This window comes from Bradyrhizobium sp. C9 (assembly GCF_002532045.1).
Classification (GTDB): domain Bacteria; phylum Pseudomonadota; class Alphaproteobacteria; order Rhizobiales; family Xanthobacteraceae; genus Bradyrhizobium.
Map to the genome: position 1 here is coordinate 513843 of NZ_NWTG01000002.1, position 89867 is coordinate 603709.

The window sequence follows — 89867 nt, forward strand, 5'->3', positions numbered from 1 at the left end:
GTGCGCGACTGGGGCCCTCCCTTCCATGAGGAAGACGCGGCCTATTTCGTCGGCATCAACCGCAACAAGCGCTCGATCGGCCTCGACCTCGCCTCCGAGGGCGGCCGCACGGTGCTGATGAAGATGCTCGAGACCGCCGACGTGCTGATCGAGAATTTCAAGCCGGGCACGCTCGACAAATGGGGCATCGGCAACGACGTACTGCGCGCGAAATTTCCGCGCCTCGTGCATTGCCGGATCTCCGGCTTCGGCGCTGACGGCCCGCGCGGCGGCAATCCCGGCTATGACGCGATCATCCAGGCAATGACCGGCATGATCGCGGCGACCGGCTCGCCGGAGAGCGGCCCGATGCGCATCGGCGTGCCGCTGGTCGACATCACCACCGGGCTCTATGCGGCGATCGGCATCCTGATGGCGCTGTCGGAGCGGCAGCGCTCCGGGCTCGGCCAATTCATCGAGACCACGCTGTACGAGACCGGGCTTGCGATCATGCATCCGCACACCGCGAACTATTTCATGCATGGCAAGCCGCCACAGCTGACCGGCAACGAGCATCCGAACCTCGTGCCCTACGCGATCTTCCCGACCAAGACCGACAACATCTTCATCGGCGTCGGCAATGACGGCACCTTCCGCAAGCTCGCCAAGGAGATCGGCAAGCCGGAGCTCGGCACCGATCCGCGCTTTGCCCGCAACAAGGACCGCATCGCCAACCGCGATGCGCTGCGGGCCGAGCTTGCCGCTGTGTTCAGCCAGCACGAGGCCGAGCCGCTGTGCAACCGGCTGCTCGCCGCCGGCCTGCCGGCCGGCCCGGTGCAGAAAATCGACCAGGCGCTGACCAACCCGCACACCATCCATCGCGGCGACGTCATCGAGAAGGATTGGTACAAGGGCGTCGCCTCGCCGATCCGGCTCGACCGCACCAAGCCGAGCCTGCGCCGCACGCCGCCGAAGTTCAGCCAGCACGCAGCCGAAGTGCTCGGCGAGTTCGGCTACTCCAAGGATGAGATCAACGGCCTGGTCGACAAGGGCGTGGTCTGCGGTCCCCAGCGCAAGCGCTAACGGCGGTTTCGAGCAAAGCCTGTCCCGCACGTGATGCGGGATGGGCACCGGTTGCATCAAGCCAACACGTCAGCTCCTGCGGTGCAACGTCGCGTCCGGCGTTGCACCGCACGCACGTGGGCTACGATGTCAGCCTTTTTTACCGCTTCCCTTTGCTTCGGCTTCCCCCGTACCATGGCTTTCGTTTATACGGTCATTTGAACGTCATCCGGCGCTGATAACGCGCGCAACGAAAGATGGCGTTCCAACCGGGAGGGGCTTTTGATGATCTTCAGACGACTCGGCGCTGCTGCGGCAGCCGCTGCCGCACTTGTATTCGCGTCGCCTGCGTTTGCGGTGACCGAGATTCAGTGGTGGCACGCGATGACCGGCGCCAACAATGACGTCATCGTCAAGCTGGCCAACGACTTCAACGCCTCGCAGTCCGACTACAAGGTGATCCCGACCTACAAGGGCGGCTACGCCGACACCATGAATGCCGGCATCGCCGCATTCCGCGCCGGCAACGCGCCGCACATCATGCAAGTGTTCGAGGTCGGCACCGCGACGATGATGGCCGCCACCGGCGCCGTCAAACCGGTCTACAAGCTGATGGCCGACGCCGGCGAGAAGTTCGATCCGAGCGTCTATCTGCCCGCGATCACCGGCTACTACTCGACCTCGAAGGGCGAGATGCTGTCGTTCCCCTTCAACTCGTCGTCGACCGTGATGTGGGTCAATCTCGACGCGCTGAAGAAGGCCAACATCGCGGAGATCCCGAAGACCTGGCCGCAAGTGTTCGAGGACGCCAAGAAGCTGAAGGCGGCCGGCTACACCACCTGCGGCTTCTCCGGCTCGTGGGTCACCTGGGTCAATCTCGAGCAGCTCTCGGCCTGGCACAACGTGCCGCTCGCGAGCAAGGCCAACGGCCTCGACGGCTTCGACACCGTGCTCGAATTCAACGGCCCGCTGCAGGTCAAGCATCTCGAGAACCTGGTCGAGCTGCAGAAGGACAAGACCTACGACTATGCCGGCCGCACCAACACCGGTGAAGGCCGCTTCACCGCGGGTGAGTGCCCGATCTACCTGACCTCGTCGGCCTTCTTCGGCAACGTCAAGGCGCAGGCCAAGTTCAACTTCACCGCCGCGCCGATGCCGTATTATCCCGACGTCAAGGGTGCACCGCAGAACTCGATCATCGGCGGCGCCTCGCTCTGGGTGATGGGCGGCAAGTCGGCCGAGGAATACAAGGGCGTGGCCAAGTTCCTGACCTTCCTCTCGGACACCGATCGCCAGGTCTGGATCCACAAGGCCTCGGGCTATCTGCCGATCACCAAGGCGGCCTACGCCAAGGCCAAGGCAGAGGGCTTCTACAAGGACCAGCCCTATCTGGAGACCCCGCTGCTCGAGCTCACCAACAAGGAGCCGACCGAGAATTCCCGCGGTCTGCGTCTCGGCAACATGGTGCAGCTGCGCGACATGTGGTCGGAAGAGATCGAGCAGGCGCTGGCCGGCAAGAAGACCGCCAAGCAGGCGCTGGACTCGGCCGTCGAGCGCGGCAACCAGATGCTGCGGCAGTTTGAAAAGACCGCCGTCCACTGACATGATGATGCCTTGAGGCACCCGGCAGGCCGCAAGCGCGCGGCCTGCCAATTCTTCCGAGATCATGCAAAAGCAATCGATTTTCCAATCAAAGCTGTTGCCGTACGCGCTGGTTGCCCCGCAACTTGCGATCGTCCTGATCTTTTTCTACTGGCCGGCCGCGCAGGCGGTGATCCAGTCCTTCCTGCTGCAGGACGCCTTCGGCCTTTCGACCACCTTCGTGTGGTTCGAGAACTATCTCGAATTGTTCAAGGACCCGGCCTATTTCGCCGCGATCGTCCGAACCTTCGCGTTCTCGTTCGCGATCGCGATCTCCTCGCTGTCGTTCGCGCTGCTGCTCGCTGTCATGGCCGACAAGCCGCTGCGCGGCTCGACACTCTACCGCACGCTGCTGATCTGGCCCTACGCGGTCGCCCCGCCGGTGGTCGGCGTGCTCTGGGTGTTCATGCTGCATCCATCGCTCGGCGTGCTGTCGCGCTATCTGCGCGCCATGGGCGTTGACTGGAATCCGCTGCTCAACGGCGACCAGGCGGCGGCCTTGATCATCCTCGCCGCGGCCTGGAAGCAGATCTCCTATAATTTCCTGTTCTTTCTCGCCGGGCTGCAGAGCATCCCGAAGAGCGTGATCGAGGCTGCCGCGATCGACGGCGCCCGCCCGATGCGGCGGTTCTGGACCGTGATCTTCCCGCTGCTGTCGCCGACCATCTTCTTCCTGCTGGTCATCAACATCGTCTACGCCTTCTTCGACACCTTCGGCATCATCGACACGATGACCCGCGGCGGCCCCGGCAAGGCGACCGAGACGCTGGTCTACAAGGTCTATACCGATGGCCTGCTCGGCGGCAATCTCGGCTCCTCCGCGGCACAGTCGGTCATCCTGATGGTCATCGTGATCGTGTTGACGGGCATCCAGTTCCGTTTCGTCGAACGCAAGGTGACCTACTGATGGTCGAGGAGGAGGGCTTCCAGCGCTATCTGGCTCACGTCATCCTGTGGATCGGGATCGCGATCGTCGCCTTCCCGGTCTATCTGGCGATCGTCGCCTCGACCCAGGACAACGCCGTGATCGCCAACGGCCAGATGTCGCTGCTGCCCGGCGGCCATTTCTTCGAGACCTACTACCAGACGCTGTTTGTCGGCACGAGCGGCTCGACCCGCGAGCCGGTGCTCAACATGATGCTGAACTCGCTGATCATGGCGCTGCTGATCGCGGTCGGCAAAATCGCGATCTCGATCATCTCGGCCTATGCGATCGTCTATTTCCGGTTTCCGTTCCGGATGGCGATCTTCTGGATCATCTTCATCACCTTGATGCTGCCGGTCGAGGTGCGCATCTATCCGACCTACAAGATCGTCGCCGATCTGCATCTGCTCGACAGCTATGCCGGCCTGTCGCTGCCGCTGATCGCCTCGGCCACCGCGACGCTGCTGTTCCGGCAGTTCTTCATGACCGTGCCGGATGAGTTGCTGGAGGCCTCGCGGATCGACGGCGCGGGCCCGTTCCGCTTCTTCTGGGATACGCTGCTGCCGCTGTCGCGCACCAACATGGCCGCGCTGTTCGTGATCCTGTTCATCCTCGGCTGGAATCAGTATCTGTGGCCGCTCTTGATCACCACGCGCGACGACATGCAGACCATCCAGGTCGGTATCCGCAAGATGATCACCACGACCGACGCGCTGACCGAGTGGCCCGTGGTGATGGCGACCGCGCTGCTCGCGATGCTGCCGCCGGTGTTCGTCGTCGTCGTGATGCAAAAACTGTTCGTGCGCGGATTGGTGGAGACGGAAAAGTAATGGCTAACGTCACGCTGCGCAGCGTCCGCAAGACTTATCCCGGCGGCTTCGAGGCCATCAAGGGCGTCGATGTCGACGTCGGCGACGGCCAGTTCTGCGTGCTGGTCGGGCCAAGCGGCTGCGGCAAGTCCACGCTGCTGCGCATGGTCGCTGGCCTCGAGACGATCACCGGCGGCGAGATCGACATCGGCGGCCGCGTCGTCAACCAGATCGAGCCCGCCGACCGCGACATCGCGATGGTGTTCCAGAACTACGCGCTCTATCCGCATATGAGCGTCTACAACAACATGGCCTATGGCCTGCGCAACCGCGGCATGGCCGAAGCCGAGATCAAGACCCGCGTCGAGGAAGCCGCGCGTGTCCTTGAGCTCTCGCCGATGCTGGAGCGCAAGCCGCGGCAGCTTTCCGGCGGCCAGCGCCAGCGCGTCGCGATGGGCCGTGCCATCGTGCGGCAGCCGAAAGTCTTCCTGTTCGACGAGCCGCTGTCAAACCTCGATGCCAAGCTGCGCATCGCGATGCGGGTCGAGATCCGCAAGCTGCAGCGCCGGCTCAACACCACGTCGATCTATGTCACGCACGACCAGCTCGAGGCGATGACGCTTGCCGACATCCTCGTGGTGATGAATGGCGGCCAGGTCGAGCAGATCGGCAATCCGCTGGATATTTATCAGAAGCCGGCGACCACCTTCGTCGCCTCCTTCATCGGCGCGCCACCGATGAACCTGATGCCGCTGCGTTCGGACGAGCTGACCTCCCAGATCGCAGGCGCCGATGGCGCCGGCATCGTCGGCATCCGGCCCGAGGATTTCGTGATCACCGGCGAGACCGCCTCCGGCGGCGTCGCGCTCGGCCTGACGGTCGAGGCGATCGAGCATGTCGGCGCCGAGACCTTCGTCTATGGCAGCCGTCAGCGCGAGGAAAGGGCCATCGCCGCCAATCCGGGCGAGCTGCCGCCCGGCGAAGTGATCGTCCGGGTTCCCGGCGCCACCGGGCCTGCGATCGGCGAACAGATCCGGGCGGTCGCGCCGCGCGACAAACTGCATCTTTTTACCGCTGACGGCCGCAAGCGCGTCGGCCCGTAACCGATCAGGAACGATTGGGGGCCATGCTGGCGCGCTTTCGAGCGAAATGGACACCGGTTCGCGCGAAGAAAACGCGCCGAAAACAGATAGTGGAGCATATCGGTCCTGATTTGATCAGAGCCGACATGCTCAAGGCGGCATTTACGCTGGTTTCAGAGGCGCTTGAACGCTATCCAGATCGCTCCCATATTGGCTTATGACCGACGGGCAAGCGGCCCGCCGGTTGCATGGGGTGCCGCAAGGGCCCCTCAAAGTCGCTTCGAGAGGACTTTGTAATGTCTCGTGTTCCATCGTTGTCCAGTCCGTTCCTTCTGGGATTCGACGAGATCGAGCGTGCGCTCGACCGCGTCGTGAAGGGCGCTGACGGCTATCCTCCGTACAATATCGAGCGGTGCGACCGTACCAACGGCCAGCCTGAGCGGCTTCGCATCACGTTGGCGGTGGCGGGCTTCACCCGCGACCAACTCGATGTAACTATTGAGGAAAATCAGCTCGTCATCCGCGGCCGCCAGCAGGACGACAAGGCTCGGCAATACATCCATCGCGGCATCGCCGCGCGCCACTTCCAGCGCACCTTCGTGCTGGCGGAGGGGATGCAGGTGCTGGGCGCGGATCTGAAGAACGGGTTGTTGTCGATCGACCTCGCCAGGCCGGAACCTGAACGGGTCGTTAAAACAATCGCTATCAATGAACACGAATAATAGAAACAACGAGCGGACTCGACCGCTTATCTGACTGAGGAGTCGAGACCATGAGTGAAGCCAATATCATCTACCAGTCCGACAGCGTCACGCCGGAAGCGCTGGCCCATCTGGGCGAGGGCCATATCGCCTATGTGAAGCAGGTCCGCTCCGAGGACGTACCGGATCTCTTTCCGCAGGCGCCGAAGATCGCGCCGGGCCTCAAGCTGTTCGCACTGCATGCCGCCGACGGCACGCCGATCATGCTGACCGACAGCCGCGAAGCCGCGATCGCGAACGCCTGGAGCAACGAACTGCAAGCCGTCAGCGTTCACTAGCGCACGGCTCATTCAGCATCCGCGAGTTCAATGCGCGGGCTCGCCTCGATACCGATCGAGGCGGCCCGCGCATTTTTTATGAGGACGCCGCCGGGATCAATCGATCAGGGCCTGTCGTGCTCCTCCGAAATGTCCTTGTTGGTGTAGTCGGGCATCATCGCGGTCGCGGCAATGCTGACCACTGCGCAGAACAGAATGTAGAGCGCGATCACGTAGCCGGAGCCGGTGGCGGCCAGCAGCGCGGTGGCGATCAACGGCGCCGGTCCGCCTGAGATGACCGAGGAGAGCTGGTAGCCGATCGAGCAGCCGCTGTAGCGCAGTCGCGGCGTGAAGCACTCGGCGATCAGCGCCGCTTGCGGGCCATACATCAGGTCGTGCGGCACGAATGACAGCACGATGGCGATGAAGATCAGCGCCGGCGCTGCGGTGTTCAGCAGGCCGAAATAGGCGAAGCCGAACAGCCCTGTCAGAGCCGAGCCGATCAGATACATCCGCTTGCGCCCGATGCGATCCGACAGGTGCCCGGCCAGCGGGATGGTGACGAGCGAGACGAGACCGGCACAGATCAGGCAGATCAGCAGGAAGTCCCGGTCCTGATGGATGACCTGGGTGCCGTAGGCGAACACGAAGGCGAGATAGATGTAGGCCGGCGCCTGTTCGGCCATCCGCGCCAGCGCCGCGAGGATGATCGATCGCGGCTGCCGCTTGATCACCTCGATCACCGGAACGCGCGCGACACGGTTCTCGGCCACGATCCGCCGGAACGTCGGCGTCTCCATGATGCCGAGCCGGATGTAGAGCCCGATCGCGATCATCACGAGGCTGAGCAGGAACGGGATACGCCAGCCCCAGACCAAGAACTGGTCGCCGGAGATTCGGCTGAACACCAGCACCGCGACATTTGCCAGCAGCAACCCGGCGGGACCGCCGAGCTGCGGCCACGAGGTGATGAAGCCGCGGTGCTGGTTGGTTCGCGCCCACTCCATCGAGAGCAGCACCGAACCACCCCACTCGCCACCGACGCCGATACCCTGGATGAAACGGATGGCGGTCAGGATGACGGCACCCCAGATACCGATCTGGTCATAGGTGGGGACGAGACCGACCGCCGCGGTGGCGAGCCCGGTCAACAGCAGCGTGGCGATCAGCGTGGCCTTGCGGCCGATGCGATCGCCAAAGTGGCCGAAGATCGCGGCACCGATCGGCCGCGCGATGAAGCCCACGGTGTAGATGGCGAATGCCTCCAGCACGCCAACCAGGGGATCGGACTTGGGAAAGAACAGCTTGCCGAAGACCAGGCCGGTCACCGTGCTGTAGAGCAGAAAGTCGTACCATTCGATGGTGGTGCCTACCGTGCTGGCAATCAATGCGCGACGCAATTGCGCCTGATGCTCGGCTTCCGGGAGCGGGGCGACTGCAATGTCCAATGTCGTCATCGTACATCTCCCTGGCCCGACATGTTCGAGCCATCTGGAATGCGTTTCATCCACCGTCCACGGCAGTGGAAGGCGGTATCGATGCCCGGTTATTTGTTTGGTTGGGGCAGGGCCGCAAATGCGCGGGGCGTGCCCATGCAGGCCTTAAGGAAGCCGGTCCTGGATTGCGCGCGGCCTAACCGATCGCCATCGCGGGAGTACGACATCCCTTCATGACACGGTCTTGCAATCCGAAATCTAGTCCTTCGGTCCGAAGGGTAAATTCGACCTTGGTCTGTGGGAATGCTCGTCGAGCACTGCTGCAGCGCGGTGACGGCCCGCGCCTTTATGGCGATGCGGTCGATGTGGCGAGCATCGGGCCCATGCAGTGCTGCACCTCGCCGGGCACATTGTAGGTGCGCATGATCGCGCCGCTGTCGCGCATGCCGCAGGCTTCCCGCTGCACCCCGAACATCCAGAGCGCATGGCCGGCTTCCCGCACCAGGATGCGCCGCGCCTGTTGTGCGGATGCCGGTGCTTCAGCGCGCGGATGAGCGGCATCGAACTCGCGCAATCTAGCAAGAGCCTGCTCCAGCGCGCGGCCCATGCGTCCGAGCGCGGAGGCCTTCTCCTCGGCGAGCTCGTAGGCGAGAACGTCGACGGGAACGCGATGGAAACGAAAGTCGAGGGACATCGGTATCCCCAAGGGTCGGATGCAGAACGATGACCCCCGGATTTTTCTGGCGCCACGGCCGGTTGTCAATACACGTTCAGACCCGTCGCGCGCCGCATCCGGTTTCAGTCCCTTGCTGAAACGGAGTTCTCGGCGCTGATGGCGCGGTCGAGGGCTTCGACCAACGCCTGAACCTCGACGAACTTGCTGCGGGCCCGCTCGGCCTTGTCACGATCGAACGGAGCGGCCAGCACTTTCGCATGCGCGTCCCTCTCCTCCATCATGCGATCACGGGCTTTCTTCAGCGTTTCAAGTCGCTCGCTCATCCGGGTCCTCCCGTACGTACCTGCTGATTCGCAACCAGGGACTCAGCCGAAGCTGGCCGGAAGCTCACCCTTTCGAAAGAAGACCATCGGCTCATCGTCATAGTCACCAATTTCGGGATCGCCGGTGGACGAGAATGCAACGACGGCGAGCTTGCTCAACGCCAGGCGCTCTGCCGTTCGCAGCGCGCCATTTGCCGTCTTGCAGACGATCGGAGGGTCCGGCTTGAGATGCCCGCCCTTGCCGGCGTTGAACGCCTGCACGACGTAGGTTGTTTCGCTTGCCATCAAGGCTCCTTCTGCCGGCCACCGGACGCGGTGACGCCAAGGACGACACGCTGCGCGCGTCGCCGGCCACGCGCGTATCCCGTCGCAAATCTCAACAACCGCGACAGATGTTTTTCAGCTTCGCCGCAACGCGGGCCTCTTCTGCGATCAACGGGTCCTTGTATTCGGATCGCGGTGCGTTGCTGTCGATGGCCGGAGGCTTCTTGACCGTCGGAGGGAACGCGGCATCGTAGCAGGCGAGACGACCGACCGTGCCTTCGATCTTGTTGCAGGCCGGTTCGGCGGCGAACGCGCCTTGTGCAAGCAGGCTGGCCGCAACCGCGGCGAACAGAAGCGTTTTCATACAGGAGCCTTTCCGGGCGATCGTTACACCAAACATTTCATGATTTGGGTTGTGTGCCGGCTGCGCGCTTGCGCGTTGCCGGCCACATCAAACGCCGGTCTGTCGTCGTCAAACGCCGGCGCAACAGAATTCATGGTTGCGGCGCCTTATCCATGCAGGACGGCGGCAGCGGCCACCAGGAGCAGCAGAAACAGGGGAACGATCACCGGCGGCACGATCCAATCGGCCAGACGAAATCCAGACACGTATGCTCCTCATCTGTTGGCGGGAGCCCTACGTTACCCTCAGTCACCGGTGGATGCCGTGGATGGGCGGTGATGACGCGACTCTACGCTCAAGGCCGGCGAATAGCGAGCGTTTAAAACCCGGTGCGGCAACAGCGTCAGGTCGACGGCGTCGACATCAAGCGCCGCCTAGCGCTCCGCCAGACGCGCGCGGATGTCCGGCTTCAGCACCTTGCCGACCTTGGACCGCGGAAGATCGTCCCAGACCTCGATCTGCTTCGGCGTCTTGATGCTGCCGATCTGCTGCTTGACGAACGCGGCCAGCGCCGTCGTGTCGATGGATTGGCCGGCGCGCGGCTGCACCACCGCGACGATGCGCTCGCCCCATTTGTCGTCGGGCAGCCCGATGACGGCACAATCCTGCACCGCCTCATGGGCACGCAAAGCGTTCTCGACTTCGATCGAATAGACGTTGAAGCCGCCGGTGATGATCATGTCCTTGGCGCGGTCGACGATGTAGAGGTAGCCGTCGCCGTCGATGTAGCCGATATCGCCGGTGTGGTGCCAGCCATGCGCCGAGGCCTCGCGCGTGGCCTCCGCGTTCTTGTAGTAGCCTTCCATGACTAGCGAACCGCGCACCACGATCTCGCCGCGCGATCCCGCCGGCAACAGCTTGCCGTCGCCGTCCATGATGCCGGCCTGCACCAGCGGGCCGATCCGCCCGGCGGAGGCAAGGCGGTCCATCGCAATGCTGCCGTCCGCATTGTAGTGATCGGCGGGCGCCATCATCGAAATCATCATCGGCGCCTCGGTCTGGCCGAACAGCTGCGCCATCGGTCCGATCCGCGTCAGGGCCTCGGCGAGCCGCGTCGCCGAGATCGGTGCCGCGCCATACCAGAAGCATTGCAGCGAGCTTCGATCGGCCGCATCGAGCCCGGGATGATCGAGCAGCATGTAGATCACGGTCGGCGGCAGGAACGTGTGCGTGACGCGATAGCGTTCGATCAACGAAAGGAACTCACCGATGTCAGGGTGGTGCATGATCACGACGCGGCCGCCCAGCGTCATGATCGGGAAGCAAAGCACCCCGGCGGCATGCGTCAGCGGCGCCAGCGCCAAATAGATCGGACGACCCTTGAACGGGTAGCCCATCAGGGTCAACGCGGTCATCGCCTCGATGTTGCGGCCCGAGAGCATCACGCCCTTGGGCTTGCCGGTGGTGCCGCCGGTACCCGGGATCATCGCGAGATCGTCGATCGCCTCGCGCTGAAAGACATCATCAGCGAGCCCGTCGAGCCAGCGGTCGAACGACGGTGCGAACGGCAATTCGGTATCGAGACAGACCAGCGCGCGCAGCTTGGGCAGATCCTGCCTCACCGCTTCGACCATCGGCGCGAAGCTCGAATGAAACAGCAGCAGGCTGCAATCGAACTGGTCGAGGATGAACTTGTTCTCGGTCGCCTCGTTGCGCGGGTTGATCGGGCACCACACCGCGGCGGCGCGCGAGATGCCGAACACGCAGGCGAACGCGAGTGGATCGTTGCCGGACAGGATCGCGACTTTCTCACCGGGCGCGATGCCCGATCGCTCGAGCCCGCGCGCGATCCGGTAGCTCAGCCGCTGCACCTCGCCATAGCTGAGGTCGCGGCCGTCCATGGTGAGGCACGGCGCGTCGGCGCCGAGCGAGGCACCCTTGTCGAGATAATCGATGAAGCGCATGGCAGGTCTCGCGCAAGAGGCGGGTGACGCGCGACTGCGTCACCCGCGGAGGCGGCGTTTTCGAGCGAATCGGACACCGGTCCGCTTGACGAAAACGCTTCAGGGAGCGGCGTGTTGAGTCCCGATCCAATCGGCGCCCAAGCTCAGTCGTGCACGGTCAGCACCGGCTTGCCGACCAGGCCGAAGCTGCGCAATTGCCCGAGCAACTCGTGATGGCCGAACGCCTGGCAGCCGGAGGCGAAGCCGACGCGCTTGGGCGGCTGCTGCAGCAAATACGCCGCGGCGAAGGCCTGCAACATGCCGGTCTGCTTGTAGTTGCTGTTGCCGTAGATGACGCAGTGCGCGCGCCCCAGCGGGCCGGAGGCATACACCGAATCCAACGACTTGTTGACGCGCGGGTTCTCGCGCGGCGGCATGGTGTTCATCACGCCGGCCGCGGTCTGCGCCAGCGCCGCGTAGCGCTCGTCGGGCTTCATGTCCTTGGTCGCCTCGAGCGCTGCGGCGACGATCTGCGGCACGCCCAGCATCAGCGCGCGGTTGAACACACCGCCCAGCACCTTCACGTTGGCGACGCGCGGATCGCGCTTGAACCACACCGGGTGCGAAGTGCCGCCCCACGGCAGCGCCAGCGCCAACTCGTGCTGGCCGGGGATGGCGAGGTTGTAGAGGCCGGCATCGGGCTGATGCTCGACGTATTTGTTCTGCTCCAGATAGTAGGCCTTGGCCATCGCGGCGTTGACCAGGATGGTCTGCGTGGAGGCGATGGTCGGACTGCCGCCCCAGAACACGGCGATATCAAGCGTGTCGAGGCCGGGCGTCTCCAGGCACAGCTGCGCGGCGATCTCGCCGGTGGTGTACATCTGCGCGATGCCCGGCGCGAGCAGCAGGCCGGCATTGCCGAACTTCGCGCCGAACTCCTGTTCGAGCGTGATCAGCCAGTCCTGCTCGCCTGTCGTGTCGGTGTAGTGGCACCTGGCAGCCAGGCAAGCCTGCACCACCTCGGTGCCGAACTTGGCGAACGGACCCACGGTGTTGAGCACCACCGAGGCGCCCTTGAACAGTTCGGTCAGCGCGGCCGCGGTGTGCGGCACCGTCACCACCTCATAGTCGGCGGTCTCGATGCCGGCGACGTTCGACTTCATCGCGGCGTTGAGCTTCTCGCCGCTGCGGCCGGCGGCGATGAAGGGAATGTTGTACTCGCGCAGATATTCGCAGACCAGCCGGCCAGTGTAGCCGGATGCGCCATAGACGATGACGGGCTTCTTCTCGCTCATTGCGATCCTCCGAAATGTGTGTTGTCGGATTTGTTGCTACATGCCCATGCCGCCATCGACCGGCAGACCGATGCCGGTGATGAAGCGGGCCTCGTTCGAGCACAGAAACACCGCGGCGTCGGCGATGTCGGAGACCTCGGCGAGCTTGCCGAGCGGCGTCTGCTCCACCACCGAGCCGACGGCGGCATTGACGTCGGGCGCGAGACCGATCTTGACGATGTCATTGGCGAGCTGCAGGCCCATGTCGGTCGGGATCAGGCCGGGGTAGATGCAGTTCACCCGCACCCCATAGCCGAGCTTGCCGGCTTCCATCGCGCCGACCCGCGTCATGCGATCGACCGCGGATTTGGTGCCGGAATAGACCGCGATGCTCGGAAAGGCGATCGTCGCCGCGACCGAGGCGATGTTGACGACCGCGCCGCCCTTGCCCGCGGCTCCGCCCGGCCGCATCGCGCGGAAGGCGTGCTTCATGCCGAGCACGGTGCCGACGATGTTGACCTCGCACATGCGGCGCGCATCCTCGGCCTTGATGTCGGCGACCAGCGAAGTGATCTCGATGCCAGCATTGTTGATCAGGATGTCGAAGCCGCCCAGTGTTTCGACCGTCGCGGCGGCAGCCCGCTCCCATTGCGCATCGTCGGTGACGTCGAGCTTGACGAAGCCGGTTTTGACGCCGGCCTTGGCGACCTCGGCGGCGCTGGCCTTGCCGGCATCGTCGAGGATATCTCCGATCATGACCGCGGCGCCGGACCGCGCCAGCGCCTGCGCGATGGCTGCGCCAATTCCCCGGGCGCCGCCGGTGACCAGGGCTTTCCTGCCTTCAAGGCTCTTCGCACTCATGACGTAGTCCTCCCTTTGCTTGGTGATTTGATCGGTGCCGCGGCCGGCGGCAGCACGGGCCGGCGGTCTGCAGATTCTCAGCGCATTGGTGGCGGCGGCAGGCGTCAGCGGGGCGCAGCGTTGGCGCGCCCGGCGGTGCATTTCCTCCTGATGTCGTTAGGTCAGCCGTCTTGACGGTTGTCCAAATTATTGGACCAACCCTCGTCCAGGAACTTGACACTTGTCAAGCCCGAATTTGACAAGTGTCAAAGAGGATGATTGTGAAGAGATAGAGCGCGCCGCGGTTCGCGCGGTATAAGTTTGCTCGAGGGAAGAGACAGGAAAGGCACGAGATGGCGCGGCAAGCGACGGGAGCGGCCCAACGTGTGACGGTGGCAGCCGAGACGCTGCGCGACGAGAAGTTCAACGCACGGCGCATCGAACTTGCGGAGGCCGCGCTGGAAACGCTCGGCGAGCTCGGCTTCGCGCGCACCAGCCTGCGCGAGATCGCGCAGAACTCCGCCTTCACGCACGGCGTGTTTCACTACTACTTCAGCGACAAGCTCGATCTGATCTGCTGCTGCGTCCGTCACTACAAGGCAAAATGCGTGACACGTTACGACGAGGTGGTGACGACGGCACGAAGCCGCGACGAATTGACCGAAGGCTTCCTCGCCAAGCTGGCGGCGACGTTGCAGGACGAAGCCCGCATGCACCGGCTCTGGTACGATCTGCGCTCGCAGGCGATGTTCGAGCCGGCGTTTCGCAAGGACGTGCTCGAGATCGACAAGAGTCTCGAAGCGATGATCTGGCGCATCGCCACGCGCTACGCAGAGCTCGGCAACAGGAAGCCGGCATCGTCTCCGGCGGCGCTCTACGCGCTGTTCGACGGCCTGTTCCAGAGCGCCCTGCTCAGGCACCTCGCCAGCGACGAGAAGGCCGTCCCCGATCTGCTCGACGAAGTCCGCCGCCTGCTGCCGACGATCTGCTGAGAGAATTGCGAACGCTTCATAGCCCGACGATTGCGCATCGGCATGCGTCAATGCGTGACGTGTTGACTACGCACTGATGTCAATTGCGCGAACGAATTCGCGAATACGGATGATTACGCCGCGCTCGCCGGCGGCAGCGCGAGCACCGAGTAGATCGCCTGCGCGTCGCGCGAGGCACGCAGCTTCTTGGCGACGTCCTGGTCGCGCAGCAGGCGGGCGATGCGCGCCAGCGCCTTGAGATGATCGGCGCCGGCGCCTTCCGGCGCGAGCAGCAGGAAGATCAGGTCGACCGGCTGGCCGTCCATCGCCTCGAAATCGATCGGACGCTCGAGGCGGGCGAAGAAGCCGAACAGCTTCTCAAGCTTCGGCAGCTTGCCGTGCGGAATCGCGACGCCATAGCCGACCGCCGTAGTGCCGAGCTTCTCGCGTTGCAGCAGCACCTCGAACACCGCGCGTTCGTTCTGCCCGGTCAGCGCAGACGCGCGCGCCGCGAGTTCCTGCAGCGCCTGCTTCTTGCTGATGACTTTCAAAGCCGGAAGTATCGCCTCGGGTGCGACCAAATCGGTAATCGGCATTGGGACGTTCCGAGGTGAATGAACCGTCAGGTTGCGAATAGGCTTTACAGCGGCGGCGTCAAGAAGTTGAGGTGGGATGCGGGCTTAGCCCGGGTCCAGCTGGCAGGGCTTCTACTCCAACGTATCGGCGGTGCCAACACCTGCGAACCCTGTTCCGCCCCCTTATTCCTGGAGGCGGCGGACCATAAGCAGGGCTGGCTTCGGACGTCAATGCCATGGGCCAACTATCCTCAGGGGCTCACCGCCGGCGGATCGACCCAGCCGACATTGCCGTCCGTACGGCGGTATATGATGTTCAACCGGCCACTGCCGCCATGCTGGAATACCAGGCAGGAGGCGCCGGTCAGATCGAGCTCCATGACCGCCTCACTGACCGACAGCCGCTTCAGCGCAGTGGTTGCCTCGGCAATGATCACCGGGCTGTATTCGGTGACCTCGTCCTCGTTCTCCGGCGCCTCGATGATGTAACTCGGCGCGTCGAGGCCTGCACTGTTAAGGCCTGCGCCGTTCAATTCGGCGAGCGCAGCGTTCGCGGCATAGGTTTTGCGGGCCGAGCGGTCCTTGAGCCGGCTCTTGTAGCGGCGCAGGCGCTTCTCGATCATCAGGAGCGCGGCGTCCGCGCTGGCATAAGCATCGGCGGCGTTGGATTCGGCTTCCAGCGTGATGCCGGAATCCAGATGCAGCGAGCAGTCGGTGCGGAAGCCGAAGCCATCCTTGCTCAGCGTGATGTGACCGGAATAGTTGCCATCAAAATACTTTCGCAGGACCTCGTCGGTGCGCTCGCTGACGCGCGCACGAAGCGCCTCGCCGATGCTGATGCTCTTTCCCGAGATTCGAAGGGTCATTTGATGCCTCAATTGCTGGATGCCTCGATCACTCTTGCAGGAGCATGATGTTTGCTGGGCTTCCGGTCACCTCCCTTGCTGGACGACGCTTCGCCAGGAAAGATTGAGACTATCGCGATTTGACGCGAACGCAACGAGCGCATCATCCTGTCCGTACTCGGACGGGGTCATGCTCTGGAAGTAACCTAAACGGGGGCTGTATCGCGCGAGCGGTCGGGCGAGGAGGCAGGAGCCGAAAGGGCATTACCGAGCATGCTCTGTTTGTCACGGCGGCGCTGCACCGAGGATGGGATCCGCATCGCCTCGCGGTACTTCGCGACGGTGCGGCGGGCAATATCAATGCCCGAAGCGCGCAAACGTTCCACGATCGTGTCGTCGGACAGGATCGCCGACGGCGCCTCGCCGTCGATCAATTGCTTGATGTGGTGGCGCACCGCTTCGGCCGAGTGCGCCTCGCCGCCGTCGGCGGAGGCGATCGACGCGGTGAAAAAATACTTCAATTCAAAACTGCCGCGATTGGTCGCCATGTATTTGTTGGCGGTGACGCGCGACACCGTCGATTCATGCATCTGGATCGCATCCGCCACCGCCTTCAGATTGAGCGGCCGGAGGTGCGCGACGCCATAGGTGAAGAATCCGTCCTGCTGGCGGACGATTTCGGTCGCGACCTTCAGGATGGTGCGGGCGCGCTGATCGAGCGCGCGCACCAGCCAGGTCGCGTTCTGCAGGCAGTCGGTGAAGTACGACTTGTCACCGTCCTTGCGGATCGTCTTCGACAGCTCAGAGTAATAGGTCTGGTTGACCAGGACGCGTGGCAGAGTGTCGCTGTTGAGCTCGACATGCCAGCCGCCGTCGGGACCCGGACGCACATAGACGTCGGGCACCATGGTCTGCGTCCGCGCGGTGCCGAACTTCAGCCCGGGCTTCGGATCGAGCCGGCGGATCTCGGCGATCATGTCGGTGATGTCTTCGTCGTCGACGCCGCACAGCTTGCGCAAGGCCGCGATGTCGCGCTTGGCGAGCAGATCGAGATGCTCGACCAGCGCCTGCATCGCCGGATCGTAGCGATCGAGCTCGCGCAGCTGAATCGCCAGGCACTCGCTCAGGTTTCGCGCGCAGACGCCCGGCGGATCGAACTTCTGCAGCACCGCGACGACCTCGTCGACCGCCTGCTGCGACGCGCCGAGCCGCTCGGCGGCCTGGCCGAGATCGGCCGGCAGGTAGCCGGCGTCGTCGACCAGGTCGATCAGATACTGCCCGATCATGCGCTGCGCCGGCGCAGCGAATGCCACAGCGAGCTGTTCGGCGAGGTGGTCGGCGAGCGTCAGCTCGGCGGCCACGAAGGCTTCGAGATTGTATTCGTCGTCGCTGGAGGCACCACCGCCCCATTCGGTATAGACCGACGGAGCCGCGTCCTGCGCGGCGCGCGCGGCGGCTTCGGCCGGCTCCTCGGAGAACACGTTGTCGAGCCCGGTATCGAGCGTCTGCTCGATCTCCGCGCGGGTGCCGAGGTCGCGGTTCAGCCATTCCTCCTGGCCCGGCTCAAAGGCAGCCTCGCCGCCCGAGCCTGCGGCCATGTCTGACGCGTCGCCGTCATCCCCGTAACTCGAGGAACCGTCGGAATCGCCGTAGTCCGGCCGCTCCATCGTCGGCTCGCCCGCCACCGGCGGTTCCGGCCCGTCGGCGGCCCGCTCGAGCAGCGGATTGCGCTCCAGCTCTTCCTCGACAAAGGCCGACAGATCCAGGTTCGACAGTTGCAGCAGCTTGATCGCCTGCATCAGCTGCGGCGTCATTACCAGCGACTGCGACTGGCGGAACTCTAGTCTTTGCGTCAGCGCCATGGAGGCAAGATCGATTCCAAAAAGTTGGCTCGATTCTTGCTTATCTTAGTCCGGAGCCGTTGTACACGGCTTGACGGATGGGATTTTTCGGCTACAGGCGGAATTCCTCGCCAAGGTAAAGCCGGCGTACATCGGGATCGTTAACGATCTCCTCGGGGCTGCCCTCAGTCAAGATCTCACCGGCATAGACGATGTAGGCGCGGTCGGTCAGGCCGAGCGTCTCGCGGACGTTGTGGTCGGTGATGAGAACACCGATGCCGCGATTGGTCAGATGACGGACGAGGTCCTGAATGTCGCCGACCGCGATCGGGTCGATGCCGGCGAACGGCTCGTCGAGCAGCATGTAATTCGGACGCGTCGCCAGCGCGCGCGCGATCTCGACGCGGCGGCGCTCGCCGCCGGACAGCGCGATCGACGGGCTCTTGCGCAGCCGCGTGATGTTGAACTCGTCGAGCAGCGAATCCAGTTCGTGCTCGCGCTTCTTCTTCGAGGGCTCGACGACCTCGAGCACCGCGCGGATGTTCTGCTCGACCGTCAGGCCGCGGAAGATCGAGGCTTCCTGCGGCAGATAGCCGATGCCCAGCCGCGCGCGCTGATACATCGGCAGCTTGGTGACGTCGTGGCCGTCGAGCTCGATCGCGCCGCGATCGGCCTTGATCAGGCCAGTGATCATGTAGAACACCGTGGTCTTGCCGGCCCCGTTGGGTCCGAGCAGGCCCACCGCCTCGCCGCGGCGCACATAGATGCTGACGCCGCGCACCACCTGGCGGCTGCCAAAACTCTTTTCCACGCTATGCACAGCCAGGTAGCCCGGCCGCTTGATGAGCTGCGGCGCCGAAGCGGTGTTGTTCCTGGCCGGCCTTGCCCGCGCCGGGGCGGGCGCTGCTGTGGGCTGGGATCGTGGTAGCTCGACGGCGGGAACCGGCGCGGCGCGCGCCATCGGCGGCGCGTCGCGCACCGGTGACGTCAGCATCTCGCCGAACTGATCGTCGAGCGCCGTGATGTCGTCATGCGCGCGCGCAAATCCGGAACTGCGTTTCGCAGGGCGCCGCCGGAACATGCCGAGAAAATCCACCATCCCCGCTTCGCTTCAGCCTTTCACGGTGATCCGGCGACCTTGCCTGCGGACCGATCGATTCGCACGGCAAAGCGCGATCACCCGCGCCTTGAATGAATGGATGCCCCTATCCCGGCCGACATAACTCCCCCTCAAAGGCACATCGTCCGGCCGGGCCGCTGGAGTAGATACAGTCTCGCCCCGCGCGCTTCAACCTCGCGGTCGCAAAATATTATCTAATGCATTGATTTATCTTGATTTTGGTGGCTTGGAGGAGGTTGACGGGGGCTTACAGGATTCGCCGCGGCTGGCGTGCCGCCGCAACTCTGGTCCTGAACCATCAACACCTGCACCTTGCCGCTATCGGATTCGACGCGCGAGACGCCGGTCGTCATGTCGACGCGCAGGCGATCGCCGCGCACCACGTTCTGGCACTGGGTCAGCACCACGCCGCCGAGCATGGTGATCAGATTGGCCCTGGTGTCGAAGATCGCAGTCTCGCCGGTCACGACCTGGTCCTTCTGGGTCACAACCACATTGCCCTTCGCCTCCAGCCGCTTGATCGAGGAACTGCCACCCGGCCCAGGGGTCGCTGACGGCATTGGCGCGCCTTTCGTTCCCTTGGCACCCCCTGAGGGCACTGTCGGCTGGGCGGGCTTGCCCTCGTAGAACGCGACAAGTGTCCTCGATGTCATTGTGGTGTCGCCCTGCACCACTTTCACACTGCCCGAGAAGGTCGCCTCCTTCTTCCTGTCACGCATTTCGAGCACCGCGGACTCGATCCGGACCGGCTGGTCGCGGTTCTGCGCAAAGCCCTGCACGGCATTAGGCATAGACGCGCTGCCCTGTCCGCGCGCCCCGTCGAATGCGGTGACGGCGAAGATGGCGACAGCTGCAACTCGTAAAGGAAGCATCTCCATCGCCGTCCCCCAATCGCCGGCGCCTATTTCGACTTGCTACCTGGAAGCAGTTGAAGCGGCGACGGGGCTGCAGGGGCCGCGCCGGGAGCGGCCGGCGTGCCGCAGCCGCCCTTGCCGTTCTGCCCACCCTGCGACTGGATGAACAGGCCCTGCACCTTGCCGCTGTCGGATTCCACCCGCGAGACGCCGGTGGTCATGTCGACCAGCAGACGGTCGCCGCGCAGCACGTTCTGGCACTGGGTCAGCACCACTTGGCCGCCACCGCCGCCGAGCATGGTGATCAGATTGGTCTTGGTGTCGAAGATCGCGGTCTCGCCGGTGACGACCTGATCCTTCTGGGTGACGACGACATTGCCCTTCGCCTCCAGCCGCTTGATCGAGGACGCGCCGCCGGGGCCCGGAGTCGCCGATTGCATCGGCGCGCCCTTCTGAGCGGCGGCAGCCTTGGTGGCGCCCGTGGTCGGCGCCGGCGCCGCCGTCGACTTATCCTCGTAGAACACGACCAGGACCTTCGAGGTCATGGTGGTGTCACCCTGCACGACCTTCACATTGCCGGCGAAGGTCGCCTCCTTCTTCTTGTCGCGCATCTCGAGCGAGGCGGCCTCGATCTGGATCGGCTGGTCGCGGTTCTGCGAAAAGCCCTGCATGGCGTTGGGAACGCCGCTCATCGAGCCCTGCGCGGACGCGGCGTCGGCTGCGAACAGCGTGAGCAGAAAGGCCGCAATTGCGATGCCGTGCGGAAAACGTCTCATCATCAAATTCATTTCGGGTTGGCGGATTTGCGCGGCTTCGGTGACGGCGGAGGTGACGCGGGCTCGGCGGGCGGGCTCGGATTGTTGTCGCCGAGCTTATCCAGATTCATCACGACATTGCCTTCGAACCGCACGAGTTCGCCGCTGTTGTAGATCCTGAGGCGATCGGCGGTCAGCGTGCCTTCGAGCAGCTTGACGTCGACATGCTCGTCCGACGACACGTTGCCCTTGTTGATGTCGACGAAGGCCTGCGTCAGCTTGGCTTCATAGCCGGTGGACGACTGCAGGAAGATATCCTGGCGCAGGTCGAGCAGCTGCTTCTTGTTGTCGAAGAAGCCGGTGCGCGCATCCATGGTCACCGTCGACTGATCCTGCTGCGCCACCTTGGCGCGGATCGTCTTCAGCTCGACATGGTCAGGGTCGGTGACGTCCTGGATCGCCGCCTTGGCCCACATCTCATAGGGCCGGCCGTCGGCCGAGAAGCCGGCGATATGCGGCGATTCCATCGTGATCTTGGTGCCTGACACCACGAGGTTGTCCATCTCGACCGGCAGCTTGGGGATCATCTCGCGGAATGGATTGTAGACCGAGACGAAGATGATCGAGGCCATCGACAGCCCCACCACCGCAGGCACCGCGATGCGCAGGATCCGCACCATGCGGCTGTGCCGCGCGGCGGCGGCAAAGCGCGCCTCGAGGCCCGTGACATAGCCGGGATGCTGGGCTGGATTCTGAACCGAATTCACCTGAGCTCCAGAGGCGCGAAATTGCCCCTATTCTAGCCGGAGCCGCCCCAATATGCAGCCCGGACCTCGCGTCGCGCCCCCCAAGCCGACTTCAAGGCGGACCACGCGTGAACAGTTTGGCCGAAACGGGGCGGAACCGGCCCGCTGCGACGAATTCGGCGCCCATCATGAACGGGCGAAATCAGGAATGGGCGAAGATGTCCTCGGCCTCCCAGCCGTCAAGATCGAGCCTGGCGCGGGTCGGCAGAAAATCGAAGCAGGCTTTGGCGAGGTCAGTCCGTCCCTCGCGCGCCAGCATCACATTCAACTTGTCGCGGAGCGCATGCAGATGCAGCACGTCGGAGGCGGCATAGGCGAGCTGGGCTTCGGTGAGGCTCTGCGCACCCCAGTCGCTCGACTGCTGCTGCTTCGACAAGTCGACGTTCAGCACCTCGCGCACCAGATCCTTCAGGCCGTGACGGTCGGTATAGGTGCGCGACAGGCGCGAGGCGATCTTGGTGCAATAGACCGGCGACGGCATCACGCCGAACGTGTTGTAGAGCACCGCGACGTCGAACCGCGCGAAATGAAAGATCTTGGTGATCGCAGGGTTGGCGAGCAGCGCCTTCAGGTTCGGCGAGTCGGTGTGTCCCTTCGGAATCTGGATCACATCGGCGGTGCCGTCGCCGTTCGACATCTGCACCACGCAGAGCCGGTCGCGATGCGGATGCAGTCCCATGGTCTCGGTGTCGATCGCAACGGAATCGGTATAGCGGGACAGATCAGGCAGGTCGCCGCGATGCAGGCGGATGGTCATGCTGTCAAAAACCTCGTCGAATCGCTCTCGGGACAAGCTATCGTTCAATTCCCCGACAGGCGAGCGTGCATCAAGCCTTGTTGCGTCTCGGCGCTAAAGCCCATCAAGGGCGGAGCGCCGGCAACGTGAACCTCCTTGTGCACGCACAGATGGCTCCGGGTTTAGCGCCATTGTGCAGCGGAGACAATGGCTTGGGCGGCCCCCAGCGCCCGCGCAAGCGCGCCATTATTGCCAGCTGACGCGCAGGCCGAACCGGCCGGTGATGTCGTCACGGCGGGTGCTGTCCACCGACGTCGTGTAGCCCGCGCTGGCATAGGCGCTGATCGTGCGATTGAGCTGCGCGCTAACGCCGGCGCCGATCTCGACCGCGGTGCCGCGGCTTTGCACGCCGATCAGGTCGGTCGTCGCGAAGGCGATGCTGCGGTCGTTCGCGGCGGTGTGCCAGAGATTGGCCTCGAGATACGGACGCAGTTCGGCGGTGCCGACGATGAAGGTCGCGGGCACGCGCACGCCGAGCCGGCCGGTCAGCGTGTCGGCGCTGCCGGGCGCGACGCTGGAGAACATGTCGTTGAAGCTGTCGAACGACTGGCGCTGCCAGATCAGTTGCGCCTGCGGCTCGATCGCGACAAAGCGATTCAGCGGGATCGGAACGCCGGTTTCCAGCGACGCCGCGACGCCGGTGCCCGACACAAGCGCGCCGACCTGACGATCCGACTGCGGGCTTGCACCGTAGAAGCTGCCCATCAGCACGGCGTCGACGTACCAGCCTGAGGGGCCGATATGGGTCCAGTAGCCGCCGACATTCTGGCTGTCGATCGAGAGCGTGCCGGTGCGGACGTTGTTCATGCCGACCGCGAAGCCGTTGATGGCGCCGCTGGCCCAGCCATACGCATAGAAGAACCCCGCGCGATCATGATGCCCGGGTGCGGACTCAAAGCGCAGGATGTCGGCGCCGACCTGTACACCGGCCATGGTGCCGTCGAAGGAGGGGCTGACCGTGCCGGCCCAGCTCTGCGCGCTGTGCGAACCGTATGCACGCGCCCACGCCGCCGGCTGTTCGCCGCCACCGGTCAGCAAGGCTTGATCGCCCTGGCGCTGATGGAAGGTGCCGAGCGTCGCGAGCCCAAGCTTCTGCGCGACCTGCGGCAACGCCGAATAGACTGCAACCTCCTCGCGGTAGAGCTCGACCGGCGCGGCGCCTGCCGGCGGCGGCGTCAGCGACGACAGATCCTCTGCGGGCAGCCCTGATGGCGTCACGCCCCCGCCGAGCGCAGCCGGCGGCGCAGGCGGCGACGTGCCGGGCACCAGCTGCGAGCGTAGATACCAATTGTCGGCGCTGCCCGCGGAGACGCCGCCGCGAAACAGCAGATATTCGTGCGCGCCGGCAACGACGGCGCTCGAGAGGCCGAATGCGCCCGGGGCCGTGGTGCCGCCGTTGACGGCTTGCACCACCATGATGCCATCGGCTGTGGTCAGCGCGCCGGCACCACCGGCATTGGTGACGGTCACTGCGGTTGAGCCCGACGCAGTGCCGCCGGAGATGACGAGCCGATCCGACGGCGAACCGTCGCCACCGAGCACGCTGCGCAGAAAAAGGGAGCCGCCAGTGCCGACATAGTTGCCGGCGATCGTCAGGCTGTTCGCTGCGGTGGCGCCGCCATTGGTGAGGTTGATGACGCCGGCGTTGGTGACGGTGACCGGCGGCCCGCCCGGAAACGACGTGATCGACGGATTGGCACCGTTGCCGGCCAAGAGGCTGGTGCCCGCCGCGATCGACACATTGCCGGTGAGCGAGGTCTGCAAAGTCAGCGAACCGCTGTTGATGAAGGTGTTGGCGAAGGTGCCGGTGCCGGCCCAGGTCCAGTCATTGCCTTCCATCGTCAGCGTCTGGAATCGCGCGAATGCATTGTCGACCGTGCCGCTGCCTTGCAGCCGCACCTGGTTGTTGCCGCCGCCGCCATCGGCAAGGCCGACAATCTGCGAGCCGGTTTGCAGGATCATCGTCACGGCACCGCCGCCGCCTGCGAGCGCCGTGCCGCTGTTGCCGGCGATCAGGCCGGCATTGACGATGGTGGTGGCGCCGTTGAGCGTGCGGATCGCGGGTCCGTTCTGGCTGATGATCTTGCCGCCAGCGAGATTCTGGATCGTCGCCGTGAAGGATGATCCCGCGGTATTGGAGAACACCGCATCGGAACCGGCGCCGCGCGCTTCGATGGTGCCGCTGTTGGTCAGCACATTGGCGTTGCCCTGCATAAAGACCGTGTTGTTCGCCACCCCGGCCAGCGTGCTGCCGGTCGTCAGCAAGGTGCCGGTATTGGTGATGGAGGCGAACTGTCCGGCGGAGAAGATCGCGCGAGCCTGCGCGCCGGAGGTCGTGATCGTTCCGCTGTTCATGAATGTGTTGTTGTCGCCGGTCTGGACGTAAAGACCATACGATTGCGGTCCCTGGGTCGTGATCGTCCCGGTATTGATCAGCGTGTTGCTGCCGTTCGGCGTCAAGCCAATGATGGCAAGCCCGCGCGAAGTGCCGTTCTGCGTCGTGATCGTGCCGTTGTTGATCAGCGTGTTGCCGCTGCTGCTGGCGGCGATCGCATTGCTGCCGGCGCCTGTGGTCGTGATCAGGCCGGACGTGCCGTTGGTGACGACGTTGCCGTTGGCGCTGCCGAAGATTCCGGTGCCGCCGCCGCTGATGGTCAGCGTGCCGTTGTTGGTGGCGGCGCTGCCCGAGACAAGGCCGATCGCAGTCGCACCGGCGCCCGGCGTGATGCCGGCGCCCTGCAGCACGTTGACGGTGACGTTCGAGCTGCCGGCTACGGCCTGCACGCCTGCCGGCGAGGGATTCGGCGCTGCGGTCGAGCAGGTCACGGTCTGACCGCTCACCGGCGCGAGACTATCGCAGGCGGCAAACGCCTGCGAGGCCGACAGAAGACAACCGCCACCCAGAGTGCACGACAGGATCGCCGCGAGCCGCGATGAAACCATGCCCATCTCCACCATCGGTGCGAACCCGAGCCCTCGGCTCCGCGCCACCTGCTCCCCCTGCCCCGCTCTCAGCGTCGGCTGATCCGCTCCGTTCAATTTTGAGGCGATTTGCGGCGATCTGTTGCGCCATTGCCACAGATGGAACCATGAGCTGTATCATCACGATTCACATCCTTGACGTGCGTACGCTTTCGAGGTTGTGAAGTACACCACTCATCAGTTGCAGCCATCGATCGGAACAACCTGAAACAATCGCGCTGATGCGCCGGCCGGCCGCATTCTCGCGCCGGTTTTGCCGCGGGACGCACGGCCAAGCCGTTCATCAATCTCTCGATTTCGATGGAACTGTTGCCCGCGCGCCTCATGGAATCCGGCGGCGGCCTCCCTATCTGTTGCCAGCCCGCCCCCATCAGTGAAATGAGCCTTATGTCGGACCAGACCATCGCCGCGCCGATCGACGCCGAGCCGCAGGAACGCGGCTTTTCGCGTTATCAAGCATTCCTGATCGCGCTGCTTGCGTTCACGCAGTTCACCCTGATCCTCGACTTCATCATCATGTCGCCGCTCGGCGCCATCCTGATGCCGTCGCTCAACATCACGGCCGGGCAGTTCGGCGTCGCGGTCTCGGCCTACGCCTTCGCAGCCGGCATCTCCGGCATCCTCGCCGCCGGCTTTGCCGATCGCTTCGACCGCAAGCGGATGTTGCTGTTCTTCTATGTCGGCTTCACCTTCGGCACCGTGCTGTGCGCGGTGGCGCAGAATTTCCACGTGCTGCTGCTCGGCCGCATCGTCACCGGCCTGTTCGGCGGCGTGATCGGCTCCGTCGTGCTCGCCATCGTCACCGACCTGTTCCCGCTGCATCTGCGCGGGCGGGTGATGGGCTTCATCCAGACCGCATTCGCCGCGAGCCAGGTGCTCGGCGTGCCTGCAGGCTTGTTCCTCGCCAATCACTGGAATTGGCACATCTGCTTCGTCGCCATCGTCGGCCTGTCGATCGCAGCAATCGCCACCATTGCGCTCTTCATGGAGCCGGTCGACGGACATCTCAAGCTGCAGCACGACCGCAACCCGTTCCAGCATTTGATCGCAACCGTCGCGCAGCCGCGCTACACGCTCGCCTTCCTGGTGACGACGCTGCTGGCGACCGGCGGCTTCATGCTGATGCCGTTCGGCAGTGCCTTCACCGTGCACAATCTCGGCATCGACATCGTCCACCTGCCGACGATCTATCTGGTCTCCGGCCTGTTCAGCATCCTGATGGGGCCGCTGGTCGGCCGCGCCAGCGATGCGTTCGGCAAATATCCGACCTTCATCTTCGGCTGCGTGGTGTCGGCGATCATGGTGCTGATCTACACCCATCTCGGCCACGTCTCGCTGCTGACCGCGATCATCGTCAACGTGCTGATGTTCGTCGGCATCTTCTCGCGCATGATCCCCTCGCAGGCGCTGATGTCGGCGATCCCCGACGCCAGCCAGCGCGGCTCGTTCAGCGCGATCTCAGCGTCAGTACAGCAATTGTCCGGCGGATTGGGCTCGGTGGTTGCAGCCGCCATCGTCGCCGAGAATGCGGACGGCTTGCTGCTGCATTTCGACCGGATCGGCTATGTCGTCGTGGCGAGCTCGATGATCTCGATGATCGCGATGTATTTTGTGCAGAAGCCGATCGCAAAGCGCGCGGGGCGACGGGTGGTGTGAGGGCAGATTAGCTCACTGGGCGCACACGTTTCAGGCACTGTTCCTGGAGGCGACCCCTACTCTCAATCCCGCGAAACGGGCGGGTTACGGCCTCGCCGCACCCACCCTCCGGATGCTGAGCGATTTCAATCGCTTAAAAAGGGGGTGGTGCCCAGGAAAGGACTCGAACCTTCACGGCCGTTAAGCCACTGGCACCTGAAGCCAGCGCGTCTACCAATTCCGCCACCTGGGCATGTGGAGCGGCTTAGTAAGGATCGGTTACGCGCTTGTCAAATTCGCGATTGGAAATTCGAATAGCCTGTACAGGATTGGGCTGATGGCGTATCGCGAGAGGCTGTAAATGCGCTCAATCGCTCTCGAATCCGGCAGGAATGGACCTCATGGCATCGAACCTGGAAACGCTCGTCACGGTATTCGGCGGATCCGGATTTCTGGGACGGAACGTGGTCCGGGCGCTCTGCAAGCGCGATTACCGCGTGCGAGTCGCGGTGCGGCGGCCTGAACTGGCCGGCCATCTGCAGCCGCTCGGCCGCGTCGGGCAGATTCATGCCGTCCAGGCCAATGTGCGCTACCCGGCCTCGGTCGAGGCGGCGATGCGTGATTCGCATATCGCCATCAACCTGGTCGGCATCCTGGCCGAGGGCGGCGGGCAGACTTTCGATGCCGTGCAGGTGAAGGGCGCCGAGACCATCGCCAAGGCGGCAGCCGCATGTGGCGCCCGGATGGTCCATGTCTCGGCGATCGGGGCCGATAAGGATTCGCCCTCGGGTTATTACCGCGCCAAGGCGGACGGCGAGCAGGCGGTGCAGGCGGCCCTGCCGCAGGCCACCATCATGCGGCCGTCGCTGATGTTCGGGCCCGAGGATCAATTCACCAACCGCTTTGCGGCGCTGGCGCGGATGTCGCCGGTGCTGCCGCTGGTCGGCGGCGGGGTCAACAGGCTGCAGCCGGCCTATGTGGCCGATGTCGCGGACGCCGTGGCCGATGCCGTGGACGGCAAGGCGACGCCGGGTGCGACCTACGAGCTCGGCGGCCCCGAAGTGCTCACCATGCGCGAGGTGATGCAGATCATCCTCCAGATCACCCAACGTGACCGCATGCTGGCGCCGTTGCCGTTCGGCCTCGCCAAACTGCAGTCGTATGTCCTGCAATTCGCGCCGGGGCCGTTCACGCTGACCCCGGACCAGGTCGCGATGCTGCGTTCGGACAATGTGGTGTCCGACGCCGCCAAGGCCGCCGGCCTCACCTTCGCGGGCCTCGGCATCACGCCGGATTCGATGGAAGCGATCGCCCCGCAATATCTCTGGCGCTTCCGCGCGACGGGACAGTTCCAGAAGAAGAGCGCGTAGGCGCTCTCTCCAATTGTCGTCCCGGCGAAGGCCGGGACTGATAGCCACAAATGCCCGCTTTGTGCAGGGCTGTGGCGCCATCTCGCGCAACCAGCAAAGACTTGTGGTTATGGGTCCCGGCCTTCGCCGGGACGACGAGATAGGTCTTACCTTCCCATCGCCAGCGCGATCAGGCCGAGCGTGCCGACGATCACGCGCCACCAGGCGAAGAAGGTGAAGCCGTGGCGGGTGACGTAGTTGAGGAACGTCTTCACCACGACCATTGCAACGATGAAGGAGACCACGAAGCCGACCGCGATGACGCTGAGATTGTCCGACGAGAAGTCGGCGCGGTTCTTGTAGAAATCATAGGCGAACGCGCCGACCATGGTCGGGATCGCAAGGAAGAACGAGAACTCTGCCGCCGAGCGCTTGTCGGCGCCGAGCAGCATCGCGGCGACGATGCTGGCGCCGGAGCGCGACACGCCGGGAATCATGGCGAGACACTGCGCGACGCCGATCCAGAAATACATCAACAGCGGGAACCGGGTCGCATCGTCCTCGTACACTTTGAGATCGAGCTGATCGACCCAGAGCAGGACGGCGCCGCCGACGATCAGCGTGAAGCAGACCACCCACGGATTGAACAGGAATTCCTTGATGTATTTGCCGGCGATCAGGCCGATCACCACGGCGGGCAGGAACGCCACCAGCACACCGATCACGAAGCGGCGGTCGTCGGGATTGGAGAACATGCCGAGCGCGACGCGCCACAATCTGGTGAAGTAGAGCGCGAGGATCGCGAGGATCGCACCGAGCTGGATCAGGATCGCGAAGCTCTTCCAGAAATTGCCTTCGCCGAGATTGAAGAAGCGCTCCGCAAGCAGTAGGTGGCCCGTCGAGGAAACCGGCAGGAACTCCGTGACGCCCTCGACGATGCCGAGAATCACCGCCCGCAGCATATCCGTCATCATGATCTGATCTGCCCTGTGTGGAAAACCGAATTCTTCTCGCTTATTCGCAGATAGGCCGCAATCGCAAAGAATCGTCAAACAATGGGTTACCCGGCCGATTTGCTGGGCTATAGCGTTTTCGTGACCCGCACCATCCGCGGGGGCGGCTACCCGCGCCGACGCGACATAGAGACGAGCGGAACTGGTCCGGCCAATTCACAGGTCAGGTCACACAGGTTGATGGTTTCTTAAGCGCCACGACACTACCAAGGGCTTCATGTATACGCTGTATCACCATCCGTTCTGTCCGCATTCGCGCTTCATTCGCCTCGTGCTCGGCGAGTATGGCCTCGATCTGCGCCTGGTGGAGGAACGGGTCTGGGAGCGGCGCGAGGCGTTCCTGGCGCTCAATCCGGCGGCAAACACGCCGGTCCTGATCGCCGAGGGCTTTCCGCCGATTCCGGGTGCACCCATCATCGCCGAATATGTCGACGAGACGCACGGCCTCGATGCCGGCGAGCGGCGGCTGCTGCCGACCTCGACGGCCGAGCGCGTCGAGGTGCGCCGGCTGATGGCGTGGTTCAACGAGAAGTTCTTCGAGGAAGCCTCCAACCCGCTGGTGACCGAGCGGATCTACAAGCGCTTCATGAGCGAGGACAATGGCGGCGGCCCGCCGGCGCCCGACATCATGCGCGCCGCCAAGGTCAATGTGCGCTATCATCTGAGCTACATCGGCTGGCTGGCGAAGACGCGGAACTATCTCGCCGGCGACCGCCTCACCTACGCGGACCTCGCCGCCGCGGCGCATCTCTCGGCGATCGACTATCTGGGCGATGTGCCATGGAGCGAGGACGACGCGGCAAAGGCGTGGTACGCGCGGGTGAAATCCCGGCCGTCGTTCCGCCCGCTGCTCAGCGAATGGCTGGCGGGGGTGCCGGCGTCGCGCACCTATGTGGACCTCGACTTCTGAACCAGGCGGCCCGGCTCTCTCCGTCCGATCTCAAGGCGGCGCTTGGGCGCGAGGCGCGCGCACTCGGCTTCGATGCCGTCGGCTTCACCACGCCTGATGCGACGCGCGAAGCAGGACAATATTTTCTGGAATTCCTCGGCTCCGGCGGCCATGGCGAGATGGACTGGCTCGCGGCCAATCCGGAGCGGCGCACCGACCCGCGCGTGCTGTGGGGTGGCGTGCGCTCGATCGTCATGCTCGGCGTCAATTATGGGCCCGACGACGATCCGCTCAAAATTCTCGCGCGCCGGTCGCACGGCGCGATCTCGGTCTATGCGCAGGGCGACGATTATCACGACGTGATCAAGAAGCGGCTGAAGACGCTCGCACGCTGGCTCGCTGCGGCGACCGGCGAAGAGGTGAAGGTGTTCGTCGACACCGCCGCGGTGATGGAGAAGCCGCTCGCACAAGCCGCAGGCATCGGCTGGCAGGGCAAGCACACCAATCTGGTGTCGCGCGAATTCGGCTCGTGGCTGTTTCTCGGCGCGATCTATTCCGCAACCGAGCTGCCGCGCGATGAAGGCGAAGCGGATCATTGCGGCAGCTGCCGCGCCTGCCAGGACATCTGTCCGACCGCGGCGTTTCCCGCCCCCTACAAGCTCGATGCACGGCGTTGCATCTCGTATCTGACGATCGAGAACAAAGGTCCGATCCCGCACGAATTCCGCAAGTCCATCGGCAACCGCATCTATGGCTGCGACGATTGCCTCGCGGTGTGTCCGTGGAACAAGTTCGCGATGGCGGGACGCGAGCAGAAACTTGCAGCGCGCGACGCGTTGCGCGCGCCCGCGCTCGCCGATCTCGCGCGGCTCGACGATGCAGCTTTTCGCGCGCTGTTCACGAAATCGCCGGTCAAGCGCATCGGCCGCGACCGCTTCATCCGCAATGTGCTGATCGCAATCGGCAATTCCGGCGATGCCAACCTCGCCGCCGAAGCGCTGCGTTTGCTCGACGACGCAAGCCCGCTGGTGCGCGGCGCGGCGGTGTGGGCGCTGTCGCAGCTGATCGCCCGCGATGCGTTCGCGGCGCTGGCGTCACGCGCCGGCGGCGAGCCCGATATCAGCGTGCAGCAGGAGTGGCGCGCGGCAGCCGCCTCTTGATTTCATCGCGCCGTTCCCGTCATGGTCGCGGACCATGACAAACCAGCCTTTCTTCACCAGACATGGCGACGGCTTCATGCCGACGTCAGTTGCGAACGGTCCGTGGAGCCCGGAATCGATGCACGGCCGCGTTGTGATCGGCCTGCTCGGATTCGTCATCGAGGAGCGCCACGGCTCCGATGATTTCGTCCCCGCGCGGCTCACGGTCGACATGTTCCGGCTGCCCAACATCACAACGCCGGTCGAGGTGACGACCAGGCTCGTGCGCGATGGGCTCCGTATCAAGGTGATCGAGGCCGAGTTCGTCTCCGGCGGCACCAGCATGGCGCGTGCCTCCTGCCAGTTGTTGCGCAAGACGGAAAATGCGCCCGGCAATGTGTGGTCGCCGCCGAACTGGCAGGTGCCGGCGCCCGCGGACATTCCGAAGCCCGCTGATCCCAGGCTCGGCATGAACGGCAAATGGGAGACACGGCCGATCATTGGTCACATGGGTTCGCTCGGTGAGCGCAGGCTCTGGATGAGCGAAGTCCGAGAGCTCGTCGCGGGCGTCAAGATGACGCCGTTCGTCCATGTCGCGACCGGCGCGGATTTCGCGAGCCCCTTCGCCAACGCCGGCGACCAGGGCCTCGGCTACATCAACAGCGACGTCACGATCTATCTGCACCGGTTGCCGGTGAGCAACTGGATCGGCTTCGAGGTGGTCAACCATCACGCGACAGACGGCATCGCGATCGGCGAGTGCTGGCTCTATGACGAGCAGGGCCCGATCGGCACGTCGACCGTGGCCGCGCTGGCCCAGCGCAAGCCGATGAGCAATCCGCCGCCGCCGTAGGCCTCTTCACCGTCGTCATTCCCGGTGCGCAATTGCGGAGCTGAAGGCGCGCCTCTCGGCGCGCGCCCGGAATGACGATTCTACGTGAGATGCCGCTTCATCTCCGGCCGCGCCCTCAGCGCGGCACCCTGCTTGCCGACGATCTTGGCGATCCGCTCCGGCGCGAAGTTCAAATCGACGAAGGCCGGCGCGGTGTTGGCGACCTCGTGATACTCCGTGATCTTGCCGTCGCGCAGCCGCATGATCGCGACGCCCTCGAACATCGCACGCGCGCCCTTGGCCTCCGGCAGGGTCGAGCGGTAGCTGAACGTGTAGCGCGCGTAGAGCGTTGTGCCGTCGCTGACGGGATCGTGCATCACCCAGCGGAAATCGGTCGCGGTCCGGTAGAACCAGTCGTCGATCATCGCGGCGATTCTGGCGTGGCCCTCGAACGCGCCATAGAACACGTCGTGATAGACGCCGTCCTCGGTGAAGAGGCTCGCGAAGGCCTTGCCGTCGCGCTGTTCGACCGCGTCGCAGAATGCGCGCAGCATCGTTGTTGTGTCCATTGGCTTCTCCCTGTGAAGGGAGCTTAGCCGATCTCCGCCACCGCGGCGATGATCCGCGCGATGTCCTGCGGACGCGACAGGCGGTGATCGCCGTCCTGGATCATGGTCAGCACCACGTCCTCGGCCGGCAGCCGATGCACCAGCGCGAAGGCGTGCTTCCACGGCACGTCGGGATCCTGCGCGCCCTGCAGGATGCGCACGGGGCAGCCGACGTCGATCTTGCTGCCGAGCAGAAGGTGGTTGCGGCCCTCCTCGATCAGGTTGCGGGTGATCGGATAGGGCGAGCCGTCGCCATAGTCGGATGGCCTGAGCCAGACGCCCTTGGTCTCGATCTCGGCGCGGATCTCCGGCGAGAAGCCCTTCCACATCAATTCCTCGGTGAAGTCGGGCGCCGGCGCGATCAGCACGAGGCCGGCAAGTGAAGCGCTACCGCCTCCGCGACGCATGATCTCGCGCGCCAACAGCAACGCCATCCAACCGCCCATCGAGGACCCGATCACGACCTGCGGCCCGCGGCAGAACTGCGAGAACACAGCAAAGCTCTCCTCGAGCCAACGGCCGATGGTGCCGTCGGCGAACTCGCCGCTGGACTCGCCGTGACCGGAATAGTCGAACCTGACGCAGCTACGGCCATGCTCGGCGGCCCATGCATCGAGCGCGATCGCCTTGGTGCCGGTCATGTCGGACTTGAAGCCGCCGAGCCAGACCAGGCCCGGCGCGCCACTTGCGCTGCCGGGGCCACTCCCAACCCGGGCGCGCACCGCGATCCGGCGTGCCCCGCGGCCCTCGCCGACCTCGATGAAGGCGGGTTCCTGCTCGGATGCGGTGGTTTGGCTCATGGTTCGGTCACTCGCGTGTCAGAGATCTGGTTTTCAATCGCGGCGCGGCAGCGGTCAACGGCAGCAAGCCCGCCTTGCAGAGCAGGCGTGCCCGCTATATGTGCCGGGCGTGGCCAAAATGCCTCGCAATTGACGGTTTTGCCGCGTAAAAGAGCGAGTTCGCTTGCCCGTGGCAGCGTCTTGCTTCAAAATATCCGCCTTCCCTTTCACAACTTTGGAGAGTTACCCATTCGCCGTCCCAATAGAGCCCCGCCCACAGTCGCAAAAGACGGGCCGCGCACCAATGATGAGATTCGCAACGCGCAGATCCAGCTGATCGATGCCGATGGTGTCAACCAGGGCACCGTCGAAACCATGGTGGCCATCAAGTTGGCCATGGAAGCCGGCATGGACCTCGTCGAGATTTCGCCGAATGTCAGTCCTCCGGTCTGCAAGATCATGGACTACGGCAAGTACAAATATTCCGCGCAGAAGAAGGCCGCCGAAGCTCGCAAGAAGCAGAAGGTCGTCGAGATCAAGGAGATCAAGCTCCGCCCGATGATCGACGATCACGACTATGACGTGAAGATGCGCGCAATGCAGCGCTTCTTCGAGGAAGGCGACAAGGTCAAGATCACCTTGCGCTACCGCGGTCGTGAGATGGCGCACCAGGAGATCGGCACCAAGCTCTTGGACAAGGTGAAGGCCGACGTTGCCGAGTTCGCCAAGGTCGAGCAGGACGCGAGGTTCGAAGGCCGCCAGGTCGTGATGGTGCTGGCGCCGCGCTAATTCGAGTTTGTCGCTTTGTTGAAGTGGAACGGCCCGCCAGACCTCTGGCGGGCCGTTTCACGTCTGAGGGGCTCCCGTAGCCCGGATGGAGCGGCGCCCGCGGCTGAGCCTCATCCCGACCTGTCAGGGGAACGAGAAGGCCGAGCCGGCCGCGATTTGCCGCCTCAAACGTTGCAAAACTGCCGATCCTCTGTCATAAGCCGGGCCTTCGCCGCCCGGCTGATCAAGGGCTGCCGTGGCGACGTTCAGTGCAGGTTCTTTCAATTCGGAAAAAACCATAGCACTTTCAACGCTCTAACGAGCATTTTAGCCGGCCGAACGCCTCTTTGGGCGATATTCGTGTTGGGCGACAGGAGAGCTAAATGCCCAAGTTGAAGACCAAGTCGGGCGCTAAAAAGCGCTTCAAGGTGACCGCCACTGGCAAAGTCATGCACGCCCAGCGCGGCAAGCGCCACGGCATGATCAAGCGGACGAAGAAGCAGATCCGTCAGCTCCGCGGCACCCGCGTGCTGTTCAAGACCGACGGCGACAACGTCAAGAAGTACTTCTTGCCGAACGCCTGATCGCGCTCATCTGCTTGAACCCGGCCGCGTCACGCGCGGCGCCCCGTCACTTCTTCTAGATCTCAAGGATACCAGTCATGTCTCGCGTCAAACGCGGTGTGACCTCTCACGCCAAGCACAAGAAAGTCTTCAAGGCCGCCAAGGGCTATTACGGCCGCCGCAAGAACACCATCCGCACTGCCAAGCAGGCCGTCGAAAAGGCCGGCCAGTACGCCTTCCGCGACCGCAAGCGCAAGAAGCGCACCTTCCGCGCGCTCTGGATCCAGCGCATCAACGCTGCGGTTCGTCCGTTCGGTATGACCTACAGCGTGTTCATCAACGGCCTGTCCAAGTCGGGCGTCGTCGTCGACCGCAAGGTGCTGTCGGATCTCGCGATCCACGAGCCGGTTGCGTTCCAGGCGATCGCCGAGAAGGCCAAGGCCGCGCTCGCAGCCTGATCCTGGCGGGCGCTCTAGCGGGCCTTGGCGCCCGTTTTCAGCGCCTTCTGCGAATAGCGCTGGGCGACCTGCGCCCGGCAGAACGCCGTAAACGAGATATACATGGTGCCGGATTCATTCCGGTACTTGCGGTCGCAGACCTGCATCTCGTGCCGGTACGCCCGCTTCGGCGCGCCCTTGAGGCCGGACAGGAAGTCCGCCTCGCATTTCTTCTCGACCACGGCACCGAACTGGACGTCGCCGCTGGCGCCGTATTCGCACGCCTCGAAGATCTTCATCGCACGGTTGCAGCTGGGCGCCTTCTCCAGCACCGCGATGATGTCATCCATCTGGGTCGATTTGGCGGGACATTCCTCGGTCGCGGCATGCGCCGTGCCGAGCATGAACAGGACTGCCGGCACGGCCAGGCAAGATCGCAGCAACATCGCGTGGGCTCCTTGAACTCCCCTTGGGTAGCCCGGCCTCCGCGCGAGGTTCAATGCTGCCCGCCACAAGCCCGAAATGACCGGCTTTTTGCTTGACGTTACGGCCTTCGGGCGGCGACAACCCAGCCGAATTTTGGCGCATGGTTCGGAAGCCGGCTCTTCCCGCCGGATCATGCTCAGCGCAGGAATTGACCGTGTCCGACCTCGCAACGCTCGAAACATCCATCCTCGACCAGATCGCTTCGGCCGCTGACGAGGCCGCCCTCGAGGCGGTGCGCGTCTCGGCGCTCGGCAAGAAGGGCTCGATCTCGGCGCTTCTCGCCACCCTCGGCAAGATGTCGCCGGAGGAGCGCAAGACCGAAGGCGCGAAGATCAACCTCGCCAAGGACGCGGTGACGCAGGCGCTCGCGGCAAAGCGCGACGTGCTGAAGGCGGCCGCGCTCGATGCACGCCTCGCCGCCGAGACCATCGACGTCACGCTGCCGCTGCGCGAGACGCCGGCGGAGACCGGCCGCATCCATCCGCTGAGCCAGGTCTGGGACGAGCTCACCACGATCTTCGCCGATATGGGCTTTGCGGTCGCCGAAGGTCCCGACATCGAGACCGACGACTACAACTTTACAAAACTGAACTTCCCGATCGGCCATCCGGCCCGCGAAATGCACGACACCTTCTTCTTCAATCCGAAGGAGGACGGCACGCGCATGCTGTTGCGCACCCACACCTCGCCGGTGCAGGTGCGTACCATGCTGAGCCAGAAGCCGCCGATCCGCGTCATTTGCCCGGGCCGCACCTATCGCATCGACTCCGACGCGACCCACACGCCGCAATTCCACCAGGTCGAAGGCCTCGTGATCGACAAGGGCTCGCATCTCGGCCATCTCAAATGGATCCTGCACGAGTTCTGCAAGGCGTTCTTCGAGGTCGACCACATCAACATGCGGTTCCGGCCGTCGTTCTTCCCGTTCACCGAGCCGTCGCTCGAGGTCGACATCCAGTGCCGCCGCGACAAGGGCGAGATTCGCTTCGGCGAGGGCGAGGACTGGATGGAGATTCTCGGCTGCGGCATGGTGCACCCGAACGTGCTGCGCGCTTGTGGCATCGATCCCGACGTCTACCAGGGCTTTGCCTGGGGCATGGGCATCGACCGCATCGCGATGCTGAAATACGGCATCGCCGACCTCCGCCAGCTGTTCGAGAACGACATCCGCTGGCTGAACCACTACGGCTTCAAGCCGCTCGACATCCCGACGATCGCGGGAGGATTGAGTACGTGAGCTTGGTGGTTGGATCATCGGGCCGATCAAAGACTCTCTCCGTTCCCTCCCCCCTTGTGGGGGAGGGTCAGGGAGGGGGGTAGCCCAGGATGCCGCACGCAGTCGTCAGCGAACGTCAGCGCAACAGAGCGAAGCAGCTTCGCCAGACGATGACGCGCGCCGAAACGCTGCTGTGGCGTCACCTGAAGGCCAATCGAATGGACGGCATCGGATTTCGTCGTCAAGCGCCGATCAAGAATTACGTCGTCGACTTCGTCTGCTTCTCCGCGAGCCTCGTCATCGAACTCGACGGCGAGTCGCATGATTTCGACGAGCGTCAGAAAGCGGACCAACGCCGCGACGCTTTCTTCGTCGCCGAGGGATTTCGTGTTCTCCGCTTTACCAACGAGCAGGTGATGTCGAATCTGGAAGGCGTCGTAGAAGCGATCCGCGAGGCGACTCGGGTCGGAGCAAGCGGCTTACCCCCCTCCCTGCCCCTCCCCCACAAGGGGGGAGGGAACGGAGAGACCGAGCAAGATAAGTCTGTAACCACCAACAAGAACCGAGGCATGCAGCCATGAAGTTCACCCTCTCCTGGCTGAAGGAACATCTCGAGACCGACGAGCCGCTCGACAAGCTCGCCGACAAGCTCACCATGATCGGGCTTGAGGTCGAGAACATCGAGGACAAGGCGAAGCAGCTCGCGCCGTTCACCATCGCGCGCGTGATCTCGGCCGAGCAGCATCCGAATGCCGACCGGCTGCGCGTCTGCATGGTCGACACCGGCGACGGCGGTGCGCCGGTGCAGGTGGTGTGCGGTGCGCCGAATGCGCGGGCAGGGCTGATCAGCGTGTTCTCGCCGCCCGGCACCTACATCCCGGGCAAGGACATCACGCTCGGCATCGGCACCATCCGCGGCGTCGAGAGCCGCGGCATGCTGTGCTCGGCGGCCGAACTGCAGATCTCGGAAGACCACGACGGCATCATGGAGCTGCCGGCGGATGCGCCGCTCGGCAAGGGCTATGCCGAATGGGCCGCGCTCGGCGATCCCGTCATCGAGATCAATTTGACGCCGAACCGGCAGGACTGCACCGGCGTGCACGGCATCGCGCGCGATCTGTCCGCCGCCGACATGGGCAAGTTCAAGGACCCGGGCATCAAGCAAATCAAAGGCGAATTCCCCTGCCCGGTTCAGGTCAAGGTGGAAGACGCCGCGCTGTGTCCGGGCTTCGCGCTGCGCCTGGTGCGCGGCGTCAAGAACGGGCCGTCGCCGGAATGGCTGCAGAAGCGGCTGACCTCGATCGGCCTGCGCCCGATCAACGCGCTGGTCGACATCACCAACTTCATGACCTACGACCGCGCGCGGCCGCTGCACGTGTTCGACGCGAAGAAGGTGACGGGTAATCTCACCGTCCGCCGCGCCAAAGACGGCGAGACCCTGCTCGCGCTCGACGGCCGCACCTACACGCTCGACAGCAATGTCTGCGTGATTGCCGATGAGCACGGCGTCGAATCGCTGGCCGGCATCATGGGCGGCGAAGCCTCGGGCTGCGACGACAACACCACCGACGTGCTGATCGAATCGGCGCTGTGGAACGAGATCAACATCGCCCAGACCGGCCGCAAGCTCGGCATCAATTCGGACGCCCGCTACCGCTTCGAGCGCGGCGTCGATCCGGCCTTCATGGTGCCCGGGCTCGAGCTCGCGACCAAGCTGGTGCTGGAGCTGTGCGGTGGCACGCCGTCCGAGGACGTCGTGGTCGGCAAGCAGTTCGGCGAGGATCGCGTCATCGATTTCCCGCTCGCCGAGGTCAAGCGTCTCGCCGGCATCGAGGTGCCGCTGGTCGAGGTGAAGCTGATCCTGACCCGGCTCGGCTTCATGCTGGCCGGCACCGGCCCCGTCGTGAAGGTCGCCGTTCCGTCCTGGCGCACCGATGTGCAGGGCAAGGCCGACATCGTCGAGGAGATCGTGCGTATCGTCGGCGTCGACAAGGTGCCGATGACGCCGTTCGAGCGTGGCGAGGAGCCGCGCAAGCCGGTGCTGACGCCGATGCAGCAACGCACCCGCCGCGCCAAGCGCGCGCTGGGCGTCCGCGGCCTGGTAGAGGCCGTGACCTGGTCGTTCATCACCAATGACGCGGCAAAACTGTTCGGCGGCGGCCAGAGCGAACTCGTGCTCGCCAACCCGATCGCGGCCGATCTCTCCGACATGCGGCCGAGCCTGCTGCCCGGCCTCGTCGGGGCGGCTCAAGCCAACATCAACCGCGGCTATCCCGATGTCGCGCTATTCGAGGTCGGCCAGGTGTTCCGCGGCGACCGGCCGGAGGATCAGCTCGTCGCTGCTTCGGGCGTACGCCATGGCTACGCTTCGTCGAAGGGGATCGGGCGGCACTGGACCGGCTCGACGACGGCCGATGCGATGGATGCCAAGGCCGACGCCTTCGCCGTGCTGGCAGCCGCCGGCGCACCGATGCAGGCGCTGCAGATCGTGCCGGGCGGTCCCGCCTGGCTGCATCCGGGACGTTCCGGCACCATCCAGATCGGCCCACAGAACGTGCTCGGCTATTTCGGCGAACTGCATCCCCGCGTAGCCGAGGCGCTCGGCGCCGACGGTCCGATGATCGTGTTCGAGGTGATCCTCGAGCGCATCCCGCAAGGCAAGCAGAGAGCGACGCGCGCCAAGCCGGTGCAGGAGCTCTCGGCGTTCCAGCCGGTGTCGCGCGACTTCGCCTTCATCGTCGACCGCAGCGTCAAGGCCGGCGACATCGTCCGCGCGGCGCAGAATGTCGACAAGAAGCTGATCACCGACGTGACCGTGTTCGACGTCTACGAAGGCAAGGGCATCGATCCCGACAAGAAGTCGATCGCAATCGCCGTGACGATCCAGCCGCGCGAGAAAACGATGACCGACCAGGAGATCGACGCCGTCGCCGGCAAGGTCGTCGCCGAGGTTACGAAGAGGACCGGTGGCACGCTGCGGGCGTGAGCTGACGCGGGTGACGGATTGCTCCCTCGCCACGCTCTTGCGGGGAGAGGGTTGGGGTGAGGGGCTTTCTCCACGTGTACGGTGATAGTTGCTTTTGCGGAGACCCCCCTCATCCGAAATTCAAGCTGTGCCTGAATTTCGACCTCTCCCCGCAAGCGGGGCGAGGTAAGAGACGCTCCTCATGACCTCCCTCTCCCTCCTTCCCTCCGACATCTCGACCAGCATCGCGCTTGCGATCTGCGCGATCGCCTTCGTGTCGGGCACGGCGCGCGGCTTTCGGGCTTCGGGTCGGCGCTGATCTTCATGCCGCTGGCGAGCAGCGTCGCGGCGCCGCGGCTGGTGGCGGCGCTGCTGCTCATCATCGATTTCGTCGCCGCGACGCCGCTGCTGCCGAACGCCTGGACCCATGCTGATCGCAAGGCGACCGCGGTGATGGTCGCCGGCGCGCTGGTCGGCGTTCCCATCGGCACCTATTTCCTGACCGTGCTCGAGCCGGTGACGACGCGCTGGATCATCTCCTGCTTCGTCGCGGCGCTGCTCGTGCTGCTGCTGTCCGGCTGGCGCTACCACGGCAAGGATCACGCCGCGCTCTCGATTGGCGTCGGCGGCCTGTCCGGTTTCTGCAGCGGGCTCGCGCAGACCGGCGGCCCGCCGATCGTCGCCTACTGGCTGGGACGCCCGATCTCCTCGGTGATCTCGCGCGCCAACATCGTGCTGTTCTTCGGCGCCTCGGATTTCTTCTCGCTGGTCAGCTACTGGTTCACCGGATTGATCACGATCGAATCGATCAAGTTCTCGCTGATCGTCGGCCCGATCTACGGTATCGGCGTCTGGTTCGGCGCGTCGCTGTTCGGCAAGGCAAGCGAACAGGTGTTTCGCGCGATCTGCTACGCGCTGATTGCAGCGGCCGTCATCGTCGGCCTGCCGGCGCTTGATGGCATTTTGCGCGACGGCTAGGGTCGCGTTCAGAACAAGAACGAGGGAGGAACATCATGATCGATCGCCGCAATGCATTGAAACTGGCGCTCGGCAGCGCTGCACTGCTCGCAGCGCCCAGCGTACGCGCGCAGGGCACGAAGCCGCGCACACGCATTGTGTTCCTCGGCACCAAGGGCGGACCGCGGGTCGGCATCGGCGCCTCTAGCCCCGCCAATCTCGTCGTCGTCAACGACACGCCGTTCGTGATCGATTGCGGCATGGGCGTCAGCCGGCAGCTGGTCAATGCCGGCGTGCCGATCCCGTCCGTGAAGTACATCTTCATCAGCCATCACCATTCCGATCACAATCTGGAATACGGCAATCTGTTCTACAACGGCTGGGCGGCCGGCCTCTCGACGCCGATCCATTCGTTCGGCCCCAAGGGCATCGAGGCGATGACCAAGGAATACTGGGAGCTGAACAAGTTCGACGTCGAGACCCGGATTGCGGATGAAGGCCGGCCCGACCCGCGCAAGCTGCTGATCGCCAAAGACATCACCGACGACGGCGTGGTGCTGAAGACGCCCGATGTCACCGTCACCGCGTTCCGCACGCCGCATCCGCCCATCGTCGACAATTTCGCCTACAAGTTCGAGACCCCGGACGGCACGATCGTGTTCTCCAGCGACACCGCCTACAATCCGAAGCTTGCCGAGTTCGCCAAGAGCGCCGACGTGCTGGTGCACGAATGCCTGTACATTCCGGCGGTCGATCGCCTCGTCGCAAAGACCAAGAACGGCGCGACCCTGAAGAAGCATTTGCTCGATAGCCACACCTCGACCGAGGACGTCGGCCGCATCGCAGCCACCGCCGGCGTGAAGACGTTGGTGCTGAGCCATTTCGTCCCCGGCGACGACCCTGATGTCACCGACGACGACTGGACCAGGGACGTGAAGACGAATTTCAAGGGCCGCATCGTGGTCGCCAAGGACCTGATGGAGCTGAAGCTGCCGGTGTGAGGCGGCACGACGCGGGGGCCACATCTCACTCCGACGACACGACCCTGTGGTTATGGGTCCCGGCTTTCGCCGGGACGACAGCTGTTATGCAGCAGCTCTTTGCCGATACATCCAGTAGCGCGGCCTGATCTCACCCGACCATCAATTCATCGGCTCGGCGGAGCGCGCCCGCGAGCGGCGCTTGTGTTTTGCGGCGGGCGCTGCGGGCTCCGGCGTCGCATCCTTCGCCCCTCCGATCCTGCGCAGCGCGGCGTCGGCGGCGCGCTCGCCGCTTTCCCAGGCGCCGTCGACCGTGCCCCACAGCGTCTCGTGGGTGGCCTCGCCCGCGAGATACATCGCGCCGATCGGCTCGGACAGGACCCTGCGGGAGAATTGCGCGCCGGGTACTGCCGTCGACATCGCGCCGAGGATGAAGGGCTGTGCATTCCAGCGCGTCGTGCTGGTCTTCTTCACGGCAGCGCCGACCTCGCTGCCATAGAGCTTGGTCAGCCACTCCACCGCGAAAGCAGTCATCGCCTTCTCGCCTTGTGCGGACAGGTCGCGGCCGAACGAGCCCGCGACGTCGATCGTGCACAGCGAGGAGCCCGCGATATTGCCGTAGAGCAGCGCGGTCTTGGTCGAATTGCTCTGCTCGATGATGACGTCATCGCGCGACAGCCCGAGCGGATTGCCGGGGATCTGCAATGCGATCCGATCGTAGCTGCCGAGGGTCAGCTTGGCGGCGGCGTCGAGCGTGCGCTTCGGGATCTCGGGCGCAAACTTGATGTTGCCGCTCGCCAGCACGTTGCTCGACACCGTGACGATCGCGGCGCGCGCGGTGATCTTGCCGGATGCCGTCTCGACCACCACGTCGCGGTTGCTCCACAGGATGCGCTGCGCCGGCGTCGACAGCGCCAATGGCAGCCCGTCGCCGAGTTTTGCGATCAGCGCGCCGAGCCCCTGCCGGCAGGCGATCGCGGTGTTGCGATCCTGCGCGCGCACCTTGTCGACGGCCGAAAGGTCCTTCAGATCCTTGCCGCTGAAATTGGCGCCGAGCAGGAATTCCGCGGTGCCGGCCCAATCGCCGAGATCCTTCGGCATTGCCGCGGCGCAGGCGATATCGGCCTTGCGCGAGGCGTCGTCGATAGCGCGATTGGCGCGCACCAGCGCCGCCAGAAACTCCTCGGTTTCGCCGGGGCGGGCGTAGCGGCGGCCGATGCGAATCTTCTGGCCCGCGGGCGCCGTGACGATGTCGAGACCTGCGGAGCGCGCCAGCCGGATCATCGGATTGGTTTCGGGATTGTGCATCCAGCGCGCACCGCGGTCGAACGGCACGTCGAAGGTCGTAGCATCGGTCTGGCAGCGCCCGCCGATCTGGCCGGACGCCTCCACCACGATCACCTTGCGGTGCGCGGCGGCGATCCGCCGCGCCGCGGCAATGCCCGCGGCACCCGCGCCGATCACGACGATGTCGGCCTCGCGCGGCAGCGGCGCAGCGACAAGGCGGCCACCCAGCACGGGCGCCAGCGCGAGAGCTGCGGACGCCGACAGGAAATCGCGGCGGGTCACTGGCATGACATAGCTTCTGGCATGGTTTCCGGGGACTTGCGGAGAATGGGAACGCTTCGCGAACTGTGCCGCATCTCACCGACCGCAGCAACCATCATGGTAAATCAATCATGATTGATCCGCCGATGGCATGAACTAAATTGCAACGGCTTGCGACCATGATTAAGTGAACACAAGCGGTCGTAGAACCGCTGGGGGGAATCCATGGGCGTAGTGCTCGATACCGTCGGTAAATGGATCGCGGGGTACCTGTCGAAGGAAGTGCCCGGCTACGAGCCGTTCACGCCGAGCGACCCGGACCATCTGCGGAGCATCATGCAGCCCGGCGATGTGCTGCTGGTCGAGGGCAACAACCGGATTTCCGGCATCATCAAATACCTCACGCAGTCGACCTGGTCGCATGCCGCGCTGTTCGTCGGACCGATCGACGGCGCATTCGAGCCTGACGGCGAACAGCATGTGCTGATCGAGGCCAATATCGGCGAAGGCGTGACCTCGGCGCCGCTGTCGAAATACCTGTCCTATCACACCCGCCTTTGCCGGCCGGTCGGGCTGTCCTTCGAGGACCGCACCACGGTGTGCCGCTACGCCATCAACCGCATCGGCTTCGGCTACGACACCAAGAACATCGTCGATCTCGCGCGCTATCTGTTTCCGCTGCCGATCCCGCAGCGCTGGCGGCGCCGGATGATCGCGTTCGGCTCCGGCGATCCGACCAAGATCATCTGCTCGGCGCTGATCGCGCAGGCGTTCGACGCCGTGCGCTATCCGATCCTGCCCAAGATCACGCGCGCCGCCAGCCGCAAGGCGCGCCGCGAGATCCTGCACATCCGCGATTCCTCGCTGTACATGCCGCGCGACTTCGACATCTCGCCCTATTTCGAAGTCGTCAAACCCACCATCGTGCACGGTTTCGACTACACGGCCCTGCACTGGGCCGACAAGCAGAAGCCGCTCCAGGAGGTAGCCGGCGAATTCAGTGTGTTTCCAGAGCACAAGTCGCCGCCGCTTGTTCCTGAAGCGATTGACGAAGAGACGGCGCTTCCGGCTGCGGAAATGACCGCGGCAGAGACCGCGCCGGTGTGACAGGCGCAGGCCTCAGGCTCGACATGTCGAGCGCCGGCCGGCTCGACCACGGTCTGGAATTCGTCTCATCGTCTCCCTCCGCCGTTGAGTTCTCGCGCGCGCATCACTAGGGTGCGCGCGCTTCAAGCCTGCTTTCATTCGGTAGTTTTACGGTGCTTTCGCTTATCAGTTTCTCGGCGATGGCCGCGGCGTCCGACAAGGACCCGGCGCGCTGGCGTCGTCCATTGATCAAATGGCTGGAGGGAATCGAGACCGGGTGGTCGATCCCGATTCTGCTCGTGCTCTTTGTCGCGATCTGGACCTCGTATCTCGTCATCGCTTATCTCGGCGCCGGCCTGCATCCGGACGTGCTCGAAACCTGGACGCTCGGCCGGCATCTCGCATGGGGATACCCCAAGCACCCGCCGTTGATGGGCTGGATCGCGCGGGGATGGACCGCGATTTTTCCCCTGACCGACTGGTCGCTGCAGCTGATGGCGATGGTCAACGCAGCGGTGGCGCTGTGGGCGGTCGATCTGATCGCTCGCCGCTTCGTCCGTGGCGAGAAGCGGGCGATCGTGCTGCTGCTGTTGATGCTGCTGCCGGTCTATCAATTCCATGCCCAGCGGTTCAACGCGAACACGGTGCTGCTGGCAACCTGGCCGCTGGCAACTTACTGCTTCCTGCGTGCGTTCGAGGCGCCGAGGCAGCTCGGCTGGGCGATCGCGGCGGGCGCGGCCTGCGCACTGGCGATGCTCGGCAAATATTATTCGATCTTCCTGGTCGCAAGCTTCGTGTTCGCTTCCGTGCTGCATCCGGATCGCCGCCGCTACCTGCTGTCGGCGTCGCCCTGGATCTCGGCACTGGCCGGCATGCTCGTGCTTGGCCCGCATCTGCACTGGCTCGTCACGACAGGAGCAACGACGTTCGACTATGCGCTCGCGCATGCCGGCGCCGATCATGTCACCGCGCTGTGGGAAGTCGCCTACTTCATCATGGGCCTGATCGCGGCGCTCGCAATCCCCGCGGTCACCTGGGTGTTCATTGCCGGCCCGCGGCTGGTGCGGCTGCCGGAAGATTTCCGCGCGATGAACCCTGGGCTCCGTCTGCTGCTGCTGGTCGCAATCGGGACCATCCTGTTTCCGCCGATCGTCTCGCTTGCGATCGGCACCGACCTGCCCTCGCTCTGGGCAGTGCAGGGCCTCTTCCTGTTTGTGGTCCTGATCGTGTGCGCAACGAGCTACCCGATCGAGCGCTTCTACACGGTCAACCTGATCGTCATGGTGGCCGGGATCGCCATTCTCGCGGTCGTCGTCGGCGCACCGATCCACGCCCTCTATCGCAACGCTTACGGCTATGAAGAGGGCCGCGACTTCTACCACGCGGCTGCGGCGGAGCTCACCGCGCGATGGCGCGACGCGGCCGGGACGCCGCTCGCCTCCGTCAGCGGCGACGACGCGCTCGCCTTCGCTGCCGCCTTCTACAGCCCGGATCATCCGCGCTATGCCCGGCCATTCGCCTATCAGTACACTTGGGGCTTGCCGCGCAAGACCACGCTCGACCGCGGCTGGGCCGCATTGTGCTTCGCCGACCAGACGGACTGCCTGAGCTGGATGGAGCGCACGACGTTGCGTGCGACCGACGTCTTTCGCTCCGAGTTCGATGCCCAAGCGACCCTGCTGGGCAGACACGGCCGGACACGGCGGGTCGTGATGCTGATCGTACCGCCCTATCGCGAGACACCGCCCGTGCAGCCCGATGTCGAGGACTTCAGCTCGATCCGCCGCACGCGCGACTGATCAGAACGTCGCCGCCAGCGTAGGCATTGGCACGACCAAGAGCGTGCCGTTACGCCGCCTTCGCCTTGGTGCCGCGGGGCAAGCCAGCGCGAGCGAGGCCGCCATAGAGCTGCTCGTCCGGCATCTCGGCCTTCAGGATCGCGCGCACCTCGACCAGGCGATCGAGATCGACGCCGGTCGGAAATCCCTTGCTCTCGCAGAGGAAGACGAGGTCCTCGAACACGACATTGCCGGTGGCGCCCGGCGCGAACGGGCAGCCGCCGAGGCCGCCGAGCGAGCCGTCGAGCACGCGAGCGCCCTCATCGAGCGCGGCGGAGGCGTTGGCGATGCCCATGCCGCGGGTGTCGTGCAGATGAACGCAGACCGGCTTGGAGCCGGCGATCTTCACCGCGCCGCGCGTCAGCTCGCCGACCTGCTTCGGCCCGGCATAGCCGACGGTATCTGCGATCGCGACCATGTCGACGCCGACCTCATAGAGCTTCTCGGTGAGACGCAGCACCTCGTTCGGATCGACCGCGCCGACGATCGAGCAGCCCAGCCCCATCGAGATCGCCGCATTGACCAGCGGTTTGTGCACGCTGGCGTCGCGCAGCTCGCAGAGACGCTTGATGTTCTCGATTGCGGATTCGCGCGAGCGGTTCGCATTGGCCTGGCTGTGCTCCTCGGTCGCAGATACCACCGAGGCGATCTCGGCGACACCGGAGGCCAGCGCCTCGTTGACGCCGCGCTCGTTCAGCGCCAGCGCGACGCCGTGCGCGCCGGGCAGCGCGGCGATGGTCGCGATGACATCGCGGACATCGACGAATTGCGGAAAAGTCTTGGCCGGCAGGAACGAGCCGACCTCGAAGTGCCGGACGCCGGCGGCATATTCGTCGCGCACCCAGCGCTGCTTCGCCGCGGTGGACGGGAATGTCTTCACGAGCTGCAGGCCGTCGCGCAGACCGACCTCGCGCAAACTCACCTTGTCGTTGGGATAGATATCGTGGACGCGGGTCATGTCAGCCTCACGCAGCGTTTCCGGTTGATGAAATTGTCTGTTGTGCGAGCTCGGCGCGGACGGCGTCGGTATCGGCGCCGAGCACCGGCACTTTCAGGCCTTCGCCGATGTTTCTGCCGTTCCATTCGACCGGCAGCGCGGGAACGCGGAACGGCTTGCCGTCGGCATTGATGGTGTTGACGAGCCCACCGGGCCGCAGCACATGCGGGTCCTGCAGCAGATCCTCAGGCCGGTTGATCGGCGAGAAGCAAATGTTGAGCGCGTCGAGCCGCGCCGAGAGGTCGGCGACGTTCCAGCCCTTGATCACCTCGGCGACGCGCGGAATGATGCGGTCGCGCGCCATGATGCGGTCCGTGGTGGAGCGCAGCGTCGGATCGTCGGCGAATTCCGCAAGACCAAACTCGCGGCAAAAACTCTGCCAATGGCCTTCGGTGACGACGCCGATGAAGATGCGGTCGCCGCCGGCGGCATCGAAGATGTCGTAGATCGGCCAGGCATGCTCGCGCTCCGGCATCGAGCGCGGTTTGCGCCCGGTCATCTCGTACTCGACCATGTGCTGGGCGACCAGGAACAGGCAGTTCTCGAACAGGCCGATGCGGATGTCGGCGCCATTCCCATTGCCGCCACGCCTTTGATAGAGCGCGGCGAGGATCGAGATCACGCCGAACATGCCGCCCATGATGTCGTTGGCGGAAGAGCCGACGCGCTGCGGCTTGTCGCGCGTGCCGGTCATCGCCGCGAGCCCCGACATCATCTGCACGACCTCGTCGAGCGCCGGGCGATGATCGTAGGGCCCGGAGAGAAAGCCCTTGTGGCCAGCGATGATCAGATGCGGATATTTCGCGCGCAGCTCCGCAAGCCCAAGCCCCTGCTTGTCGAGCTGGCCGTCACGAAAATTTTCCAGGAACACGTCGGCGCCGGCGAGCAGCCGGTGCATCGTGTCGCGGTCCTCGGGCCTGGTGAGATCGAGCACGACGCTGCGCTTGCCGCGATTGAACAGCGGGAAGAACGACACGCCCATGCCGCCGAGCGAGCGGGTCTTGTCGCCGGCGGGAGGCTCGACCTTGATCACCTCGGCGCCGAGTTGGGCCAGGATCATCCCGCAGGTCGGCCCCATCACCATGTGGGTCATCTCGACGACCCTCACGCCTTCCAGCGGCAGTCCGCTCCCGGTCATCGGTTTCTCCGTGCTCGTTGCGCTCGTTTTGAGTGATTTGGCGCAGGTTAGGCTTCCGCACGCTATCTGAAAAATATAATCTGTCGAATAGAGCATTCGTCGTTCTAGAACGCAAAACCCCAATGGATTCGCGCCAGCTTCGCTACTTCATCGCGGTTTACGAGCAGCGCAACCTGTCGCGGGCGGCGGACCAGGCCAATGTCGCGCAGTCCGCGCTCAGCCACCACATCGCCAATCTCGAGGCGGAATTCGCCACGCCGCTGTTCGAGCGCAAGCCGCGCGGCATGGAACCGACCGCGGCGGGCGAGCGGCTTTACGAGCATGCCCGCATCATCCTGCGCGCGATGGCAGCGGCCGAGCGCGAGATCAAGGAAGGCGGTAGCGCGATTGCCGGTGAGATCTCGATCGGCATGGCCAATTCCGGCATGAAGGCGATCGGCGTGCCGCTGATGCGCACCGTGCTGGCGAAATATCCCAACCTGAAGCTGTCGCTGACCGAGAGTCTCTCCGGCGCGACGCTGCTGCATCTGATGAGCTCCGATGTCGACCTCGCGCTGGTCTACAATCCGCCGTCGGAAAAGGACCTGATCGCCGAGCCGGTGCTGGAGGAGCAGATGTTCTGCGTCGGCACCGAAAAGCTGGTCGGCAAGAAGGGACCGATCACGTTCGACGAGGTGGCGCAGCTGCCGCTGATCCTGCTGCGGCACGGGCTGTCGGCCCGCGCTTTGCTTGATGACCCCGTGCCGCTGAAGCGGCTGGAGGCCAATGCCATCCTGCACCTCAATTCGACCAGTGGCATGATAGGTGCCTTGACCGCGGGTCTCGGCTGCACGATCGCGACGACGCACTTCGTCAGCGAGCCGTTGAAAGCGCGCTTGCTGGTCGCACGCGAGGTGATCGAACCCAGGCTGAGCCGTACGCTCTATCTCTGCCGCTTGCGCAACCGGCCGATGACCTATGCGATGGAAGAGATGTGCCGGCTGATCCGCTCCCTGATCGCCGAACAGGTCGGGCGCGGCGCGTGGGAGGCAACGTTGCTGATCTAAGGCGTGTTCGAGCGCGTCAAAAAAGCAGCGCTATCGAAAATATCGAACGATCCCTTCGATATGTTCGTCTGGATTTCTGACACCCGGCAGCCAAACATGCCTGGCCGGCACGCCTTCGCAAGAGAGGCGGCCGCTGGAGCATTCGGGGAGGACCATCATGAGCGCCGTCGAACTCGGCTCGGTTGCCGATCTTGCCAACACGACAGCCGGGCCGGACGAGATCTCGCGGCGCCTCGAGGCGCTGCCGACTTCCGGCTATGTCTGGCGGCTGGTGATCCTGCTTTCGCTCGGCGGCTGCTTCGAGATCTACGATCTGTTCTTCACCGGTTATCTCGCGCCGGGCCTCGCCCGCAGCGGGTTGATGACCACGACGACGCAGGCCTTCTTCGGCTTCTCCGGGATCGGCGCCTTCGTCGCGGCGACCTTCGCCGGCCTGTTCATCGGCACGTTCTGCCTCGGCTTCCTCGCCGATCGCTACGGGCGCAAGGCCGTGTTTACTTATTCGCTGCTGTTCTACAGCGCGGCGTCGGTGATCATGGCGTGCCAGACCACCCCCGGCGGCGTGCTGCTGTGGCGCTTCATCGCCGGGATCGGGATCGGCATCGAGGTCATCACTATCGACGCCTACATCACCGAGCTGGTGCCGAGCTGGATGCGCGGCCGGGCCTTTGCGATCAACCAGGCGGTGATGCTGTCGGCGGTGCCGATCGTCGCCGCGCTGTCGTGGTGGCTGGTGCCGCTCTCGCCTTACGGTATCGATGGCTGGCGCTGGGTGGTGCTGATCGGCGCCGCCGCCAGCATGATCATCTGGGTGCTGCGGCTCTACGTGCCGGAAAGCCCGCTGTGGCTGGCCCGGCATGGCCGCCTTGCCGAAGCCGAGACAATCATGCGGAGGCTCGAGGCTTCATCGCCTGCGGCCGCGCCACGCCCTGCCGTTGGAGCCGCAATGGCGCCGGCACGTCCGGCGGTCGAGACCGGCTATGCCGATTTGTTCCGGCCGCCCTACGCCTCGCTCGTCGTGCTCTTCATGATCTTCAATCTGTGCCAGGCGTTCGGCGTCTACGGCTTCTCCAACTGGGTTCCGGCGCTATTGGTTCAGAAGGGCATCAACGTCACCAAGAGCCTGCAATATTCCTTCATCATCGCCTTCGCCTATCCGCTCGCGCCGCTGCTGGCCGCGACCCTCGCCGATCGCTTCGAGCGCAAATGGATCATCTGCGGCGCGGCCGCCGCGATCTCGGTGTTCGGCCTCGCCTTTGCGCAGCTCACCGAGCCGGTGCTGTTGATTGCCAGCGGCGTGCTGGTAACTGGCGCCAACATGACGCTGTCCTACGCCTATCACGCCTACCAGACCGAGGTGTTCCCGACCGCGATCCGGGCGCGCGCGGCGGGCCTCGTCTATTCGATGAGCCGGCTCAGCGCGACCTTCTCCGGCTTCATCGTGGCGTTCATGTTGAAGGAGGCCGGCGTCAGCGGGGTGTTCGGCCTGATCACCGCGGCGATGGTCATCGTCATCATTACGATCGGTGTCTGGGGACCCAACGTCCGCGGCAAGCCGCTCGACGCCTGAAGCGCTTCTTGACGCGAAGCAGCGTCGACCCCGCATCAAAGGCGACTTCGCTCGAAAACGCTGTGACCGCGACACAAGCGGCACTTGCCGAAGCCATATTGGGTGGCTACCTCTCGCACGTCATTTTGCAGAGGTAACCCGGTCATGTTCGACGCCGCCGTCAAGGCGCTTTCGCAAATCCTGTCGCCGCCGATGCGCACGATCCTGTGGCGTTCGATCGGGCTTGCGCTGGTGCTGATCACCGTGCTGGCGATCGGATTGCAGCGGTTGCTGAGCTGGTTTGCCGACACCGGCGAGGTCTGGGCCGAAGGCATGCTCGGCCCCAACTTCCATTCCACCCTGCACGTGCTGTCCTGGGTCATCTCGATCTCGGCGGGCCTCGGCGTCGTGCTCGGCGGCATCTTCCTGATGCCCGCGATCACCTCGCTGGTGGCGAGCCTGTTTGTCGATGACGTCGCCGACCATGTCGAGCGCGAGCACTATCCGGCCGACCATCCCGGCACGGCGCTGCCGGTGACGCTCGCGACCATCGAGGGCGTCAAGACGGCGCTGCTGACGGTCCTGGTCTATCTGGTCGCGCTGCCGTTCGTGCTGTTCGCGGGTGCGGGCTTCATCATCTTCTTCATCGCGACCGCCTGGCTGCTCGGCCGCGAATATTTCGAGCTCGCCGCGATGCGCTTTCGCTCGCCGGAGGATGCCAAGGCGATGCGCAAGGAGAATGCGGCAACCGTCTTCACCGGTGGCCTGTTCATCGCCGCTTTCGTGTCGATCCCGATCCTCAATCTGGCCACGCCGCTGTTCGGGATGGCCTTCATGGTGCACATGTACAAGCGGCTGTCAGGACCCCGGCGCGAGCTGATCGAGCCGGCGCGGCGAAGCAACGTGCCGATGATCTAGATTCAACCCAATCTCATCGCGCCCTAGCCGAGGCACTTTCTGACCGCGGACGTCAGCTCGATGGCACGCGGGTCGATCAGGGTTGCCGCCCAGAGATTGGTAACGTAACCGAAGCCGACCCGGGATTCGGGGTCGGCAGCGCCCAGCGACCCTCCGCTGCCGGGATGGCCAAACGACGCCGGACCGAGCAGCGGATTGATGGGCGGGGTTGCACGCCAAAAACCTAGCGACATGTTGAACAGGTTCTTCGTGTAGGGCAGCAATTCCAGTGGGACCCCGTGCATGCGCGTGCGGTCGGTCTGGACCACCGTCATCGCCGCCACCGTGTCAGGCTGAAGGAGACGGATGCCGTCGACGTCGCTCACCGTTGCAGCGTACATGCGGGCGATGGCGTGGGCGTTGGCGAACATGTTCGCGGCGGGAAACTCGGCCGCCCGATAGGCGCGCGAGTGCATGTTCTGCTCGGTGACGCCGCCCACGGCCCCAGCCTTCATGAAGGCCGAACCCGGTCCGTAAACGTCCCTGACCAGGGTCGCCGCCACGGCGGTATCCAGCCCCATGAGCTTGGCGAAATCAGCCACCAGGTCTTGGGGGGAATCGTATGGGAACGAAGCCACCTCGAGCCGGGCAACCCGCGGCTCGATCTCTTCGGGTAGACCGATCCATGCGGAGAGCTTGAGAGGGCGGGCGATTTCCTCGGCGAAGAATTTGCCCAGGGATTTGCCCGTGATGCGCCTGACGACCTCTCCGACGAGGAAGCCGAACGTCATGGCGTGGTAGAGATGCTCCGTCCCGGGCGTCCAGAGCGGCTGCTGTGCTTCCAGCGCGCGAATAAGCGGATCCCAGGCGCACGCCTCCTCGAATGTCAGCGGTGTGTCGACATACGGCAGACCGGCCTGGTGAGAGAGCAAGTATCTGACCGGCATCTCCCCCTTGCCCGCCGCGCCGAACTCCGGCCAGTAGCGGGTGACAGGAGCATCGAGATCGAGCTGTCCACGCTGGACAAGGAGGTGGGCGCACATTGCAGTCGCACCCTTCGTCGTCGACGCGACGAGCGCAACCGTGTCCTTTACCCATGGGCGATTCCCGTCGCGGTCGGCCAGACCTCCCCACAGATCGACCACAGCGCGCCCGTCGACGTAGACGCAGCATGCAGCGCCGAGGTCCTTTCCTTCTTTGAAGTTGGCACGGAAGGTATCCGCCACCCGCTCCCAGCCGTGCTCGACCACGCCATCGACGTCACTCATTGCCTCGTGCCTCCCGTCGGCCGTCTCGGTTTCGTTACGGTTGGTTCCCCGCGACGCCATCGATGGCCTGGGTCAGGCGTTCGCGCTCGCGCATGATCCACTGCCCTACCGGATAGTTCCGACGAAACGCTTCGGCGAACTCCACGGGGTCTTCGCCGACGATCGCGCGGATTGAAGTTCCGCTCGCGGCGCTCTCGTCGAAGAGATCGGCAAGGTCCTCCAGCATCGCCAGTAACTCGTCGCCCTTCCCCGGCCCGAAGTACATGAGGTACCGCTCCAGCGCATCGATCGCGGTGTGATAGTTTGCGGGAAGCTGCTCCGTGCGCGCCCTGTACTGCCAGTAGCGTTTCTTCTCGTCGATCATCCGTGCGATGAACATGTTCATGCCTTTCTTTCCCGGAGCTGTTCGAGACGTTCCGCGAGGAAGCTCCATGTCCTCCAAAACTCCGCGAGATATTCGTGTCCCTGAGCGTTGAGCGAATACACCTTGCGCGGTGGTCCCTTCTCGGACGGGACCTTCTCAACGGCGACGAAGCCCTTCTGCTCGTTCCTGACCAACAGTGCGTAGACGGTGCCTTCGGCGATGTCGGAGAAGCCCTGCTCCCGCAAGCGTGCCGTGATCTCGTAACCGTACGCGGGCTGAACGGAGAGGATTGCGAGGACGATGCCCTCCAGCGTGCCCTTGAGCATTTCCGTCATCTGCTTGCTCACGAAGGGCATCTCCCCATACTACATAGCGTTACTAACTACCGGTAGATAGCACCACTGATTAGTGGCCGTCAAGCGCTATGAGGCGGCGAGAGGTAGGGGTTGTTCGGGGGGATACTGGTGGTGATTTCGGACCGCCCCCCGACGAGAGGAGCGCGTCATGCACCACGGCCGCTGCTAGACCGGATCTGAAGGCACCGACGATGGAGAGGGCATCCGATCGCGAGCGAATAACACCAGCAGAAGCCCGACGATCGCGACGCAGGCGAGCATCGCCCATGCCTCGTTGACGCTGAGGGCGAGCGATGCCCGCTCGACCAGAGGCCGGATAAACGCCACCGTCGCGTCATCCGGCGGACCCGGCGGGCGGTTGATCAGCAACATTGGATCGAGGCCGATCTCCTGTGCGGCATTGAGATCACCTGCCAACAGGCGTGCGCGAAAATCCTCACCATAAATTGGGCTTCGGCCATAGAGGATCGTATCGATCAAAGCGATCCCGATCGCGCCACCCAGATTGCGCATCAGGTTGAACAATCCACTGGCGTCGGCAACTTCCGCCTCCGGCAGGGTGCCCAGCGCAATGCGTGTCGGCGGCAGCAAACAGAACATGATCGCGACGCCGCGCATGATCTGCGGCCAGAACATCTCGCCGAAATCCGCGGTGCGCGGCTGAAGGGCGCCCAATCCGAGACCGAGCGCGAACAAGGCGAAGCCTGCACCGGTCAACAACAGCGCGCCGACGCGGCTTTCGAGGATTGCCGCCAAAGGCGCTGCGATCAGCTGCGCAACTCCCGTGACCAGCATGATGGTGCCGATCTCGAAGGCATCATGGCGGCGGACGAAGCCGAGGAACACCGGCATCAGATAGGTCGATCCATACAGGCCGATACCGAGGCAAAAGCTCAGGGCGCAGCCGATCGCGAACGAACGCCGCCTGAACAGGTTCAATCGCGCGATCGGATGCGCCGCGCGGAGCGCGCGTCGGATCAGCAGCGCCATCCCGGCCATGCTCCCGATCAACAAGCTCAGGCAAAGCATCGAGGCCCAGCCGCGCTGCGGCGCTTCCTTCAGACCGATCATAAAGCTTGCGAGCGCCGCTGCGAGCAGGACCAGCGAACAAGTGTCCAGTCTGGCGAACGCGCGGAGATTCACGCTCTGCTTCGGAAGCAGCAGCGGCGTGACCGTCGCCGCGATCGTTCCCGGAATCAGGTTGATCAGGAACAGCCACGGCCACGACCAGGTCTGTGTGATCCAGCCGCCGACAACAGGTCCAACGGTCGGCGCAAGCACGGCGACGACACCGCCGATCGTGGTGGCCACCGCATGGAGCCGCGCCGGGAACAGCGTGAACACGGCGGAGAACACCGCAGGGATCAGGACGCCGCCGGAAAATCCCTGCAGCACGCGAAACACCAGCAGCACCGCAAAGCCGCCACTGAAGGCGCATCCGACCGAGGCGATGGTGAACACGCTCACGGCGATCGCGAACAGCCATCGGAGCGACAGCGCATGGGTGAACAATCCGGTCAGCGGGATCGCGATCACCTCCGCGATCAGGTAGGCGGTCTGGATCCAGCTCATCGCGGAAGGCGAGATCGCCAGCGCGCGCTGGATCGTCGGCAACGAGGTCGCGACGACCTGGATGTCGAGGATCGCCATGAACATGCCGAAGCACATCAGGAGGAAACCTGCCCAGGTCGCAGCCGATGGGCTGTCGGTGCGATGCTCCGCCCAGGCGCTCATGGTGTGCTGACGCGCGGCCAGTCCGCAATCGAGAGCGCGCGGCTCTCGGCACGAATCCGGATCGCAAGCACGGCGAGATTGAGCAAGGTGAAGATCAGCGCCAGCACCGGCAGATGCAGTGCGAGCGGGAGCAGCGCGATCTCCCCGACGACGACGGCATAGTTTGGATGCGGGAAATATCGGTACGGCCCGGATGCGACCAGCGGCGCACCCGGCAAGACGATGATCCGCGTGGTCCATCGCGGCCCGAGCGCAGCGAGGATCCACAGCCGCAAGCCTTGCAGCAGCAGAAAGGCCGCGAGTATAGCCAGGTTGACTTGCTGGTCGCGGCCCCAGATCCACAACGCGATCAGCCAGCCGGCGTGAAGCAGCACAATGAGCGGGTAGTGCCTCGCACCGACCTCGATCGCGCCATGCGCCAGCAGCCGCTCCGTGTTGCGGCGTGACAACACGAGCTCGCCAAGACGCTGCAGCGTGACCAGCGCCAGGATGATCGAAGCGAGGCTCATGCCGCGTGCCTGAGCGCAACGCAGCTGAGCGTGAAGCCGGGCCCAAGCGCCGTGAGTAGCGAGCGCGGAGGCAAGCCCTTGGCGCGGGCGCGTTCGAGGACAAACAGGGCCGTCGGGGCCGACATGTTGCCGCACGCCGCGATGACGTCGCGTTCGTGATCAAGCGTGCCCTGGTCGAGCGCGAGCGCCCGCTCCAGCGCGGCGATGACCTTGGCGCCGCCAGGATGGCAGAGAAAGCGATCGATATCACCGGCCGTCAGCTCCATCCGAGCCAAGATTTCGGCAACGGCCGGGCCAACATGGTCGCGAACGAAATCCGGAATGGTGCGCTGGAAGACGACACCGAATCCTTCCGGATCAACCGTCCAGCCCATGATACCGAGCGTATCCGGCCACAGCTTTTCGCCGGCCACCTCGATCCGCGTCGCACCGCCGTCACCGGCGCGCAGCACGATCGCAGCGGCGCCATCGCCGAACAGGCTGGCCGCGACGATATTCGCCTTGGTGAGCTCATCGTGGCGAACCGCGAGCGTGCAGAGCTCGAGCGCGACCAGCAGCACATTCGCACCCGGCTGCGCCCGCGCCAGTCGCGCCGCGATCGACAGACCCGACACGCCGCCCGCGCAGCCGAGGCCGAACACAGGCACGCGCGACACATCGGTCCGCAAGCCGAGCTGGCCGGCGACGCGCGCCTCCAGCGTCGGCGTGGCGATACCTGTCGAGCACACCGTGACCACGACGTCGATGTCGCTGCCGGTCAAATCCGCACGCGCAATCGCCTTGCGGGCGACATCGACGTACAGCGCCTCCGCGCCTTCCAGGAACGCCTGCGTCCGCTCCGGCCAGCCGCGCCGTTCGAGATACCATTCGATCGGCTTCACGCCATAGCGATGCTGAATGCCGGTGTTGGCGAACAGACTGGAGAGCGTCTCGAATTCGGGATAGCGGTCGGCGAGAAGGTTGCGCGCCGCCTGCAGGATTTGTCCCTGATGGAATAGATGCGGTGGAACCGCCGTCGCCATGGAAACAAGCGCGGCCGTCTGCTTGGTCTCGATCATCGTGGCTCCCGTTCCCCCGGTTGTGGAACCACGCGACCTGCAAAATATTTCAGACGCCCGCGAGATAGAGGGGGGCGCCGCATTCACTATAAATTGACCCCGGCAGCGCCAGGCCTCCGGCGCTATCCGCGCCGTTCGCAGATCAGGAAGCGGCAGTGTCCGGCTTGCGCAGCAGGTTCTTCACGAAGCCAAGCGGCACCGGCGACAGCGGACCTTGCGGCGCGCGCGTGATCAGGGCGACCAGGAACAGCGCCAGGATCGCGATCCAAAAGCACAGCCAGAAGCCGTCAATGTAGGCGAGCGTGTTGGCCTCGCGCTGCACCAGGGCCGCGAGCGTACCGATGGCGCGTCCCGCCGCCGCCCCGATGCCGTGGCCGGAAAATTCACCCGCCAATCGCTTCAGCAGGTTCACGACGTCGACATCGCCGCCCTGGACGTGCTGGCCGAGATAATTCGAATGGATCTGCTCGCGGACGCGCAGCCAGGTGCCCATCAGGGCGATGCCGATCTCGGCGCCGCCGAGCCGCATGATCTGGATATAGGCCGCGAATGCCGTCGCTCGCGACGGATCGGAATTGGACAGCGCCATGATGATGATCGGCAGCAGCGTCAGCGCCTGACCGACCGACGTGAGCAGGACGATGCCGACGAAGTCCTCGCGGGCCCAGACATGGCTCAGCTGCGTGCCCCAGAGATTGGCGGCCGCGAATGCCGAGAACCCGAGCACCACGACGATGCGTGGATCGAGGTGACGCAGCAGGACAATCGAGATCGGCACCAGCACGAACATCGGCAGCGCGCCGTAGATAAACAGCAGCGCCCCCGACTGCTCCGGCCGCAGCGCGCCGACTGTGCCGAGGAAATTCGGCACCAGCGACGAATTCGACAGGCTGGTCAGCGTGTACAAAAGGATGACGATCAGCGAGAGCCCGATATTGCGCGAGAACAGCACGTTGAAATGCGCCCACGGCCGGCGCGCGACCGTCTCGTTGATCATGAAGGCGATGATCAACAGCCCGCCCCCGATCAAGAGCGCCATCACGGTGCCGGACGACAGCCAGTCCAGCCGGTTGCCCTGATCGAGGCCGGCATAGACCATCCCCAGGCCGGCGCCGAGCAGCAGCATGCCGCCCCAATCGGCATGGTGCAGCAGGTCGCGATTGACCGGCTCGTTCGGCGTGCCGAGATACACCATCAATCCCATCAGCGGCGCGACCACCACACCCTGCCAATACAACCACTGCCAGCCGAGGTGCTCGACATAGAATCCGACCAGCGAGCTCGATGAATCCAGCGCGAAGCCGACGCGGATCGAATACATCGCGATCGCGGGCAGCCACCAGCGGATCGGCAGATTGCGCAGGATGATCATCAGCGTCGCCGGCACGAAGGCGCCGAGCAGCATGCCGTGGGCGATACTGAGCACGATCAGCGTCGTGTAGTCGTGCACGAACGGGATGGTCAGCGAGACCCCGGCATAGACCAGGCTCGGAATCCCGAGCACGCGGCGCAGGCCGAACGCGGTGGCGAGCCAGGCCACCGCGGGCGCGATGAAGATCTGCGAGCCGATCGCCGCGGTCGAGAGCCAGGCGCCCTCGTCGAAGGTGAGCGAGAACGCGCCGCGCAGGTCGGGCAGGCCGACCGAGGTCAGGCGGCTGTCGAAATTCGCCAGGAACGCGCCGAGCAGCACGGCGACGACGGCAAACACCGGATAGCGTGCGACGTCGCCGCGCGAAACGGGACCGCTGTTGCGGTCGTCATTTTCCGCCATTGGCGACCGCCTCGCCGGTGTTGATCCGCGTCACCACCGACATGCCCGGCAGCAGGCGCGCGAGCAACGGCTGGCCCTTGTCGAACTGGATGCGCACCGGGATACGCTGCACCACCTTGGTGAAATTGCCGGTGGCGTTGTCGGGCGGCAGCAGCGCGAATTGCGATCCGCTTGCCGGCGCGATGCGCTCGACGACGCCGCGCAACTTCTGACCGGAGAATGTGTCCACGGTGATCTCGACCGGCTGGCCCGGCCTGACGTTGGTCAGCTGGGTTTCCTTGTAGTTGGCGATCACATAGACGTTCGGCAGCGGCACGACGTTGATCAGATTGGTGCCGATGTTGACGTAATCGCCCGGCTGCACCTGGCGCTCGCCGGTGACGCCGTCGAACGGCGCGACGATCTTCGTGTATCCCAGCTTGAGCCTGGCCGATGCCAGCAGCGCCTTGGCGGCGTCGAGATCGGCGGCACGTTGCTTCTTGGTGCCTTGCAGGACCTCGAGCTGATGGCGCTGCGCGGCGATCACGGCGCGGCTGGCCTGCACGTCGGCCTCCGACTTGGCATAGGATGCGGTCGCCTGCTCGAGCCGCTGCCGTGTGCCGGCGTCGGTTTGCGACAGCGACTGCTGACGCTCCTGCTCCTGGCGCGCCAGGGTCTGCTGCGCCTCTGCAGACAGCCGCGAGGCCTCGGCCTGTGCGATGGTCGCATATTGCAGCTCGACCTGGTTGTTGAGGTTATCGAGCGCTGCCTGCGCGCCGACCACACCTGCCTCGGCTTGCGCGACCTGCGCCTGATAGTCGGCAGGATCGATCTGCACGAGGAGATCGCCGGCTTTGACGCGCTGAAAATCGGAGACGGCGACCGTGAGCACTTCGCCGGACACGCGGCTACTGAGCTGGGTCAACTCGGCGCGCACATAGGCATCATTGGTGGTCTGGATCGTGGCGCTACCGACCCAGGCGTCCCAATGCGTGGTCGCCACCGCGACGAACACGAGCGCGGCCAGCACCGCAAACAACGGAATGGCAAAGCGGCTCCAGAAGCTGCTCGCCGCAGGCTGCGGCTTGGCTGGTGCTGTTACCGCTGCGGGCGCGGTCTGGCTGACCTGTGACGGACCGTCTTGAACCTGCTCTGCCACACCACACTCCCGTCACTCACACCCGGAACGCCAGACAACCTGCCGGCACATGATGACGATCATGGCTCAGACGGTCTTCTCCGGCCACCGGCAAAGATCATTGATCAGACATACGTCGCAACGCGGACCGCGGGCGAGGCAGGTATAGCGGCCATGCAGGATCAGCCAGTGATGGGCGTGCAGCATGAACTCGGCCGGGATCACCTTCTCCAGTCCCAGCTCGACCTCGAGCGGCGTCTTGCCGGGCGCGAGACCGGTGCGGTTGCCGACGCGAAACACGTGGGTGTCGACCGCCATCGTATGTTCGCCGAACGCCATGTTGAGCACGACATTCGCGGTCTTGCGGCCGGCGCCGGGCAATGATTCGATTTCGGCACGGGTGCGCGGAACCTCGCTGCCGAAATCGGCGATCAGCTTCTCGGACAGCGCGATGACGTTCTTCGCCTTGTTGCGATAGAGCCCGATGGTCTTGATGTAGTCGCGCACTCTGTCTTCGCCGAGCTCGAGCATCTTCTCCGGCGTGTCGGCGATCGCAAACAGCGCGCGCGTCGCCTTGTTGACGCCGGCGTCGGTTGCCTGCGCCGACAACACCACGGCCACCAACAGCGTGTAGGGATTGAGGTGCTCGAGCTCACCCTTCGGCTCGGGATTGGCTTTGCGGAACCGGTCGAAGGCCTCAAAGACCTCCGCCGCCGTCCACGGTTTTGGCTTTGCAACCTTCTTGGCGGCCTTGGTCGCAGGCTTCTTCGCCACGCCTTTGGGCAGCGGCTTTGCTGCTTTAGCGGCTTTCTTCTTCGGCGCGGACCGAACGCTTGAGGTGCCGGCGCGTTGAGAGCGGATGATTTTGGCCATGAACGGGATATACTGATACGTCATGATCGCAGGCAACGACTTTGATCCGGGCGAAGACCCCAGGGAAGACCTCGAGGCCGATGACCTCGACGTCGATGCGCCCGAGGCGGAGCCGAAACTGTTCTCGGCACTGCTGACGCCGCATCGCTCGCTGAATCGCACCGGCTTTATCGTACTGATGTCGTTCGTCACCGTGGTCAGCTTCGTCGCCGGCGCGGTGTTCTGGTGGCTGGGCGCCTGGCCGATCTTCGGTTTCTTCGGCCTCGACGTGCTGGTGATCTACTGGGCGTTCAAGGTCAATTTCCGCACCGCCAAGGCGAGCGAGGAGATCACCGTCACACCGTCGGAACTGCGGGTGCGCCGGATCAGTCACCGCGGCCATGTGGCCGAATGGGTGCTCAACCCGCTCTGGGTGCGGTTCGAGCAGATCTCGCATGAGGAGTTCGGCATCGAGCGGCTTTACCTGGTGTCGCGGGGCCGCCGGGTCAGCGTCGGCAGTTTCCTGAGTCCGGACGAAAAAGCCAGTTTTTCCAAGGCTTTGACTGTGGCGTTGAACACCGCGAAACGCGGTCCGACTTACAATCCCGTTCACTAGGCCAGCTTGTCAGAAATCGGGTGGTTTGGACGCGCCATGGCTCCTAAATCAGACACCATGATGACACTCGCCATACACGACCAGCGCCTGGCCAAGCCGGGCCTCCAGAGCGCCGCCCTGCGCGACTACGACTCGGTGCGGCGCGCCATCGCGTTCATCTCGGAGCACTGGCGCACACAGCCGACCATCGAAGCGATGGCCGATGCCGCCGCCGTCACGCCGGATGAACTGCATCATCTGTTCCGCCGCTGGGCCGGGCTGACGCCGAAGGCTTTCATGCAGGCGCTGACCCTGGATCACGCCAAGAACCTGCTGCGCGATTCCGCCAGCGTGCTCGACGCCGCACTCGACTCAGGCCTCTCGGGCCCGGGACGGCTGCACGATCTGTTCGTCACGCATGAGGCGATGTCGCCCGGCGAATGGAAGACCGGCGGCGGCGGCATGACGCTGCGCTTCGGCTTCCACCCCTCGCCGTTCGGCACCGCGATCGTGATCGCGACGGACCGCGGGCTCGCAGGCCTTGCCTTCGCCGACCCCGGCGACGAACAGACCGCGTTCGCCGACATGAAGCGGCGCTGGCCGAACGCGACCTTTGTCGAGGACACCGACGGCACCACTGCATTGGCCCAGCGCGTGTTCGATACGCGGTTGTGGCGGGCGGACCAGCCGCTGCGCGTCGTCTTGATCGGCACCGACTTCGAGGTGCGGGTGTGGGAAACGCTGCTCAAGGTCCCGATGGGCCGCGCCGTGAGCTATTCCGACATCGCCAGCAAGATCAACAGCCCGAAGGCCTCGCGTGCCGTCGGCGCCGCAGTCGGCCGCAACCCGGTGTCGTTCGTGGTGCCCTGCCATCGCGCACTCGGCAAGAGCGGCGCGCTGACCGGCTATCACTGGGGCATCACCCGCAAGCAGGCGATGCTGGGCTGGGAAGCCGGCCAGGTCGGATTGCACTGACCTTCCTTGGGCCAGACGCCCACACTCTCTCACCGTCACCCTGAGGTGCTCGCGAAGCGAGCCTCGAAGGGTTGACGGCCCGGCTGTGGCCGCACTGGATTCGATCGCCTACCCCGCCAAATCGACCTTCGACGCAACGGTGGAATCGGCGTTGAGCCGATAGACCACCGGCGCGCCGGTCGCGAGTTCGCGCTTGAGGATCTGCTCCGGCGAAAGCTTCTCCAGCACCATAATCAGCGCGCGCAGCGAATTGCCGTGGGCGGCGATCAGCGTGCGCTGGCCACGCAGCACGCCGGGCAGGATCTCCTGCACGTAATAGGGCAGCGTGCGCGCCAGCGTATCCTTCAGACTCTCGCCGCCGGGCGGCGGCACGTCGTAGGAACGGCGCCAGACCAGCACCTGCTCCTCGCCCCATTTCTTGCGGGCGTCGTCCTTGTTGAGGCCGGAGAGATCGCCGTAGTCGCGCTCATTGAGCGCGAGATTCTTCGTGGTAGGCAATCCGGTCTGGCCGATCTGTTCCAGCATCAGCTTCAGCGTGTGCTGAGCGCGCGTCAGATCGGAGGTGAAGGCAACGTCGAACGACAAGCCCTGCGCCTTCAGCTTGCGGCCGGCGTCCTTGGCCTCGGCGATGCCCTGCTCGGTGAGATCGGGATCCTTCCACCCGGTGAACAGGTTCTTCAGATTCCATTCGCTCTGACCGTGACGAACGAGCACAAGAAGACGATCACTCATTTCAGATTCCGTTTTCGCTTGGCTGGATTTTATTTGGGCGCGCGGTCTCAGTCGCTCAACCCGAGAACGTCGGTCATCGAATACATGCCGGGCTTCTTGCCGTGTGCCCACAGCGCCGCCTTCAGTGCGCCCTGTGCGAACAGCGCGCGGTCCTCGGCATGATGCGACAGCGTGATGCGCTCGGAGGGACCGGCAAAGATCACGCTGTGATCGCCGGCCGCGGTGCCGCCGCGCAACGAAGCAAAGCCGATATCGCCGGGACGCCGCGCCCCGGTCAGGCCATCGCGGCCACGCGCCGAATGTTGCTCCAGCGCGATCTTGCGGCCGGCAGCGGCAGCTTCGCCGAGCATCAGGGCGGTGCCCGACGGTGCATCGATCTTGGACTTGTGGTGCAGCTCGAGAATTTCGATGTCAAAGCTCTGGTCGAGCGATTGCGCGACGCGCTTGACCAGCGCGGCGAGCAGGTTGACGCCGAGGCTCATATTGCCCGACTTCACCACGATGGCGCGGTCGGTCACGCTGCGGATCACCGCATCGTCGGACTGCGACAGGCCGGTGGTGCCGATGACATGAACCAGGCCGCGCTCGGCCGCGATCGCGACATTGGCAATGGTCGCGGCCGGCACGGTGAAATCCAGGATGCCATCGGCGGCCGCGGACATCGACCACAGATCGGCCGACAGCTTGACGTCGTTGGCGGGAAGGCCGGCGAGCACGCCGGCGTCCTTGCCGAGCAGCTCCGAGCCTGGCGCTTCCAGCGCGCCGACCAGCACCGCCCCCGGGGTTTCGGAAATCACCCGCGTCAGCGTGCGGCCCATCCGGCCGCCGGCTCCCGCAACAATCAGACGCATGTCAGCCATGGCTCACCTCTCCCCGCCGTATAAAGCATGAACCGGCAAAGGGGAAACCGGTTTTCCGGCGCGACAAACGCGGAACGCGCTTGCGCGGGGATCATGCTCAAACGGCGGTCGGCGGCGGCTGTTCCGAGCAACCGAACCGGCGGCCCGATGTCCAGGGCTACGGGTTGTCATGCCCCTCGATGATGATGAGATCGGCAATCGAGTGCGGCTGCCGCACCTTGATGTTGGCCTGGTATTCCGGCGATTGGTAGCAAGCGAGCGCGGTGGCGTAATCGGGGAATTCGATCACGACGTTGCGCGAGCGGCTCTGGCCCTCGACGCCCGTGAACTTGCCGCCGCGAACGATGAACTTGCCGCCGAATTTCTGGAAGATCGCCGGGTTGGCCGCCATATACGGCTTGTAGCCCTCCTCGTTGTGAACGTCGACGCGTCCGATCCAGTATCCCTTCGCCATCTCTGTTCTCCCTTGTTGTTGGTTCAGGCGAGCGCCTGGACGATCTCGGTGTGAATGGCTTCGGCCGCGGCCTTCGGATCGGCGGCTTCCATCACCGGACGTCCGACCACCAGATAGTCTGCGCCGGCGGCAATGGCACGGGCCGGCGTCATGATGCGCTTCTGGTCGCCGGTCGCCGAGCCGGCGGGGCGGATGCCAGGGGTCACCAGGTTCATCTGTTCGCCCACGATCTTGCGCAAGGCGGCAGCTTCCTCAGGCGAGCTGACGAGGCCGTCGACACCGAGCGCCTGCGCCTGCCTGGCGCGCGCTTCGACGAGATCGGAGACGTTGAGGCGATATCCCGCCGCGTGCAGGTCGGTGTCGTCGTAGGAGGTCAGCACCGTCACCGCGAGGATCTTCAGGCCGGAGCCGGCGCGCGCCTCGACCGCCGCCTTCATGGTCTGCGGATAGGCATGCACGGTGAGAAAGGTCGCGCCGAGAGCGGCGACGCTTTCGACCCCGCGCGCGACGGTGTTGCCGATGTCGTGCAGCTTGAGATCGAGAAAGACTTTCTTGCCGCTGCCTGCGAGCTGCTTTGCCAGCGCGAGGCCGCCGGCGTAACCGAGCTGATAGCCGATCTTGTAGAAGGTGACGCTGTCGCCGAGCCTGCCGATCATCGCCTCGGCGCTCGCGACTGACGGCAAATCGAGCGCCACAATCAACCGGTCTTTTGGAGCGATCTTGGCTGGCTGCATGTCACCTCACATCATGCGTTGGGAATGGTCGATCAGCTGCCGCACCAGCGCCCGCATCGTGTCGATGTCGGCCTGGTGCTTCAGACGATCCATGTCGTCATAGGCCTGCTCGGCGAATGACAGCGCGAGCTGGTTCGGGATCACGGCGGCATGGCACGCGGTCAGGATCAGGCGCAGCGCCGCCAGCGCGCGCGTGCCGCCGAGCCGGTTGCCGGATGCCGCTGCCATCGCGAAGGCGCGGCCGTGGAACACCTGGCCACGGGTCTCGTGCGGATCCTGCACGCGGCTCACCCAGTCGATCGTGTTCTTCACCAGCGCCGGCACCGAGGAATTATATTCCGGTGTCACGATCAGCACGCCATGATGGGCGCCGATCATCCGCTTCAGATTGACGGCGTGCTGCGGCACGCCCGATTTGGCCTGCAGATCGCCGTCATAGATCGGCAGCGGAAAATCGCCGAGCGAGATGCGGGTGACGTCGGCGCCCAGCTGCGCGAACTCCTGCGCCAGCACGACAGCCAGCTTCGCATTCAGCGAGCCTGATCGCAGCGATCCGGGGATCACGAGGATTTTCAGCGCGGACATTTCGAAATCGCGGTTAGGGCACGTGCCCAGCGCGACAACGCAGGGCGATGATCAGCCCTTGCGATACACCCAGACCCGCGCGGGCGGAAGGTTCATCCAGATCCGCTCGGACGCCTCTGTGGACACGCCGGGCAGCGACTTTGGAATGGGCGGCGCCACCGAATAGGTGAACTGGACGAACGGCGCACCGGGCGCGAGGGCCAGGAAAGCGTCACGGACCAGCTTCAGGCGGGTCAGCATCGGCTTGGTGACCAGCGGCAGGCCGGAGACCACAGCCGAGGCCGGAGACTTCATGACGTCCCACAGCGTGTCGCGAAGCCTGTAGGCGTCGCCCTGAACCACCTTGGCCTGCGGATAGCGTTCGCGCAGCAGCGCACAGAAGCCGGGATTGTACTCAACCAGGACGAGACGCTTTTGATCGACGCCATGCTCGATCAGTGCATTGGTAATCGCACCGGTGCCGGGTCCGAGCTCGACAACCGGTCCTTCGGACTCCGGATCGACATATTGCGCCATGGTGCGTGCGAGCAGCCGCCCGGACGGCATCACCGCGCCCATATGCAGCGGCTTCTCGATCCATGAACGGAGAAAACGAACCTCGTCGTCAAGACGGAGGGGCTTCTTCGACGCACGCACGGACGATTGCAGAGGCATGTCGCTACCAGGCGGGACCGCGCACAATCGAGCGGTTGTCAGAAAACAGTCATAAACACGTATAGATCGAAGTCGTTACGGTCAAGCGTAACGACTACGGCTAGACCGTGCGGCTTCCGAAGAAGTCCTTGACCTTAGAGAAGAAACCCGCTGCCTCCGGTTGCGTTGCGCCGGACGAGAGTTTTTCGAACTCCATCAGCAATTCTTGCTGCTTCTTGGTCAGATTCTGCGGTGTTTCGACCACGACCTGGACATACATGTCGCCGGTCTGGCGCGAACGGAGCACCGGCATACCCTTTGATGCGATGCGGAATCGGCGGCTGGACTGGGTGCCGGCCGGCACCTTCACCTTGGTCTTGCCCTTGTCGATGGTCGGCACCTCGAACTCGCCGCCGAGGGCTGCGGTGACCATCGAGATCGGCACCCGGCAGTGCAGGTCGGCGCCGTCGCGCTGGAAGAACTGGTGCGTGGTCAGCGACAGGAAGATGTAGAGGTCGCCGGGCGGACCGCCGCGGACACCGGCCTCGCCTTCGCCGGCGAGACGAATACGGGTGCCGTCCTCGACACCCGGAGGAATGTTGACCGAGAGCGTGCGCTCGCGCGTCACCCGGCCGGAACCGGCGCAGGAGGTGCAGGCGTCCTCGATCATCTGGCCGCGGCCCTGACAGCCGGGGCAGGTCCGCTCCAGCGTGAAGAAGCCCTGAGCCTGCCGGATACGGCCGGCGCCACCGCAATGCGAGCAGGTCTTCGGCTTGGTGCCGGCCTTGGCGCCGGTGCCGGAGCAGGATTCGCAGGTGACCGAGACCGGGATCTCGATCTGCGCGGTCTTGCCCTGGAAGGCCTCCTCGAGCGTGATCTCCATGTTGTAGCGCAGGTCGGCACCGCGTTCGCGGCCACCGCCGCCGCGGCGCTGCCCGGCCATGCCGAACAGATCCTCGAAGATGTCGGAGAAGGAGGAGGCGAAGCCGGCTCCGAAGCCCGGACCGCCGCCACCCATGCCCTGCTCGAAGGCGGCGTGGCCGAAGCGGTCATAGGCGGCGCGCTTGTCGCCGTCCTTCAACACTTCATAGGCTTCGTTGATTTCCTTGAACCGGACCTCGCTGCTGGCGTCGCCCGGGTTCTTGTCCGGATGCCATTTCATCGCGAGCTTGCGGAAAGCCGATTTGAGCTTGGTCTCGTCCGCGTTCCGCTCGACCTCGAGGGTCTCGTAATAGCAGCGCTTGGTGGACATACTTCAATTCCGTCCGAAGTTCGTCGCGATCGCCAAAGATTGCGCCAAGGATTGCGCAAGGGATTGCGTCTGTCTGGAAGATGCAGCGATCGCCTTAAAGAAAAATGACCCCCACTCCTCCGAGACGCGTCGCGTGCTCTTTGGTGTGAGGGTCATGATCGCAAGCCCGCTTAGGCAGACTTCTTGTTGTTCTTGTCGTCGTCGACCTCGGTGAACTCCGCGTCGACAACGTCATCCTTTGCAGCGTCCTTGGCCGCATCGGCCTCGGCCTGCTGCTTGTACATGGCCTCGCCGAGCTTCATCGAAGCCTGCGCCAGCGTGTTGGTCTTCGCCTTGATCGCCTCGGCGTCGTCGCCCTTCAGCGCTTCCTTGAGGTCGCTGACGGCGTCTTCGATGGCGCGACGATCCGTCTCCGGGATCTTCGAGCCGTGCTCGGCCAAAGCCTTCTCGGTCGAATGAACCAGACCATCGGCGTGGTTCTTGGCGTCGACCGCCTCGCGGCGCTTCTTGTCCTCGGCCGCATTGGCCTCGGCGTCCTTGACCATCTTGTCGATGTCGGCCTCGGACAGGCCGCCGGATGCCTGGATCCGGATCTGCTGTTCCTTGCCGGTCGCCTTGTCCTTGGCCGAGACGTTGACGATGCCGTTGGCGTCGATGTCGAAGGTCACCTCGATCTGCGGCATGCCGCGCGGAGCCGGCGGAATGCCCATCAGGTCGAACTGGCCGAGCATCTTGTTGTCGGCCGCCATTTCACGCTCGCCCTGGAAGACGCGGATGGTGACGGCGCCCTGATTGTCTTCGGCGGTCGAGAACACCTGGCTCTTCTTGGTCGGGATCGTGGTGTTGCGGTCGATGATGCGGGTGAACACGCCGCCCAGCGTCTCGATGCCCAGCGACAGCGGGGTCACGTCGAGCAGCAGCACGTCCTTGACGTCGCCCTGCAGCACGCCGGCCTGGATCGCAGCACCGATCGCGACGACTTCGTCGGGATTGACGCCCTTGTGCGGCTCCTTGCCGAAGAACTGCTTCACGACTTCCTGGATCTTCGGCATGCGGGTCATGCCGCCGACCAGCACCACTTCGCCGATCTCGCCGGCGGTCAGGCCGGCATCCTTCAGCGCCTTGCGGCACGGCTCGATGGTCTTCTCGACGAGGTCGGCCACCAGCGCCTCGAACTTGGCGCGGGTCAGCTTCATCGTCAGATGCTTCGGACCGGTCTGGTCAGCCGTGATGAACGGCAGATTGATTTCGGTCTGCGTAGTCGACGACAGCTCGATCTTGGCCTTCTCGGCGGCTTCCTTCAGGCGCTGCAGAGCGAGCTTGTCGTTGCGCAGGTTGATGCCCTGCTCCTTCTGGAATTCGTCGGCGAGGTAGCCGACCAGGCGCATGTCGAAGTCTTCACCACCGAGGAAGGTGTCGCCGTTGGTCGACTTCACCTCGAACACGCCGTCGCCGATCTCGAGGATCGAGACGTCGAAGGTGCCGCCGCCGAGGTCGTACACGGCGATCGTGCCGGCCTTCGTCTTGTCGAGGCCGTAGGCGAGCGCGGCAGCGGTCGGCTCGTTGATGATGCGCAGCACTTCCAGGCCGGCGATCTTGCCGGCGTCCTTGGTGGCCTGACGCTGCGCGTCGTTGAAATAGGCAGGCACCGTGATGACGGCCTGATCGACCTTCTGGCCGAGATGCGCCTCAGCGGTCTCCTTCATCTTCTGCAGAATGAAGGCCGAGACCTGCGAGGGCGAATAGGTCTTGCCGTCGGCTTCGACCCAGGCATCGCCGTTCGATGCTTTGACGATCTTGTAGGGAACGAGCTTCTTGTCCTTCTCGACCATCGGGTCGTCATAGCGGCGGCCGATGAGGCGCTTCACCGCAAAGAACGTACGCTCGGGATTGGTCACCGCCTGGCGCTTCGCCGGCTGTCCGACGAGGCGCTCGCCATCGTCAGTGAAAGCAACGATCGACGGCGTCGTTCGCATGCCCTCGGCATTCTCGATCACCTTGGCGTTCTTGCCATCCATCACGGCGACGCACGAATTCGTGGTGCCGAGGTCGATCCCAATGACCTTACCCATGGTTTTGATATCCTCTTTGCTACGGCAGGTTGGTTGGGCCCTGACGGCGCTCCGTACCGAACCCCCAGACGTTCACATACTCGCGATATTGCGACGGTGAGCCTGATATAGGAGAGAGGGTCCTGCCCGCAAGGACTGGACGCAACGTTGAGGCCTGAAAAGACTGACGTTTGAAAGATTGTGTCAGTCAGGCTGCGGCCCCGGTTCAAGCCCAGACCAAGTTAACAAATCGGCAATGATGCCGCCCGTCGTCGACCGCGACATCAATGGCGCGACGTCAGCGCTGTTGAGTGAACGCTCACAAACGTCGTATGCGAGAGCGGCGCACGGGTCGAGGGCGCGCTGTTTGGCCGCTGGCGGCCCGCAGGTGAGCGTTCCTGGAAACGTCGGGAAACTGGAAAGTGCCGGCCAATCAAGGCGAAAAGCCCATGGAATCGAGCCGGCTGGCTAGGGGCGGAGATTTGGCGGCCTGTTGCAGGGCCATCAAAACCGCTAAAAGCGGTCCGACTGAAAGAGGCCATCCAGCCCTGCACCGGCCCCGTTGCGCGGCCACCAAGCAAAACCGGTAGATCCCCCATGACGCCTTTTCGAGTTCTCGTTGCGGTTGCCTTGCTGATTGCTGCCACCTGTCGTGGCCATGCCGCCGACGTGGTGTTTCCGCCGGGCGCGCATGTCGGGATGAAACCGCTGGTGGGCCTCGTCCGCGCCAAATCCTTCATCGGCTTCGAGACCGAGGACCAGGGCGTCAAGGTCCTAATCGCCGACCTGCCCGCGGACGCCTACAACGAGGTCGTGACCGCCTTCAAGGCCAACCCCGCCGGCACCGGAAACATCAAGCCCGAGAGCCTCGAGACGCCGGCCGGCCTCGCCTACTACACCGTGGAGAGCGCCCGCGACGGCGCCAGCAATGTGCGGCGCTACTCCATGATCCTGCCGGGGCCGACCTTCTCCGGCTATGTCGCGGTGCAGGTGCCGGAAAACGCGAGCAAGATCTACACCGACGACGCCGTCCGGCAGATGTTCGCCTCGGCCGAAATCCGCAAGGAGGTGCCGGTCGACGAGCAGCTCGGCATGATGCCGTTCAAGGTCACCGAACTCAGCAGCTTCAAGAACATCCGCATGCTGGCGCCGGGCGCAGCGCTGCTGATGGCCGACGGCGACGACAAGGGCCTTGAGACCAAGCCCTTCATGCTGCTCGGCATCATCGCTTCGGCGCCGGCCACGCCCGACGATCGCGGCCGCTTTGCCCAGCAGATCGCCACCACGATCCCCGGCGTGCGCGACGGGCGGATCACCATGTCCGAGCCGATCCGGATCGAAGGCCAGCCCGGCTACGAGACCCGAATCGACGCCGTCAGCGGCAAGGACAACACCCCGGTGACCATCGTGCAGTGGCTGCGGTTCGGCGCGCAGACATCGCTGCGCATCATCGGCAGCTCGCCGCGTACGGATTGGGAGACTGCTTTCCCGCGCTTCCGCGCGGTCCGCGACGGCATCCAGCCGCGCGGCTGATCGGCCCTTCGCAAGGCCGGTCGGAAAAATCCCACTTTCGTCGTTCGCCGAACGGAACTAGCCTCCTCGCGCGGTATCAAAGCGAGGAGGGGCGCGATGTTGGATCGACGACAGATAGTTGCAGGCCTCGGCACGTTGGCGCTTGCGACCCTGGTTCCCAAAAGTCTCTGGGCGGCTGCGATCAAGCCCGACGATGGCTCCGCGCTGCTCGTGATCGACGTCCAGAACTGCTTCCTGCCCGGCGGCAGTCTCGCGGTGAAGGACGGCGAGCAGGTGGTGCCGGTCATCAACAAGATCGCCAAGAGCTTTGCCAATGTGGTGATGACGCAGGACTGGCACACGCCCGGACACGTCTCGTTTGCCTCGGTCCATGCCGGCAAGAAGCCGTTCGAGACCATCGACCTCGCCTACGGCAAGCAGGTGCTGTGGCCGGACCACTGCGTGCAGGGCACCGACGGCGCCTCGCTGTCGAAGGAACTCGCGATCCCGCAGGCCGAGCTGATCATCCGCAAGGGTTTTCACAAGGACGTCGACAGCTACTCCGCCTTCACCGAAGCCGACGGCAAGACCACCACCGGGCTCGCCGCCTATCTGAAGGCGCGCAATGTCGCGCGGGTCTTCGTGGCCGGGCTCGCCACCGATTTCTGCGTGGCATGGACCGCGCTCGATGCGCGCAAGGCCGGCTTCGAAACCTATGTCGTGGAGGACGCCTGCCGCGGCATCGACACGCAGGGATCGCTGGCCAAGGCCTGGACCGACATGGACAAGGCCGGCGTCAAGCGGATCCAGTCGTCGGATATCGCGTAGGCATTCCGCGCGAGAGCCGCATGGCCGAGCTCGAGGCCCCCGTCGCATTCGACTTCGCGCGGCGCCCGCCGTCGCCGCGCATGGCAGGCCTGATTGTCGGGATGACCGGCTACCGCGAGACGGCGGCGGGCCGCTTCTTCCACCGCCAGACCGCTCCGCTGATCGTGCCGTTGATCATCAGCTTCGGCTCGCCCTATCTGATCGCGCTCGCGCGTCAGCCTGGACCATCCGACCGTCAGCTCAGCTTCACGGCCGGACTGCACGCCGGCCCCGTCAACATCGAGTCCGACGGCTGCGCCGAATCCGTGCAGGTGGATTTCACGCCGCTCGGCGCCTATCGCTTCTTCGGCGGCGCCATTGCCGAGCTCACCGGTCGCATGGTCGATCTTGGCGATGTGCTGGGCCGCGATGGGCGGCGGCTGCGCGAGCAGATCGGCGCCGTACCGTGCTGGCGGCGCCGCTTCGACCTGATCGAGGATTTCGTGCTTCGCCGCCTCGGCCGCGGACCGTCTGACGAAGTCGCGTTCGCTTATCGAATGTTGGCGCGGTCGGGCGGCACCGCCAGGATCACGGCGATCGCTTCGGAGATCGGTTGGAGCCGCAAACACCTCGCCGGCCGGTTTCGCTCAGAGCTTGGCCTCGCGCCCAAGGCGGTGGCGCGCATGATGCGCTTTCACCGGGCTTGCCGGCTTGCGCAGGCTGGCACAGCCGACGGCTGGGCCGCGATCGCTGCGGAGAGCGGCTACGCCGATCAAGCCCATCTCGCGCGCGAGTTCGTCGAGTTTGCCGGGGAATCACCGACCGCCTGGGCGCGTCGCCTGACGCTGACCGACAGCCGGCTCTCGCATTCCGGCGAGCTGCTGGCCGACTGGTAACAAACCTTCAAGCCGAAACCGGATTGCCTCGTGCAGAGTGGCGCCATCAGCCAAGCAGGTGAGCCACCATGACACACGACATCGAACCGCCCCGCATCTACCCGACGCTGCGCTGCAAGGACGCCGAGGCGATGATCGTCTGGCTCAAGACCGTGATCGGATTCACCGAGCAAGTGGTCTACCGCGACGGTGGCATGATCCACCACGCCGAGCTCGCCTACGGTTCCTCGATGCTGATGCTGGGCCAGGGCCGCGACGATGCCTATGGCAGGCTGGTCGGCGATGCCGCCGGCCGCCGCACCGATTCAATCTACATCGCGGTCGACGATCCGGACGCCCTGCATGCAAAGGCCTGCGCGGCGGGTGCCACGATCGAAATGGAACTCCGTGACACCGACTATGGCAGCCGCGATTTCGCCTGCCGTGACCCGGAAGGAAATCTCTGGAGCTTCGGCACCTATTGGCCGAAAGCGCATGAGAAGCCGCTGCCGTGAACCGACAGCAGCCGCCTCAGGGCCGGCGTCGCAGCGATCAGACCGTGATGTCGGCGCTCGGTGCCGCCTTGGCGCCGCCCTTGGAGACGCCGACCAGCGCCGGACGCAGGATGCGCTCGCCGATCATGTAGCCGGCCTGCACGACCTGCACCACCGTGCCCGACGGCACCGAGGTGTCCGGCACCTCGAACATCGCCTGCTGGAAGTTCGGATCGAACTTCTCGCCGATCGGATCGAACTTCTTGACGCCGTTCTTCTCCAGCGCGTTGAGCAGCGACCGCTCGGTCAGCTCGACGCCTTCGATCAGCGCCTTCAGGCCGGGATCGGCGGATTCCTTGGTTTCGGCCGGCACGGCATCGATCGCGCGCTGCAGATTGTCGGCGATATCGAGCACGTCGCGGGCGAAGCCGGTGATGCCATAGGTTTTGGCGTCGGCAACCTCGCGGCGGGTGCGCTGGCGGAGGTTCTCCATCTCGGCCAGCGTGCGCAGCGTGCGATCCTTCGCCTCGGCGAGTTCCTTGGTCAGCGCCTCGGCCGACCCCACCTCGGGATCGTCAGGCATGATGTAGGGCTTCGAGACCACGGGTTCACCCGTCGGCGCCGAATTCTCGGTGTTGTCATTGGCCCGGTTCGGATCGGTCATGGCTTGCCTTCTCGAAAACTCGCGTCGGTTCAAATCTTGGGGATTGCTGCCCGGGATATCGTGCTTTGAGCGGCGAAAATCAAGCGCAACATACCGTTTAGGGCCAGCGCACCTCCACTTCGCGTCAACATATCGGTCAAATGAAACCGAATTTCGCTGCGCTTAGCCACCCAGCATCTTGCTGACGATGCGCGCGGCATAATCCACGGTCGGGATCACCCGCGCATAGTTCAGCCGCGTCGGTCCGATCACGCCGAGCACGCCGACTATCCGACCCTGGGCGTCGCCATAGGGCGCGATGATGGTCGAGGAACCCGACAGCGAGAACAGCTTGTTCTCCGAGCCGATGAAGATCCGCACACCCTCGCCGCGCTCGGCGCGGCCGAGCAGATCGATCACACCGCGCTTGGTCTCGAGATCGTCGAACAGCGACTTGATGCGCTCGAGGTCGTCCAGCGCATGCAGATCCTCGAGCAGATTGGCGTGACCGCGCACGATCAGCTGGCGGTCCTCGTTTGCGCCGCCGGACCAGCTCGCGATGCCGGCCGCGACGACCTTCTGTGTGAGCTGATCGAGCTCGGCGCGGTTCTGCGTCAATGCCGTCTCGAGCTCGAGCCGCGCTTCGGCGAGTGTCCGGCCACGGATCCGCGCATTGAGGAAATTGGTCGCCTCCGTCAGGGCCGAGGACGGCACGCCCGGCGGCAGCGCCAGCACCCGGTTTTCGACCTGGCCGTCTTCGCCGACCAGCACGACCAGCGCTTTCTCGGGCTCCAGCCGCACGAATTCGATGTGCTTCAGCCGCGCATTCGACTTCTGCGTCAGCACCACCGCTGCGGCGCGGGTCAGCCCCGACAGCCGCGTCAACGCTTCGCCAAGCGCTGCCTCGACCGATTGCGCACGATCGACCGCCGCGAGCTGGGTCTGGATCGATTGCCGCTCGGCCTCGGTGAGGTCGCCGACCTGCATCAGGGCGTCGACGAAGAAACGCAGGCCGAGTTCGGTCGGCAGCCGTCCGGCCGAGGTGTGCGGCGCATAGATCAGGCCGAGCTGCTCGAGATCCGACATCACATTGCGGACCGAGGCCGGCGACAGCGGTAATGCGATCAGGCGCGAGATGTTGCGCGAACCGACCGGCTCGCCGGTCGCAAGATAGCTTTCGACGATTTGACGAAAAATGTCGCGCGACCGCTCGTTGAGCTGGGCGAGCCCGGCATGCGGGGCGATCAGGCCTATCGGATCGTGGTGCGTCACACTCCAGTCCTTCACAATTGCTGTCTAATTTGTCGCTCCCGGAGGCCGGTGACAAGCATCCATTCGGTCCCCTGGCACCCGGGCCATTCCGCGGCCAAAACCCTTGCCACCCCCTTGCCAAAACCCTTGCCGCTGCCGCTTCCCCCTCCTACAAGCACGCCCAACCCTATCTCTCGGAATTCTGGAGGATTTCCAATGCGGCCAAGCCGCCGTGCGCCCGATGAACTGCGTCCCGTGTCGCTGGAACGCGGCGTCGTCAAATATGCCGAGGGTTCCTGCATGGTGAAGTTCGGCGACACCCATGTGCTGGTGACCGCCACGCTGGAAGAGCGGTTACCGCCGTGGCTGAAGGGCCAGGGCCGCGGCTGGGTCACCGCCGAATACGGCATGCTGCCACGCGCCACCCTGGAACGCACCCGCCGCGAGGCCTCGGCCGGCAAGCAGGGCGGCCGCACGGTCGAGATCCAGCGGCTGATCGGCCGCTCGCTGCGCGCCGCCGTCGACCTCGAGGCGCTCGGCGAACGCCAGATCACGGTCGATTGCGACGTCATCCAGGCCGACGGCGGCACCCGCACCGCCTCGATCACCGGTGCCTGGGTGGCGCTGGCCGACTGCATCAACTGGATGAAGACCCGCAACATGCTGAAGGCCAACGTGCTGCGCGACAACGTGGCGGCGATCTCCTGCGGCATCTATCAGGGCACGCCGGTGCTCGATCTCGACTATGCCGAGGATTCCGAGGCCGACACCGACGCCAATTTCGTGATGACTGGCGACGGCCGCATCATCGAGGTGCAGGGCACCGCCGAGAAGACGCCGTTTTCGCAGGACGAGTTCCTGGCGCTGATGGCACTGGCGCGCAAAGGTGTCGCGCGTCTGGTCGACTTGCAAAAGATCGCGGTGGCGTAGTCAGATTGGCCATGCATCGCCGAATCACCGGAAGGCTCGTCATCGCCACCCATAATCCCGGCAAGCTTGCCGAGATGCGGGAACTGCTGGCGCCGCACGGCGTCGAGGCGGTGTCGGCCGGCGAGCTCGGTCTCGCCGAGCCCGAGGAGACCGGTGACAGCTTCCAGGCCAACGCCGCGATCAAGGCCATCGCGGCGGCGAAGGCGACGGGACTGCCGGCCTTCGCCGACGATTCCGGCCTCGCGGTCGACGCGCTCGACGGCGCGCCCGGAATCTACTCGGCGCGCTGGGCCGGCGAAGGCAAGGATTTCATGGCGGCGATGACGCGGATCGAACGCCTGCTGCAGGAGCGCGGCGCCACCGCGCCGGAGCAGCGCAAGGCGCACTTCGTCTCGGCGTTGTGCGTGGCCTGGCCGGACGATCACCTCGAAGAGGTCGAGGCCCGCGCCGACGGAACCCTGGTCTGGCCGCCGCGCGGCACCGCCGGATTCGGCTATGATCCGGCGTTCCTGCCCGACGGTTACACACGGACCTTTGGCGAGATGAGCAGCATCGAGAAGCACGGCCTGCCGCCGCTCGGACTCGGCCTGTCGCATCGCGCCCGCGCCTTCGTGAAGCTCGCGGAGATCTGCCTTGAGCCACGCTGAACGAGAAGCTTTCGGCGTCTACGTGCACTGGCCGTTCTGCCTGTCGAAATGCCCGTATTGCGATTTCAACAGCCACGTCCGGCATGCGCCGATCGACGAGACACGCTTCGTGCGCGCGTTCGCCCGCGAGATCGAGACCACGGCCGCGCGGGTGCCGGGACGCGAAGTGTCCTCGATCTTCCTCGGCGGCGGCACGCCGTCGCTGATGCAACCGCAGACCGTCGGCGCCGTGCTCGACGCGATCGGCAAGCATTGGCAGGTGGCGCGCGACGTCGAGGTCACGCTCGAGGCCAATCCGACCAGCGTCGAGGCGACGCGCTTCCGCGGCTATCGCGCGGCCGGCGTCAATCGTGTTTCGCTCGGCGTGCAGGCGCTGGACGATGCGTCGCTGAAGGCATTGGGACGCCTGCACACCGCGCGCGAGGCGCTCGACGCGGTTGCGATCGCACGAAGCGCGTTCGACCGTTACTCGTTCGACCTGATCTACGCCCGGCCCGACCAGACGCCGCAGATGTGGGCGGACGAATTGAAGCAGGCGATCTCGGAAGCGGCCGAACACCTGTCGCTCTATCAGCTCACGATCGAGGAAGGCACGCCGTTCTTCGGATTGCATGCCGCCGGCAAATTGCAGACCCCGGATGAAGCGACCGCGCGCGCGCTCTACGACGTGACGCAGGAGGTCTGCGCCCGCGAGGGACTGCCGGCCTACGAGATCTCCAACCACGCCCGCGCCGGCGCCGAGTGCAAGCACAACCTCGTCTATTGGCGCGGCGAGGAATATGCCGGCATCGGCCCCGGCGCGCATGGCCGGCTCGACATCGATGGTGTCAGGCACGCGACCGCGACCGAGCGGCGCCCCGAGGCCTGGCTGTTGAACGTCGAGGAACGCGGCCATGGCGTCATCACCGATGACAGCCTCAACAGCGAAGAGCGCGCCGACGAATTTCTCCTGATGGGGCTGCGGCTTGCCGAAGGCATCGATCCCACGCGCTATGCGAAGCTCTCCGGCCGCAAGCTCGATCCGCACCGGATCGCGATGCTGCGCGAGGAAGGCGCCATCGCCGTCGATGCCGATGGACGGCTGCGCGTGACCAAGTCGGGATTCCCGGTGCTCGACGCGGTCGTTGCGGATCTCGCCGCCTAAATATCGAAAACAACCCCATTCAAAGTAGCCGGCGGGTGCCGGTGTTCGGCAAGGCAGCTCGACCGCCTGACGAAAACTAGGCGCCAAAACTCTTCGGCGAACCCGCAACCGCCGTGCCGCCGCCCGAGGCCACCTTCATGACCGCAAGGCCGCGCTCGTTGGTGCCGTCGGACCGGAAGCGGAACAGGCCGTCGATGCCGGCAAAGCCGGACGGGTTGGTCAGCGTCTCCGGCGCGAAGCGTTGCGCGCCCTGGGTGCGTGCCAGCGCCGCCATCAGTGCGACAGCGTCATAGGCAAGCGTTGCGGTGCGCACCGGCTCGCCGCCGAACTTGGCGCGATAGCGGCCGGCGAAGCCGCGGAAGCCGGACGGATCGGGCGCGGCGTAGAGGCCGCCTTGCAGGACCGGGCTCGCGAACACCCGCGGATTGTCCCACAGTCCGGTGCCGAGCAACTGGATGTTACGCAGATTGGCACCCGCCGCGGTCAGCGCATCGGCGGTCGCGACCACCGAATCGCCGTCGTCGGCAAGCAGCAGCGCATCGGCTTGGCCGAGCGCCTGGGCCACGGTCCGCGCCGGCGTCGCACGGTCGGCGCCGTATTTCTCGAAGGCGACGACGCGGCCGTTCTTGCGGCCGACCGCCTGCTTGAACGCGGCCTCGACCACGTTGCCATAGGCATTGTCCGGCACCATCGCGGCGAACGAGCGTTTTCCGATCCCGGCGGAATAGTCGACAATCCGATTGATGTCGGACTCCGGCAGGAAACTCAGGAGATAGACGCCGTGGCCGGCGACGCTCGAATCGGTCGAGAATGCGATCACCGAGGTGCCGCGCGGCCGCGTCAGTTGCGCGGTGGCCGGCACCGAGCCTGCGAACAACGGTCCCAGAATGATCTCGGCGCCTTCGGACAGCGCCTGCTGGGTGCCCTGCGCGGCACCCTGCGGGCTGCCGCCATCGTCCTTGATCAGGAGCTGGATGTTCGGGTTTTGAAATTCCGCGAGCGCCATTTCGGCGGCGTTGCGCATCGACTGCGCGGCGAGCCCGGCATTGCCGGAAGCCGACAGCGGCAAAATCAATCCAATTTTGACCTGCCCGGTGCCGACCGCCTGCGGCTGCTGCGGCGGGCCGGCTGGACCGGCTTCCTGGTTGCCGCCGAACGGGCTGGAAAACTGGCTCAAGCTCTGCTGGACGCTGGAACAGGCGCTCAGCAACGGCGCGCCCACGAGCAGACCGAGCGCGGTTCGCCGGGTCGTGCCCGACGGCGGGAACGTGCGGTGATGCGGGCCTGCCATCGTCTCTCTTCTCTTGACCGACCAGGATCGGCCAGGACTCCATCCAGCTCTGATGAGGCGGGTGGATTTGGGCATATTGTCGGCGAATAGTTAACTAAAACAAAAGGATTATGGCCCCGCGGCGCCCTTCCCGCGGCCTCCATTTCCCTCCCCTCAGGCGGCCTTCCGTCACCGCCATTTGCGGATGTGGCGCAAGCGCCGCCGTCCCGCTAGAGCCTATATCCACTTCGCTCGAAAACGCTCTAGATTGCCATTATGCGCGCAAAAGCCAGTTCCCTCCACCATTCGGACGCCACGACGGGTGCTGCGGCCAAAACCTTTTCGATCGGCGGCCAACAGCTGACTGCACCGAAGGCCAGGCCCGGGCTGCATCTGGTGGCGACCCCGATCGGCAACCTCGCCGACATCACCCTGCGCGCGCTGGAGACGCTGGCCGGTGTCGACGTCATCGCCTGCGAGGACACCCGAATTACGCGCCGGCTGACCGAGCGTTACGCGATCACCGCCGAGCTGGCGCTCTACCACGAGCATAATGCGGCCCAGGCCCGGCCCAAGATCCTCGAGCGGCTGGCACAAGGCGCTGCGATCGCGCTGGTTTCCGACGCCGGCACGCCGCTGATCTCGGATCCCGGCTTCAAGCTGGTGCGCGAGGTCTGCGCCGCCGGGCATGCCGTTATCGCGGTGCCCGGGCCGTCGTCGGTGCTGACGGCGCTGTCGGTTGCGGCGCTGCCGACCGACCGCTTCTTCTTCGAGGGATTCTTGCCGGCCAAGGAGCACGCTCGCCGCGCGCGGCTCACTGAGCTGGCGCGGATCGATTCGACGCTCGTGATGTTCGAATCCGGCAATCGGGTGCAGGACACGCTGCGCGACCTCGCGACGATCATGGCTGGACGCGATGCGGCGATCTGCCGCGAGCTGACCAAGCTGCACGAGGAGGTCAAGCGCGCGCCGGTCGCCGAGCTTGCGGCAGGCGCGGAAGCGCTGGAGACCCGCGGCGAGTTCGTGCTCGTGATCGGGCCGCCGGCCGATGATGCCGGGGTGATGGATGAGAATTCGCTCGACGACCTCCTGCGCGCGCAGCTCGCCCGCGGCAGCGTCAAGGATGCGGTGGCCCATGCGGTCGAGCTGTCGGGCCGGCCGCGCCGCGAGGTCTACGCCCGCGCCCTCGAGCTCGCGAAGACCATCGGGGACGCCGATGGCGAAGACTGACAGCGCGTCCCCTGAACGGGTCGCCGCATTCCGCACCGGCATCTCGGCCGAAAGCCGCGCCGCGGCCCTCCTGATCGCCAAGGGCTATCGCATCCTGGCAAGACGCTTCCGCACCCCCTATGGCGAGATCGACCTGGTGGTGCGGCGGCGCAATCTGCTCGCCTTCGTCGAGGTCAAGGCCCGTGCCAGCCTCGACGACGCCGCCTATGCGGTGACGCCGCGCCAGCAGCAGCGCATTGTCAATGCCGCCAAGGCCTGGCTGATGGCGCATCCCGAACATGCCGAATTTGATCTCAGATTCGACGCCGTGCTGATTGCGCCGAAGAGCCTGCCGCGCCATCTGTTAGCGGCATTCGACGCAAGCCCTTAAAGTTACCTCAGACCTCGCGGGACACGCTTATGAAATTGAAGATCGCCGTCCAGATGGATCCCATCGCGCGCATCAACATCCGCGGCGATTCGACCTTTGCTCTGCTGCTCGAGGCGCAGAAGCGCGGCCACGGCATTTCCTACTACACGCCCGACAGACTGTCGCTGCGTGGCGAGGAGCTGGTGGCGCCAGTGCAGCCGCTCACCGTGCGCGACGAGGTCGGCGATCACTTCACGCTGGGCGAGCCGAAACCCGAGGCCCTCAACGGCTTCGACGTCGTGCTGCTGCGGCAGGACCCGCCGTTCGACCTCGCCTACATCACCTCGACGCACTTCTTGGAACGCATCCATCCGAAGACGCTGGTCGTCAACGATCCGGCCAGCGTGCGCAACGCGCCAGAAAAGCTGTTCGTGATGAATTTCCCGCAGCTGATGCCGCCGACCCTGATCTCGCGCGACCTCGACGAGATCAACGCGTTCCGCGACCAGCATGGCGCCGTCGTCATGAAGCCGTTGCACGGCCATGGCGGCGCCGCGGTGTTCCGCGTGATGCCGCAGGACATGAATTTCGGCTCGCTGTTCGATATGTTCTCGGTCACCTTCAGGGAGCCCTGGGTGATCCAGCGCTTCCTCCCCGAGGTGAAGCACGGCGACAAGCGCATCATCCTGGTGGACGGCGAATTCGCCGGCGCCGTCAACCGCGTGCCGGCGGCGGACGATCTGCGCTCCAACATGGTGCGCGGCGGCGCGGCCAAGGCGACCGAGCTCTCGGATCGCGAGCGCGAAATCTGCGCGACGCTTGGACCTGCGCTGCGCGAACGCGGCCTGCTGTTCGTCGGCATCGACGTGATCGACGGCAATTTGACCGAGATCAACGTCACCTCGCCGACCGGTATCCGCGCCATTCAGCGGCTCAACGGCCCGGATGTCGCAGCGATGATCTGGGATACCATCGAGAAGAAGCGCGCCGCGAAATAATCTTCCTCCCTTGTGCGCTGCACATGCAGGTTGAACTCTAACCAGAGTTCGACCGCGCACCCGTTCGCCTTATTCTTCTTGCCAGCTTGCGCAGGCGAAGGCAGCATCCTCTTGCCTGCGTCAGGTCAAGCGGCGGGCCAACGCGGGCGACAACGCGAAAACATCATAAAAATTGTGGAGGAAGACGTTATGACGCTCAATGTCTCACGACGATCCTTACTCGCGCTCGGTGCCGGTCTCGGCGCCAGCACACTCCTCGGCAGCACTGCACAGGCACGCGCGCCGAAGCTCGGCACGCAGACACCCTATTGGCACCGCTTCGTTCTCGGCGATGCCGAAGTGACCGTCGTCTCCGACGGCCCGCTTCCGCTCGGCGATCCCTCCGGCACCTTCACCGGCGTGCCGAAGGAAGAAGTGAAGAAGATGCTCTCCGACAATTTCCTCTCGCCCGACAATGTCGTGCTCGAACAGAACTCGCCGATCGTCAACATGGGCGACCGGCTGATCCTGTTCGATACCGGCATGGGCACCTCGAAGGCGTTCGGCCCGACCACCGGGCGGCAACAGAAGAGCATGCAGGAAGCCGGTATCAAGCCGGGAGACATCGATGCCGTCGTGCTGTCGCACGCGCATATCGATCATATCGGCGGCATTGTCGATGCCGACAACAAGCCGTTGTTCCCGAATGCGCAGTACTATATCGCGCAGAGCGATCTCGATTTCTGGACCGACGAAGGCAAGATGGGCAGTCCGTTGAAGGACTTTATCGTGCACGCCCGCAAGAACCTGCTGCCGGTGCGCGACCGCATCGTGTTCTTCAAGGATGGCTAGGAATTCCTGCCCGGCGTGACGGCGATCGCAGCGCCCGGCCACACCGTGGGTCACTCCATCTTCATGGTGAGCTCGGGCGGCAAGTCCTTTGCCTTCCTCGGCGATCTCTCGCATCACGCGGTGCTGCTCTTGGAGCGGCCGCGGATGGAGTTCTCCTACGACACCGATCCGAAGCAGGCGGCGAACTCGCGGGTCAAGCTGCTGGAGATGCTGGCCGCGAACAAGACGCCTGTGATGTCCTATCACTTCGCCTGGCCGGGCTACGGCCACGTCGCCAAGGCCGGCGAGGGCTTCCACTACTATCCCGAGCCGATGCAGATGACGTTGTAACGAGCGGGCGCTTGGGGGCGGCGAGTGTTGCCCCCAAGCGCTGGCCCGGACGCTCCCGCCTTGCCTTACGCAGCGGGATTATTCGGGAGCGCCTTGGTCGCCTCTATTCTCTCCGCGCAAAGGAGCTCGTTACAAAGCTTGTCGATGAAGCTGCTGTTGATCGCCCTCAAGCCGACGAACCCAGCAATCACGACATCTGCGGCGTCGGACCACGTGGTGTCCTTGGTGGGAGTCTGCGCCTCCTTTATCTTGTCGAAGATCAGCATTCTCGTAGCTGACCATTTCGCGATTTCCTCGCGCATGAAGTCTTTTTCCGCCCCATCCCGAAAGCCATTAAGCAAGGGCGGGTCGTCATGTTCGTCCTTTGGTGGATTGAGCCCGAATTCTTCAGCCTCGGCTTCAACCAGGACAATCTCCTGCTGAAGCTTCTGCAGGACCTCGGCCTTTTTCTTTTCGGGGACTTTCTGGTTCTTGTTGAGTTCGTCGGACAGAGGCAGAACGCGCTGGCGAAAGCGTATCGACAGGATCAGCGCGCTCAGGAGCAGCGATGTCTTGAACGTCAGATTGAAGCGCCGATCCCGCGACGGAATGAATGCAACGTAGCATCGCCTGGCTCCGTTTCTGAAATTCAGGTTTCTGGCGATGATGGGCCGATAGAACTTGCCGTCGTTCCCCAGACAAAGAAAATCTGTCTGCGTCGGTACTTTGCCGAGCAGGAGATCCTTTGCCGCTGTCTCCATGTCGTTTATCCAAAGCGGGGTCATTTCGTTGCCGCTTCGCGCGGAAGCCACCGCCTTGATGTCGGCCCAGGTCGTCGAGGTACCAGCAATGGTAAAGATGTTGGGCAACGCGTTGAATTCCCCGGTAACCACGGTGGTCGGGGTCAATCCCTCCGCGCTTTGCGATGGTGGCGGCACCATGAAGCTGATGCGTGGTTGAAAAACGTCTTCGCCAACGAAGTCATTGGCTCCATTTTGAACGAATGCCCGTGTGATTTTTCGCACGCCATTCCTCATGGCTTTGCGCGTATTGGGGTCGTCAATCCCACGGAAGGAAATACCCGTCGAGTTGGTAAGCAGATTCTCGAAGAAGTCGAATAGCTCCGTGTTTTCGTAAGCGAGCGAGTCGTCATTGTCGGCGTCGATGTTGAGAAGTACGTCGTTGCGATTGCGGATCGAAACCAGGGAACCTTGATAGCGGGACAGTTGATCCGGACGATCGACGTCGTACAGGAAGCAAATTCGATCTCGTACCGCTTCTTTCTGATCTGCGCGTTCGAGCTTGGCGCGGAACTGGCCGGCTTCGTAGAAGCACCAGCTCATGTCCTTTTCTGATTTGTTTCCCCCGCTGCAGATGAAAACGAACCACTGGGATTTCTGAATCGATTCGGAGATCTTGGCTTCGTAATCGTCGCCGCCCTCAATTCCGGCACGATCGATGAAAACCTCGAGACTCGACGATAGGCCGGCGAGCGACTCCACCACCGCTTCTGCGATTTTCTTGTCTTTATGATTGTACGATATGAAGACTCCGGTCTGGGCCATGGGTGTCCTCTCAGCGCAACGTTTCAGGCAGCGAAATATTTCTGGACCGGCGCAGATGCCGTCCATCGTCTGATTTCTTGCGTTGGAGGCCCGAGACTGGAGCAGCACCGCTGCGACCAAGAACAATATTTTCCAAGCTCGAAATGAAGGTTCGGGCTCTCCTCAGGCTGAGAGGTTAGGGTCACGCTCGTACAGATTGCAATGAAGCAAATCACACATCCCGCGATCTAAGTCCGGGCAGGGATCGGCCCGAGGAACTGGTCAGCTCCGCCCCGGCGTGGTTTGCGCCTGCCCGAATACCGGCCCATCCCCCGATGTTCCTGTAATGTTCTTGACATCACTTCCTGCTCCGCTACCTTGGGTGGCGGAAGATAGGGGCAGCATGGTCCAGCGGGTTTCCACCGTCGCATTCGAGGGGATTGAGGCCCGTGCGGTCGACGTGCAGGTCCAGGTCGCGCCGGGATTGCCGGCGTTCGCGATCGTCGGCCTGCCCGACAAGGCGGTGTCGGAGGCGCGCGAGCGGGTGCGCTCGGCGCTGATCGCCTCCGGCCTCGCACTTCCCGCCCGCCGCATCACGGTCAACCTCGCGCCGGCCGACCTGCCCAAGGAGGGCAGCCATTACGACCTGCCGATCGCGCTCGGCCTGATGGCGGCGATCGGGGCGATCCCGCCGGATGCGCTCAGCGGCTTCACCGTGCTCGGCGAACTCGGGCTCGACGGCTCGATTGCAGCCGTTGCGGGCGTACTGCCCGCCGCGATCGGCGCCAATTCGCGCGAAGAGGGGCTGATCTGTCCGGCCGCCTGCGGCTCGGAAGCCGCCTGGGCGAGCCCGGACATCCAGATCATCGCAGCTCACTCGCTGATCCAGATCGCCAATCACTTCAAGGGCACGCAGCTGCTGTCGCGGCCGCAGCCGAAGGTGCAAGACCAAAACGAGGCGCGCGAGCAAGCGCTGTTCGACCTGCGCGACATCAAGGGCCAGGAGAGCGCAAAGCGCGCCCTCGAGATCGCCGCCGCCGGCGGACATCACCTCTTGATGATCGGCTCGCCCGGCGCCGGCAAATCGATGCTGGCGGCGCGGCTGCCTTCGATCCTGCCGCCGCTGTCGCCCTCCGAACTGCTCGAAGTCTCGATGATCGCATCCGTCGCCGGCGAGATCCGCGACGGCGCGCTGACCGCGCGGCGCCCGTTCCGCAGCCCGCATCATTCCGCCAGCATGGCGGCGCTGACCGGTGGCGGCATGCGCGCCAAGCCGGGCGAGATCTCGCTCGCGCACCAGGGCGTGCTGTTCCTCGACGAATTGCCGGAGTTCGACCCGCGGGTGCTGGATTCGCTGCGCCAGCCGCTGGAGAACGGCGAGGTCGCGGTGAGCCGGGCCAACCATCGCGTCACCTATCCGGCGCGCTTCATGCTGATCGCGGCGATGAATCCGTGCCGCTGCGGCCACGCCTACGAGCCCGGCTATTCCTGCAAGCGCGGCCGGCTCGACCGCTGCACCGCCGACTACCAGATGCGGATCTCCGGGCCGCTGATGGATCGGATCGACCTGCGGATCGAGGTGCCGGCCGTGACCGCGGCGGATCTGATCCTGCCGCCGCCGGCGGAGGGCTCCGCCGAGGTCGCCGCACGCGTCGCGGCCGCGCGCGACATCCAGCTCGCGCGCTTTGCTGCGGCCGGCATGCCGCATGTCCGCACCAACGCGGAAGCGCCGAGCGCGCTGCTCGAGACCATCGCGCAGCCCGACGCGCATGGCCAGAAGCTGCTCCGCGAGGCGGCCGAGAACATGCACCTCACCGCGCGCGGCTATCACCGCGTGCTGCGGGTGGCGCGCACGCTCGCCGACCTCGACGGCGCTGATACGATCGGCCGGCTGCACCTCGCCGAAGCGTTGTCCTATCGTGCATTGGCCGACGATCTCAGGCGCGCGGCGTGACTCGAACCGCAGCACTGTCCCGATTCATGCCGGAACCATCCGCGTCAACGTGACGGTAACCACTCTCATTTACGCTCCGCAAACCATAAGCACCGCGATCCGCGGCAAGCTTGGGTCGAGCGAGTTGTGTCATGTTGCGTATGAAGGTTTTGGCCTCGGTGGTCCCCCTTGCCGTGGCCGCGGTAATCGCCCGCGCTGAAATCCTGCCGGGCCCCCGGCCCTGCATCGAGGTCGGCGGCGCCACCATGCAGATCGCATCGGTCCCCTGGCAGGCGCAGCTTCACGTCAGCTTCACCGATGACCCCAACCTTGCCACCGTCCGGGTCCGGGTCGCCGACAGCGCCGAGGCCGCTGACTTCACCGTGATCGACGACATCGACGATGCCGAGGCCGGTGCCTGCGAAAGCAACGCCGTGCCGCAGCTGATCGGGATTTCCAGCGCGCCGACCGCAACCGGTCCGATCATCTATCTTTCCCATGACGGTCCGTTCGACTACCGCGTCTATGTGCAGTCGAAGACGTTCTCGGCGCGCGATGCCGCGGCCCTGATCGTCAGCGCCCGTGGCGGACACCGCCGCTTTGAGGCCGCATCGCTCGCTCCGCGCGCACGTTTCGTCGACCAGGCAATGGCGGAGTTAACCCCCCGCTAACCCTGTTCCGAGGGCGGCGCGAAACGGCCACCAACCTCAAGCACTTTTCAAGGTGGCCGATGCATCGTCATCACCAGATCGGACTAGAGCCCATCTCGTTCCGATTGAATCGGAACGCGGGCTCTGGATTCTTGTTTTGACGCGTTTTCTTCACGCGAACCGGTATCCACTTCGCTCGAAAACGCTCTAGCTCAGGACCACCATTGATGGGGCGTTTCTTCCGGATCAAGTTACGCCTTCGCCGCTTCCTGCGACGCCATTCCTGGGTCGCGACGATCGTCCGTTCCTTCACGATCTTTTCCGTCGCATTCGGCGGCGCCTTCGGGTTCATTTCCGGCGCCCTCTCGCAACAGAGCGGCTACGATCCCAATGTATTCGCGATCGGCGTCAGCTTCCTGTTCGCACTCGCCTGTCTCTGGATCGTGACGCTCGGCATCCGGCTGCGGCTGATGCGCAGACGCCTGCGCACCATCGCCATGCACAATGAGGCGATGGCCGACCGCAACTGGGAACTGCAGGAGGCCGAACAGCGCGCCTCCACCCTGTTCGAGGCGCAGGACGATTTGATCGTGCTGCGCGATCTCGACGGCCTCATCACCTACGCCAACGACGCCTATTGCGAGCTGGCACAGATCCCCCGCGGCGAATTGATCGGCAGCACCGCTAACCTCAAGGTGCTCGAGCAGGGCGACACCGCGCTCGAATCCAACGGCACGCGGGTCTACGACCAGAAGATCGAGGGACCGCTCGGGCCGCGCTGGATCGCCTGGCGCGAGGGCCTTGTGCGCACCGATGCCGGCGCGCCGGCGGAGATGCAGAGCGTCGGCCGCGATGTCACCGACCGCACCGAGAGCGAGCGCGCGCTGGCCGAAGCCCGCGATCAGGCCGACGCCGCCAACCGCGCCAAATCGCGCTTCCTCGCGATGGCGAGCCACGAGATTCGCACGCCCCTGAACGGCATCATCGGCATGAGCGGGCTGCTGATGGACACCCAGCTGACGCCGGAGCAGACCACCTACGTCAAGGCGGTCAAGACCTCCGGCGACGCGCTGCTCGCGCTGATCGAGGAGCTGCTCGACTATTCCAAGATCGAAGCCGGCAAGATCGATCTCGAACACCGCGCCTTTGCGCTGTCCGGCCTGATCGAGGACATCACCGAATTGCTGGCGCCGCGCGCGCAGGCAAAAGGCATCGAGATCGCCGCCTATGTCGACGAGCGGCTGCCGATGCAGGTCACCGGCGATGCCGCGCGACTGCGCCAGGTGCTGCTCAATCTCGCCGGCAACGCCATCAAGTTCACCGCGACCGGCGGCGTCGCGCTGATCGTCGAGCCCGGCATCTGGCCGAACGAGATCAGCTTCCTGGTTCGCGACACCGGCATCGGCATCGCACCGGAAGCGCAGCAGCGCATCTTCCGGGAATTCGAGCAGGCCGACGACCGCATCGCGCGCAGCTATGGCGGCACCGGCCTCGGCCTCTCGATCAGCGACCGCATCGTCAAGCGCATGGGCGGCCGGATCTCACTCGCGAGCACGCCGGGCGCGGGCTCGACCTTCGAGGTCTCGATCCCGCTGACCGCCGCCGACACCGCCGAGGCCAATGGCTTCACAGCGCCCGACCTCGCCGGCCAATCGATCATGCTGGTCGCGCCGCACAGCATCGAGGCTTCGCTGATCTCGCGGCGGCTGCAGCGCTGGGGCGCGCAGACCTGCATCGTGTCGGATGCCAATGTCGCCGAGGCACTGCTGCCGGAACGGAGCTGGCACACGGTCCTGATCGATCACACGCTCGGCACGCCGGCGATCGAGACGTTCGCCAACGCTGCCCGCATCCACGCAACCCATCGCATCGTGATGGTCACGCCCGCAACGCGGCAGGACCTTTCGGCCTCCGAGACAACCATGCTCACCGGCTACCTGGTCAAGCCGCTACGCGCGTCGTCGCTTGCCGCTCGCCTGACCGCGTCACCCGAGATCGCCGCGCCAAGCCTCGTGATGCCTAGCCCTGCAATGCCAAGCCTTGCGATCGAGACGGTCACGGAGTCCGCGCCCACCGCGCCGGCGGCCGCGCCACCGGGGCTGTCGATCCTGGTTGCGGAAGACAATGAGATCAACGCGCTCCTGATGCGCTCACTGCTCGCCCGGCTCGGCCATACCGTGGTCATCACCACCAATGGCGAGCAGGCGATGGAGTCCTGGCTGTCGGCGACGTCGGCCGGCACGCCCTACGATCTCGTGCTGATGGATATCCAGATGCCGCGCCTCAACGGCATCGAGACCACCAAGCAGATCCGCGCCCACGAGGCCGGCGGGCTGGCCAGTCGGTCCGGACGCCGGACGCCGATCCTGGCGTTGACCGCCAACACACTGGTGGAGGATCGCTATGCCTGCTTCGAAGCCGGCATGGATGGCTTCCTGATCAAGCCGCTCGACCGCGAGAAGCTGGAGGAAGCGCTCGCGGGCCTCGCGGCTGCGCGGCATATCGCAGCGTAGCCTGCCAAAACCTTAATGTCGTCCCGGCGAAGGCCGGGACCCATAACCACCGAATCCGGTTTGGCGACCCGCTGCGGCCACAGCCCCTTAAATCACAAACAGCTGTGGCTGATGGGGTGGACGGCCCCCTACGGCATCAGTGTGCCAGAATGAGGTTGTTGC

At 64.7% G+C, this 89867-nt stretch carries 87 protein-coding genes, 1 tRNA gene and 2 pseudogenes (1 of these 90 only partly in view); 43 read left to right on the forward strand and 47 right to left on the reverse strand.

Annotated features, from left to right (window positions below; all coding sequences use genetic code 11):
* The 8 genes from CO675_RS07275 to CO675_RS07305 form a co-directional block, all read left to right on the forward strand.
* Window positions 1-1062, forward strand: partial view of a CaiB/BaiF CoA transferase family protein gene (locus CO675_RS07275; protein ID WP_097671324.1) — the 3' portion only. 144 nt of this gene lie to the left of the window's left edge; the window shows 1062 of its 1206 coding nt (coding positions 145-1206); its start codon lies beyond the left edge, outside the window; the stop codon is at window positions 1060-1062.
* Window positions 1063-1326: 264 nt separating this feature from the next.
* Entirely contained in the window at window positions 1327-2643 is a 1317-nt protein-coding gene (gene ugpB / locus CO675_RS07280; RefSeq protein WP_097671325.1) for a sn-glycerol-3-phosphate ABC transporter substrate-binding protein UgpB, read from the forward strand.
* Window positions 2644-2707: 64 nt separating this feature from the next.
* Window positions 2708-3589: a sn-glycerol-3-phosphate ABC transporter permease UgpA gene (ugpA, locus tag CO675_RS07285; RefSeq protein ID WP_097671326.1), complete on the forward strand. Its 882-nt coding sequence runs from the start codon at window positions 2708-2710 to the stop codon at window positions 3587-3589.
* Window positions 3589-4437: a sn-glycerol-3-phosphate ABC transporter permease UgpE gene (ugpE, locus tag CO675_RS07290; RefSeq protein ID WP_097671327.1), complete on the forward strand. Its 849-nt coding sequence runs from the start codon at window positions 3589-3591 to the stop codon at window positions 4435-4437. The genes ugpA and ugpE overlap by 1 nt, the downstream gene beginning before the upstream one ends.
* Window positions 4437-5519: a sn-glycerol-3-phosphate import ATP-binding protein UgpC gene (locus CO675_RS07295; protein ID WP_097671328.1), complete on the forward strand. Its 1083-nt coding sequence runs from the start codon at window positions 4437-4439 to the stop codon at window positions 5517-5519. The genes ugpE and CO675_RS07295 overlap by 1 nt, the downstream gene beginning before the upstream one ends.
* A gap of 23 nt (window positions 5520-5542) precedes the next feature.
* A complete protein-coding gene (locus tag CO675_RS40405) occupies window positions 5543-5719 on the forward strand; it encodes a hypothetical protein (protein ID WP_158231193.1) in 177 nt (58 codons plus the stop codon).
* 75 nt (window positions 5720-5794) lie between these two features.
* Complete coding sequence (locus CO675_RS07300) at window positions 5795-6220, forward strand: Hsp20 family protein (RefSeq protein WP_092120814.1); 426 nt, start codon at window positions 5795-5797, stop codon at window positions 6218-6220.
* 50 nt (window positions 6221-6270) lie between these two features.
* On the forward strand, window positions 6271-6537 hold the full coding sequence (locus CO675_RS07305) for a BQ00720 family protein (protein WP_097671329.1): 267 nt from the start codon (window positions 6271-6273) through the stop codon (window positions 6535-6537).
* A gap of 104 nt (window positions 6538-6641) precedes the next feature.
* Here CO675_RS07305 and CO675_RS07310 read toward each other — a convergent pair whose 3' ends face one another.
* The 8 genes from CO675_RS07310 to CO675_RS07345 form a co-directional block, all read right to left on the reverse strand.
* The gene (locus tag CO675_RS07310; RefSeq protein WP_097671330.1) at window positions 6642-7973 is read right to left on the reverse strand and encodes an MFS transporter; all 1332 of its coding nucleotides are present in this window, start codon (window positions 7971-7973) and stop codon (window positions 6642-6644) included.
* 325 nt (window positions 7974-8298) lie between these two features.
* Window positions 8299-8646 carry a DUF6665 family protein gene (locus tag CO675_RS07315; RefSeq protein WP_097671331.1) on the reverse strand — a complete coding sequence of 116 codons (348 nt, stop codon included), beginning with the start codon at window positions 8644-8646 and terminating at the stop codon, window positions 8299-8301.
* A gap of 104 nt (window positions 8647-8750) precedes the next feature.
* A complete protein-coding gene (locus CO675_RS07320) occupies window positions 8751-8951 on the reverse strand; it encodes a hypothetical protein (protein ID WP_097671332.1) in 201 nt (66 codons plus the stop codon).
* Window positions 8952-8993: 42 nt separating this feature from the next.
* A complete protein-coding gene (locus tag CO675_RS07325) occupies window positions 8994-9236 on the reverse strand; it encodes a hypothetical protein (RefSeq protein ID WP_198964533.1) in 243 nt (80 codons plus the stop codon).
* A 91-nt stretch (window positions 9237-9327) separates the two neighbouring features.
* Window positions 9328-9615, reverse strand: coding sequence for a type VI secretion protein (locus CO675_RS07330; protein ID WP_245452658.1), 288 nt, complete (start codon window positions 9613-9615; stop codon window positions 9328-9330).
* Between the two features lie 377 nt (window positions 9616-9992).
* Window positions 9993-11522: an AMP-binding protein gene (locus CO675_RS07335; protein WP_097671335.1), complete on the reverse strand. Its 1530-nt coding sequence runs from the start codon at window positions 11520-11522 to the stop codon at window positions 9993-9995.
* A 143-nt stretch (window positions 11523-11665) separates the two neighbouring features.
* Complete coding sequence (locus CO675_RS07340) at window positions 11666-12796, reverse strand: DUF5938 domain-containing protein (protein ID WP_097671336.1); 1131 nt, start codon at window positions 12794-12796, stop codon at window positions 11666-11668.
* Between the two features lie 36 nt (window positions 12797-12832).
* Complete coding sequence (locus tag CO675_RS07345) at window positions 12833-13636, reverse strand: SDR family NAD(P)-dependent oxidoreductase (RefSeq protein ID WP_097671435.1); 804 nt, start codon at window positions 13634-13636, stop codon at window positions 12833-12835.
* Between the two features lie 332 nt (window positions 13637-13968).
* Between CO675_RS07345 and CO675_RS07350 the strand changes: the two genes are divergently transcribed.
* Window positions 13969-14607 carry a TetR/AcrR family transcriptional regulator gene (locus CO675_RS07350; RefSeq protein WP_097671337.1) on the forward strand — a complete coding sequence of 213 codons (639 nt, stop codon included), beginning with the start codon at window positions 13969-13971 and terminating at the stop codon, window positions 14605-14607.
* Window positions 14608-14720: 113 nt separating this feature from the next.
* Here the strand turns inward: CO675_RS07350 and ptsN are convergent, their stop codons facing one another.
* From ptsN to CO675_RS07395, 9 genes are all read right to left on the reverse strand, one after another.
* Window positions 14721-15182 (reverse strand): PTS IIA-like nitrogen regulatory protein PtsN, encoded by a 462-nt coding sequence (ptsN, locus tag CO675_RS07355; protein ID WP_029082506.1) that lies wholly within the window; start codon window positions 15180-15182, stop codon window positions 14721-14723.
* Window positions 15183-15412: 230 nt separating this feature from the next.
* Complete coding sequence (hpf, locus tag CO675_RS07360) at window positions 15413-16027, reverse strand: ribosome hibernation-promoting factor, HPF/YfiA family (protein ID WP_097671338.1); 615 nt, start codon at window positions 16025-16027, stop codon at window positions 15413-15415.
* A 185-nt stretch (window positions 16028-16212) separates the two neighbouring features.
* Window positions 16213-17868, reverse strand: a complete 1656-nt coding sequence (gene rpoN / locus CO675_RS07365) for an RNA polymerase factor sigma-54 (protein WP_097671339.1) — start codon at window positions 17866-17868, stop codon at window positions 16213-16215.
* A gap of 91 nt (window positions 17869-17959) precedes the next feature.
* Window positions 17960-18946 (reverse strand): LPS export ABC transporter ATP-binding protein, encoded by a 987-nt coding sequence (lptB, locus tag CO675_RS07370; protein WP_097671340.1) that lies wholly within the window; start codon window positions 18944-18946, stop codon window positions 17960-17962.
* Window positions 18947-19161: 215 nt separating this feature from the next.
* Window positions 19162-19845, reverse strand: a complete 684-nt coding sequence (locus CO675_RS07375; RefSeq protein ID WP_097671341.1) for an LptA/OstA family protein — start codon at window positions 19843-19845, stop codon at window positions 19162-19164.
* Window positions 19846-19868: 23 nt separating this feature from the next.
* Window positions 19869-20600, reverse strand: a complete 732-nt coding sequence (locus tag CO675_RS07380; protein ID WP_198964521.1) for an LptA/OstA family protein — start codon at window positions 20598-20600, stop codon at window positions 19869-19871.
* A gap of 5 nt (window positions 20601-20605) precedes the next feature.
* Window positions 20606-21343, reverse strand: a complete 738-nt coding sequence (gene lptC / locus CO675_RS07385; protein WP_097671343.1) for an LPS export ABC transporter periplasmic protein LptC — start codon at window positions 21341-21343, stop codon at window positions 20606-20608.
* 181 nt (window positions 21344-21524) lie between these two features.
* Complete coding sequence (locus CO675_RS07390) at window positions 21525-22139, reverse strand: ribonuclease H-like domain-containing protein (RefSeq protein ID WP_097671344.1); 615 nt, start codon at window positions 22137-22139, stop codon at window positions 21525-21527.
* A gap of 225 nt (window positions 22140-22364) precedes the next feature.
* On the reverse strand, window positions 22365-25121 hold the full coding sequence (locus CO675_RS07395) for an autotransporter family protein (protein ID WP_158231194.1): 2757 nt from the start codon (window positions 25119-25121) through the stop codon (window positions 22365-22367).
* A 426-nt stretch (window positions 25122-25547) separates the two neighbouring features.
* Here CO675_RS07395 and CO675_RS07400 point away from each other — a divergent pair, with 426 nt between their 5' ends.
* Window positions 25548-26816 carry an MFS transporter gene (locus tag CO675_RS07400; protein WP_097671346.1) on the forward strand — a complete coding sequence of 423 codons (1269 nt, stop codon included), beginning with the start codon at window positions 25548-25550 and terminating at the stop codon, window positions 26814-26816.
* A gap of 145 nt (window positions 26817-26961) precedes the next feature.
* On the opposite strand, the gene CO675_RS07405 is transcribed toward CO675_RS07400, so the two are convergent.
* A tRNA-Leu gene (locus CO675_RS07405) sits at window positions 26962-27048 on the reverse strand.
* Window positions 27049-27196: 148 nt separating this feature from the next.
* On the opposite strand from CO675_RS07405, the gene CO675_RS07410 reads away from it, so the two are divergent.
* Window positions 27197-28165 (forward strand): complex I NDUFA9 subunit family protein, encoded by a 969-nt coding sequence (locus CO675_RS07410; RefSeq protein WP_097671436.1) that lies wholly within the window; start codon window positions 27197-27199, stop codon window positions 28163-28165.
* 146 nt (window positions 28166-28311) lie between these two features.
* Here the strand turns inward: CO675_RS07410 and CO675_RS07415 are convergent, their stop codons facing one another.
* Window positions 28312-29118, reverse strand: coding sequence for an undecaprenyl-diphosphate phosphatase (locus tag CO675_RS07415; RefSeq protein ID WP_097671347.1), 807 nt, complete (start codon window positions 29116-29118; stop codon window positions 28312-28314).
* A gap of 256 nt (window positions 29119-29374) precedes the next feature.
* On the opposite strand from CO675_RS07415, the gene CO675_RS07420 reads away from it, so the two are divergent.
* From CO675_RS07420 to CO675_RS07430, 3 genes are read left to right on the forward strand one after another with little or no spacing between them, the layout of a single operon-like run.
* Window positions 29375-30067 carry a glutathione S-transferase family protein gene (locus CO675_RS07420; RefSeq protein ID WP_097671348.1) on the forward strand — a complete coding sequence of 231 codons (693 nt, stop codon included), beginning with the start codon at window positions 29375-29377 and terminating at the stop codon, window positions 30065-30067.
* Window positions 30016-31206 (forward strand): tRNA epoxyqueuosine(34) reductase QueG, encoded by a 1191-nt coding sequence (gene queG, locus CO675_RS07425; RefSeq protein WP_097671349.1) that lies wholly within the window; start codon window positions 30016-30018, stop codon window positions 31204-31206. The genes CO675_RS07420 and queG overlap by 52 nt, the downstream gene beginning before the upstream one ends.
* A gap of 34 nt (window positions 31207-31240) precedes the next feature.
* A complete protein-coding gene (locus CO675_RS07430; RefSeq protein ID WP_097671350.1) occupies window positions 31241-32038 on the forward strand; it encodes an acyl-CoA thioesterase domain-containing protein in 798 nt (265 codons plus the stop codon).
* An 80-nt stretch (window positions 32039-32118) separates the two neighbouring features.
* On the opposite strand, the gene CO675_RS07435 is transcribed toward CO675_RS07430, so the two are convergent.
* Together CO675_RS07435 and CO675_RS07440 are read right to left on the reverse strand one after the other, a co-directional pair.
* On the reverse strand, window positions 32119-32586 hold the full coding sequence (locus CO675_RS07435; RefSeq protein WP_097671351.1) for a nuclear transport factor 2 family protein: 468 nt from the start codon (window positions 32584-32586) through the stop codon (window positions 32119-32121).
* A gap of 23 nt (window positions 32587-32609) precedes the next feature.
* Complete coding sequence (locus tag CO675_RS07440) at window positions 32610-33425, reverse strand: alpha/beta hydrolase (protein WP_097671352.1); 816 nt, start codon at window positions 33423-33425, stop codon at window positions 32610-32612.
* A gap of 228 nt (window positions 33426-33653) precedes the next feature.
* Between CO675_RS07440 and infC the strand changes: the two genes are divergently transcribed.
* Entirely contained in the window at window positions 33654-34193 is a 540-nt protein-coding gene (infC, locus tag CO675_RS07445; protein ID WP_097671437.1) for a translation initiation factor IF-3, read from the forward strand.
* A gap of 123 nt (window positions 34194-34316) precedes the next feature.
* On the opposite strand, the gene CO675_RS40410 is transcribed toward infC, so the two are convergent.
* Window positions 34317-34472, reverse strand: coding sequence for a hypothetical protein (locus tag CO675_RS40410; RefSeq protein WP_158231195.1), 156 nt, complete (start codon window positions 34470-34472; stop codon window positions 34317-34319).
* Between the two features lie 83 nt (window positions 34473-34555).
* Here CO675_RS40410 and rpmI point away from each other — a divergent pair, with 83 nt between their 5' ends.
* Together rpmI and rplT are read left to right on the forward strand one after the other, a co-directional pair.
* The gene (gene rpmI, locus CO675_RS07450; protein ID WP_008539890.1) at window positions 34556-34756 is read left to right on the forward strand and encodes a 50S ribosomal protein L35; all 201 of its coding nucleotides are present in this window, start codon (window positions 34556-34558) and stop codon (window positions 34754-34756) included.
* Between the two features lie 77 nt (window positions 34757-34833).
* Window positions 34834-35193: a 50S ribosomal protein L20 gene (gene rplT / locus CO675_RS07455; protein ID WP_029081033.1), complete on the forward strand. Its 360-nt coding sequence runs from the start codon at window positions 34834-34836 to the stop codon at window positions 35191-35193.
* Between the two features lie 14 nt (window positions 35194-35207).
* Here the strand turns inward: rplT and CO675_RS07460 are convergent, their stop codons facing one another.
* Entirely contained in the window at window positions 35208-35618 is a 411-nt protein-coding gene (locus CO675_RS07460; protein ID WP_198964522.1) for a hypothetical protein, read from the reverse strand.
* Window positions 35619-35812: 194 nt separating this feature from the next.
* On the opposite strand from CO675_RS07460, the gene pheS reads away from it, so the two are divergent.
* The 5 genes and pseudogenes from pheS to CO675_RS07485 all read left to right on the forward strand — a co-directional run bounded on the left by pheS (window position 35813) and on the right by CO675_RS07485 (window position 41797).
* Window positions 35813-36895, forward strand: coding sequence for a phenylalanine--tRNA ligase subunit alpha (gene pheS, locus CO675_RS07465; RefSeq protein WP_092126383.1), 1083 nt, complete (start codon window positions 35813-35815; stop codon window positions 36893-36895).
* 89 nt (window positions 36896-36984) lie between these two features.
* Window positions 36985-37455 (forward strand): endonuclease domain-containing protein, encoded by a 471-nt coding sequence (locus CO675_RS07470; RefSeq protein ID WP_097671353.1) that lies wholly within the window; start codon window positions 36985-36987, stop codon window positions 37453-37455.
* The gene (gene pheT, locus CO675_RS07475) at window positions 37452-39860 is read left to right on the forward strand and encodes a phenylalanine--tRNA ligase subunit beta (protein ID WP_097671354.1); all 2409 of its coding nucleotides are present in this window, start codon (window positions 37452-37454) and stop codon (window positions 39858-39860) included. The genes CO675_RS07470 and pheT overlap by 4 nt, the downstream gene beginning before the upstream one ends.
* A 181-nt stretch (window positions 39861-40041) precedes the next feature.
* Window positions 40042-40817: pseudogene (locus tag CO675_RS07480) on the forward strand (sulfite exporter TauE/SafE family protein).
* Window positions 40818-40852: 35 nt separating this feature from the next.
* Window positions 40853-41797 (forward strand): MBL fold metallo-hydrolase, encoded by a 945-nt coding sequence (locus CO675_RS07485; protein ID WP_097671355.1) that lies wholly within the window; start codon window positions 40853-40855, stop codon window positions 41795-41797.
* A gap of 141 nt (window positions 41798-41938) precedes the next feature.
* Here the strand turns inward: CO675_RS07485 and CO675_RS07490 are convergent, their stop codons facing one another.
* Complete coding sequence (locus CO675_RS07490) at window positions 41939-43351, reverse strand: flavin monoamine oxidase family protein (RefSeq protein ID WP_097671356.1); 1413 nt, start codon at window positions 43349-43351, stop codon at window positions 41939-41941.
* A 198-nt stretch (window positions 43352-43549) separates the two neighbouring features.
* On the opposite strand from CO675_RS07490, the gene CO675_RS07495 reads away from it, so the two are divergent.
* Both CO675_RS07495 and CO675_RS07500 read left to right on the forward strand, forming a co-directional pair.
* Window positions 43550-44431, forward strand: coding sequence for a YiiX/YebB-like N1pC/P60 family cysteine hydrolase (locus CO675_RS07495; RefSeq protein ID WP_245452659.1), 882 nt, complete (start codon window positions 43550-43552; stop codon window positions 44429-44431).
* 179 nt (window positions 44432-44610) lie between these two features.
* Window positions 44611-46209 carry a glycosyltransferase family 39 protein gene (locus CO675_RS07500; RefSeq protein WP_097671358.1) on the forward strand — a complete coding sequence of 533 codons (1599 nt, stop codon included), beginning with the start codon at window positions 44611-44613 and terminating at the stop codon, window positions 46207-46209.
* A gap of 49 nt (window positions 46210-46258) precedes the next feature.
* Here the strand turns inward: CO675_RS07500 and CO675_RS07505 are convergent, their stop codons facing one another.
* Both CO675_RS07505 and CO675_RS07510 read right to left on the reverse strand, forming a co-directional pair.
* Window positions 46259-47206, reverse strand: a complete 948-nt coding sequence (locus CO675_RS07505; RefSeq protein ID WP_097671359.1) for a hydroxymethylglutaryl-CoA lyase-like TIM-barrel protein — start codon at window positions 47204-47206, stop codon at window positions 46259-46261.
* Window positions 47207-47213: 7 nt separating this feature from the next.
* Window positions 47214-48383, reverse strand: a complete 1170-nt coding sequence (locus tag CO675_RS07510) for a CaiB/BaiF CoA transferase family protein (RefSeq protein ID WP_097671360.1) — start codon at window positions 48381-48383, stop codon at window positions 47214-47216.
* Window positions 48384-48505: 122 nt separating this feature from the next.
* Between CO675_RS07510 and CO675_RS07515 the strand changes: the two genes are divergently transcribed.
* From CO675_RS07515 to CO675_RS07525, 3 genes are all read left to right on the forward strand, one after another.
* Window positions 48506-49429, forward strand: coding sequence for a LysR family transcriptional regulator (locus tag CO675_RS07515; RefSeq protein ID WP_097671361.1), 924 nt, complete (start codon window positions 48506-48508; stop codon window positions 49427-49429).
* 157 nt (window positions 49430-49586) lie between these two features.
* A complete protein-coding gene (locus tag CO675_RS07520) occupies window positions 49587-50999 on the forward strand; it encodes an MFS transporter (protein WP_097671362.1) in 1413 nt (470 codons plus the stop codon).
* Window positions 51000-51143: 144 nt separating this feature from the next.
* Window positions 51144-51896, forward strand: coding sequence for a sulfate transporter family protein (locus CO675_RS07525; RefSeq protein WP_097671363.1), 753 nt, complete (start codon window positions 51144-51146; stop codon window positions 51894-51896).
* Between the two features lie 23 nt (window positions 51897-51919).
* Here the strand turns inward: CO675_RS07525 and CO675_RS07530 are convergent, their stop codons facing one another.
* The 9 genes from CO675_RS07530 to nth form a co-directional block, all read right to left on the reverse strand.
* Entirely contained in the window at window positions 51920-53143 is a 1224-nt protein-coding gene (locus tag CO675_RS07530; RefSeq protein ID WP_097671439.1) for a serine hydrolase domain-containing protein, read from the reverse strand.
* A gap of 34 nt (window positions 53144-53177) precedes the next feature.
* Entirely contained in the window at window positions 53178-53528 is a 351-nt protein-coding gene (locus CO675_RS07535; RefSeq protein ID WP_097671364.1) for a DUF1048 domain-containing protein, read from the reverse strand.
* Complete coding sequence (locus tag CO675_RS07540) at window positions 53525-53854, reverse strand: PadR family transcriptional regulator (protein WP_097671440.1); 330 nt, start codon at window positions 53852-53854, stop codon at window positions 53525-53527. Before CO675_RS07540 ends, CO675_RS07535 begins: the two co-directional genes overlap by 4 nt.
* Window positions 53855-54028: 174 nt before the next feature.
* A complete protein-coding gene (locus CO675_RS07545) occupies window positions 54029-55531 on the reverse strand; it encodes a DHA2 family efflux MFS transporter permease subunit (RefSeq protein ID WP_097671441.1) in 1503 nt (500 codons plus the stop codon).
* A gap of 62 nt (window positions 55532-55593) precedes the next feature.
* Entirely contained in the window at window positions 55594-56106 is a 513-nt protein-coding gene (locus CO675_RS07550) for an isoprenylcysteine carboxyl methyltransferase family protein (RefSeq protein ID WP_097671365.1), read from the reverse strand.
* A complete protein-coding gene (locus CO675_RS07555; RefSeq protein WP_097671366.1) occupies window positions 56103-57164 on the reverse strand; it encodes a type III polyketide synthase in 1062 nt (353 codons plus the stop codon). Before CO675_RS07555 ends, CO675_RS07550 begins: the two co-directional genes overlap by 4 nt.
* A 142-nt stretch (window positions 57165-57306) precedes the next feature.
* Window positions 57307-58935, reverse strand: coding sequence for an MFS transporter (locus CO675_RS07560; protein ID WP_097671367.1), 1629 nt, complete (start codon window positions 58933-58935; stop codon window positions 57307-57309).
* The gene (locus CO675_RS07565; protein ID WP_097671368.1) at window positions 58922-60073 is read right to left on the reverse strand and encodes an HlyD family secretion protein; all 1152 of its coding nucleotides are present in this window, start codon (window positions 60071-60073) and stop codon (window positions 58922-58924) included. Before CO675_RS07565 ends, CO675_RS07560 begins: the two co-directional genes overlap by 14 nt.
* A gap of 66 nt (window positions 60074-60139) precedes the next feature.
* Window positions 60140-60925 carry an endonuclease III gene (nth, locus tag CO675_RS07570; protein ID WP_198964524.1) on the reverse strand — a complete coding sequence of 262 codons (786 nt, stop codon included), beginning with the start codon at window positions 60923-60925 and terminating at the stop codon, window positions 60140-60142.
* Window positions 60926-60947: 22 nt separating this feature from the next.
* Here nth and CO675_RS07575 point away from each other — a divergent pair, with 22 nt between their 5' ends.
* Both CO675_RS07575 and CO675_RS07580 read left to right on the forward strand, forming a co-directional pair.
* Window positions 60948-61520, forward strand: a complete 573-nt coding sequence (locus CO675_RS07575; RefSeq protein WP_245452660.1) for a DUF2244 domain-containing protein — start codon at window positions 60948-60950, stop codon at window positions 61518-61520.
* Between the two features lie 57 nt (window positions 61521-61577).
* Complete coding sequence (locus CO675_RS07580; RefSeq protein WP_097671370.1) at window positions 61578-62474, forward strand: methylated-DNA--[protein]-cysteine S-methyltransferase; 897 nt, start codon at window positions 61578-61580, stop codon at window positions 62472-62474.
* Window positions 62475-62582: 108 nt separating this feature from the next.
* On the opposite strand, the gene CO675_RS07585 is transcribed toward CO675_RS07580, so the two are convergent.
* The 8 genes from CO675_RS07585 to dnaK form a co-directional block, all read right to left on the reverse strand.
* A complete protein-coding gene (locus CO675_RS07585; RefSeq protein ID WP_097671371.1) occupies window positions 62583-63206 on the reverse strand; it encodes a 2,3-bisphosphoglycerate-dependent phosphoglycerate mutase in 624 nt (207 codons plus the stop codon).
* 47 nt (window positions 63207-63253) lie between these two features.
* On the reverse strand, window positions 63254-64066 hold the full coding sequence (gene dapB, locus CO675_RS07590) for a 4-hydroxy-tetrahydrodipicolinate reductase (RefSeq protein ID WP_097671372.1): 813 nt from the start codon (window positions 64064-64066) through the stop codon (window positions 63254-63256).
* Window positions 64067-64223: 157 nt separating this feature from the next.
* Entirely contained in the window at window positions 64224-64520 is a 297-nt protein-coding gene (locus CO675_RS07595; RefSeq protein ID WP_097671373.1) for a DUF1330 domain-containing protein, read from the reverse strand.
* 23 nt (window positions 64521-64543) lie between these two features.
* Window positions 64544-65254 (reverse strand): orotidine-5'-phosphate decarboxylase, encoded by a 711-nt coding sequence (gene pyrF, locus CO675_RS07600; protein ID WP_097671374.1) that lies wholly within the window; start codon window positions 65252-65254, stop codon window positions 64544-64546.
* 6 nt (window positions 65255-65260) lie between these two features.
* Window positions 65261-65839, reverse strand: a complete 579-nt coding sequence (locus tag CO675_RS07605; protein WP_097671375.1) for an NADPH-dependent FMN reductase — start codon at window positions 65837-65839, stop codon at window positions 65261-65263.
* A 51-nt stretch (window positions 65840-65890) separates the two neighbouring features.
* On the reverse strand, window positions 65891-66493 hold the full coding sequence (locus CO675_RS07610; RefSeq protein WP_097671376.1) for a class I SAM-dependent methyltransferase: 603 nt from the start codon (window positions 66491-66493) through the stop codon (window positions 65891-65893).
* 100 nt (window positions 66494-66593) lie between these two features.
* The gene (dnaJ, locus tag CO675_RS07615) at window positions 66594-67724 is read right to left on the reverse strand and encodes a molecular chaperone DnaJ (RefSeq protein WP_097671377.1); all 1131 of its coding nucleotides are present in this window, start codon (window positions 67722-67724) and stop codon (window positions 66594-66596) included.
* 170 nt (window positions 67725-67894) lie between these two features.
* Window positions 67895-69796: a molecular chaperone DnaK gene (gene dnaK / locus CO675_RS07620; protein ID WP_097671378.1), complete on the reverse strand. Its 1902-nt coding sequence runs from the start codon at window positions 69794-69796 to the stop codon at window positions 67895-67897.
* Window positions 69797-70372: 576 nt separating this feature from the next.
* On the opposite strand from dnaK, the gene CO675_RS07625 reads away from it, so the two are divergent.
* The 4 genes from CO675_RS07625 to CO675_RS07640 all read left to right on the forward strand — a co-directional run bounded on the left by CO675_RS07625 (window position 70373) and on the right by CO675_RS07640 (window position 73484).
* Window positions 70373-71308, forward strand: a complete 936-nt coding sequence (locus CO675_RS07625; protein WP_097671379.1) for a hypothetical protein — start codon at window positions 70373-70375, stop codon at window positions 71306-71308.
* 96 nt (window positions 71309-71404) lie between these two features.
* The gene (pncA, locus tag CO675_RS07630; protein ID WP_097671380.1) at window positions 71405-72115 is read left to right on the forward strand and encodes a bifunctional nicotinamidase/pyrazinamidase; all 711 of its coding nucleotides are present in this window, start codon (window positions 71405-71407) and stop codon (window positions 72113-72115) included.
* Window positions 72116-72135: 20 nt separating this feature from the next.
* Window positions 72136-72990 carry an AraC family transcriptional regulator gene (locus CO675_RS07635; protein ID WP_097671381.1) on the forward strand — a complete coding sequence of 285 codons (855 nt, stop codon included), beginning with the start codon at window positions 72136-72138 and terminating at the stop codon, window positions 72988-72990.
* Between the two features lie 68 nt (window positions 72991-73058).
* On the forward strand, window positions 73059-73484 hold the full coding sequence (locus CO675_RS07640; protein ID WP_097671382.1) for a VOC family protein: 426 nt from the start codon (window positions 73059-73061) through the stop codon (window positions 73482-73484).
* Window positions 73485-73521: 37 nt separating this feature from the next.
* Here CO675_RS07640 and grpE read toward each other — a convergent pair whose 3' ends face one another.
* Together grpE and hrcA are read right to left on the reverse strand one after the other, a co-directional pair.
* Window positions 73522-74127, reverse strand: coding sequence for a nucleotide exchange factor GrpE (gene grpE, locus CO675_RS07645; RefSeq protein WP_097671383.1), 606 nt, complete (start codon window positions 74125-74127; stop codon window positions 73522-73524).
* Window positions 74128-74289: 162 nt separating this feature from the next.
* A complete protein-coding gene (gene hrcA / locus CO675_RS07650; protein ID WP_092120971.1) occupies window positions 74290-75378 on the reverse strand; it encodes a heat-inducible transcriptional repressor HrcA in 1089 nt (362 codons plus the stop codon).
* 195 nt (window positions 75379-75573) lie between these two features.
* On the opposite strand from hrcA, the gene rph reads away from it, so the two are divergent.
* From rph to hemW, 3 genes are read left to right on the forward strand one after another with little or no spacing between them, the layout of a single operon-like run.
* Window positions 75574-76287 carry a ribonuclease PH gene (rph, locus tag CO675_RS07655; RefSeq protein WP_097671384.1) on the forward strand — a complete coding sequence of 238 codons (714 nt, stop codon included), beginning with the start codon at window positions 75574-75576 and terminating at the stop codon, window positions 76285-76287.
* Between the two features lie 11 nt (window positions 76288-76298).
* Entirely contained in the window at window positions 76299-76934 is a 636-nt protein-coding gene (rdgB, locus tag CO675_RS07660; protein WP_097671385.1) for an RdgB/HAM1 family non-canonical purine NTP pyrophosphatase, read from the forward strand.
* Complete coding sequence (gene hemW, locus CO675_RS07665) at window positions 76921-78078, forward strand: radical SAM family heme chaperone HemW (RefSeq protein WP_097671386.1); 1158 nt, start codon at window positions 76921-76923, stop codon at window positions 78076-78078. Before rdgB ends, hemW begins: the two co-directional genes overlap by 14 nt.
* Window positions 78079-78154: 76 nt before the next feature.
* Here the strand turns inward: hemW and CO675_RS07670 are convergent, their stop codons facing one another.
* Window positions 78155-79369, reverse strand: coding sequence for a penicillin-binding protein activator (locus CO675_RS07670; protein ID WP_097671387.1), 1215 nt, complete (start codon window positions 79367-79369; stop codon window positions 78155-78157).
* A 255-nt stretch (window positions 79370-79624) separates the two neighbouring features.
* Here CO675_RS07670 and rsmI point away from each other — a divergent pair, with 255 nt between their 5' ends.
* From rsmI to CO675_RS07690, 4 genes and pseudogenes are all read left to right on the forward strand, one after another.
* Entirely contained in the window at window positions 79625-80578 is a 954-nt protein-coding gene (rsmI, locus tag CO675_RS07675) for a 16S rRNA (cytidine(1402)-2'-O)-methyltransferase (RefSeq protein WP_097671388.1), read from the forward strand.
* Window positions 80565-80948, forward strand: coding sequence for a YraN family protein (locus CO675_RS07680; protein WP_097671389.1), 384 nt, complete (start codon window positions 80565-80567; stop codon window positions 80946-80948). Before rsmI ends, CO675_RS07680 begins: the two co-directional genes overlap by 14 nt.
* 29 nt (window positions 80949-80977) lie before the next feature.
* Window positions 80978-81925: a glutathione synthase gene (gene gshB / locus CO675_RS07685; protein WP_097671390.1), complete on the forward strand. Its 948-nt coding sequence runs from the start codon at window positions 80978-80980 to the stop codon at window positions 81923-81925.
* Between the two features lie 189 nt (window positions 81926-82114).
* Window positions 82115-83086, forward strand: a pseudogene (locus tag CO675_RS07690) (MBL fold metallo-hydrolase).
* Window positions 83087-83151: 65 nt separating this feature from the next.
* On the opposite strand, the gene CO675_RS07695 reads toward CO675_RS07690, so the two are convergent.
* Entirely contained in the window at window positions 83152-84630 is a 1479-nt protein-coding gene (locus tag CO675_RS07695) for a toll/interleukin-1 receptor domain-containing protein (protein WP_158231196.1), read from the reverse strand.
* A gap of 382 nt (window positions 84631-85012) precedes the next feature.
* Here CO675_RS07695 and CO675_RS07700 point away from each other — a divergent pair, with 382 nt between their 5' ends.
* The 3 genes from CO675_RS07700 to CO675_RS07710 all read left to right on the forward strand — a co-directional run bounded on the left by CO675_RS07700 (window position 85013) and on the right by CO675_RS07710 (window position 89705).
* On the forward strand, window positions 85013-86563 hold the full coding sequence (locus tag CO675_RS07700) for a YifB family Mg chelatase-like AAA ATPase (RefSeq protein ID WP_097671392.1): 1551 nt from the start codon (window positions 85013-85015) through the stop codon (window positions 86561-86563).
* A 131-nt stretch (window positions 86564-86694) separates the two neighbouring features.
* Window positions 86695-87213 carry a hypothetical protein gene (locus CO675_RS07705; RefSeq protein WP_198964525.1) on the forward strand — a complete coding sequence of 173 codons (519 nt, stop codon included), beginning with the start codon at window positions 86695-86697 and terminating at the stop codon, window positions 87211-87213.
* A 206-nt stretch (window positions 87214-87419) separates the two neighbouring features.
* Entirely contained in the window at window positions 87420-89705 is a 2286-nt protein-coding gene (locus CO675_RS07710; protein WP_097671393.1) for a PAS domain-containing hybrid sensor histidine kinase/response regulator, read from the forward strand.
* Window positions 89706-89867 lie beyond the last annotated feature (162 nt).

Bases quoted from the DNA above. Each gene is read 5' to 3' on its own strand.
- CO675_RS07525 (WP_097671363.1), top strand. From the start codon at position 51,144: ATGTTCGACGCCGCCGTCAAGGCGCTTTCGCAAATCCTGTCGCCGCCG.
- CO675_RS07485 (WP_097671355.1), top strand. From the start codon at position 40,853: ATGATCGATCGCCGCAATGCATTGAAACTGGCGCTCGGCAGCGCTGCA.
- CO675_RS07635 (WP_097671381.1), top strand. From the start codon at position 72,136: ATGGCCGAGCTCGAGGCCCCCGTCGCATTCGACTTCGCGCGGCGCCCG.
- CO675_RS07515 (WP_097671361.1), top strand. From the start codon at position 48,506: ATGGATTCGCGCCAGCTTCGCTACTTCATCGCGGTTTACGAGCAGCGC.
- CO675_RS07710 (WP_097671393.1), top strand. From the start codon at position 87,420: ATGGGGCGTTTCTTCCGGATCAAGTTACGCCTTCGCCGCTTCCTGCGA.
- CO675_RS07295 (WP_097671328.1), top strand. From the start codon at position 4,437: ATGGCTAACGTCACGCTGCGCAGCGTCCGCAAGACTTATCCCGGCGGC.
- CO675_RS07555 (WP_097671366.1), bottom strand. From the start codon at position 57,164: ATGATCGAGACCAAGCAGACGGCCGCGCTTGTTTCCATGGCGACGGCG.
- rsmI (WP_097671388.1), top strand. From the start codon at position 79,625: ATGCGCGCAAAAGCCAGTTCCCTCCACCATTCGGACGCCACGACGGGT.
- CO675_RS07400 (WP_097671346.1), top strand. From the start codon at position 25,548: ATGTCGGACCAGACCATCGCCGCGCCGATCGACGCCGAGCCGCAGGAA.
- CO675_RS07335 (WP_097671335.1), bottom strand. From the start codon at position 11,522: ATGCGCTTCATCGATTATCTCGACAAGGGTGCCTCGCTCGGCGCCGAC.
- CO675_RS07560 (WP_097671367.1), bottom strand. From the start codon at position 58,935: ATGGCGGAAAATGACGACCGCAACAGCGGTCCCGTTTCGCGCGGCGAC.
- CO675_RS07510 (WP_097671360.1), bottom strand. From the start codon at position 48,383: ATGACCGGGAGCGGACTGCCGCTGGAAGGCGTGAGGGTCGTCGAGATG.
- CO675_RS07625 (WP_097671379.1), top strand. From the start codon at position 70,373: ATGACGCCTTTTCGAGTTCTCGTTGCGGTTGCCTTGCTGATTGCTGCC.
- CO675_RS07460 (WP_198964522.1), bottom strand. From the start codon at position 35,618: ATGTTGCTGCGATCTTGCCTGGCCGTGCCGGCAGTCCTGTTCATGCTC.
- rdgB (WP_097671385.1), top strand. From the start codon at position 76,299: ATGCATCGCCGAATCACCGGAAGGCTCGTCATCGCCACCCATAATCCC.
- CO675_RS07430 (WP_097671350.1), top strand. From the start codon at position 31,241: ATGACAAACCAGCCTTTCTTCACCAGACATGGCGACGGCTTCATGCCG.
- lptB (WP_097671340.1), bottom strand. From the start codon at position 18,946: ATGGTGGATTTTCTCGGCATGTTCCGGCGGCGCCCTGCGAAACGCAGT.
- pyrF (WP_097671374.1), bottom strand. From the start codon at position 65,254: ATGCAGCCAGCCAAGATCGCTCCAAAAGACCGGTTGATTGTGGCGCTC.
- CO675_RS07605 (WP_097671375.1), bottom strand. From the start codon at position 65,839: ATGTCCGCGCTGAAAATCCTCGTGATCCCCGGATCGCTGCGATCAGGC.
- ugpE (WP_097671327.1), top strand. From the start codon at position 3,589: ATGGTCGAGGAGGAGGGCTTCCAGCGCTATCTGGCTCACGTCATCCTG.
- gshB (WP_097671390.1), top strand. From the start codon at position 80,978: ATGAAATTGAAGATCGCCGTCCAGATGGATCCCATCGCGCGCATCAAC.
- CO675_RS07680 (WP_097671389.1), top strand. From the start codon at position 80,565: ATGGCGAAGACTGACAGCGCGTCCCCTGAACGGGTCGCCGCATTCCGC.
- CO675_RS07495 (WP_245452659.1), top strand. From the start codon at position 43,550: ATGGGCGTAGTGCTCGATACCGTCGGTAAATGGATCGCGGGGTACCTG.
- nth (WP_198964524.1), bottom strand. From the start codon at position 60,925: ATGGCCAAAATCATCCGCTCTCAACGCGCCGGCACCTCAAGCGTTCGG.
- CO675_RS07575 (WP_245452660.1), top strand. From the start codon at position 60,948: ATGATCGCAGGCAACGACTTTGATCCGGGCGAAGACCCCAGGGAAGAC.
- CO675_RS07315 (WP_097671331.1), bottom strand. From the start codon at position 8,646: ATGTCCCTCGACTTTCGTTTCCATCGCGTTCCCGTCGACGTTCTCGCC.
- CO675_RS07380 (WP_198964521.1), bottom strand. From the start codon at position 20,600: ATGATGAGACGTTTTCCGCACGGCATCGCAATTGCGGCCTTTCTGCTC.
- CO675_RS40410 (WP_158231195.1), bottom strand. From the start codon at position 34,472: ATGGTTTTTTCCGAATTGAAAGAACCTGCACTGAACGTCGCCACGGCA.
- CO675_RS07310 (WP_097671330.1), bottom strand. From the start codon at position 7,973: ATGACGACATTGGACATTGCAGTCGCCCCGCTCCCGGAAGCCGAGCAT.
- CO675_RS07545 (WP_097671441.1), bottom strand. From the start codon at position 55,531: ATGTGCTTCGGCATGTTCATGGCGATCCTCGACATCCAGGTCGTCGCG.
- CO675_RS07305 (WP_097671329.1), top strand. From the start codon at position 6,271: ATGAGTGAAGCCAATATCATCTACCAGTCCGACAGCGTCACGCCGGAA.
- CO675_RS07610 (WP_097671376.1), bottom strand. From the start codon at position 66,493: ATGCCTCTGCAATCGTCCGTGCGTGCGTCGAAGAAGCCCCTCCGTCTT.
- CO675_RS07345 (WP_097671435.1), bottom strand. From the start codon at position 13,636: ATGAGTGCGAAGAGCCTTGAAGGCAGGAAAGCCCTGGTCACCGGCGGC.
- CO675_RS07580 (WP_097671370.1), top strand. From the start codon at position 61,578: ATGATGACACTCGCCATACACGACCAGCGCCTGGCCAAGCCGGGCCTC.
- ptsN (WP_029082506.1), bottom strand. From the start codon at position 15,182: ATGCCGATTACCGATTTGGTCGCACCCGAGGCGATACTTCCGGCTTTG.
- CO675_RS07350 (WP_097671337.1), top strand. From the start codon at position 13,969: ATGGCGCGGCAAGCGACGGGAGCGGCCCAACGTGTGACGGTGGCAGCC.
- pncA (WP_097671380.1), top strand. From the start codon at position 71,405: ATGTTGGATCGACGACAGATAGTTGCAGGCCTCGGCACGTTGGCGCTT.
- rpoN (WP_097671339.1), bottom strand. From the start codon at position 17,868: ATGGCGCTGACGCAAAGACTAGAGTTCCGCCAGTCGCAGTCGCTGGTA.
- CO675_RS07390 (WP_097671344.1), bottom strand. From the start codon at position 22,139: ATGACCATCCGCCTGCATCGCGGCGACCTGCCTGATCTGTCCCGCTAT.
- CO675_RS07670 (WP_097671387.1), bottom strand. From the start codon at position 79,369: ATGGCAGGCCCGCATCACCGCACGTTCCCGCCGTCGGGCACGACCCGG.
- CO675_RS07695 (WP_158231196.1), bottom strand. From the start codon at position 84,630: ATGGCCCAGACCGGAGTCTTCATATCGTACAATCATAAAGACAAGAAA.
- CO675_RS07300 (WP_092120814.1), top strand. From the start codon at position 5,795: ATGTCTCGTGTTCCATCGTTGTCCAGTCCGTTCCTTCTGGGATTCGAC.
- CO675_RS07595 (WP_097671373.1), bottom strand. From the start codon at position 64,520: ATGGCGAAGGGATACTGGATCGGACGCGTCGACGTTCACAACGAGGAG.
- queG (WP_097671349.1), top strand. From the start codon at position 30,016: ATGGCTGGCGGGGGTGCCGGCGTCGCGCACCTATGTGGACCTCGACTT.
- rpmI (WP_008539890.1), top strand. From the start codon at position 34,556: ATGCCCAAGTTGAAGACCAAGTCGGGCGCTAAAAAGCGCTTCAAGGTG.
- CO675_RS07640 (WP_097671382.1), top strand. From the start codon at position 73,059: ATGACACACGACATCGAACCGCCCCGCATCTACCCGACGCTGCGCTGC.
- dnaK (WP_097671378.1), bottom strand. From the start codon at position 69,796: ATGGGTAAGGTCATTGGGATCGACCTCGGCACCACGAATTCGTGCGTC.
- CO675_RS07470 (WP_097671353.1), top strand. From the start codon at position 36,985: ATGCCGCACGCAGTCGTCAGCGAACGTCAGCGCAACAGAGCGAAGCAG.
- CO675_RS07375 (WP_097671341.1), bottom strand. From the start codon at position 19,845: ATGGAGATGCTTCCTTTACGAGTTGCAGCTGTCGCCATCTTCGCCGTC.
- ugpB (WP_097671325.1), top strand. From the start codon at position 1,327: ATGATCTTCAGACGACTCGGCGCTGCTGCGGCAGCCGCTGCCGCACTT.
- CO675_RS07410 (WP_097671436.1), top strand. From the start codon at position 27,197: ATGGCATCGAACCTGGAAACGCTCGTCACGGTATTCGGCGGATCCGGA.
- CO675_RS40405 (WP_158231193.1), top strand. From the start codon at position 5,543: ATGCTGGCGCGCTTTCGAGCGAAATGGACACCGGTTCGCGCGAAGAAA.
- rplT (WP_029081033.1), top strand. From the start codon at position 34,834: ATGTCTCGCGTCAAACGCGGTGTGACCTCTCACGCCAAGCACAAGAAA.
- CO675_RS07435 (WP_097671351.1), bottom strand. From the start codon at position 32,586: ATGGACACAACAACGATGCTGCGCGCATTCTGCGACGCGGTCGAACAG.
- CO675_RS07420 (WP_097671348.1), top strand. From the start codon at position 29,375: ATGTATACGCTGTATCACCATCCGTTCTGTCCGCATTCGCGCTTCATT.
- CO675_RS07520 (WP_097671362.1), top strand. From the start codon at position 49,587: ATGAGCGCCGTCGAACTCGGCTCGGTTGCCGATCTTGCCAACACGACA.
- dnaJ (WP_097671377.1), bottom strand. From the start codon at position 67,724: ATGTCCACCAAGCGCTGCTATTACGAGACCCTCGAGGTCGAGCGGAAC.
- CO675_RS07500 (WP_097671358.1), top strand. From the start codon at position 44,611: ATGGCCGCGGCGTCCGACAAGGACCCGGCGCGCTGGCGTCGTCCATTG.
- rph (WP_097671384.1), top strand. From the start codon at position 75,574: ATGCGGCCAAGCCGCCGTGCGCCCGATGAACTGCGTCCCGTGTCGCTG.
- CO675_RS07505 (WP_097671359.1), bottom strand. From the start codon at position 47,206: ATGACCCGCGTCCACGATATCTATCCCAACGACAAGGTGAGTTTGCGC.
- CO675_RS07340 (WP_097671336.1), bottom strand. From the start codon at position 12,796: ATGAGCGAGAAGAAGCCCGTCATCGTCTATGGCGCATCCGGCTACACT.
- dapB (WP_097671372.1), bottom strand. From the start codon at position 64,066: ATGGCTGACATGCGTCTGATTGTTGCGGGAGCCGGCGGCCGGATGGGC.
- CO675_RS07395 (WP_158231194.1), bottom strand. From the start codon at position 25,121: ATGGTTTCATCGCGGCTCGCGGCGATCCTGTCGTGCACTCTGGGTGGC.
- CO675_RS07585 (WP_097671371.1), bottom strand. From the start codon at position 63,206: ATGAGTGATCGTCTTCTTGTGCTCGTTCGTCACGGTCAGAGCGAATGG.
- CO675_RS07325 (WP_198964533.1), bottom strand. From the start codon at position 9,236: ATGGCAAGCGAAACAACCTACGTCGTGCAGGCGTTCAACGCCGGCAAG.
- ugpA (WP_097671326.1), top strand. From the start codon at position 2,708: ATGCAAAAGCAATCGATTTTCCAATCAAAGCTGTTGCCGTACGCGCTG.
- CO675_RS07415 (WP_097671347.1), bottom strand. From the start codon at position 29,118: ATGATGACGGATATGCTGCGGGCGGTGATTCTCGGCATCGTCGAGGGC.
- CO675_RS07320 (WP_097671332.1), bottom strand. From the start codon at position 8,951: ATGAGCGAGCGACTTGAAACGCTGAAGAAAGCCCGTGATCGCATGATG.
- CO675_RS07330 (WP_245452658.1), bottom strand. From the start codon at position 9,615: ATGTTTGGTGTAACGATCGCCCGGAAAGGCTCCTGTATGAAAACGCTT.
- grpE (WP_097671383.1), bottom strand. From the start codon at position 74,127: ATGACCGATCCGAACCGGGCCAATGACAACACCGAGAATTCGGCGCCG.
- CO675_RS07440 (WP_097671352.1), bottom strand. From the start codon at position 33,425: ATGAGCCAAACCACCGCATCCGAGCAGGAACCCGCCTTCATCGAGGTC.
- CO675_RS07490 (WP_097671356.1), bottom strand. From the start codon at position 43,351: ATGCCAGTGACCCGCCGCGATTTCCTGTCGGCGTCCGCAGCTCTCGCG.
- pheT (WP_097671354.1), top strand. From the start codon at position 37,452: ATGAAGTTCACCCTCTCCTGGCTGAAGGAACATCTCGAGACCGACGAG.
- CO675_RS07550 (WP_097671365.1), bottom strand. From the start codon at position 56,106: ATGAGCCTCGCTTCGATCATCCTGGCGCTGGTCACGCTGCAGCGTCTT.
- CO675_RS07530 (WP_097671439.1), bottom strand. From the start codon at position 53,143: ATGAGTGACGTCGATGGCGTGGTCGAGCACGGCTGGGAGCGGGTGGCG.
- hpf (WP_097671338.1), bottom strand. From the start codon at position 16,027: ATGACCCTTCGAATCTCGGGAAAGAGCATCAGCATCGGCGAGGCGCTT.
- CO675_RS07705 (WP_198964525.1), top strand. From the start codon at position 86,695: ATGTTGCGTATGAAGGTTTTGGCCTCGGTGGTCCCCCTTGCCGTGGCC.
- CO675_RS07535 (WP_097671364.1), bottom strand. From the start codon at position 53,528: ATGAACATGTTCATCGCACGGATGATCGACGAGAAGAAACGCTACTGG.
- CO675_RS07700 (WP_097671392.1), top strand. From the start codon at position 85,013: ATGGTCCAGCGGGTTTCCACCGTCGCATTCGAGGGGATTGAGGCCCGT.